Annotated in this window: 80 protein-coding genes (1 of these 80 running past the window's edge); 44 read left to right on the top strand and 36 right to left on the bottom strand. The window is 54.9% G+C overall.

What is annotated here, in order from left to right; all coding sequences use genetic code 11:
* Positions 1-169 carry the 5' end (the start) of a PAS domain S-box protein gene (locus tag CGZ80_RS07355; protein ID WP_094412887.1) on the bottom strand. 5,891 nt of this gene lie to the left of the window's left edge, so only the first 169 of its 6,060 coding nucleotides appear in the window; it begins with the start codon at positions 167-169; its stop codon lies beyond the left edge, outside the window.
* A gap of 242 nt (positions 170-411) precedes the next feature.
* Positions 412-5,685 carry a protein kinase domain-containing protein gene (locus CGZ80_RS07350; RefSeq protein WP_094412885.1) on the bottom strand — a complete coding sequence of 1,758 codons (5,274 nt, stop codon included), beginning with the start codon at positions 5,683-5,685 and terminating at the stop codon, positions 412-414.
* A 230-nt stretch (positions 5,686-5,915) separates the two neighbouring features.
* On the opposite strand from CGZ80_RS07350, the gene CGZ80_RS07345 reads away from it, so the two are divergent.
* The gene (locus CGZ80_RS07345; protein WP_143543786.1) at positions 5,916-6,767 is read left to right on the top strand and encodes a hypothetical protein; all 852 of its coding nucleotides are present in this window, start codon (positions 5,916-5,918) and stop codon (positions 6,765-6,767) included.
* Positions 6,768-7,040: 273 nt separating this feature from the next.
* Here the strand turns inward: CGZ80_RS07345 and carA are convergent, their stop codons facing one another.
* The 4 genes from carA to CGZ80_RS07325 form a co-directional block, all read right to left on the bottom strand.
* Positions 7,041-8,192 carry a glutamine-hydrolyzing carbamoyl-phosphate synthase small subunit gene (gene carA / locus CGZ80_RS07340; protein WP_094412881.1) on the bottom strand — a complete coding sequence of 384 codons (1,152 nt, stop codon included), beginning with the start codon at positions 8,190-8,192 and terminating at the stop codon, positions 7,041-7,043.
* Positions 8,193-8,462: 270 nt separating this feature from the next.
* Positions 8,463-9,224, bottom strand: coding sequence for a class I SAM-dependent methyltransferase (locus CGZ80_RS07335; RefSeq protein WP_233148284.1), 762 nt, complete (start codon positions 9,222-9,224; stop codon positions 8,463-8,465).
* A gap of 47 nt (positions 9,225-9,271) precedes the next feature.
* Complete coding sequence (locus CGZ80_RS07330) at positions 9,272-10,405, bottom strand: FAD-dependent oxidoreductase (RefSeq protein ID WP_233148283.1); 1,134 nt, start codon at positions 10,403-10,405, stop codon at positions 9,272-9,274.
* A gap of 4 nt (positions 10,406-10,409) precedes the next feature.
* Positions 10,410-10,610 carry a hypothetical protein gene (locus CGZ80_RS07325; RefSeq protein ID WP_094412877.1) on the bottom strand — a complete coding sequence of 67 codons (201 nt, stop codon included), beginning with the start codon at positions 10,608-10,610 and terminating at the stop codon, positions 10,410-10,412.
* A 230-nt stretch (positions 10,611-10,840) separates the two neighbouring features.
* Between CGZ80_RS07325 and CGZ80_RS07320 the strand changes: the two genes are divergently transcribed.
* Together CGZ80_RS07320 and CGZ80_RS07315 are read left to right on the top strand one after the other, a co-directional pair.
* Positions 10,841-11,836, top strand: coding sequence for an aspartate carbamoyltransferase catalytic subunit (locus CGZ80_RS07320; protein ID WP_094412875.1), 996 nt, complete (start codon positions 10,841-10,843; stop codon positions 11,834-11,836).
* 22 nt (positions 11,837-11,858) lie between these two features.
* Entirely contained in the window at positions 11,859-13,160 is a 1,302-nt protein-coding gene (locus CGZ80_RS07315; RefSeq protein WP_094412873.1) for a dihydroorotase, read from the top strand.
* A gap of 4 nt (positions 13,161-13,164) precedes the next feature.
* On the opposite strand, the gene CGZ80_RS07310 is transcribed toward CGZ80_RS07315, so the two are convergent.
* The gene (locus CGZ80_RS07310) at positions 13,165-15,696 is read right to left on the bottom strand and encodes a DUF1549 domain-containing protein (RefSeq protein WP_094412871.1); all 2,532 of its coding nucleotides are present in this window, start codon (positions 15,694-15,696) and stop codon (positions 13,165-13,167) included.
* 49 nt (positions 15,697-15,745) lie between these two features.
* On the bottom strand, positions 15,746-17,122 hold the full coding sequence (locus tag CGZ80_RS07305; protein ID WP_094412869.1) for a DUF1501 domain-containing protein: 1,377 nt from the start codon (positions 17,120-17,122) through the stop codon (positions 15,746-15,748).
* A 141-nt stretch (positions 17,123-17,263) separates the two neighbouring features.
* On the opposite strand from CGZ80_RS07305, the gene CGZ80_RS07300 reads away from it, so the two are divergent.
* A complete protein-coding gene (locus tag CGZ80_RS07300) occupies positions 17,264-18,061 on the top strand; it encodes a class I SAM-dependent methyltransferase (protein ID WP_094412867.1) in 798 nt (265 codons plus the stop codon).
* A gap of 48 nt (positions 18,062-18,109) precedes the next feature.
* The gene (locus tag CGZ80_RS07295) at positions 18,110-19,345 is read left to right on the top strand and encodes a protein-L-isoaspartate(D-aspartate) O-methyltransferase (RefSeq protein ID WP_233148282.1); all 1,236 of its coding nucleotides are present in this window, start codon (positions 18,110-18,112) and stop codon (positions 19,343-19,345) included.
* 3 nt (positions 19,346-19,348) lie between these two features.
* Here CGZ80_RS07295 and CGZ80_RS07290 read toward each other — a convergent pair whose 3' ends face one another.
* Positions 19,349-19,870, bottom strand: coding sequence for a hypothetical protein (locus CGZ80_RS07290; RefSeq protein WP_094412863.1), 522 nt, complete (start codon positions 19,868-19,870; stop codon positions 19,349-19,351).
* Positions 19,871-20,066: 196 nt separating this feature from the next.
* Between CGZ80_RS07290 and CGZ80_RS07285 the strand changes: the two genes are divergently transcribed.
* Positions 20,067-21,659, top strand: coding sequence for a 30S ribosomal protein S1 (locus CGZ80_RS07285; RefSeq protein WP_094412861.1), 1,593 nt, complete (start codon positions 20,067-20,069; stop codon positions 21,657-21,659).
* A gap of 380 nt (positions 21,660-22,039) precedes the next feature.
* Entirely contained in the window at positions 22,040-23,509 is a 1,470-nt protein-coding gene (locus tag CGZ80_RS29105) for a methyl-accepting chemotaxis protein (protein ID WP_094412859.1), read from the top strand.
* A gap of 126 nt (positions 23,510-23,635) precedes the next feature.
* Here CGZ80_RS29105 and CGZ80_RS07275 read toward each other — a convergent pair whose 3' ends face one another.
* From CGZ80_RS07275 to CGZ80_RS07260, 4 genes are all read right to left on the bottom strand, one after another.
* On the bottom strand, positions 23,636-24,754 hold the full coding sequence (locus CGZ80_RS07275; RefSeq protein WP_094412857.1) for a WD40 repeat domain-containing protein: 1,119 nt from the start codon (positions 24,752-24,754) through the stop codon (positions 23,636-23,638).
* Between the two features lie 88 nt (positions 24,755-24,842).
* On the bottom strand, positions 24,843-26,180 hold the full coding sequence (locus CGZ80_RS07270; protein WP_094412855.1) for a DUF1552 domain-containing protein: 1,338 nt from the start codon (positions 26,178-26,180) through the stop codon (positions 24,843-24,845).
* Positions 26,177-28,645, bottom strand: a complete 2,469-nt coding sequence (locus tag CGZ80_RS07265) for a DUF1592 domain-containing protein (RefSeq protein ID WP_094412853.1) — start codon at positions 28,643-28,645, stop codon at positions 26,177-26,179. Before CGZ80_RS07265 ends, CGZ80_RS07270 begins: the two co-directional genes overlap by 4 nt.
* Positions 28,646-28,753: 108 nt before the next feature.
* The gene (locus tag CGZ80_RS07260; RefSeq protein WP_094412852.1) at positions 28,754-29,623 is read right to left on the bottom strand and encodes a hypothetical protein; all 870 of its coding nucleotides are present in this window, start codon (positions 29,621-29,623) and stop codon (positions 28,754-28,756) included.
* Positions 29,624-29,998: 375 nt separating this feature from the next.
* Here CGZ80_RS07260 and CGZ80_RS07255 point away from each other — a divergent pair, with 375 nt between their 5' ends.
* Positions 29,999-30,955, top strand: a complete 957-nt coding sequence (locus CGZ80_RS07255; RefSeq protein WP_094412850.1) for an exopolyphosphatase — start codon at positions 29,999-30,001, stop codon at positions 30,953-30,955.
* Positions 30,956-31,158: 203 nt separating this feature from the next.
* Here the strand turns inward: CGZ80_RS07255 and CGZ80_RS07250 are convergent, their stop codons facing one another.
* The 4 genes from CGZ80_RS07250 to CGZ80_RS07235 form a co-directional block, all read right to left on the bottom strand.
* Positions 31,159-32,421 (bottom strand): SGNH/GDSL hydrolase family protein, encoded by a 1,263-nt coding sequence (locus CGZ80_RS07250; RefSeq protein WP_233148281.1) that lies wholly within the window; start codon positions 32,419-32,421, stop codon positions 31,159-31,161.
* A gap of 152 nt (positions 32,422-32,573) precedes the next feature.
* Positions 32,574-33,080 carry a 6-pyruvoyl trahydropterin synthase family protein gene (locus CGZ80_RS07245; RefSeq protein WP_094412846.1) on the bottom strand — a complete coding sequence of 169 codons (507 nt, stop codon included), beginning with the start codon at positions 33,078-33,080 and terminating at the stop codon, positions 32,574-32,576.
* A gap of 3 nt (positions 33,081-33,083) precedes the next feature.
* Positions 33,084-33,944 (bottom strand): triphosphoribosyl-dephospho-CoA synthase, encoded by an 861-nt coding sequence (locus CGZ80_RS07240; protein WP_094412844.1) that lies wholly within the window; start codon positions 33,942-33,944, stop codon positions 33,084-33,086.
* On the bottom strand, positions 33,941-34,846 hold the full coding sequence (locus tag CGZ80_RS07235; RefSeq protein WP_094412842.1) for an alpha/beta fold hydrolase: 906 nt from the start codon (positions 34,844-34,846) through the stop codon (positions 33,941-33,943). The genes CGZ80_RS07240 and CGZ80_RS07235 overlap by 4 nt, the downstream gene beginning before the upstream one ends.
* 114 nt (positions 34,847-34,960) lie before the next feature.
* Between CGZ80_RS07235 and CGZ80_RS07230 the strand changes: the two genes are divergently transcribed.
* From CGZ80_RS07230 to CGZ80_RS07220, 3 genes are all read left to right on the top strand, one after another.
* Complete coding sequence (locus tag CGZ80_RS07230) at positions 34,961-35,668, top strand: hypothetical protein (RefSeq protein ID WP_094412840.1); 708 nt, start codon at positions 34,961-34,963, stop codon at positions 35,666-35,668.
* Positions 35,669-35,733: 65 nt separating this feature from the next.
* Entirely contained in the window at positions 35,734-36,834 is a 1,101-nt protein-coding gene (locus tag CGZ80_RS07225; RefSeq protein ID WP_094412838.1) for an AAA family ATPase, read from the top strand.
* 13 nt (positions 36,835-36,847) lie between these two features.
* Positions 36,848-38,209 (top strand): DUF2201 family putative metallopeptidase, encoded by a 1,362-nt coding sequence (locus CGZ80_RS07220; protein WP_094412836.1) that lies wholly within the window; start codon positions 36,848-36,850, stop codon positions 38,207-38,209.
* A gap of 30 nt (positions 38,210-38,239) precedes the next feature.
* Here CGZ80_RS07220 and rarD read toward each other — a convergent pair whose 3' ends face one another.
* A complete protein-coding gene (rarD, locus tag CGZ80_RS07215; protein ID WP_094412834.1) occupies positions 38,240-39,247 on the bottom strand; it encodes an EamA family transporter RarD in 1,008 nt (335 codons plus the stop codon).
* A gap of 191 nt (positions 39,248-39,438) precedes the next feature.
* Here rarD and CGZ80_RS07210 point away from each other — a divergent pair, with 191 nt between their 5' ends.
* The 8 genes from CGZ80_RS07210 (at position 39,439) to CGZ80_RS07170 (ending at position 56,445) form a co-directional block, all read left to right on the top strand.
* A complete protein-coding gene (locus CGZ80_RS07210; protein ID WP_094412832.1) occupies positions 39,439-40,347 on the top strand; it encodes a DUF58 domain-containing protein in 909 nt (302 codons plus the stop codon).
* Positions 40,344-42,617, top strand: coding sequence for a BatA domain-containing protein (locus tag CGZ80_RS07205; protein WP_094412830.1), 2,274 nt, complete (start codon positions 40,344-40,346; stop codon positions 42,615-42,617). The genes CGZ80_RS07210 and CGZ80_RS07205 overlap by 4 nt, the downstream gene beginning before the upstream one ends.
* Positions 42,614-44,983, top strand: a complete 2,370-nt coding sequence (locus CGZ80_RS07200) for a hypothetical protein (protein ID WP_094412828.1) — start codon at positions 42,614-42,616, stop codon at positions 44,981-44,983. The genes CGZ80_RS07205 and CGZ80_RS07200 overlap by 4 nt, the downstream gene beginning before the upstream one ends.
* Positions 44,984-45,060: 77 nt before the next feature.
* On the top strand, positions 45,061-50,793 hold the full coding sequence (locus tag CGZ80_RS07195) for a hypothetical protein (protein WP_094412826.1): 5,733 nt from the start codon (positions 45,061-45,063) through the stop codon (positions 50,791-50,793).
* Positions 50,790-51,899, top strand: a complete 1,110-nt coding sequence (locus CGZ80_RS07190; RefSeq protein WP_094412824.1) for a prenyltransferase/squalene oxidase repeat-containing protein — start codon at positions 50,790-50,792, stop codon at positions 51,897-51,899. The genes CGZ80_RS07195 and CGZ80_RS07190 overlap by 4 nt, the downstream gene beginning before the upstream one ends.
* Entirely contained in the window at positions 51,896-52,633 is a 738-nt protein-coding gene (gene bshB1, locus CGZ80_RS07185; RefSeq protein ID WP_094412822.1) for a bacillithiol biosynthesis deacetylase BshB1, read from the top strand. The genes CGZ80_RS07190 and bshB1 overlap by 4 nt, the downstream gene beginning before the upstream one ends.
* 901 nt (positions 52,634-53,534) lie before the next feature.
* Positions 53,535-55,547 carry an ATP-binding protein gene (locus CGZ80_RS07175; RefSeq protein ID WP_158249759.1) on the top strand — a complete coding sequence of 671 codons (2,013 nt, stop codon included), beginning with the start codon at positions 53,535-53,537 and terminating at the stop codon, positions 55,545-55,547.
* Positions 55,548-55,683: 136 nt separating this feature from the next.
* A complete protein-coding gene (locus tag CGZ80_RS07170; protein ID WP_094412816.1) occupies positions 55,684-56,445 on the top strand; it encodes a hypothetical protein in 762 nt (253 codons plus the stop codon).
* A 6-nt stretch (positions 56,446-56,451) separates the two neighbouring features.
* On the opposite strand, the gene CGZ80_RS07165 is transcribed toward CGZ80_RS07170, so the two are convergent.
* The 8 genes from CGZ80_RS07165 to CGZ80_RS07130 form a co-directional block, all read right to left on the bottom strand.
* Complete coding sequence (locus CGZ80_RS07165) at positions 56,452-57,636, bottom strand: S8 family peptidase (protein WP_094412814.1); 1,185 nt, start codon at positions 57,634-57,636, stop codon at positions 56,452-56,454.
* 498 nt (positions 57,637-58,134) lie between these two features.
* Positions 58,135-59,055, bottom strand: coding sequence for a response regulator (locus CGZ80_RS07160; protein ID WP_158222595.1), 921 nt, complete (start codon positions 59,053-59,055; stop codon positions 58,135-58,137).
* Between the two features lie 164 nt (positions 59,056-59,219).
* Positions 59,220-59,579: a response regulator gene (locus CGZ80_RS07155; RefSeq protein ID WP_094412810.1), complete on the bottom strand. Its 360-nt coding sequence runs from the start codon at positions 59,577-59,579 to the stop codon at positions 59,220-59,222.
* Positions 59,572-61,107 carry a hybrid sensor histidine kinase/response regulator gene (locus CGZ80_RS07150; RefSeq protein WP_094412808.1) on the bottom strand — a complete coding sequence of 512 codons (1,536 nt, stop codon included), beginning with the start codon at positions 61,105-61,107 and terminating at the stop codon, positions 59,572-59,574. Before CGZ80_RS07150 ends, CGZ80_RS07155 begins: the two co-directional genes overlap by 8 nt.
* Positions 61,104-61,628: a response regulator gene (locus CGZ80_RS07145; protein WP_094412806.1), complete on the bottom strand. Its 525-nt coding sequence runs from the start codon at positions 61,626-61,628 to the stop codon at positions 61,104-61,106. Before CGZ80_RS07145 ends, CGZ80_RS07150 begins: the two co-directional genes overlap by 4 nt.
* A gap of 377 nt (positions 61,629-62,005) precedes the next feature.
* Positions 62,006-63,586 carry a methyl-accepting chemotaxis protein gene (locus CGZ80_RS07140; RefSeq protein ID WP_094412804.1) on the bottom strand — a complete coding sequence of 527 codons (1,581 nt, stop codon included), beginning with the start codon at positions 63,584-63,586 and terminating at the stop codon, positions 62,006-62,008.
* A gap of 360 nt (positions 63,587-63,946) precedes the next feature.
* On the bottom strand, positions 63,947-65,635 hold the full coding sequence (locus CGZ80_RS07135) for a hypothetical protein (protein WP_143543785.1): 1,689 nt from the start codon (positions 65,633-65,635) through the stop codon (positions 63,947-63,949).
* Positions 65,541-66,554 (bottom strand): ImuA family protein, encoded by a 1,014-nt coding sequence (locus tag CGZ80_RS07130; protein ID WP_094412800.1) that lies wholly within the window; start codon positions 66,552-66,554, stop codon positions 65,541-65,543. Before CGZ80_RS07130 ends, CGZ80_RS07135 begins: the two co-directional genes overlap by 95 nt.
* A gap of 118 nt (positions 66,555-66,672) precedes the next feature.
* Between CGZ80_RS07130 and CGZ80_RS07125 the strand changes: the two genes are divergently transcribed.
* On the top strand, positions 66,673-66,936 hold the full coding sequence (locus CGZ80_RS07125) for a lipopolysaccharide assembly protein LapA domain-containing protein (protein ID WP_094412798.1): 264 nt from the start codon (positions 66,673-66,675) through the stop codon (positions 66,934-66,936).
* Positions 66,937-67,008: 72 nt separating this feature from the next.
* Here the strand turns inward: CGZ80_RS07125 and CGZ80_RS07120 are convergent, their stop codons facing one another.
* Positions 67,009-67,377 carry a hypothetical protein gene (locus tag CGZ80_RS07120; protein WP_094412796.1) on the bottom strand — a complete coding sequence of 123 codons (369 nt, stop codon included), beginning with the start codon at positions 67,375-67,377 and terminating at the stop codon, positions 67,009-67,011.
* A 186-nt stretch (positions 67,378-67,563) separates the two neighbouring features.
* Between CGZ80_RS07120 and CGZ80_RS07115 the strand changes: the two genes are divergently transcribed.
* The 4 genes from CGZ80_RS07115 to CGZ80_RS07100 all read left to right on the top strand — a co-directional run bounded on the left by CGZ80_RS07115 (position 67,564) and on the right by CGZ80_RS07100 (position 71,980).
* The gene (locus tag CGZ80_RS07115; RefSeq protein ID WP_094412795.1) at positions 67,564-67,980 is read left to right on the top strand and encodes a hypothetical protein; all 417 of its coding nucleotides are present in this window, start codon (positions 67,564-67,566) and stop codon (positions 67,978-67,980) included.
* A 180-nt stretch (positions 67,981-68,160) separates the two neighbouring features.
* Complete coding sequence (locus tag CGZ80_RS07110) at positions 68,161-69,300, top strand: PDZ domain-containing protein (protein WP_158222594.1); 1,140 nt, start codon at positions 68,161-68,163, stop codon at positions 69,298-69,300.
* Positions 69,297-70,505 carry an A/G-specific adenine glycosylase gene (gene mutY, locus CGZ80_RS07105; protein WP_094412791.1) on the top strand — a complete coding sequence of 403 codons (1,209 nt, stop codon included), beginning with the start codon at positions 69,297-69,299 and terminating at the stop codon, positions 70,503-70,505. The genes CGZ80_RS07110 and mutY overlap by 4 nt, the downstream gene beginning before the upstream one ends.
* Positions 70,506-70,666: 161 nt before the next feature.
* Positions 70,667-71,980: a cytochrome-c peroxidase gene (locus CGZ80_RS07100; protein WP_094412789.1), complete on the top strand. Its 1,314-nt coding sequence runs from the start codon at positions 70,667-70,669 to the stop codon at positions 71,978-71,980.
* Positions 71,981-72,195: 215 nt separating this feature from the next.
* Here the strand turns inward: CGZ80_RS07100 and CGZ80_RS07095 are convergent, their stop codons facing one another.
* Positions 72,196-73,782, bottom strand: coding sequence for an alkaline phosphatase D family protein (locus CGZ80_RS07095; protein WP_094412787.1), 1,587 nt, complete (start codon positions 73,780-73,782; stop codon positions 72,196-72,198).
* A 301-nt stretch (positions 73,783-74,083) separates the two neighbouring features.
* Here CGZ80_RS07095 and CGZ80_RS07090 point away from each other — a divergent pair, with 301 nt between their 5' ends.
* Positions 74,084-76,012, top strand: a complete 1,929-nt coding sequence (locus CGZ80_RS07090) for a DUF1592 domain-containing protein (RefSeq protein ID WP_094412785.1) — start codon at positions 74,084-74,086, stop codon at positions 76,010-76,012.
* A 116-nt stretch (positions 76,013-76,128) separates the two neighbouring features.
* A complete protein-coding gene (locus CGZ80_RS07085; protein WP_094412783.1) occupies positions 76,129-77,565 on the top strand; it encodes a DUF1552 domain-containing protein in 1,437 nt (478 codons plus the stop codon).
* Positions 77,566-77,576: 11 nt separating this feature from the next.
* On the opposite strand, the gene CGZ80_RS07080 is transcribed toward CGZ80_RS07085, so the two are convergent.
* On the bottom strand, positions 77,577-78,560 hold the full coding sequence (locus CGZ80_RS07080; RefSeq protein ID WP_198953646.1) for a sialate O-acetylesterase: 984 nt from the start codon (positions 78,558-78,560) through the stop codon (positions 77,577-77,579).
* 139 nt (positions 78,561-78,699) lie between these two features.
* The gene (locus CGZ80_RS07075) at positions 78,700-80,571 is read right to left on the bottom strand and encodes a hypothetical protein (RefSeq protein ID WP_094412781.1); all 1,872 of its coding nucleotides are present in this window, start codon (positions 80,569-80,571) and stop codon (positions 78,700-78,702) included.
* Between the two features lie 543 nt (positions 80,572-81,114).
* Between CGZ80_RS07075 and wecB the strand changes: the two genes are divergently transcribed.
* Positions 81,115-82,257 (top strand): non-hydrolyzing UDP-N-acetylglucosamine 2-epimerase, encoded by a 1,143-nt coding sequence (gene wecB / locus CGZ80_RS07070; RefSeq protein WP_315851411.1) that lies wholly within the window; start codon positions 81,115-81,117, stop codon positions 82,255-82,257.
* A 30-nt stretch (positions 82,258-82,287) separates the two neighbouring features.
* On the opposite strand, the gene lysA is transcribed toward wecB, so the two are convergent.
* From lysA to CGZ80_RS07045, 5 genes are all read right to left on the bottom strand, one after another.
* Positions 82,288-83,562, bottom strand: a complete 1,275-nt coding sequence (gene lysA, locus CGZ80_RS07065; protein WP_094412779.1) for a diaminopimelate decarboxylase — start codon at positions 83,560-83,562, stop codon at positions 82,288-82,290.
* Positions 83,563-83,733: 171 nt separating this feature from the next.
* Entirely contained in the window at positions 83,734-84,267 is a 534-nt protein-coding gene (gene mog / locus CGZ80_RS07060) for a molybdopterin adenylyltransferase (protein WP_094412777.1), read from the bottom strand.
* A 19-nt stretch (positions 84,268-84,286) separates the two neighbouring features.
* Complete coding sequence (locus tag CGZ80_RS07055; protein WP_233148280.1) at positions 84,287-85,423, bottom strand: M24 family metallopeptidase; 1,137 nt, start codon at positions 85,421-85,423, stop codon at positions 84,287-84,289.
* Positions 85,424-85,486: 63 nt separating this feature from the next.
* Entirely contained in the window at positions 85,487-86,395 is a 909-nt protein-coding gene (gene rsmA, locus CGZ80_RS07050; protein ID WP_233148279.1) for a 16S rRNA (adenine(1518)-N(6)/adenine(1519)-N(6))-dimethyltransferase RsmA, read from the bottom strand.
* Between the two features lie 32 nt (positions 86,396-86,427).
* Positions 86,428-87,036, bottom strand: coding sequence for a riboflavin synthase (locus CGZ80_RS07045; protein ID WP_094412773.1), 609 nt, complete (start codon positions 87,034-87,036; stop codon positions 86,428-86,430).
* Between the two features lie 157 nt (positions 87,037-87,193).
* Between CGZ80_RS07045 and eno the strand changes: the two genes are divergently transcribed.
* A complete protein-coding gene (gene eno / locus CGZ80_RS07040) occupies positions 87,194-88,477 on the top strand; it encodes a phosphopyruvate hydratase (RefSeq protein WP_094412771.1) in 1,284 nt (427 codons plus the stop codon).
* Between the two features lie 90 nt (positions 88,478-88,567).
* Here the strand turns inward: eno and CGZ80_RS07035 are convergent, their stop codons facing one another.
* Complete coding sequence (locus tag CGZ80_RS07035; RefSeq protein ID WP_094412769.1) at positions 88,568-89,311, bottom strand: SMC-Scp complex subunit ScpB; 744 nt, start codon at positions 89,309-89,311, stop codon at positions 88,568-88,570.
* A gap of 605 nt (positions 89,312-89,916) precedes the next feature.
* Between CGZ80_RS07035 and CGZ80_RS07025 the strand changes: the two genes are divergently transcribed.
* The 16 genes from CGZ80_RS07025 to CGZ80_RS06935 all read left to right on the top strand — a co-directional run.
* Complete coding sequence (locus CGZ80_RS07025; RefSeq protein WP_094412767.1) at positions 89,917-91,416, top strand: nucleoside permease; 1,500 nt, start codon at positions 89,917-89,919, stop codon at positions 91,414-91,416.
* A 301-nt stretch (positions 91,417-91,717) separates the two neighbouring features.
* Positions 91,718-94,963: a carbamoyl-phosphate synthase large subunit gene (gene carB / locus CGZ80_RS07020; RefSeq protein WP_094412903.1), complete on the top strand. Its 3,246-nt coding sequence runs from the start codon at positions 91,718-91,720 to the stop codon at positions 94,961-94,963.
* 9 nt (positions 94,964-94,972) lie between these two features.
* On the top strand, positions 94,973-96,430 hold the full coding sequence (locus tag CGZ80_RS07015) for a sigma-54-dependent transcriptional regulator (protein WP_094412765.1): 1,458 nt from the start codon (positions 94,973-94,975) through the stop codon (positions 96,428-96,430).
* Between the two features lie 108 nt (positions 96,431-96,538).
* Entirely contained in the window at positions 96,539-98,251 is a 1,713-nt protein-coding gene (locus tag CGZ80_RS07010; RefSeq protein ID WP_094412764.1) for a proteasome accessory factor PafA2 family protein, read from the top strand.
* 151 nt (positions 98,252-98,402) lie between these two features.
* The gene (locus CGZ80_RS07005) at positions 98,403-99,773 is read left to right on the top strand and encodes an RHS repeat-associated core domain-containing protein (RefSeq protein ID WP_094412762.1); all 1,371 of its coding nucleotides are present in this window, start codon (positions 98,403-98,405) and stop codon (positions 99,771-99,773) included.
* Positions 99,758-100,240, top strand: coding sequence for a hypothetical protein (locus CGZ80_RS07000; protein ID WP_158222593.1), 483 nt, complete (start codon positions 99,758-99,760; stop codon positions 100,238-100,240). Before CGZ80_RS07005 ends, CGZ80_RS07000 begins: the two co-directional genes overlap by 16 nt.
* 109 nt (positions 100,241-100,349) lie before the next feature.
* Positions 100,350-100,742 carry a hypothetical protein gene (locus tag CGZ80_RS06995; protein ID WP_233148278.1) on the top strand — a complete coding sequence of 131 codons (393 nt, stop codon included), beginning with the start codon at positions 100,350-100,352 and terminating at the stop codon, positions 100,740-100,742.
* Positions 100,743-101,198: 456 nt separating this feature from the next.
* On the top strand, positions 101,199-102,242 hold the full coding sequence (locus CGZ80_RS06990; RefSeq protein WP_094412758.1) for an RHS repeat domain-containing protein: 1,044 nt from the start codon (positions 101,199-101,201) through the stop codon (positions 102,240-102,242).
* Positions 102,230-102,703, top strand: a complete 474-nt coding sequence (locus tag CGZ80_RS06985) for a hypothetical protein (protein ID WP_143543784.1) — start codon at positions 102,230-102,232, stop codon at positions 102,701-102,703. Before CGZ80_RS06990 ends, CGZ80_RS06985 begins: the two co-directional genes overlap by 13 nt.
* 609 nt (positions 102,704-103,312) lie before the next feature.
* Entirely contained in the window at positions 103,313-104,311 is a 999-nt protein-coding gene (locus CGZ80_RS06980; RefSeq protein ID WP_094412754.1) for an RHS repeat domain-containing protein, read from the top strand.
* Positions 104,312-105,741: 1,430 nt separating this feature from the next.
* Entirely contained in the window at positions 105,742-108,144 is a 2,403-nt protein-coding gene (locus CGZ80_RS06970) for an RHS repeat domain-containing protein (RefSeq protein WP_143543783.1), read from the top strand.
* A 94-nt stretch (positions 108,145-108,238) separates the two neighbouring features.
* Positions 108,239-108,586: a hypothetical protein gene (locus CGZ80_RS06965; protein ID WP_094412749.1), complete on the top strand. Its 348-nt coding sequence runs from the start codon at positions 108,239-108,241 to the stop codon at positions 108,584-108,586.
* Positions 108,587-109,731: 1,145 nt separating this feature from the next.
* Positions 109,732-112,026, top strand: coding sequence for a DUF5906 domain-containing protein (locus CGZ80_RS06955; RefSeq protein WP_094412745.1), 2,295 nt, complete (start codon positions 109,732-109,734; stop codon positions 112,024-112,026).
* A gap of 172 nt (positions 112,027-112,198) precedes the next feature.
* On the top strand, positions 112,199-114,046 hold the full coding sequence (locus tag CGZ80_RS06945; RefSeq protein ID WP_094412741.1) for a hypothetical protein: 1,848 nt from the start codon (positions 112,199-112,201) through the stop codon (positions 114,044-114,046).
* A gap of 171 nt (positions 114,047-114,217) precedes the next feature.
* Positions 114,218-115,135, top strand: coding sequence for a tyrosine-type recombinase/integrase (locus tag CGZ80_RS06940; protein ID WP_094412739.1), 918 nt, complete (start codon positions 114,218-114,220; stop codon positions 115,133-115,135).
* A 23-nt stretch (positions 115,136-115,158) separates the two neighbouring features.
* Positions 115,159-115,343: hypothetical protein (locus tag CGZ80_RS06935; protein WP_198953645.1), on the top strand; the 185-nt coding region annotated here is incomplete at its 3' end.

Genomic DNA, 115,343 nt, shown 5'->3' with positions numbered 1-115,343 from the left:
CGGAAGGCAGGTTTTCGAGCATCGAAATCAGGGCACTCAATCCGCCGGCGGATGCACCGACGCCAACGACGATCGGTCGTTGTCTGGAATCAGAATGATCGGTTGGGTCGAGTTGCTCGGGCGACTCTCTATCTGGCGCAAGATTTGAAGAACTTTCCGCTTCACTCATTCCGTCGCTGTACTTTGGAGGCAAGAATCCAACGCTTCGAATCGCTCGCGTCCGAAGTGAAGACTGCCAGCGCTATTCAATCGTGGAACAGCGTACGAGCGGCGACATCGCTCTTTATTCTACCTGTCGCCCGAAGAGAGTCGCTACAGTGCGCAAACATCGAGTTTCGCATTTCACGTCGAATTCGAAGCATTTTCGTCCGCCGCGAATTCGTAATAGAGATGACAAACGCAGCCAGTGAACTATTTCATTCCTTTGATTGCGTTGATGGCAGCTCGTCCGATTGCGGCTGATTCCAATTGCTCACGCGATGCGAGAGCAACGGAATTTTCGAGACTGGAAATCAGCGCCGCGCGGCGTTCATCGTTAAATTCGCTGACGTAGAGACGTTTAATTTCCGTAAGCTGTCGATTCTTCGGGACATCGCTGGTTTCCTGTGTTGCGACACGAAACCAGAAGCCAAGTGAAAAGAGTACGACTTGGTCGCATGCGTTTATTGTGTACGGGCTGAGCACCTCTGATTGACTGGTGAATGTGGCCAGCTCGGCTGCGAAGCGGATTGCGTCTCGCTCATCGCGATCCATCATGACCTGCTGTCCATCGATCAACAATTCCGCCAACTTCAAATACTCGCCCCCCGTCTTGGGATCGATCCAGCGTGATAGTGCTCGCGCACCATCGGACAAGTCGACCATCAAAGTGTCATTGGGATGTGATTCGCCAATGGCCAAACGATGGCTGAATTCACTGACCGCATGGATCGAGACTTTTGCCATTTGGAAGCTGCCACTATCACTCTCGGAGAAGCCTAGTTGCGGCGGTTGGCGTCGCTTTACAGTCTCCAAGATGTAGGTGAACAGTTGAGGATCGTTTGATCGGGCGATCAAATCTGTGAGTGTCCCCATGTTCCTTGCAAACTCACTCGGTGTTCCACGACCGCCAGCGAGTTTGAGCGTCGCGATCAGTTTCAGCCACTTTTCGTCCGTATTCGAAGCATTGGCCGACGCACCATAGGTCAGTGCGACAGCCCACATAACGTCGATATGCCGAGGGTCATCACCGGAACGGGGCGATGACAGTCTCTGAAACAGGCGATCTGCCAACTGTTCGGCTTCGTTGACAAATCCGCGTGCCAGTTCGACATTCATCTTCCAAGTCCACCATTCGATCGCCTTGAACTCATCGTCCGCCATATTCTCTTCATTCGGCGGAAAGTCGAACGCGTCATTCGCACGATCAAGGATCCGTAATCGCTCGTCTCCTTCGAAAAACCCTGCCTGACGATACAGCGCACGGCCCAGCGAGTACTGTGTCTTCAAATCTTTTGGCACACGTTTTTTAGCTTCACTGAATGCATCAATAGCGTATCCAAAGTATTTCTCACGACGCGCGACCTCGACCTCTGTCGCGCCAGCCGAACAGTAAAACGCAATGTCCTCGCAAATGTTTCCTTTCGTGAGCCAGATCGTGGTCAAACTAAAATCCGTCTCTCCATCCCATTTCGCTTGGTGAGCTTCGAGTGCTTGCAGGTTGAGTTCGAAAGAGTCCAGCAAGATCGGTAGCTTTTTTCCAACATCGTTGTAAAGGAAAGCTAAACGTACACCCAACGCGGCAGATTCACACAGCGACTCGTACCGTAGTTTCAGCAAGCGGGACGTTTTAGGCGATGTCTGATCAATGGTTTGAATGACAACCGCTTGTTGCCGCCGAGAGCGATCAAACCACTCTGCGCGTTCGACCGGATCAACGGTTTCCTGACCAAGCGACTGGAACGCTTCGGCATGAAGCCATGCCACCATCGTTGGATCCGCGCCAAGCGAAGCGGACTGTTTCGCAAAACTGAGGAACGCCTCAGCCTTCGGTTCCTCAAGAGCGAGAAACAAGTCAGACAACTCCCGAAAGATTGGTTGGCGACTGGGAACGGGTTGGTCCTGCGGATCAAGTCCAAAGATTGACAAGGTGATCGCGTTTCTGATGCGTCGACTGGAGTCTTGATAGAGTTTTTCGATCGACTGATCGGAATAGACGACGGCAGCCAATTGGCAAAATTGACGTACTGCCTGGGGATCGACCTGGTTGCCGATCAGTTTGACAGGAAGGATTCCGGTCGGATCCATCTCGATTGACGTTAAGACAACTTCTTCGACGGTTGGACGTACGACCGTGCGCGTTAGGCTTGATTTTGAAAGCGACTCGCTCTTTTCAGGACCAAATTTATCGATCCCGAAAGTCTCTAAAATTCGAATGGCGGGCAAGAGCACCATTTGACTGGCGATTCGAGATTGACGCTGTTTGTCACCGTCACTTTGGTACGAAGCTAATCCAACTTGGTGAATCGCCAGCAGGATCTGATTCGTAAGTTCGCTGTTGTTAGATTCTCCCGTGAGTCGATCGGATAGGATTCCTGGGACCTGAATCCGATCGAGTTCATTTTCATTGCTCGCTACCGTCTTCAAGAAAAGCTCTGATTCAAGCTTGTATGAGACGGCATTGTCCAGATGATCGGCAAGCAGCTTTCCTGTTCGAAGGTACTCCGAAGCCTTCGCAACCTCATTTCGGTTGGTCGCTGTCAATCGATAACGGCGGGCATCGACCTCTTCGTCGCGCACACCAGACACGTCGATCGCCTCCATCGCCAGACGGTCTGCTGCCGTGACGAGCCGCCAATCGCCCAGTGACAAAATTGATTGGCGGGAGCGAGTGCGAAGCCGTTCGTCGGCAGACGCAATGGGCGTGTGCTGAATCACAGAAACGGCAACCATCAAGAAGTCACGATAACTCTCTGAAACGATGTCCAGAACAGAAGGTTCGTCCACCCCGATCAACTTGGCGGCAGATTGAATTTGCGAAGGTGATACGTCGCCTTGTCGCAACGCTTGCTCGATTACAACGGCGGCAACCAACTGTGGAAATAGCTTCGGTTCACGCAGACGCTGCATACATTGGGCTAGGTTCGGATGTAACTTTCCGTTCGAACTGATGACACGGTCGTCTGGGAATCGAAGGGCCGACAAAATCGGCGTCGCAAAGGCAGTTGCTGGAACGCTTACCGCGGTCTCCGACTCGATTACCTGCAGCACCTCAGCTTGCCGATCAAATGGAACATCGATCGAATCAAATGATTGGGACACCAGCTTTTCATTGACATTGTCAATGAAATGTTCGACCACAGGCACAAGTTTCAGTGCACGCAGCTTGGTGTTCGATAAGTCCATTGCTTGGAGCGTGTTTAGCAGTTCAGACATCGCGCGAACGTTGACCGGTATCTGTTGTAACTGCGTAATGAATCGAATCACTTCGCGACGCTGTTCGTCAAGCTTGTCCGCCGATCGCAATTGTTCCAAAACGCCGGACACCTGATTCCAATCATCATCGATCACCGACTGACGAAGTTGCGCGAGCAACCGGTCCGTCTCAAGGAGAGGGAAATCGCGGCGAACTTGGTCCAATACTTGTTCGGAAAGTGATGGCGTCGGAACTGCCCCCGTCGCAACCGGCTCGACCGATCGTACGAATGCTTCACGAAGTTCCAACCACTCCGAAAGGAAAGGTTCACGACAACCTTGCACGCTCGTTAGACGTTCTGCACGCGCGATGTCCGTTCGTCGTTCATCGTCAAGCCATTCATTGGGTGACCAATCGCGAATCGGCTTTCCTTCCGTTTCTCCTACCGCAAGCAATACCGCAGCGAGTGATTCAGGAACTGTGGTAAAGTCCAACGACGCGGGCTGATCCCCGTCGATCAGTTCACGTAGTTCGTCAAGCGAAACACTATCGACCGGCGATTGATCAAGCAGCTGAAACCGAATCCGTCCGGCGGTCAGTAGGTATCGGAACTGCTGCAGTTGCTGACGAAACGCGTTTCCGTCCGCCGTGCCCCAGCGCTCCAGTCCTAAGAGTATTGACGTTTTGACGGATGCTTGTTGTTCGGAAGTTGTTGCAACCGCTGGGTCAAAGATCGCCAGGCAATCGGAAAGTGCGGAGCGACGGTCAGAGGACTGAAGTGACTCGCCAGACGATTCGATTTCGGCCAACGTTTCATGGACACGACGCAGTAGTCGAATTGCTGCATTCGCATACAACTGTTGACTGGCAGTCCGAATATTTTCCTCGTCTTCGGTTGACGCGACCTCAGGCGCTTTCTCCGCCAAGTCCGCGGCTTCGCTCAGGACAATGTTGACCAGCGTTGAATTGGACTCAGTAAAGTTTTGCTCGTTCGTCTTATCAAAACTCGATTGAGTTCTCGCCAACAGTTCCTTTGCTGTTTGAATTTCGCCCTGGTTAAACCATTCGTTAAAGCTGGTTGGGAAAAAATACCACCAACCGGTCCCGCCAAGTGTCATCGCGATCAGCAACACCGCAATGGTTGCCACGATTCGGGCCGGAGTGATTCCACCGCTCTTATCGACCCCGGCGGCGATGGCGAAAGCGGTGACCATTTCGGTGCAGGAGCGATACCGTTTCTTCGGATCTTGCGCGAGAGCTTTCTGAAGGACTTTGCGTTCCGGGGGCGTCAGCGCGCTGAGATCAAGTTTGCCGGTCGCCTTGGCAACCAACATGTTGGCGTGAGTGGTTACGTCGAAGGGCAATAAGCCCGTGCGCAATTCGTAGTAGGTCACGGCCAACGAATATTGATCGACGTAAAGCTTTTCACCGGAGACCGTCGACAGCTTTTCACCGGCTAAGATTTCGGGGCAGGCGTACGCCGGTGTTGCATGCGTTTGCTGTGTAGCGCGGTCATCCGCTTCGATCTTCTTGGCAAGACCGAAGTCGCAAACCTGTGCTTCTCCACCGACCAAGAGGATGTTTTGGGGCTTGATGTCGAAGTGATAGACATCGTGTTCATGATTGAGCAGGTCGATGGCGCTCGCGGACGCGCGCAGGTACCGAATCGTTTCCGTCGCATCAATTCCCATCGCCGTTTCGGTGTCGTTGTCGTCCAGTCCGGCATCACGGCGTATGAATCGCAAGCGATCGTAAAGCGTGCAATCGCCAAGCCCCATGACAACGATCAATTGTTCGGCAGTGACTTTCGGCTTTGTAACTGCCTCGTTCGATCGATCGCTATCCTGTGTGGATTTGCCGCTCGGATTTCCCCCGCCAAATGCCGCGTCGAGCGCATTTGGGTCGATCGCCATCGTGCCTTCGACGGGCCGTTGATTTGGCGGTTCCGGTGGGCCGCCGGCCATGCCTGGAATCACATGCACTGAATCGAGGGTCAATTCCTCGGTTTCACCATCGGCAAGGATTCGTCCGCTCGCATCCTTCGTCCAAAAACCGAAAAGCGGGCACAAATTCGGATGATGGACATCGCGAATCGTCTTCAGTGCCTTCAGTTCTTTACGTCCGCCGACGTCTTTCAACGAGCGGACAACTTTTAAAGCGACTTTGATCCCGCCTGCGGCTTGTGCCTGCCAGACGTCGCCAGCCATCCCGCTGCCGAGCGGAGCGATCAACGTGTAGCCGGGAACGACTTCCATTCCGGAGTGGAATTCAACGGGTGGCGGACTGGTCATCAGACGTCTTCGAGTGAGTGAACCGGAGTCGATTGTGCGGGAAATAACGACAGAAGAGCCGCTCGTCCTAGTGTTGTCTTAACAGGTTAACATGGTCCGGCAACAGGCGACGTTGCAAAATGTCAACGTCCTGGCTTGCCCCCCCAACCTTGTAACCTAGGGTTGATGCGAAACCGCAACGTCTGCGGCAAATTCACTACGTCTGATCACCGTCACGAAAGTACGAAACCATGTTTGCCGCAACACGATTGGGCTCGTCCCTTCTCCCGCTCGCCTGCCTGTTGGCCGCTTTTTCCACACCCGCTACCGCTTGCGACGATTGCAACCGATGCCAGGGGACCGGTTGGTGTACTGAAACGATTCAAGTCCCATGTACGGTGATGAAGACGGTCACTGAAACCTGCTATCGCGACGAAGAACGCGTGGAAACAGTTCTGGTTTCAAAAACGATCACCGTCGAAAAAGAAGTTCCGTACGAGTACAACGCTCTCGTTTGCGTCGAAAAAGTTGACGAGCAGGTGATCGAAGTCAAAACACCAAAATTTCGTTGGGTCGAACAAGAGTACGAAATCATGGTGCCAGCCAAAGACACCGTCACAAAGATTCGCAAACGCACCGAATGCGTCCCTGTTACGGTTCAGAAAACCTGTGTCGAAGACCAAGGTTGCTGGAAAACGGAACTGGTAGCGACCGCGACCTGCGGCGGATGCAAGTGCACCGAAAAGAAAGTCTGGTGCCCGAACCTTGTTGAGGTCACAAAAGAGGTGACCGAGATGCAAGAAGTCTGTGTCGAAGAGCCCTACACCTGTGAAGTCTGCATCACCGTACCGATCAAGAAGACTCGCAAGGTCAAAGAGTATTTCACAAAGACCGAAACCAAGACAATCAAGCACCCCTACAAGACAATGGAATACCGCAAGAAAACCAAAATGGTTACTGCATGTATTCCGGAATGCGTTGAAGTAGAAGAACAACGCACCGTGACGGTGAAGGTTCCCTACACCGTCGAAAGGCAAGTACCATGCACGGTCATGCAGACCGTCGAGAAACGATGTGCCTGCAAGTGCGGTTGCGAGGGTTGATTCAATCCGCCCATCAGCCGCATTGGCGATAGCGTTTCGATCAATGGACGCGGTGATTGACACAAATTAGCCGCATTCGCGATAGCGAGCGGTTGTCTGAATCAGAAACCAATTTGCGATTTGCAATGTTCAGTTTGCAATTTGCAATCGGTTGCGCTTTGATGCTTCACGAAACCGCCCGCTAGCGAGTTTCGGCTGATGGACGCGGTGATTGGCGCTTATCAGCCGCATTCGCGATAGCGAGCGGTTGTCTCTGTTCTGCGGACTTGCGACTTAGCGGCCTGCGGCTGCACCGGTCAGCACGTCTTGGAAGCGCTCGAACAGATAATGACTGTCGTGCGGACCTGACGATGCTTCCGGGTGATGCTGGACACCGAACGCAACTGCGTCTTTGTGACGAACACCGGCGACGGTGTTGTCATTCAAATTGCGGTGGGTGATCTCCAGGCAATCGGGAAGGGTTTCTTCTTCGACGGCAAAGCCATGGTTTTGCGTCGTGATTTCAACTTTGCCCGTTTCCAGGTCAATCACGGGCTGGTTCGCACCACGGTGACCGAATTTCAGTTTGTAAGTCTTTGCGCCAAGTGCGAGCGACAGGAGTTGGTGCCCCAAGCAGATTCCGAAGACAGGTTTCTTCCCAACGAGCGCGCGTATCGTTTCCTGAGCATAAGTCAACGGCTCTGGGTCTCCAGGACCGTTGGACAGGAACACACCGTCCGGTTGCAGTGCAAGGATTTCGTCAGCGCTGGTGTTTCCGGGGACGACAGTGACTTGGTTCCCACGGTACGCGAAGTGACGCGGGATATTCCACTTCATTCCGAAGTCCATGCAGACGACGTGGGCGCCGTTTGCGGCCTGTGCTGATTCACCTCGAAGCCGATCGACTTCGGCGGCGGTCCAGTCGTCAAGCTTGTGGTCCCACTTCACGACCGACTTGGACATGACTTCTTGAACCAAATCACGCCCCACCAAACCGGGCGAGTTCTTCGCCTTTTCAACCAGTGAAGCGTCGTCCAGATCGGTGGTGGAAAGGATTCCACGCATCGCACCCTGTTGGCGAATGCGACGGACCAAGGCTCGTGTATCGATCCCGGAAAGGGCAACGATATTGTTCTGTTTCAGATAGCTCGAGAGATCACCCTCGGCGCGGTAGTTGCTGAACACGCGACTGTCTTCACGAACGATGAAGCCCGAAAGGGAGGGCTTTTCGTGTTCGACGTCGATCGAGTTCACGCCGTAGTTGCCGATCTCGGGGTACGTCATCGTGACGATTTGGCCCCGGTAGCTGGGGTCCGTCAGGATTTCTTGGTAGCCCGTCATGGAGGTGTTAAAGACCACCTCACCACTAATTTCACCTTCAGCACCGAAGCCTTCGCCGGTGTAAACGGTGCCGTCTTCAAGTGCGAGTTTTGCCGTGACGCTCATATTTGCAGTAAAGCCAGCTTGAGTTAATTGTCACCGGAGAAGGATACCGCGATCGTGAAGTTTCGGCGAGGGCCCACCGCACCGCATTTGGCCCAATTGGACAAATCTCATCCCCAGTCAGGTTGCGCGGTTGGTTTGGTTCACACAAATCAGGTGATCGCTCGCACAAGCTGGTACGCGAAAAAGAGCATCAAAGATGCATCTCGGTGCAACGGTCAGGGCACCGAGAACCGCGAGCGATTGCTCTGCGGCTGATGAAATGAAATTTGCTTACTTCGATTTTTTGAATCGCAGCAGGTAATTCTCCTCAAACCCGCCAACCTTGACTTCGTCAACAAATGTCAAACCTGCTTGCTCGACTTCGCCTTTGAAGGTTTCTTTTCCGGCGCGTACATGGGTGAGCAACCAGTCTCGTGATTGCCCAGGGATCCGTTCGAAATCGATCAAGACCAATCGCCCGCCTGGACGCAGAGCCCGAACGATGGACGCCAGAGTGTCCTGCGGGGTTTCGAAATGGTGGTAGGTGTCACAGATAAACACCAAGTCAACCGATTCGGGTGGCAATCGAATGGACTTGTCCGTCCCCAGAACCGTCGTGATGTTTTCGATTCCTTCGTCCGTGGCCCGCTTGGCGATGTGCTGCAGAAATTTCGGCGCGATATCGACGCTGTATACCCAGCCGCCCCAGCCGGTGCGTTTGGCAAACAGGCGACTATAGAAGCCTGTGCCCGCACCAACGTCTGCGATCCGGTCGCCCGGTTCGATCTGGCAGGCCGCCAAAACTTCGTCACGCGCCGAAAACGCTTCGCGACTTTCCACTTCGAAACGTTCGATCCATTCGTCGACATTCAGATCATCCGATTTGAAATTGTTGTTGATTCCTTCCGGAACCACACTCAACTCGGCCGCACTTTGCGTCGGTGCCGCAGCCGGGGCGACATCCTGAGCATCACTGACGGACACCGCGGTGCTTACCGCGCAAAGCGTTGCCAACGCCATTGTGCGAACGATTGAAAACATCGAGTCTTTCATGGTCACTAGCCTTATTAAACGAAGAATCAATTGGGGCAGCTCTCAGTTCACTTCTGATAGCGTCTGATGAAATCGCGATCGATGTGGTTTTTGAGTTTCAAACACCAGCGATGATGCAAAGTCCACCTGCGATAGTCCAGCAACGCTTTGCCGTCGCCAGTATTGATCAGCTTCAGAAAACCCTGCTGGGGACGAAACGCTTGCAGTTCCGATCCCTGAATCACTGCATTTAGATTATGCCACAACACCGGACCTTGGCGTACCGCGTAAACCCCCGCTTTCGGACAAGGCACGTCGGGGTTCGTCCCACAGTCTCCCACGGCAAAGATCGCACCATCGCTGTGGGTCTGCAATGTCGCGGCGGTTGCGATGAAGCCCCGGTCATCGGTCTGCAGCCCTAGTGCCGCGATCACCGGTGGGGGGGCCGCTCCTGTAACCCAAACGATCACATCCGCAAAAAGCTCGAGGCCGCTCTTCATGCGAAGCTTTTGACCATCGATTCCCACAACCCGATCTGATTTTGAAACACCAATCCCGCGATCCAGCAAAAGCCGCTCAATCCGGCGCACACTTTTCTCTTTCATCCCATCAGCGATCGCGTCACCCGCAGTGACCAGCTGGATGGTGTGTCGCACTTGTTCGCGAAGCAGTCGCTGCCGAAGACAAAATGAGATCTCGACCCCAGCGACTCCTCCGCCAACCACCATCACGCGGAGCGGCGGATCGTTTGATGCGTCATTGGCGTTCACCCTAGCCAACGTAACCGCCAACGCTTGATCCAAGCGTTCCAAGAAGGTTTGCATCGGCTTGACCGGAACGACGTGCGGCACTTCGCGATACGGTTCATAGCCGAGCGGAACAGAACCGACGCCGATCGACAACGCATCGAATTTCTGTGCTCCGTGGTTGGCAAATTGCAGGCGACGCGAATCCAGATCCAGCCCCGTCGTTTCATCAACGATCAACCTCGCGCCTGCCGCTTCAGCAAGCCGAGGTAAATCGATTCGCGTTTCATTTCGTTCAAATTGCTCTCCCAGTGTACCGGGCATCATTCCCGAATACGTTGACTGGGGAAATTGAGTGACGCAAACCAACTCGCAATCAGGAATTGGTGCGTCGATCCACTGATGCAGAATGTGTGCGTTGGTGTGACCGATGCCTAGGAGAACAACCTGCTTCACCACACTACACTCCCCACTGGTCACCCTGGCCGTTGCGTGCAAGCCTGTCTTCGCGTGGATACAACGACGCCTGGATCCAACGAATTGCGCGGAACGTTTCTAACGCCGTCCCCGTGCGACGTTGATACTCGACCGGGGTTCCGACGTCGAGTATTTCCAAAGATTCGTTTTGTTCTTTGCTCGTGACCAACAGTGCTTCGAACACAAATGCTTGCCTGTCGCTGCGGACCTCCGGTTGCGAATCGTTGTATTAATGGCCGTTCATTGACAAAGCCCGCCGCAAACGGTGGCCAAAGTCGTCAAATCGGGGATGGCCGCCGAGCTGGGAATCATCGAATTTGACCGGTCGCACGATTTGGATGCATGCATTAGGCTACGGTCCCAGTAGAGACAGACAGGTACGTCTTCGAAGGTGCTTTACTCGGACTTGAATGAATGGCATCGGACAGCAAATTGCCGGATTTAACCGGCCTCACAGACTCTTGGAATCGTCGTCACCTCTTGGATTTGGAATCCCTGTCGGCTGACGAAATTCGCACCCTGCTGGACGTCGCGCAGGAACTGAAGAACGCGACGGAAGGCTGCCGCCGGAAACTTTCGCTGCTAAGCGGAAAGACCTGTGCGAATCTTTTCTTCGAAAACAGCACGCGGACCCGCAACAGTTTTTCGCTCGCCGCAAAGCGTTTGGGTGCCGACACCGTCGAATTCGGTTCGAGCGGTTCGAGCACGGCGAAAGGCGAAACGTTTGCCGACACGGCCAAGACAATCGAAGCGATGGGCGTCGACTGGGTTGTCACGCGGCACTCCACACCGGGAACACCAAACTTGCTCGCTCGCGAGTTGACGTGCTGCGTGATCAACGCCGGTGATGGACCACACGAACACCCCACCCAGGGTTTGTTGGATTTGCTAACGATTCGACAACACCGCGGATCGATCGAAGGTCTAACGGTGGCCTTAGTTGGTGATATCGCACACAGTCGAACGGCACGCAGCAACATTTGGGGCCTAAAGAAACTAGGCGCTCACGTGATCATTTGCGGTCCGCCGACACTGGTCAGCCCACGATGGCAGGAACTTGGATTTGAAGTCGCGCACCACTTGGACGAGATTCTGCCGCGATGCGACGTCCTAAATTTATTGCGAATCCAATTCGAACGGCAAAACGCACGTCCATTCCCAAGCGTGCACGAGTACGCGGCGTTGTATGCGATGAATGCCAAGCGGATGCGGCTAGCCAGCAAAGACATCCTGATCATGGCACCAGGGCCGATTAACCGTGGTGTCGAAATCACTCCCGAAGTTGCCGATGGTCCCCATTCGGTAATTTTGGAACAAGTCACCAACGGGATCGCGGTCCGCATGTCGGCACTGTACCTGCTTTCGTTGGCAGACGACCGTTACCGCAGCCAAATGTCCGTCGGTGTCTAAATCAAATTCGCAGTCTGAAGTGATGAATAAAACCGTTTTGATCACCGGCGGGACCTTGGTAGATCCCAGCCAGAATCTGAGCCGCCCTGGCCGTTTGCTGATCAGCGAAGGACGCGTTATCGCGATCGATCCTAAAGAGGCTGATTTGCCGTCGGAATACACGACGATCGACGCAACGGGCTGCTTAGTCGCTCCTGGATTGGTCGATTTGGGAGTCGAACTTCGCGAGCCAGGATTCGAAGAAGACGAAACGATCCTCAGCGGCAGCGAAGCCGCACTCGCGGGCGGATACACATCAATCCTTGCAACGGCCAGCACCTATCCGGTCATCGATTCCCATGGGTCGGTCGAGTTTGTCCGCCAAAAAGCGGTTCAAGCCAACGGCGCAAAAATCCATGTGATCGGTTGCTTAAGCAAAGGGCAAAAAGGCGAACAGATGGCCCAGCTCGGATTGCTTTCCGAAGCCGGCGCGGTCGCGTTCAGTGATGCGCCGCGTGCGATCCACAGCGATGCGTTGCTTAAGCGCGCCCTTGAATACTGCCGAATGCTGAACCGCCCGATCTTCGATCGGCCGGAAATCCCTGAAATGGCCTCCGGCGGTGTGATGCACGAAGGCCAAATCTCGCTGGTGCTAGGACTTCGTGGTTTACCGACTGAAGCAGAAGACTTGGCGGTCGCCCGTGACGTTCGGTTGGCCGAAGCGACCGACGGACGATTACACGTCGGACCAGTCAGCACGATGGGCGCGGTCGATATGCTTCGCCGCGTGAAGTCACGCGGTGTCGTGGTTACCGCATCGGTTTGCCCTCACAACCTGATGCAAAGCGATCGGGTGATGCGGTCGTTTGAGTCTCGCTACAAAGTTCACCCGCCGCTGCGTAGTCCCAACCATGTCGCGACCCTTTGCCAAGCGGTCAAGGACAAAACGATCGACGCGATCCAATCGGGGCACATGCCACGCAGTCGCGAGAAAATGATGAACGACCTCGACGAGACGCCGTTCGGCATGTCCTCGCTGGAGACCTCGTTGGCAACCGCCGCGACAGCTTTGGTCCGTTCAGGAATCTTGGATTGGATCGAACTGATCGATCGGATGTCCACGCGACCAGCCGAAATCGCCGGAATCGAAGCAGGATCGCTCAAGGTTGGCATGCCAGCCGACGTCGTCATCATCGACCCCAACGCCGGTTGGAAAGTTGATCCGAGCGAATTTCGTTCGACGTGTATCAGCACCCCATTTGAAGGAATGGAACTGATCGGTCGCGTTTGTAAGACATTGGTTAACGGCGAAGTGCGTTTTGATTCATCTGTCGATGCGGCTTAGTCGCTCAATAGTTGAACGTGAATTCCCCATTGGTCAAAACGCTCCAGGTGGCGTCTTCTAGACCTGTGCGGCGATCATCGGTGTATTCACCGATGATCGCCAGAAACTGTGTCGCTTCGTCGGGCTGAGGCAAACGGGAATACGCCTTCAAAAATAGACGATCGATGAACTCGCGATCGCTAAGCCCGCTGGCGATTGCCGTCGAGATGCTGTTGTTTTCGGCAGCGAGTTTGGGATTCAGTGTGTCGCCGTTTGAAAGGTGTAGCACCTGAACCATGCTCGGCTCGGCACTGCGTTCACATTCACACGTGATCTCGCGTGGGTTTCTCCCAAACGTTTTCAGAAAGTAAGAATTGACCGAGGCATCGTACAATTCGATCGCTTTCGTCCCCGTCGCGTAAAAGTCCGTCTTCTGTTTATCCGCCCCTGGGAACGCGATCTCATTAAACGTCGACGTTGTGCCAAGCACTTGATCGATGGAATCAAGCAGCACTTCAGCCATTAAACGTCGGGGATAGTATCGACTATGGTACTTCGATTCCGGGCGGTTTTGATCGATTGCGACGCTGCTTCGCTGATACGTTTCACTTTGCAACATCGTGCGCATCAATTGCTTGAGGTCGAATTTGATATCGACGACGTGATCGGCAAGTGCGTCGAGCAATGGGCCATTCGAAGCAGGATTGCTTAGACGCAGGTCATCCACTTGTTCAACGAGTCCTCGCCCGAAGAAGTTGGCCCAAACGCGATTGCAGATAGCGCGTGCGAAATACGGGTTTTCTGGCGAGGTCATCCAATCGGCCAATACCAGTCGGCGATCACCCGGGTTGTCAATATCGATTGGCGGGGCGTCAAGCGGTGCGGGCGGTTGCGGGCGACCACGATTGGGCTGAACCACATCGCCGCTGGCGGCAACGAAGAGTGTTCGCAGTCCGTCGCCATTGCGGCCATCACCGCCCCAACCTTTCGCGCGAACGCGGGCAAACAGATTTGCCATCGCGTAGTATTGGTCGTTGGTCCATTTTTCGAGGGGATGGTTGTGGCACTTCGCGCAGCCGATTGACAATCCCATGAACGCTTGGCATGCGTTCTCGGTCATCTCTTCAGGAGACTGATGCAAGGCATAAAAATTCGTCGCGCCGTTTTCGTCGCTTCGTCCGGTTGCCGTTAACACCTCTTGGACAAACTGATCCCAAGGTTGGTTTTCGCGAACACGTTCACGCACCCATTGGTAATACGATTTCACCGCCAATGGTCGTAATCGGGTGCCATTGATCAGGAGCATGTCGGACCATTTATAGCTCCAGTACGAAACAAAGTCTTCGCTGGCGAGCAGGCGTTCGATCCAACGATCCCTTCTTTGTTCCGGCGGATCAGCAAAAAACTGGTCGCGTTCTTCTAAGGTAGGAAGACGCCCAATGGTGTCGATTGTCGATCGACGCAGAAATACCGCGTCGTCGCAGCGCGGCGAAGGCGCCAGGCGAAGCGTTCTGAGTTGATCGAGATTTAATTCGTCGATGAAGTTCCGTCGCGGCGCCGCATCATAAGCCTCTGACGCGATCATGAATTCATAGGGAACGATCAGCCGCGCGAGCGTTACTCTACTGCCGAACCAAACCAGCGTCGCTGACTCGCCGCTACCGTTGACGGTGACCAGACCGTCTTGGTCAACCCGCGCGACCGACTCGTCTGTCGCCGAGAACTTGGCCAAGTGGGTGACATCTTTCACGCTGCCATCGTCATAGTGTGCACTGACCAAGATCTGCGACTGATCGCCCGGTGCCAACGTCGCGACGTCGGGCAGCACGCTGATCCGCTGCAATCGAGCATCTGAATCACTTGGCCCCTCGGCACCTTGGGCGATCCATTCCGCGATCATGTCGTATTCACGTGAGCCGGTCCGCAACTTCAAACCGCCTTTGTGTGGTAATGCGCCGGTCGGCTTGGCAAGGATCAGACTGCGTCCCGGATCCGCGAGTTCGATCCGCCGTCCGCGAGCTTCTTTGCTGATCGTGAGGTAGTCATGCTGAGGATCGTAGCCTCGGAGAGACAGGCGAAAGCCGCCTTTACCGGCCAATGCCCCGTGACAAGCTCCCATACTGCACCCCGCTTTGGCGAGAACCGATTGCACGTCATTGCGGAAACTCCATCGCGTCGGCTGGTCTGCTTCCACGACGCTGACGGGCACATCAATGGTTTGTTCCCCAATCGTGACGTGCATCGTTGTTTGGCCATTCCGAATCGCCTGGGCAACACCATCCGAAACGTTCACGACGCCATCGTCATCAATCTTGATCGAAATCAATTCGCCAGCAACGCTCGCTCCGATCGAACCGTTTTCCGACTGCACCACGGTGAAATGCTGAATCGCGGACGCGCCACGAAGCTGGATCTCTGACGGTAAGACTTTGAAGTTCTCCGCACGCGAGACAGTGGCAAGACCGACTAAGCAGATTGCGATGAAAGCAACGCGGTTTGCGTTTTGTGCGAACGGTCGAACAGGAAAACGAAATCGATGTTGGCGGCGGGTCCACATCGTGTAGCACCAAAAAGAGGAGGGAGGTGGGGAGAGCGAGGGGAGGCGACTAGGCGAACAATTCTTTGACTTCACGGACGCCGAAGTCGACAAGCGGAAACGGCCGACCGCCGGGACCAGGGATCTCGGCGTGCAGGTCCAGCCCCAGCGAATGAAAGACGCTCGCGATAATCTCGCCGGGCTGCGTTGGGCGGTCTGCGGGAACCGCACCGATCGGGTCGCTCGCCCCAATCGCACGTCCGCCTTGAACGCCACCGCCGGCAAAAGTAGTCGAGAAGCATTGTGGCCAGTGGTCACGTCCGCCAGCCGGATTCACTTTGGGAGTTCGCCCGAATTCGGCAAGCGTGCAGACCAGCGTGTCGTCCAGCATGCCACGTTCGTGCAGGTCGCCGATTAATGCCGAGTAACCTTGGTCGTACATCGGCGCGACAATGTTCTTCATGCCGTCGATGGTCGTAAATGGTTTGCTGCCGTGAATGTCCCAGGTGATTTCATCGAACACGGTCAGGAACGTGTTGACGGTGACGAAACGGACGCCGGCTTCGATCAATCGACGCGACAATAAACAACATTGCCCGAAGCGATTCATCCCATAACGTTCCCTCACCGAAGTCGGCTCTTGTGCGAGGTCGAATGCTAGCCGCGCTTGCGGACTGTTCATCAAGCGATACGCGGCTTCAAAGTTCCGATCCAACATCTTGGCTGATTCGGTCGTCTCGAGCTGCTTCATCCGACCTTCGACGGCATCCCGCATTCTGCGACGGCGATCGATACGAACGTCACCAAGCGTGGGTGGCGGCAATAGATCGGGAACTTTGAAATTGGGTTGGCTTGGGTCAGCCATCAATGCAAACGGGTCATACGCTTTGCCCAGAAAACCACCTGCTTGGCCATTGGGAAGATTCCCTCCGCCGCGTCCCATGGTTTCGGGCAAAACGACGTGTGCCGGCAAGTCACTTCGGCGGCCGCGCATGTACTGAACGACCGCTCCGGCGTGGGGATAATTCACACCGCCGGTGAATTGCCGACCGGTTTGCAGCATTTGCCACCCGGCGTCATGGACAGCCGCGGCGGTGTGGTAACAAGACCGAATGATCGAAAACTTGTCAGCGATCTCGGCGTGACGAGGTAAGATTTCGGAGACCTGGAAATCGCCTTTCGTCGAAATTGGCTTGAACGGACCGCGGACTTCCGCCGGCGCGTTCGGCTTCATGTCAAAGGTGTCGAGCTGACTGGGAGCACCAAGATTGAAAATCATGATGCACGAGCGTTTGTCCTTCGTCGAATCGACGACGCCTCGTTCCGAAGCAGCAAGAAACTGTGGCAATCCCAAACCGAATGCGCCCAGCGTTCCGACTTGGATAAAGTCCCGACGGCGGACACCGTTGCATGTTTGGGACGAACCACGGCCAGTCAGATTCAGCATCGTGACAGTTTCCAGTGAAGCGTTAGACAGAAGGTAGGAGAACGAGCCGCGGGGGACGGATTGGGGGAAACCCACGGGTGGCTCGCTGGGGGGCTTTCATTGTATTAGATTTGCTCCGATGATGCGCAACTCCGTAACTTTATGATGAGGCGTCTCGCGTTGGATCCGACCGAATTCAATCGTCAGGCCTGGGACAACATCGCTCGCAGCCGAAATCGTTGGTTTACACCAGCACCTGCCGAACAGATCGCTCGAGCGAGCAGCGGTGACTTCACGCTGCGTCTGACCGCATGTAAAACCATTCCGATGGACTGGATTGGGAACGTCCAAGGCAAGCGAATCCTTGCGTTAGCTGCCGGAGGCGGGCACCAAGGCCCAATTTTGGCGGCCGCTGGCGCGTCGGTGACCGTCGTCGACATCAGCGAAGGCCAATTAGAGATCGACCGCCGCATGGCTGACGAACATCAATTGGATCTGGTCACACTGCAAGCGGATATGGCGGATCTCGCGGGATTGGACGACGCGAGTTTTGACATGGTGATCAACCCATGCTCGGTCAATTTTGCCCCCGACGTCCGTCCCATTTGGCAGGAAGCCGCTCGTGTCCTTTGTGACCACGGGGTGCTGATCGCCGGGGTCATCCAGCCGGTGAACTACCTATTCGATGAAGTCGCTCGAGATGGCCGCAAGTTGAAAGTCCGTTTCACGATCCCCTATAGCGATCTGGACCTGCCGGAAGAGGAGCGAGAACGCACGATCGGCGCAGAACGTCCGATTGACTTTGGCCACAGCCTTGCCGACTTGATTGGCGGACAACTGGACGCCGGTTTTTACCTGACCGCTATAATGGAAGATACGTGGGGCGGTGACGACGTGCTCTCCGAACACATCGCAACGTTCCTGGCAACACGTGCGATCCGCGTGCCGCGACCGGCATGACCGGAACGACACGCGCCGGTCGGCTCCTTTCACACCACAATGTTCGCCATGTTTCGGATTTGCTCGTCGCTGTTGTTCGCCTTCGGCCTGGTCAATTGCAATAGCGCGCGCTCTGCCGATCCCTACCAAGCGGCACGTGACACCCTGGTGGATCGCCGCGTCGCGACCGCCGGAGTCACCGACACGCGAGTCCTGGACGCGATCCGCAACACGCCACGCCATGAGTTTGTACCGCGAAGCCAGCTCGCTCGGGCGTACTACGACATGGCATTGCCGATCGGGCAATCACAAACCATCAGCAGCCCGTTTATTGTGGCGCTGATGACGGAAGCGTTGAATCCCGAACCGTCCGACAAAGTTTTGGAAATCGGCACGGGCAGCGGCTATCAGGCTGCGGTGCTTAGCCCGCTCGTCGAACATGTTTACTCGATCGAGATCGTACGTGAACTTGGGGAACGAGCCGCTGACACGCTTGCACGACTGGATTACGAAAACGTTTCGACGCGTGTTGGCGACGGTTTTCTTGGCTGGCCTGATGCTGCACCTTTCGACAAAATCATTGTAACATGCAGCCCCGAATCAGTGCCACAGCCACTGATCGATCAGATGCGTGAAGGCGGCGTGATGGTGATCCCGGTCGGTGAGCGGTATCAACAAACGCTTTACCGGATGATCAAAAAAGACGGCAAGCTAGAGTGTGAAGCACTCCGGCCGACGCTCTTCGTTCCGATGACTGGAGAAGCCGAGGAAGGCCGCCAGGTCAAACCCGACGCCTCGAACCCGCAAATCATCAACGGTGATTTCGAAGTCGCCTCCGAAGAAGAAAAAGCCGAGGCAGAGGATTACGTCCCCGGTTGGTATTACGGACGCCAATGTCGTTTGATGCCAGGCTATTCCGGCGACCCCGCACCGTCTGGGAATCGATACCTCAGCTTCAAAAACGAAACGCCGGGCCTGAGTGCTCACCTGCTGCAGGGGATTCCAATTGACGGCAAAGAAGTTTCGCAAGTCCGACTGAGCGGCTCGGTCCGCACCGAGGACATCGAGAAAGGTCCCACCAGTGACGGGATGCCAGCCATCGCGATCACGTTTTATGACGAGATCCGAAAAGACCTCGGAACCTTTTGGGTAGGCCCATTCCGGGGGACGCGAGATTGGCGTTCGCACAGTCGGCTGATTCGTGTTCCCGTGCAAGCACGCGAAGCAATCCTGCGAATCGGACTATTTGGTGCGACTGGGCGGATCGACTATGACGATCTGAAGTTTGAAAAGATCGATCGCTGACCGTCAGCTGCAAAGCCACATCATCAAGGCTTGCCACTCGATCCATTGTCCCAGCTCGCACGCTTTCACTTCTGCTGGATCTCCGGCCCCACTGACGGCGTCTTCACAGCGATCGACGAAGTCGTACGGATCGGTGTAAACGCCATCGGATTGGTGTGCGATCTGTTCAAGCACCGGGTGCTGGCCGACTTTGCGGAACCAGTACTTGCTGTTGCCAAAATCGCCTTCGCGCCGGTGCATGATTCCGTGCCAAAAGCTGCCTTCGCGGCTGGGCAGATCTTGGCTAATCGAATGGCTGCGATGAATGTCGCCCGCTACCAGCCACAATCCACTCAAACATTCCATCTGGCGACCTGGAGCGACTCCGATCAAGTGGTCGCCAACACCGCCAGAGAGGAGGGGAAGCATCGGTTTATGAATCGAGCCTTCGCCCAAGCTCGGCATGGGGGCCGATTCGATCGCCGACACCATCTCGATCGACATCGCATCGCGAAGGGAATGGGCAAAATCGGAAAACTCGGGCATCGCGCGAGACTCTTCTGGAGATATTGTCAGATGGGTTTTGCTGCGGCACCGCCTCGGATGATACGCTACCGCGATTCGCCTCGCAGACTACCGAGAATAGCCCTCGCTTGCTAGACTGCTAGGCTACGAGCCAACTTACTGACCTGATGCGAGTATCGCTCGCGGTCCTCATCCACATCAATTTTCATCTCTATTGATGAGCAACGAATCCCAACCCGGTGTCCAACCGACCGAGACATCCGACGCAGCTGACGCTCCCGCCAACGTTTCTGAGCCCGCCGTGACCGCCGATCAGGCGACATCAGAAGTTGCCGCCGAAGCTCCCGCCAACAAGCCGTCCGGCGCCGGTCCCTTGGCCGCGCGTGGATTGGGCATCGCGAAACCCGCATCGCCGTCGGTCTCGACCGAGCAGTTGGAAAAGGCCGAAGCCAAAAGCGATAAGCCATCGAAAAAGAAAAAGGCCCCTCGTCCTCGCTTGCACGGCGAGAAAGAAGGTGAGGCTAAATCGGCAGCGCCGGCCGCTTCGAAGAAGCCATCGCGAGTCGCAGTCCCGTCCGTTCGCGGCGAGCTGAGCGACGATCTGCTTGCTGAATTCGAAGCCGAACTCGGTTCTGCGGACGTCGACGCCATGTTGGGCGGAAACGCCGGGATGCCGGACCGCAGGGAACCACTTGCTGATGGTAGCCGCGTATCGGGGCAAGTCCTAAAAATCCACCAAGACAGCGTCTACCTTTCGTTGGGTGGCCCCGACGAAGGTGTCGTTCCGTTCGAACAGTTCACCGAAGCTGAACCAGAGATCGGATCGTCGATCGAAGTCATGGTTCGTGGATTGAACCGCCAAGACGGGCTGTACATGTGCAGTCTTCCTGGTTCCGCCGTCAACGTCGCTGATTGGAGCGACCTTGAAGAAGGTGCCGTGGTCGAAGCAGTTGTCACCGGACACAACACCGGTGGTCTTGAATGTAAGGTCGGCGGCGTGCGCGCCTTCATGCCGATCAGCCAAATCGCTGACTACCGAATCGAAGACGCCAGCGAGTTTGTCGATCAAAAATTCGTTTGCTTGGTCACCGAAGCCAACGAGCGACGCGGCAATTTGGTGCTCAGCCGTCGAGCCATTCTGGAACGCGAACGCGAGCAAAAACGCACCGAGCAACTTGAAACAATCCAGGTCGGCGACACGCTCGAAGGTGTCGTTCGCACAATCAAAGACTTCGGCGCGTTCGTAGATCTCGGCGCCCTTGAAGGCTTGGTCCACATCAGCAAGCTCAGCTGGGATCGCGTCAAGCATCCAGGTGAAGTTCTAGAAGTAGGGCAAAAGGTTCAAGTTAAAATCGATTCGATCAACAAGGAAAACGGCAAGCTTAGCCTTTCCTATCGCGACTTGCTCGAGAATCCTTGGGACGCGGCCGAAGCGGAATACGCCGTTGGAAGCGTTCACAAGGGAACGATTTCGCGAATCGCATCGTTCGGATGCTTCGTCCGCCTTGGCCCCGGAATCGAAGGCTTGGTGCACGTCAGCGAACTCGCAAACCACCGCGTCTCCAAAGTCGATGCCTTTGTCAGCGAAGGCCAAGAAGTCGACGTGAAGGTGCTGTCGTTCGACCGCGCGTCGCAGAAGATCGGCTTGTCCATGAAAGCTGTCAACGCACCAGCCCAAGACACGAAGCCGAAAGAAGAGGAAATCGAAGAGCCACAACGTGAAGTCGCGATAAAACCGCAGCACGCTGGTCCTCTTAAAGGCGGAAACAACCGCGATACCGGCGGCGAGCAATTCGGCCTTCGCTGGTAATCAATCGCTCTCCTTCATGCCGACGCAGGGCAATGTTTCGTATGCACTGCGTCGGTCGCGACTCCACCAAGCCTTCGGTGGCATCTTCGCCAGCACAACGCGATACCTTCTCAAGCACCGTTCTGGTTGCGCCCGTTCGTTGTGACTGCTCTCTCCCACCTATCGTGTGGGGATTGAAGCATCGTTCTCACCAATTTGGCCGCCCAGCCAAGTCAGCTGGACATCGGAGCGGCCTGAACGCTCTGCTGAGCGTAAATGCCCACGACAATGAGGGAAGACCCGTACGAAAGGTCGTCACCGTCAGTTTGCTGTAAGCCAATTTTTAGGGACGTCAATGCGACGTCGCCTGACAACATATTGCAACGAGATGGATTGGCGGAATGGATCTTCAAAGGCTTACCGTAAAAGCAAAATTAACGGCTTTGGTTGCCGTCTCAGGAGCGGCGTTCCTTTTGTACGGCGCGTGGACGTGGCGAACGCTTGCTGTCGCGAAGGTTCACGGTCCGTATTATCAGCAAATTGAGATGGGCAAGGACTTGATCGCAGACATCATGCCTCCTCCCAATTACATCATCGAATCGTATTTGATGGCGTTGCATATGGCAAACTCGGTCGAGGAAGGCGACGACATAGCCGAGCTGAAAAACAATGCGTCCCGCCTAAAACAACTTGAGACACGCTATTACGACCGACACAACCACTGGCTCAACACGCTGCCTGAAGGCGAGATGAAACACGCGAAAGTGGTAAACAGCTTTGCCCCGGCGGACGAGTTCTATCAAGTTCTCAATCGCGATTTCATCCCTGCCTGTCTTGCCCGAGACCTCAAAAGGGTACAAGAGCTTGAACGTGGTACTCTGCGGAGTCTGTATGAAGAACACCGCGATGCCATCGACCGAGTGGTTGCGATGGCGATCGAAGCAAATAATCTCGCCGAAAAGGATGTCGCCGCAATCGTACAACGTCGCGCCTACATTTCGATCGGGGCATTGATCTTGCTGACCGGAATGATGATTGTCTTTGGATACATCATTTCACGTGACACGGTGAATCCACTGCGGGCCTCCGCGGCAAGGCTGCAAGAGTTGTCCAAGTATGTTCGATCAGAGTTGCTAAAAGACGCAGAAGAAACATCGGCTCAGGCACTGATGGCTAGCAGCGCGGCGAAAGAGGTAAGTATCAATACACAGACTCTTGCGACCGCAGTCGAACAATTTGAACTGAGTATCAAAGAGATCTCACACAACGCATCGAATGCCGTCAGCACTGCGTCAGAAGCCGTGATGGTAACGCGGGAAACCAGTTCACGGATTAGCCAGTTGGGATCCAGCAGTTCCGAAATCGGCGAAGTGATCAAAACGATCAGTGCGATCGCTTCTCAGACGAACTTGTTGGCACTCAACGCAACGATCGAATCGGCGAGGGCGGGTGAGGCAGGCAAAGGTTTTGCGGTTGTCGCCAATGAAGTCAAAGACCTTGCGGCAGACACCACGCGAGCGACCGACGAAATCATCACGAAGATCGAAGCGATTCAGAGTGACACCCGGCTAGCCATCGAAGCGATCGGTCGCGCGAGTACGGTGATCGAACAAATTGCTGAGAGCCAAAACGCAATCGCCGGAGCGGTCGAAGAACAATCAGCAATGACAGGAGAAATCTCGAAGAGCATCGGCGATCTGGCTGCGGGAAGCGGCGAAATCGCATCGAGTGTTTCGGCGGTTTCGTCAGCGGCCATGAACACGACCAGTGGATCAGGCAACGCCGTCAAGACAGCGTCAGATCTCGAAGACATGGCCCTCGAACTGTTAAGACTGGTCGGCGAGGCGACTCGTGAACCGGCCTACAGCTAGGACACAGTCAACTCCCTAACGACAGACGAAAAGCCGGGTGCGAAACGCATCCGGCTTTTTCTGTACTGCACACTCAGTGAAAAACGATCCCCAGCATGCAGAAGTACGCGCGACACTGTCACCGACTTATAAGGCGTAAAAGCCAAGTACACCAAGATCGCTGAGTGCCACCAGTGAGTTTTGAAAAAAGACAATGCCGGCACGCTTGACGACGTGATCGAGCGTGATCGAATTCACGACCCGATTCGTTCTCGCGTCAAAGATCGTTGCACTATTGGTGGAAACGATAGCGATGCGGTCATCCGTTGGGTGACAAGCGATATCGATCTTGCCTTGAGAGAGACGTGGCAAATCTTTGGGTAGCGGTATCTGCTTTTTCGCTTTCAAATCGAAAGCGAGCAACCCCGACTCCGCGTATGGTGACACCGCGTAGAGCACTTTTCCTTGGGGGCAGAAAAGCAATTTGGAAATCATCGGGATGTCGCCTTCGAAGCGAAACATGAGTTTCCCTTTCTTGACGTCGTAAATTGCGATTTCCCCAGCCTTTTCATGGACCGCGGCAAGTTTCCCGCCACGATCGAGAACGGCTTCCAATGTGATTGTGTGCCCACCGTAAAGGTCGGGCGTGACTTCAACAGACAAGAGCTCATTGTCGTCCGCGAGGTTGCGAACCTCAATCTTGTTGCGATGGTAAACGAGTAGCCTTCCGCCGGCGACGCTCAAACAGGATGCCGAAGCTTCCTTTCCAACAGCCAGTGGTTTCTTTATGACAGCGAAATTCGAATCCAATTGATAGATCGAATGATCCGCATTGAAGAAAATCGTCTCGCTAATTGAATCGCAGGCCGCATACAAAACCAGACCATCAACTTTCGCTTTCGTTGATTTGACCACCGCTCCCGAGTTATCAAACACGAATAGTTCGTTTTGACTTTCGGGATAGCGAACACAGAACAGATGATCCTGTGAGGTGGCTAATGGCAACATCCCAGTCCATCCACCGGGAAGTAATCTCAACGCGGTCGCTTCGCCCCCATTCGCATCGGGATTTTGAAGGACAAAGCCGGCCTTCAGTTTCGTCCATTCCTGTTTTTCAAGGTACCCCTTTGCTTCATCGGTTGACTTGAAGGATTTGGACTGTGCGCGCGGCTTTGCGGGGTTACCAGTTTTGGTTTCAACTGTCTTGCCTTTTAGCGTCGCGTGCCAAATCTTTTCAGAATTGGGATCCGCCAAGAATCGATCCATACGCTTTCTCGGAATAGATAATGAGAGTTGGAAGGAGGAGTGTTCGCCACCGCAAAACAAGTCATACGGCGGCGGACAGCTGCAAAGATTAGAGCAGGTCCAGCGCTCCATCGCCACAGAACTCTGTTGACCCGAAAGCGTCCAGTGCTCGATGCCCTAAGCCATGAGCAACAGACATCCAAAGACGATTGTGTGGGACGCCGCCGAAATCAATCGCACGACCAGTACGGAACCCGGCGCCGCCGCCAACTAAAAGGAATGGGATGTTGTTTAACGTGTGTGAATTGCCTTCGCCCAGTTCGTTCAACCAGACGATCACTGTATTGTCGAGCAACGTTTCGCCGTCCCGTCCAGGTTCGGGGATTTCTGACAATCGCTTTGCAAGATAGGCGAGTTCACCGGCAAACCACGCATTGATTTTGCGAAGTTTATCGTGAGCTTGTTGATTGTTTCGCGGCTCATGTGACAGCGAATGGTGGCCTTCTTCGATCTCCAGCCAACGCATTCTCGCTTGCCCAACGGATCGCATGAACTGCAACGTTGCCACGCGAGTCATGTTGTTGGCAAGCGCATTGACGATCAAGTCAATCTGCATCCGACTGATCGCTGGAGTGTTGTCGTTGGTGAGCTCGATGTTGGGATCGATTTCCGGTTCAGGGTGTTGTAACTGCGAATCGCTCGCCGACGCGGCAATTTCCTGCTCCAACTGGCGAACAGATTGCAAATGGCGATCCAGCAACTGCCGATCGGCGGAACTCAATCGCCGACTAACCTTTTCCAAATCCAGTTTGACCTCATCGATCACACTCGCAACCAACTTGCGATCTTGCTTCCCGCCATACATTTTCTGGAACATCTGCTCGGGATCATCGATCGGGGCCATCGGGCGATCACTTCCGGCATAGCTCATACGAGTCCAAGGGTCGGCCCGGTCCGGGACCGCAACGCCGAATTCCAAAGATCCAAATCGAGTCTTGGTTGACTCATTCGCTTGGAAATGATTTCTGACTTCCTGATCGATTGAGATTCCGCTTGCCCATCCGGCCGGCGTGTGGCCTCCGCCCTGGATATTTCCGGGGTTGAGCTGGCGAGCGGTTAGCAAGCACGACATGCCGCGCATATGGTTGTCGCCATCGCCGCCAACTTGATTGTTGATCCCCTTCAATATCAGCGTCTGATCCCGAAACGGTTCGAGCGCCGAAAGCATCGGTTTGAGTACCAGACCTTTGTCTTCACCAAAGGAATCCGGCCAAAACTCATCGGGCAACGTTCCGTTGGGCGAAAACATCACGATCAACCGCTTCGGCGAATCAACAGCAGCCTCGCCCGCAGCCAAACTGTTCAGACTCGATAAAAACGGTAACGACGCTGCGCTCACACCTAGCTCGCGCAGGAACCTTCGTCGGCCATTGTTCATAGAACTCATCGCGATTCCTCGGTTGAATTGGGTTGGGGAGCTCGGGTTACGGCCAGTACGGCGATTTCGGTACACAGATTTTGGATGTTGAAGTCATCGTTCGCGAACGACTCACGAAGACGCTCCAGGGTTTCATCACCCGCTTGATGGGCACTGCGTTGTAGCATGTGCTCATAGAGATGGGTGATGAATGCGAGATGAGCAGAGGGGCTACGGACTGCAAATTTGGCGACGTCTCGGGCATTCGATAACTCGATCACATCACCCGTTACCGTCGTATAGAGCGATTGCGTATCGACCGGTTTCTGGTTTTCCAGTTCCCGCCAGCGACCGACCGCGTCAAAACTTTCCAGCGTGAACCCCAAAGGGTTAATCACACTGTGACAGGCCATGCATGCGTTGTCTCGCGTTAATAGAGTGACCTTCTCTCGCATCGTCAGATCGGAAGGGAATTCGTCGTCTTTGAACGCGATCGCATTGGGTGGCGGGCTGAGGGCGCGACCGACGACGTTTCGTGTCAAGAATACACCGCGATGAATTGGCGATGTGTTGTCATGATACGCAAACGCGCTCAACAAATAGGGGTGGGTTATAATCCCAGACCGTTGCCGCTCGTCGAAGCGGACCGTGCGAAAGACGGCGTCAAACGCCTGGTCAGAATCTGTTTTCGTTTCAGTTGCACCACTCGGAGCCTTCTCGAGCGGATCCGGTCGATAGAGTTCCGCAAGCTTTTGATTCAGCTTCATCTCTGACGCCAATAAAAGTTGCCGATAGTCAGACTCGCGACTCCAAACGACGTCGTCGATAAAGATCTCTAACGATTCCCGAAGGCCAGCAACAACTTGCTCGTCGAATTCGGGAAATAACGCGGCGTCTTTGGACAGATCACGGTCTTCAATCTCCAACCATGTTCCAAAAAAACGCCGCATTTTTGTTTTTGCACGAGGATCTCGCAACATTCGACGGGCAGACGCTTTCACTTCGTCAGCTGTGTCGAGCTGGCCGTTCTTTGCTGCGGAAATCAACTGGTCATCAGGAAAGCTGTCCCATAGAGCGAGTGACAGTCTGGTTGCAACAATCTCAGGCGACGGTGATTGGGAAGCGGACGCGAATTCCGGATACAAAAAATAGGGAGACATCAGCGCAGAGACGATCGCCTTGCGAAGGCCCGTTTCAAGGTCACTCGGATCCGATCGCACGAATCGGTTGATCCGCTCGCGTTCGACTTCGTCCAATTCGCGGCGGAAAGCTGACTGGGTAAACCGCTCGGCAAATCGCACAATCGCTTCGGTTCGGTCTTCCTTCTCATCGAGCGATGCTAACAACGGCAAACGTGCGGCGACTTCTGATGCGGTTTGGATTGCTCCTTTCATCACCGAAGCTTGCCACTGCTCCGATACAGAACTTCCACGTTCGAACCCCAGGCTACGATCATCTGGCGGGAAAGGAACATCGCAGGCAAATGTTCGTGGCGAGTCATCCGTGGTCAGATGTTTAAAATCCAAAACTGACCAAGTGCCATGCGGAGGTTTCCATTCCAATTTGACGCTTGCAGACGGCTCCAAATATTTGAAAAACTCGAGCCTGATTGGATAGTCACGGCCGCCGAGTAAGAACATGGAACCCGCCTTTTGGCGTTTCTTTCCCGATCCAACCCAATCGTCGATCAATGCTTCGTTGTCGCCGGACGAACGATCATCACGAAGCGATCCGGTATTCGGCCGCGGGTCAAAGTTGAGATAAAGTCGTGCTCCATTTTCAGTTGTCAGACGAAACTGATAGTCACCCGTATGATCCGCTCGTAAACTGCCCTGCCAAACGATTGCGAATTGGTCACCATCGATACTTGGAACTGGACCGTGCTGACCAAAGTCAAACGCCATGTACGTGTCACTACGATAGTGACCAAGACGTTGTGCCTTGTTCATTCCTTCCGACTGAAAGTACTCGCCACGCAATCCCGCAATCGCTTGTCCGCCACGGCGCATCCGCCCGGCGTTTTGCGCACGATTCGATGGACTGCCTTCGACAGCCGGCGTGAAGCGACCAATCAAATCGGCCAACACATTTCGATACTGAGCGACCGTCAGACGTGTCAGCTGTGAAGTCTGATTCGTCTTGCTGCTGGAAGCAAACTGTTCGCGAATGTAGCGAGCCAGCACTACAGCATCTTCTCCGACGCAGGACTCAGGATCTTCTTCCGGCATCGTTTCCGAGATGACTTGAGTCATTTGCTCAAGCGATTGGTCATAATCGAAAGGCATCGCGTAGCCATCATTAACACCCTGTCCCTGCTCGCCGTGGCAGCGTTCGCATTGATCGCGATAGAGTTTCGCGGCGCGCGAAAGATCGGCTTCGGTCTCGACCTGCGGCGGATTCGCAACGAGGTGAGTTGAACAGAGAGCTACTGCAGCGATTACCGTCGTGCAGCGAATCACACGGTGAATGATGCGGAAGACGAAGCTTCTTGACATTGATCGTCGGTAGGTTGGAAGGCGGGCGGGACCTTCATCTTACCGAATCTAGAAGCGTCAAACTGCCAATGTTCAACGGACCTAAAATAAACTTCCCAAACCAGTCGTCTATTCGATATCAGTCATGACACCGCCGGGATGATCGCTCAGCCCATCAAGTAGCTCCGGTTCGACAATATTTTTGACCCCTTCGGCCTTGAATCCACTGACAATCGTGTGGCTGAGAAGCTCTTTTTTATTGTTCGAGGAAATTACTTTTGCGCCTTTGTAGACATTCTGAGCGGCGCTATGTGTCAGGTTCGTATCGGCGTTCAGGACGAACGGTTTTCCAAAGGTGAATTCGGCAAACATTGCATTGCCAGTACGTGCCATCATCCCGCTGGTACCTTTACCGCCCGATCCGCCGCCTTGTGGGGCATGAAAGTTGTACATCTGGATATTGTTAACGATAACGCCTTCAGGACGCCGTTCGCCGGCAAGGTTCAACGCGGCGACATCCATTGGCGTCTCACGTTGGCGACGCGGATACCGTGATTCGGGTTGCTCCTCGGGTTCGTTGCCCTCGTCATCCTCCATCACTGTCTGCTTAAAGAAATTCTTCGCAACGCCGGGATGATTGATGTAGTCCGGCATTCCGACGTGCTGAAACGTCGTTTTCGTTTTGTCAGTAATCACATAAGCGTACGCTTGCTCGCGCCCAGTTGCTGGCTGGATCACCTTAGGACCGCTTCGCAGATTGAAAGTCCGGAGCTTCTGATTCGCGTTTTCAGGCTTAATCACGATCTCCCCATTCGGAAACTCATCCCGGAGGATTGCCATAAACAACTTGGAGTTCTTACTGGCTTCTTGGATGAAGCCCACATCGACCTTGTTCTTCTTGAGAAAACGGACGAGTCGTCGCAGCTTGAGCTTGTCCGAAGTGCCATGTGCGTTGAAAGAAAAGACACGTGTTCGGTGTTTACTCGGTTTATTTGGCACAGCGTTCTGATTGGGAAGATGTAAAGAATCGGTTCATCCAGGACGTCGGTTTGATGCCCTCTGTTTTCCCGCATCCAGGCAGATAGGTGCTATAGAATTCCAGATTTATCAGGAATTCATCTCGTTTTTAAAAACGCTCAGTGACAACGATTGCCACCGCTGGCGGCTCTAGATCGGACGCTTGATCCCAGATCGCTGAGGGGCTGCCCTCAGGAGGCGTACAGTTGTGACGTAATTTTGCTCCCCCGATCGATTGCCAGCCAGCCCGCTAATTTTGCGTCCTAGGTTTCCACAACGCTGCGACGCGGTCCAACCTGTCGACGCAGCCGAACGTCGACATCAAAACCGAACCACTAAGCTGCCTCGTGTGGACCCATGACCGATACAAACCAACAATACCGATTGCTAACTCGAAGCGACTTCGACGGACTCGTCTGTGCGCTGCTACTGAAAGAACTCGGAATCTTGGGTGAAATCAAATTCGTTCACCCCAAAGACATGCAAGACGGTCTGGTCGAAGTGACAGAGAACGACATCCTGACGAATCTGCCTTATGTCGACGGATGTTATCTGTGCTTCGACCACCATTCCAGCGAAGAGATTCGCAACGAAGGCGAGCATCGCGACAACTACGTTCTATCAACCCAAGCGGATTCCGCGGCACGGGTTGTTTACGATCACTACGGTGGACGCGAACGCTTCCCCGCAATCAGCGAAGAAATGATGACGGCGGTCGATAAAGCTGACGCGGCGAAGTTCACTGCTGACGAGATCAAGAACCCACAAGGATGGCCACTGCTGTCATTCTTGATGGACGCTCGAACCGGTTTGGGACGCTTCCACGAATTCCGCGTCTCGAACTACCAGTTGATGATGGACTTGATCGACTGCTGCCGCGACCTGGACATCGAAGACATTCTCTTGCTACCTGACGTCCGTGAACGCGTCGAACTTTATCGAGAGCACCAACAACGGGCTGTCGATCAAATCCGACGCTGTGCTTCAGTTCACGAGAACTTAGTCGTGTTGGACTTGCGCGAGGAGGAAACGATCTTCGCAACGAATCGATTCACGGTTTATGCACTTTTCCCCGCATGTAACATTTCGATCCATGTGCTTTGGGGAAAGCAACAGCAGAACACCGTCTTTACGATCGGCAAGTCGATCATTGACCGGTCCTGCCAAACGGATGTCGGCGAGTTGTGTCTGCAGTACGGCGGTGGCGGACATGAGGCCGCAGGTACCTGCCAAGTCAGCCACGAAGACGCGCCGCGTGTGTTGAATGAACTGATCACACGCATCAACAGTGATCAGGGCGCGCTGACTGTCTGATCCAAACAATCAAACGTCATCCTCTCAGGGGCTTCGCGTCAGCCGGAGTCCCTGTGTATCGGAGTCGCTAAGTATCGATCAACTAGCGACCCCGTTAATCGACAAACTTGTTCTCTCCCAATGTCGCCTACGCTTGGCAAAACCAGCGGTAGAGAACGATACTTTCGCGGCGGAAAGGGCGACAATCGAAAGTTAACCGGACGCTAGCGGATTTGAATCACGTGGCGAACAGGACGAACCGCGTCTCGGACCGCTTGGGCCAGTGGAGCGTGTTCCTTTTCAGAGTCCGCAACGGCTTGCTCCATGTTGTCACGTGCGGCACGCCCATGGAAAATCTGCTTGATCTGCTTCGTTTCGTAAGCCTGCTTTTCTGCAACCGCGTCATCGACTCGTGCAAACGCACCACAGAACGGGTTGCTGGTGAACTCGGCTGCAAGGTTGATACCCTCGCGTAGCTGGCTGGCGGAGAACGTCTTCGACGCACCGCCCCAGGTAATCGTGGCCAGACCGCTGACTCCGGTCACTTTTAATGTCAATCGATTCAGCTTTTCATCGAACGGAATGAATGTCATTCCCGATCGGACGGAGTTATCTCGATCGATCGGTCCGGGAGCGCAGAAACAGTATCGTGTGCTGGTTAAAGCAACTTCACCGTTGTCAAATCCGTCGACGTTGTGACCATCAGTCGCTGTTGCGGTCTTGTTTTGCAAGTCGACGGAAATTGTCCCGAGATCACCATCCAATCCAAGTGATTCAAGGAACGCATAAGCCATGATCGCGTGTCCGGCCCAGTCAGGGTGAATGCCATCGCGGCCGACCATTTCGTAGGGCTTCGAGCCGTCGCCGGGGTAGAGCCCCGGTGCGGCAACGCGTGCTTTATACATCGGCCAAAAGATGTCTGCAAAAGCGACACCTTCGTTCTCGGCGACTTGCATCGCGATGTCACGCAGCGCACACAGGTGTTGGTTATGCTCTTCCAGCGTTCCGACGCGTGAACCGACCCAAGTGGCAAGCTTGCCACTGCACCCGGGCGAACCGACGACGACTTTCGAACCGGCATTCTTTAAACGGCGAACGATTGCGGTGTAGTGATCTTCGTACCATTTGCCGTTAGTTACATCAAATGGGCGATAACGAGCATCGTTCATACCGTAACAAAGCGTGGCAACTGTCGGATCAAATCGCAGGCAATCGTTTTCCATACGACGCAAGAAGCCGTCAGTCTTTTCGCCACTCCAGCCATACTGGCGAACAGAGATCTCGAGTTCTGGCATGCACGCGGTCAAATAGGTTTCGATCAGCCGCGAGTACATTCGCTGTTCGGTAATCGAATCACCGATGATGGCAAGCCGATCGCCTTTTTTCAGCATCATCGCGCCGGCTGCCGGAGCCTTGCGTGGATTCAGTTTCTGAAACGCTTCGCCTTCCGGTTTCGGTTCGTATTCGTAGGGCCCCAATTGAGGCATCGGTAGTTGGTCTTGAGCGAGAGCATGAGAGCTGACGCAAAGCACAAGCGAAGCCGAATAGAGAGAAGAGAGCAGTAGCGAGCGCATCGGGTGAGTTCAGATTCGGGGAGGGGGTGGAAAAGGCAGCTGCCAAGTCGTGGGCCCCTATCGTATCACCAGGGCAGCCGACAGACGCCCCATTGCCCATGATTTTCGTCCACGGCTACTTCGATCCAGGTCAACGCGTCGCCGAACTGGGCTCGTGTTTTTTCGCGGACCCGCTCGGCGATCACACGGGCCATCTCTTCGGCCGTGGTGTTAATCACCGGCAAAAGCACGCAATCTTCGTTGGGAAATACCCAACGACGGTCGCGAAACGTGGCGGTCGTTTCCTTGTCATCGCTGGTGACTTTGATTTCCGCGTGATCGGTCGGCAAAACGACGTGGTGGTCTAGCGCCATTGTCTGTTCCAATACCGCATCACGCAGTGCGATAAAGTCGACGACATAACGATTTTCGTCCAGCGGCCCTTCAACACTGGCCCGCACACCATAGTTATGGCCGTGCAATCGCTCGCAGATATCACCGGCAAAGGTGATGAAGTGGGCTGCCGAAAAGACGAATTGTTCTTTTGTGACGTCGACGCGAAATGTCGGCGTCCCTTGGCCTTGATGGGACATGATTCAGTTCGAAACGTTGGTGCGGAGGAGTACGTAAAGCCCGGCGGCGATCAGATCGGCAGTCGTTCCGGGGTTGATTGGTCGAGCTTGGTCGGTTCGTAAGTAGTTATCGAACGCCGCTCGCGCGGCTGGATTTTGATGATCAAAGTCCGCACGGGCTTGTACCGTCGCGGCAATCTTTGGCCCGAATTTTCGTTCGATCAAGCTATCGGTTCGAGTCGCCAGCAGACGCAAGTGCGCGACGGCGATTCCGGTTATCAAGTCTTGCTGTTCGGCAATCGCTTGGTCAATCGTCGGAACGACTTCGTGCAATAGATCAGTGAACCCATCACTGTAGTTTTCGGCAATCCGATCACGCTCACGCGCCGAACGCATCGCAAGCTGAAAAGTTGGTGGGGCGGCGGCACCAAGGTCCATGTCGTCGACCTTGCCCATTCCACCAGGATGCGCCGCGTTGATTGCCGCGTACAAATTCCGCGAGTCATCCGCATCCAAGCTGTCGATCAGATTGCAAATTGCTCTCGAAAGCTCCGCTAAATCTGGAAGGCCTTCAAACGCACGGTCAACTTGCACGAGCGGCCCGATCAGCAGCAGGATTCCCAAGTTGACGTTGGTACCAACTTCCTTCGCCACCCGCGTGACGGCTTCAAGAACTGGCAGGCTAAATCGGTCAAAAGGCCCCGCGAATGCAGTCGCCGAGATCTCGGCAGCCTGAACGAATTGCTCGAAGCAGAGATCGTTGAACGAGTGACCGGGAAAAACGTTTCCTGCCTTGGGGGCGGTCGCCTCCAACAGACAAGCCCAGCGCACGCCCGCTTCCGGCGTGTCACACAGATGTCGATAGGGGTCCAGGATCCGGTTCACGACGCCGAATTGCGAGTTTGGTCGCTCAGGAAAGTCTCGATCGCGTCCAAAACCTCCAGCGGCGCATCTTCGATCACATAGTGCCCGGCATCGGCAATCTCGACGCTTCGTGCGTTCGGCCAAGCTTTTTCAAATCGACGCAAGCATTCCGGACGGAAACACCAGTCTTTCATTCCCCAGACCAATAGCGACGGCAGATGCGCCAGCGATGGCAGCGCGTTTTCCAAATCCAGCAATGTCTGGTACGTCGGATCCGATGGCTTCATCGGGATATCACGAACGAACGCGTCGATCGCGACACGGTTTTTCCAACTGTCGTATGGCTTCAGCAAACCGGCAGTGACTTCGGGGGACAAATGATTGCGATCCATTGCCATCGTGATCGCGGCACGGGCGAACAAGTTCAGCCCACGAACGCCAAGCGTCCCCAGCACTGGAATCCGACAAGCCGCGATTCGCCACGGCACGTAAGGCGGCGGAAACGCACCGGTGTTGAGCAACGTGATCGCGGAGAATCGCTCGCGGCATTTCAGCAGGGCTCCCAAACCGATCGCACCACCCCAGTCGTGCGCGAGCAGCATGACATTTTTCAGGTCCAGGTGTTCGATCAGGTCAGCCAAATTCTGCTGGTGATCAGCCAACTGATACGAGAACGCACCGCGCGGCGGCTTATCACTTTCACCGCATCCGATGTGGTCGACCGCCACGACACGATACCGACCGGCAAATCGGTGGAAAACGTTGCGGTAGTAGTAGCTCCACGTCGGGTTTCCGTGCACGCACAAGATCGTACGCCCGCCGGATCCGGGGGATTGGGAACCCTGATCGCGGTAGGCCAGCGAGTGGTTTCCGACGGTGAATCGCGAAACGGGAACGTCAAATTGGTGAGTCAACTGTTGCATGGGGCGTAGTGTTGCCGGTTTCTCGCTGATCGGGAAGTCGACAAGGCCACGGCATTCCGTACATTACAGGCTTTCACGAACCAAAAACGCTGAAATCAACACGCCGGCGAAGCCTTGAAGCTCCTCTCTGCCAGTATCCGAAAGCTGTTTCGCGAAGATTTTTCTGGCGAAGCCCCGATCCTGGTCGATCGTTCGAAGTTACACCAAGAGGCGAAGCGCTGGCAGGAGTTGATCGCGAAAATCGATGGCTGCAAACTGACCAAACACCCCGGCGATCGGGACACACGGTCCCACACGCTCTGTCGGTTTGGGATTCCGGAACCAGATTCCGATGCCACGTACTATCGCAACGACGAGCTTCGCTTGGAATACGACGACGAGCGGCGTCTGACACTGAAGTCGTACGACTATCCGAACCCGCCGCACACCGCCGTGGTCAGCGACCTTGACGAAATCAAAACGTTCGTCCGCCATGTGCTGGAGCGGTACGCCAAAAAGGCGGCTGCGGCGAAGAAACGCGAAAAGGTCCGGCTGTTCAAATCGAAAGCGATCATTGCCCAGGTGCGGAAACTGGCCAAGGAAGAACAATTCGACTTTGCGACGACCAATGACACTGTCAAACTGAAACTGTACGTGAAGCTCGCCCCGCACGAGATGATCGAAATCCACGTGCCGTTCAAGCAATTTGAAAAGGTTCTGCCAAAGCTTCGGTCGACGATCCTGAACCTACGCGAACTCTATTCGGAAGGCTTGCGTTTCAAGATGCAGCCGACGACTCGGTTTCCCTGGAATCTCTCCTGGGTCGAACACCACACTCTGTAGAAACAAACGCTGGACGCAGCCGAAAATCGCAGTGCCAGCCAGCCTGATTGACGAAGGAATCCACATTGGCCGTACGAGTCGACGCGAACGAATTGTTGGAGTTGCTGGAACTGACACCAGCAAGTCAGAACGTGATGCTGGTCGGGCGCCACGGGATCGGTAAAAGCCAAATCATTACCGAGTACTACGCCAAACGTGGTATGCAGGTGATCTCGTTCTTTCTAGGGCAAATGAGCGACCCCGGTGACTTGATCGGGTTGTTGCACAAAGACGAAGCGACTGGACGAAGCGAATTCCTGCCGCCGTATTGGTGGCCCGAAGACGACCAGCCGATCACGCTGTTCCTTGACGAATTGAACCGCGCTCGCCCAGAGATTCTGCAAGCGGTGATGGAGCTGGCGCTCAACAAAACACTCGCCGGCAAACGCTTGCCCGAAGGCAGTGTGATTGTGTCGGCGGTCAACGATGGTGACGAATACCAACTCACCGACTTGGATCCCGCACTGATCTCGCGGTTCAACCTCTACGAATTTGCGCCAACAGTTGAAGACTGGCTGCTGTGGGCAGAACGCACCGGCGTCGATCACCGCATCACGCACTTCATCCAGCAGCAACCGCATTTCCTCGATTCTGTCCTAGCGGGTTCCGGGGCTTCCAATTCGCCTCCGGAAAGCGATACGGGGTTAAACAAGACGCCCGACCGCCGTGCATGGAATCGCGTCAGTGACTTCATCCGTCCGATCGATCAGTTGCAAGACAAACACATCAAATTGGTCGCCGGAATCGTCGGTTCGGCGGCCGCGTCTGCGTTCCGCCGCAGTTTGGCAACCCAGCTAGCTGTCAGCCCACCGGACGTTCTGTTTGACCTTTCCAAGCACCGCAAAACACTCAACAAGATGACGCTGGCGGAATTGCTGACGTTAAACGAACAGATTCTGATCTGGCTTGCTGGTGAAAAGTGCCCGACGGACAAAGAAGATGATGCGCGGAAGGGATTGCTCGGTTACCTCAAGCTACTTCGTCGACGAAAGCTTGACGAAGCTGTCGCGCACTGGGTCGCGACACTGGAGAAACCGAAGTTTGAATCCGTGATGGGCTTTGTGTCCGAGTCGCTGGAGTTGACAGAATTGCTGACCAGCTACATGGAAGGCATCCGCGTCGAGTAGGCACGTAGACTCCATGGCCGCAAAAAAGTCCAGTCGCTTTAACCAACTCTCGCCACGTGAGCGGATCACGCAGGTCGCTGAAACTTGGTTTCTGACCGAGCCGCTGCTGTTTGCCGCATGGACAATGCACGACGTCGTCGCGCAGCCGGCAATCGAAACGATCCGTGTGGCACGAGGCCGCGTGGAGTTCAACCCGACGTTCATCGCTTCACTCCGGCGTGATCAACTTCGCGACGTGCTGTCGTTCGAAGCGATGCGAATCCTGCTCGGCCATCCCTACGACCGACGCAAGCCAGAAGCCGAGTTGTCGTACATGGCAAGCAACCTGACCGTGCAAGAATGCTTGCGGACTGGTTTGCCAGTTCCGCGTGCTCGCGAGGTTTTCTCTGACGACGCGTTTGATGACCAGTATTTTGAATTTTACTACCGCGAGTTGTCTGAGCGATCTCAACAGGATCCTCCCGAAGATCCCGGTAAATCTGCATCTGACGCCCGCGACGAACCGAACGCGAATGAATCGCAAAACGATGCGTCAAACGAAGAGGATGGTGGTGCTGACGATGAAAGTTCAGCCGTCGACGAATCACTAGCCGAGTCTTCTGACGAAACGGACGATGCACCCGATTCATCCGCCCCAACGCCGGCACCGGCCCCCTCGAGCTTGGATGCGTATGCCGATCCGCAAGCAGTTGGTGTCGAAAACACACTGGAGTGGGACAGTGACGAACTGCTCCAAGATGAAATCCACACGGCAGTCCGCGAAGCAGCCGAACACAACGGCTGGGGGTCAATTGCGGGATCGGCAAAAGAGCAGCTTCTTGCGACGCTGAATCCAAAGCTGAACTATCGCGCTGTGCTACGTCAGTTCCGTCAAAGTGTGTTGGCCGTACAACGAAGACTGACACGGATGAAGCCAAGCCGGCGATACGGTTTCGCACAGATGGGAAGTCGCTACGACTTTACGACAAAGCTGTTGTTCGCCGTTGACGTTTCAGGCTCCATGAACCACAGCGATTTGCAAGCCGGATTCTCGGTCGTTAGCAATTTCTTTCGCTACGGTGTCGAATCGGTCGACGTGATTTGGTTTGACGTCCAGATCCAATCCGAAGTCATGACGCTGAAACGAGCCAAACGCGACTTCGTCGTTACAGGTCGCGGCGGGACCGAGTTTCAACCCGTCATCGATTTTATCGACGAACATCGCCAGTACGACGGGCTGATCATCTTTACTGATGGCTATGCGGCAGTGCCACGACTGCCACAGAATCGACGCACACGGATCCTGTGGCTTTTCAAAGACGAATCGACCTTCAATCAGATGGATCCACAGCTTGCCAAACTTGGCAAAGCCGCGTTTCTTCGAAGCAACCGCTAGCGGCCCGTTAGCGTTCGCAACAGGGTGCTGTTAGCCTTCGCAACATGGGGCGGGCGTGCGAGGATTGAACGCCACCGTTGTCGTTGACTCGTTGCCGGACATAGCGCGCTCGGCTTCCTCGATCGCAGCGTCCGCGTCATCCGCATTGGCGGTTTGTGGATTGCGAACAAATAGAAAGATCGCGACGCCAACCCATACGAACGCAAATCCGATCATCCGTTGAACGCTGACAGTTTCGCCGAAGTACGCGACACCACAGATAAATTGCAACGTTGGGCCGACGTATTGCAACACGCCGATCACCGACAGTGGAACTCGCTGAGTCGCTGCCGAAAAGAGCGCGAGCGGAATCAACGTGAACATGCCGCCAAGCATCAACAGCGCGTCTACTTTCCAGTTGTGAACCGAAAATGCCGCTTCGCCCGTCGACTGCAACCATCCTAAGTAGATGATCGTCGGGATGATCAGTACCGCGGTTTCGATCAGCAAGCCATACATCACGTCCAGCTGAGCCTTCTTTTTCAGCAGCGCGTAACCGGCGAACGAAGACGCCATGAACAAAGAAACCCAGGGAAATTCTCCCGTTCCGATCGCCATCACGGCCACGCCGACGGTTGCAAACCCGATCGCTACCCACCGCGAGGCCCGGAGGGTCTCCCCTAGCACTAGGACGCCCAACAGAACATTGAACAGCGGGTTGATGTAATAGCCGAGCGACGATAGCAGCACGCGATCGTGGGTGACCGCCCACAGAAATGCCAACCAGTTGATTGCGATCAAGATTGCCGAGCCTGCGTAGAGTGCCAACGTTTTCCGATTGAAAACCGTCTTGAGCAGCTTTTTCCGCAGGTCCTGATGAAGCGTGTAAAAGCGGGCGGCGGCGATCAGCAGCGAGAACGCGAACGCCCAGGCGATTCGATGACACACCAGTTCCAACGCGGGGGTCCCCCGCAGGAAGCTCCAAAAGATCGGGAACACGCCCCAAATGGTGTTGGCGATGATCGCGAAGGCGAAGCCAAGCTGGGTGGAATTAAACATGCAATCTCCCCATCGGATGGGGGCAATCGTGGTCAAGGGAAAGGGAAACTTGCTTACAATAGCCTGGATACAATGGGATGATTAAACGTCGTTTAACTACGCCAGCCGTTTGGCAGACACATCAAAGTTTTGCCGACGTGATCTCTCCCAACGTCCCACCCCGCTTCAAACGTCGTTGACTTTTTTCGCCAATGCGAATCTTGGACTTTGTCAAACCGAAAGAACTGGCTCGGGTCGCGAGACTTCAAATGCTTGCCCGAGAAGTTGTGGAGGGCTATTGCACTGGCAGACACCGTTCACCCCACAAAGGGTTCAGTGTCGAATTCAAAGAACACCGCCAATACGTTCAAGGCGACGAGCTGAAGAACATCGACTGGAAGGTCTTTGCAAAAAGTGACCGACTGTTCATCCGCCAATACGAAGAAGAAACCAATCTCCGTTGCAGCATCTTGGTCGATCAAAGCGGATCGATGGAATACGGCGGAACACGAAGTGTCGAGGGTTTAACCAAACGCGAATATGCGGTCCGACTTTCTGCCGCTATCGCATACTTTTTATTGGGCCAGCAAGACCCTGTCGGGTTGATCACCTTCGATAACGAAATCCGCAACCAAGTCCCACTACGCAGTCGCCCGTCACACCTTCGCGCGATCTTAACCGCACTGCTGTCGAACCATGATCGCCGCGAAACTGATTTGGGAAATGTTTTTCGCAAAGTGATCACCAAGCTCGGCAAACGCGGGCTGGTCGTGATCCTGTCAGATTCGATGGGCGACATCGAGTCGTTGTCTCGCTCACTTGCCCAAATGCGTGCCGCCCGCCACGAAGTCATCTTCTTCCAAATCTTGGATCCGGACGAAGTTGACTTCCCGTTCACCGGACGAGTTCAATTCAAGGACCTCGAACTGGCTGCGCCCGAACAGATGGTTGATGCCCGTGTGCTCGGTGATGCCTACCGACAACGACTTCTGCAACACAACGATGACTTGAAGGAAGCGTGTCGCCGTAGTCGCGTTGACCTCGTTCAGGTGACGACGGACCAGCCTTTTGTTGATGTCTTGCACGAGTACGTTGCCGCTCGGCGGAGGCTGACGCGATGAACTTGCTCAACGGAGTCTTAGCGTTCGGAGCGTTGGCATTCTCCATTCCGCTTGTCATCCACCTGTTCTTTCGCAGTCGTTTCCAGACGATTGACTGGGGCGCGATGCATTTGCTTCAAGCGGTCGTGCAGGTAAATCGCCGGAGGATGCAACTCGCCAATCTGCTCTTGCTTTTGCTGCGTTGCCTGATTCCTGTCATCCTCGCATTCTGCCTCGCCCGTCCCGTTTGGACTGGGCTCAAGGCGGTCGCCGGTGACACCCCAAAAACGTTGATTATCGCAATCGACGATTCACGCAGCATGTCCTTGACACCACAGGGTCAGCCTTCGCTGTTAGAGCAAGCAAAAGAACAACTACGATCGGTTCTGGGCGAACTTTCACGCCGCGACGAAGTGATCCTTGTTCGATCTTCGCGTGTCGCCTCGGTCCCGTCGAAGATGGGCGTTTCCGAAGCATTGACCAAGTTGCGAAAACTCTCACCCGAAGGCGGCCCTACGACGATCGGGCAGTTGCTTGAGGCCGCCGTGGTTGCCGCTCAAGATGCGACTCACCGCAGGCGGCAAATTGTTCTCCTCAGCGACTTTCAAGAATGCATCATCGATGCAACAAGCCTGGAAACGGCGCAGCGAGTCGCTGATGAAACCAAGGTGCTCGCCGGTCAGGGCGTCGAAACGTACTTTGACTTCATCGATCTCCAACCGGACTGGGACGCGATCAACAACGTCTCCGTCGATTCGGTCTCTGTCCAATCACCCGTCGTCGTCCGCCAACGCGCCGGTGTTTACGAAGCAACCATCCGCAACAGCGGTGAAGCGGCAGCAAACGATGTGCGACTTGTCTGGTCAATCGATGGTCAATCGTTGGACCCACGAACCATCTCGGTTGACGCCAAAAGTGTCGTTACAAATCGTCTGACTCAAACGATCGATGATCCTGGCCAGCACCTTGTCACCGCAATGATCGATCGATCTGACATGCTGATCGAAGACAATCATCGTGGGGTGGTCGTTGATGTAATGTCCGCCGTCAACGTTTTGTTGGTCGACGGAAAACCAAGTTCACGACCGCTCGGTGGACAGGCTGATTTTCTGGCGATCGCGTTGAGCCCCTTCGCTTTCGGCGGCGATGACCGACCAGACCCGGTAAAGTCGTCGGTCGTTACGGTCGACCAGATGCCAGCGTCAATCAGCGAGGACGCGCCACGCGTCGTCATCCTCGCCGATGTTCCCGCTTTGCAACCGGAACAACGTTCGACACTTGTCGACTTCGTTAATCAAGGCGGCGCATTGGTGGTGTTCGATGGGCCAGACGTCGATATCGAAACCTACAATGCGACTTGGCAAGCCGACGGGCAGTCACTCTCGTTTCCGGCGGTGCTCGGAACCGTCAACCAAACCGCTCAGGAGGATTCCGATCAAGGCCTCGATAGCGCCAAACTTTCATTCAGCATCGATCGACCCAACCCGCAGTACGACCCTTGGAAAGTGATCGCCAACGGTAACGGCAATCCATTTTCCGACGTCACACTCAATGCTTATCGCCGATTGTCGTTCGACAAAACTCTGTCACCGGAAGCCCAATCGGCAAAACGAGTGTTGATGCAGACGACGGCGGGCGACTTACTCGCTGTCGCCGCTCCCGTCGGTGAAGGCACGATCGTCCAGTTCGCTTTTACGGCAAACGACGCTTGGAGCAACTTACCGTTGCGTCCCGTGTTCCTTCCAATGGTCAGTCAAATGGTCCTCGACCTAGCAGGAAAACGCGAGCAATGGGATATCCCCGTGGGTCAGCCTCTTGTGCTGGATTCGAGCGATTTTGAAGCGACCGACTTGGAAGCCAGCGACAACTCGATTCGCTGGTCGGTGACGTTGCCTGATGGTGAGGTGGCCCAAGCAATGCCGAGTGGTGACGAAGTGCTTCGTTTCACGGACACGTACCAAGAAGGCTTGTATACGATTGCCCGCCGGTCAGCGATGGATAATCAAACCGCTGCCAAGAGCGTACCTTCCGTCGTCCGCTTGGTCTCTGTCGACGCAAATGAATCCTCGCTGCGTGGAGCCGGACAGCAGCAAATCGACCGCTTGCGCGAGTCTCTACAAGCGTCGCTTTTCGACGACGCCTCTGGACTGAATGCGGCCGATCGCACACGGCAATTTGGTCGGGAAATCTGGCGTTGGCTGTGGTGTGTGCTGCTCGTCGCATTAGTCGCTGAACTCTGGCTGCAACAAAATGTTCTCGCGAAACGACGAGTTCAAGGAGGGATCCGATGAGCTTGCCCCTCGTCGCTTCGCTTCGATTCGCCGGCGACTACCCGATCTGGTTGGTCGTGTTATTCACGCTGGCGGCAATCGTCGCGGTTCTTGCGTTGTACCAACGCGAAACACAACAGTTGCCAAATCCGTACCGCTGGTTGTTACCCGCGCTTCGAGCCACTGCCGTTGCAATGGTCGTCTTGGTGATCGCCGGACCGGTTTGGCATCGACGGCAAGTGATCGGCACCCTTGGACGAGTGATCTTTGCGATCGATACGTCCAACAGCATGTCGCTGAAAGATAGCCAAGGTGATTCCGGCCAACCCACTCGGCTCCAGCGGGCAACCAATTTGCTGATGGGGTCAACGACGGAACTGGGCTGGCTGGAGAAAATCAAGCAAACACATGTCGTTGACGTTGTCGCGTTCGATCAAGGAAGCGTGTCGCCGATTTGGTCCAGTGACGATGGGGGAGAGACTCCCCAATCGCTTGACCTTTCTGCCTCCGGTGCGGCAACCGATTTGGCTTCACCCCTGAATGCAGTTCTCGCGTCGCTGAATCTCAACGACGGCGGTTCGACCGATTCGAGCAAGGCCCAACAGGACTCCATGCGCAGATCAGCGTTGGTCTTGATGACCGACGGACAGCAAACACTGGCCAACATGGGCGGCCGAAGCAGCACCGCATTGGCAAACCATTTGAAACTCGGTGGCACCGAAGTCGTCACGATGGGATTTGGGTCAACCGAGGAGCCGCCTGACGTTGGAATTTTCGAAGTCCGTCACCCACAGACGGTGGCCCGCGAAGGCCGATTGACCGGTGAACTGGTCATGAAACAATCCGGCGAACGGGGGACACCAATCGGCATCGCTATCGAATCCGAAGGAGAGGTCGTTTGGAAAAGCGATTTGTTGCTTGACGATCAATCAGTTCGCAACGTGCCTTTCGATATCGATGTGCAAGCGATCGTCGAGCGTTTGAAACGCAAAACACCACGCGGAATTGAGCGGAACAACGAAGTCATCCAGCTGACTGCCAGCGTGACGTCACCCGGAAATAATTATGCGACCGACAATGATCGCATGGACTTTCGTGTCACCGCATCGACAAGAGATCGCCATCTATTAATTGTCGACGGCTCCAGTCGCTGGGAAGAACGCTATCTCAAAAACCTGTTTCAACGAGATCCCGCATGGACCGCAAATGTTGTCGTCTTCGGACCTGGCACCAGCGAGCCTTCGCTTCCTCTTGGTAATCGCGAAGGGCAGTTCCCCGATAGCGATACGGCGTTTGCGGAGTACGACGCGGTGTTGCTTGGCGAGGTGGAACCGTCGCTTCTGCGCACCGAGGATCGCGGCCGCTTGATGCGGTTCGTCGCCAACGGTGGCGGACTGATTTTGATCGAGGGTCGATTCGGCAAACTCCGTACACTCGCGTCAACAGAGTTCGGCGAATTGATGCCCGTCAGGTACCTGGGCAGCCAGATTTTGAACGAACCGACCGGCATCCGCCCAACCGATCTTGGAATGGAACAGCCCGCATTGTCCCTGGCGGATGGGATTGAAAACCTGCAACGGTTTTGGATGCAATTGCCTCCGCCGATGTGGTCAACCAATGTGGAATTAACCAAAGGTTCTGAATCATGGGCGGATGCGGTCATCCGCAATGCCCAATCGACTCCTTGGCTTGCAACTCGTATGTATGGTTCCGGCCGAGTCTTTTATTGTGGATCCGACCAGACATGGCGTTGGCGTTACAAGGTCGCTGACCGCTTCCATGCGCGATTCTGGAACCAGCTTGTCGTTGCCGCGATGGATCCGCCGTACTCGGCAAGTGATCAATTCGTTTCACTCGGTACGGACCGCGTGGAGTATTCGGCAGGTGATCCGGTTGAAGTCCGCGCGAGGCTTCGAGATGGGCGAGGCAATCCCGTCACCGATACGACGGTGGATGCGATGGTGATGCGTGATGGGATCGTCATCGCGACAGTCCCCTTGTCTGTGGACCAACCGGAACGCGGGACTTTTAAAGGATTGCTGCAGACGCTCTCGCCCGGCGAATACACCGTTCGAATTCGTGCTAGCGGCTTTGACGAGTCGGCTTTGCTTGCCACCACACCGATCTGGATCAACCAGCCACGCAACGCGGAGATGTTGCGGATGAGCTTGAATGAAACAACGCTGCGAGAGATCGCGTCGGCCGGCGGTGGCGACTACTACCACGAGTCAGACGCGCAGGGCATCCTTCAACACCTCAAACCGCTTTCGAGTGGCACTATCATCGAAACCGATACGGTGCTCTGGCAATCGTATTTCTGGTTTCTGCCGATCATTGCGCTGCTTTCCGTTGAATGGTGGTGCCGCAAGCGTGCGGGTTTGGTTTAACCGAGACAGGACGAAATTTGGCGATGTCAACGACTATCAATAACGGACCTCCCGGTGGCTCCCCGCCCTCGAGTTTCATGAACGTCGCGGGTGAATTGAACCCGGTCACGCAGCGCGGGTTAAATCGCTTTCGTCGTCGGCGCAATTTGTTGTTGGTGCTACGCGGCATCGGTATCGCGATTCTTACGTTCCTGTCGACGGTCATGCTGGTCGCCTTGCTTGACTACTTCCTCTTTGTCAGCGACATCGCACTTTGGACTTGTGGGGCGGTGATCTACTTCACCACGGCAGTCGTCGTGTGGTTCTCCGCGATTCGCCCTATTCGTCAAAGGGACGAACTTGAACTAGCAAAGCAACTTGGCGAGTTTTCCCCTGGCCTGAAAGAGGATTTACTTTCCGCCGTAGAGCTATCAGACCCTGACCATTCCAACGGCTCGATCTACTTTCAGCGTGTGCTGCAAAACCGTGTCGCCCGACGCATCGCTGGACTCGAAGTCCAATCCGTCTTGCCGATTAAGCTCGTGAGACGTTGGATCTTGAGTGGTGCCAGTGTTCTGACGATTTGTTTAGCCTTTATGCTCATCCCTTCGGCGCAATTCGGCCGGCGACTCGCACGCGCTGCGTTGCCGGGGATTGTGATCGAACGAGCCTCGCAAACGCGAGTCAGCATCGAAGCGCCAAGTCCTGCTTCAAAATATGTCGCTCAAGGCGATGCTGTCGCAGTGATCGTTTCGATCGAGCGACTCGGAAACGCCGATGTTCTGCTCCAATGGCGTGACCCGGACGGCAATTCAGGCGAATCGACCATGACGCCCCGACTGTCACCGTCGATGCTCGGCTACGCGTCTCCCGACGAATCGGCCGAATTAGCAAATGACCAATCGGTTCCTTCCGAACAATACTCCGCAAACCTATCGGTCGGATCGACCCCGATCGAGTATCGAGTACTTGCCGGTGACGCCATCACGCGGTGGCATCGCTTGACACCGCTGCCACGTCCCAAGGTGATTCAATTCGAAAAGCTCTACCATCTTCCGGAATACGCTGAGCTTACCGATCGAACTTCGGTCGAAGAACACGGCGACCTCAAAGCGTTGCAAGATACGACTGCGGAGGTCACTGTCACCTTTGATCAGCCTGTCCAGTTCGCTGCGATTCGCTACGGCGTCCGCGGCAGCAAGACAATGATGGAGCCAGTGGACGAGGCGGGAACACGGTTCAAGACATCGGTCTCAATTAAAACGTCTGGGCAGTATCAGATCGAAGCCGAAAGTAGCGTGAGCGGATTGGACAACCCGTTCGCCCCGATGAACTTGATCGTCCCAGTGCTGGATCTGACACCGATTGTGCGTTGGCAAACCGGTACCGAACTTAAACGATTGGTATCTTCGGTTGATGTCTTGGAGCTTCAGGCCCAAGTCACGGACGACTTACCACTCGACCAGGTTTTGCAAGAAGTAAAGGTCAACGGTGACGAAATCGAATCGTATCCGCTCGACTTGGATAGCCCCTCCCGCCAGCATGACCTGGCTTGGTCCTGGGACTTGATGCATCGACTTGGGGATTCTTCCCCTGAAAATCGCTTGAAGGCTGGTGATGTCGTTCGCACTCGTGTCGTCGCAATCGATCGCAAAGGCAACCGTGCGATGTCGCCGGTGATCGAGTTGATGATCGCTGGCGAAGGATTCAATTCGGATCGTCATGCATTCTTGGATTCCCAAGCCGCTTACCAATCTTCAATTCACGATTGGGCTGACGCTTGTCATGAACTTGCTGAAAAGTTGCGTGATGCAACTGAAAACCAACAACTGGAAAACTACGGCCAGTACCACGAACAGTGGTCAGAGCTGCAACGCAAGTCAACTGATCTGATTAAACAGTCACGGTTGGTTCTTGCCTCAACTGGAAATGACGCCAATGCCGCGGTCACCGAATTGGCAGCCAATGTGATCGTGGATATCGAGTTTCGGATCGAAGGCGTGTTTGTCGGCTTGAGCTTCATCCGCACACTCTCTGAGGACCGATGGGCGTCCGAACGGAAGGAAGCGTACGAGCGGCTTAAATCAGAAGCTGCCGATGCGATGAACCAGAGTCAACGCCTCTCAGAGCTATCACAAAATCGATTCGCCGCCGCGTTTCAATCGGCGATGTACTCGGACGTTCTGACACTGCAGCGGAACATCAGCGACATGGCTGAGAATTTGCCGGAAGAACGATTGGGGCGATACGTGGGGCTGCTTGCCGGACAGTTCGAAGAAGTTGATCGGTTGCTCGCCAAGTATGCCGAGCTCCTGCCAATGCAAACGGCGCAACATCTTTCAGGTCGCTGGAGCCCGTGGTCCCAGAGTTGGGCGATCCAACTGGACACGCTGATTCAGGAGAACGCGGAGCGCGACCAAGCGAATGCGGTCATCCAATCACTGAATGATCAAGCTTCCAACAAGCCACAAGAAATGATCGACCACGGCGTCCACGACTCGATGATCCGGCTTCAACGCGATCTCTCTCGGGAACTGGGAAACCTCGCCACGCAAACCGATCTCCTCCGTGATCGTGGGAATCAAATGCGACAGTCGTTGTCGGAATCGCAAAATACGCGTGATGCCGATCAAGCGACCAAACTTGCAGCCGACGTTCGTTGGAAACAACTACGCTTTGCCTCACAACAAGAACGCCTGACGGTGCGGACAGCAGGACGCGAAACACTCAGCCGCGTCAAAATGCATTCGGATCTTGAATTTGCCTCCGACCTAAACCTGTACTCGCGCGCCGTAAAGAACGTGACACGAGAAGGATACGAGCCGTACAAGGACGAAACACCCGAGGTTGTATTGAACTCGATCTCCAGGGCGATCCGAGTGCTTGAAGCCTGCGCCGAACTACGCCAAGCCAAAAGCTCGATCGCGGCGATTCGTGAAGGCGAGCGTCAGCCGGATGGCGCCCCCGTGCGAAAAATCTATCACCCCATTTGGTTCCGGCACCAAGAGATCGTGCTCGAACTAGCGACAATTCACCTTCGCGATGCGGGCATCAACTGGGACGAATACCTAGCGCCCATCGAACGCACACGACGTTCGGACGACTGGCGATCGGCGCAAGAGAAATTTGATCAGCGAGTTTGGCGTAACGAACCGTATCTCTCGGCGGTTGCACCGCTTGATGTCGTACTCGACGAACTCACTCGAACAGAACGGCAACTGAACGAACAACAGACGCAGGCACGTGAAACGCTGAAACGGTATGTACTAAGCCTTGTCGAACAAGCTCGTGAAGCGGCGGCGGCAGCCGATCGGGCGATCCAGGAGAACCCACAGCGTCAATCAGACAGCGACGAAGATTCCCAAAAGCCACTTCAAGCGATCGATCAAGCCAGCCGCAAAGCGACCGAAACGGTACAAAGCTTGATCGATGAAGCGAATACGGCCACGGTGTTGGACCAAGACCAACGTGAACGCGCTCGTGATGCGGATGCCGCTTCGGAATTGATTTCCAACGCTCTCCGCCAAACGCAACAATCCGCACGTCAAATTCAAGACGCCTCAACCGATCTGCAACGTCAGCGGGCTTTCGAAAAATCCGCCGACGACTTGGCATTGTTGAAACAGCGTTTATCAGAAACCGCGGAGCACTTTGAACGCTTGCAACGAGGCGAAGACTTTAGCGAAAGCCGTGAGCGACTTCGTCAGGATGCACAACAACTGAGTACGGCAAATCAGCTCTTAAACCGCTACAACGAAGCTGAAAAACTTGCACAAGCAGCGTCTCAAGACCCAAGGGAACTACTCAAGCAGCTTGAGCAAGAATTGCAACGGAACGAAGCGATGCAAGACTCGCTCAGTCATCTGGCTTCCGAAATCGTCGACGACGCGGCCAGACAATTACAACAGGCATCCAAGCTGGAAGCGGAGATTCAGCGGCGGCTGGAACAAGAGGATGACGCGTTTCAAGAGCGAAAGCAACAACAACGCATGCTGTTAGAGGAATTCGTCCAGCGAGCAGAGACATTGAGGGACCGTACGCTTTCCACCGCAGCATCCGCTGCAGGTTGGGGCAACGACGCCGACGCAAGACGGCTGCTTGAAGAAGCACGGCAAACGCTTGATGCCGCCGTAAAGGCTACCGAAACCGGCCGTCGGGGTGACGCGACGCTAGAGGAAATTCAGCAATCAGCCCGAGAACTTCGAAACCAGCTTGAGCGCGCTCGTCAGAGTACCGAACAGGCTTCGTCGCAAATGGAACGGTCGTCTGAACGTGCGCTTCATCAGTCCGACGAAGCTCGCGATCGCGCCGCCGCGGACATGACGCGAAACGAAAACCAACTCCGCAATCAAGAACTGAACGCACTCAACCAGCAACGCAATCGTTGGAATTCAAATGAAACGCAGGCGAACCAACGAATCAACCGAGCCCAAAAAACCATCCGTGAGGCAAACGAAGCAATCACTCGCGAGCAAGAACGCCTACAAAGCGATCCCAACAACGAATGGCGAAAACAGGAGATCAGGCGGCAACAGGATCGGCTGCTTGAGGCCGAAAGAACAGAAGAGCAAGCCAAAACCACCAAGGAGCTTGCACGGGATCGACGTAACCGGGCCAACGACCGAGCGTTGGCCATTAACACGCCGAAGGCAATCGAACTGACGAAACCGAATCCGGCTTCGGAACTAGGCCATTCGCTTTCCGATGACGCCATCGACCGGCTTCAACAACTCACCGCAGAGCTTGACCAATTGACACAAGCGGGCGACTTCGCCGATCAACTTCGCTCGGAACGAGGAACCGCAGAACGATTTGAGACGCAACAATCAGGCATCGACAGAGATGTTCGGCAATCGGCGGACGACTTAATGCGTGCATCACGACACGAGCGTCGGCTGGGCAACGAACCTGTCGCCGAAAAGCTATCTAGTGCTTCACGTTCGGTCGAAAACAGTTCTGCCCGTGCTACCACAGAAGCCAACGAAAAATTGGTCCGTGCGGCAGACGAAAATTCGGTGACTCCGACGGCAAGCTCTGCCTTGTCGGAAGCCTCGCAACTCCTCGACAAACAATCGAAGGAACTAAAAGCCACGTTCTCTAGAGGAGACGCCGATCAGGATCAAGCTGCGTCAACGGAAATGCAATCGATGCCAAGCGCCGATCCAAGCCAGATGGCCTCAACGAATCCGAACAGGCAACGCAATAGTCAAACGCCAGGTCAGTCGCCAAGGTCAGCTTCGCAATCCCAGTCACCGATCAGTCAAGCAAGCCCGGAGCAGATGGCCCAAACGCTCGATGAACTTGATCGAACACTTTCACGAAATGCTCAGTCTGGAAACAAGAACGCGGGTGAATCCGGCGGACAACCACAACCATCTTCCCAGGGCGCCTCTAACGGTGGCGATGCGAACCAGCAACAATCCGCACAAGCATCGTCTGGTTCTCAGTCGGGGCAAAACCAAAGCGGCGAGAATGCTACCGATGCCTCCGCAACGCTGGCGCAAATGCTCGACGCGCAGGCCCAACAAGCGGCAAAGGAACGAATGAGAAGTCTCGCGCAAGCCCAAGCGGGTCAGTCGCCAAATTCAAATCAAACAGGCAATCAGTCCAACGATCCGTTGTCGCAATCGGGAACAGGAGATCCGCCGGGCGGAAGTGATGCGGTCGATGCCATCGATCAGGTCGAAGGCGGCGACTGGGGCGATCTTCGTGCACAAGGCGTGAAAGACGTCAACGAAGGTCCCGGCTCTAAAGTTCCGCGGAGCTATGCCGCTGAAGTGAAAGCGTATTTCAAGGCACTGGGCAAACGATCCGCAGAGGTGACCGAATGAAACGTTTCAACCGCCGCTGCGTTTTCGGCATGATGGGCGCATTGGCTTGCTCTCAAAAACCGAACTGGATATTCGCACAGGAGTCCGCACCAATCGATCAGCTTTACGTTGATGACGGACTTGATGAAGCATGCGATCGCGCAATCGACTATCTGCTCAGCAATCAGCGCACCGCCGATCACATTGCTGCCGGATCTATCACAGACCGCGGACACGAAGTCGCGTTGACGTCGCTCGCAATTATGGCGATGGCATCCCTAGGCATTGAACCGTCCCAGCCCAACCGGCAAGGTCATGCGATGCGAGCAGCGATTGACTTTGTGCTTCGCGAGCATCATCAAACCGATGCCGGATACTTGGGATCGCACGACGGTTCCCGTATGTACGGACATGGGATCGCGACGTTGATGTTGACGGAGATGTTGGGAATGGGCGCCAGTGAAGCTCAGAATCGTGCGATTCACGACCGACTCGAACAAGCCGTCCGACTAATTTTGGCATCGCAAGCGGTCCGTAAATCCCGGCGGCTACAAGGTGGATGGCGTTACACGCCGGGATCAACTGAAAGCGACCTCTCGGTCTCCATTTGGCAACTGATGGCACTTCGATCCGCGAAGAATGACGGCTTGGATGTTCCTTCGGAGGCGATCGAAAGTGCCCTGGAGTACCTTCGCAATTCTTACACCGGACGATTCAGTGGTCCCGCCAGTACTGGTGGCGGATTTAGTTACACCCCCGGTCAATCCCACCCCTCGTTCACGATGACTGCGGCTGGCTTGCTAGCGATGCAAGTCTGTGGACAATACGAAGCGGCAGAGGTTGCGGCAGCCGCGAACTGGTTAATGCAAAACCGTCCCAAAGTCAGTGAAAGGTATTTGTTCTATGGCTTGTATTACTATGCACAGGGCATGTACCAAGCCGGGGGCAAGTTCAATGACGAAGCGCGATCCGTTGTGGCATCACTACTGTTGCCCCGGCAACGACGTGACGGATCGTGGATGTCACCGAGTGGCGAGGAACGAAACGTCGGAATGGTTTACTCAACCTCACTTGCCGTACTCTCCCTTTCAGTACGCTATCACTATTTGCCGATCTATCAGCGATGACATCCATTCACACCGAAGGTCCCGAAGCAATCGGGCCCATCGATCCGCTCGACTTTTTAGTGATCGCACCGCACCCCGACGATGCCGAACTTGGAATGGGCGGAACGATTGCGAAAATGGTCGACCAAGGAATGCGTGTCGGAATTCTTGATTTGACAACTGGTGAACCCACACCGCACGGCAGCGAAGCCATCCGCCGCGCAGAGACTGAAAAGGCAACGGAGATTCTTAGGCCTACTTGGCGTGGTAACGCGGGGCTTAAAAACCGCGAGCTACAGCATACCTTGGAAGCTCGGAAGCACATCGCCAGCTACTTTCGAATGCTGCGTCCGCGTTGGATTTTTGCTCCCTTCTTTCATGACGCCCATCCGGACCATGTCGCCGCAACGGAGATGATCGAAGCGGCGCGGTTTTATGCGAAGCTCTCGAAGTCAGACATGCCGGGTGAACGTTTTCATCCCGAACGTCTGTACTACTACTTTTGCATTCACCTTCGATTGGCGGTACAGCCGAGTTGGATCGTCGATATTTCGGAAACCTTCGATCGCAAACGAGAATCGATCAAGGCTTATGAAAGCCAGTTCATTACCGGCCGTCCGCAAGAACATCCAACCATGTTGGACCGCCTTGAAACAGACGCCGCTTACTTCGGTAATCTGATCGCGCGACGATACGGTGAGCCCTTTGCCACGAAGGAGCCACTCGCGTTAAGTTCACTTCGCGATGTGATCTAAACATTGAATGGTGCGGATAGCTCCGTGTTATCTGCATGAAAGTCGAAAAGTGTTTTCCGACATCAAGATTCGGGACCATGGACTCAAGTCGTTTTCTTCGAGGAAGTGTGTTTCGCATTCACGCATCGGTCGTTTCGCGTTAAAAAATAACGCCCTGTTGAAATGCCGTAAAAACGCATTCCCAAAAAGGATCGCGTCTCTCAAATGACCGTCGCCTGCCATCTCTCATTCGATGGCATCATTCAGACATCAGACGGTTCGAGTGGTAGACGGCTACTCCCCTCGTGAAGGTTGCCCCCAGGTTTGTGGAATTGATCTGCGAGTTGATAGCTTCGCGCTAAGATAGTTTTAATGCGAACGGCCATTGCCCGCTCATTGCGGGAGACAAGACGTCACACTGCTTCCTTCGTAGACCCCCTCTCACAGAAACACGATCTGCTATGAAGGCGATTGATGAGATGGGGCACGAGAAGGTCAAAGTGATCAATGCATGTGATCACCGTTTCGCGAGTGGCACACGAATTCCAACGAAGTGACATTCATCGTCATCAAGGAGGAATTCAATTGCTGGGTTTTGCGGGAAAGTCGTGTTGGCGACTGACTCAAGTTCAGTTCAGTGAACAAAGAATTGCAAGGAATTGGAACCGTTGACAACGCTCAAGCCACCTCAGCGAAAACCCGATGATTTGCTGCATAGCTGTCTGTATCGCGACCTCAATTTCGACTCGATTTCTCACTCCGATTCAATCATCGAGTCGGATTCGACACTCGACGTCGCGACCGCGGTTCAAGACGCTATCCAAGAAATCCGGCGACACTCGAAGGCACCGTCTTTTGTAGCAATCAACTCTGTCGATTGCGTCGCAGAAGGCTTCCTACCATGACCGTAGTAGTAAAGCCAATGACCCCACCACCAATCGTCGCCCGCGACTATCGGATCCTCGTGGTTACCCCCAACCACGACGACTTCGAGTTGCTGTCCAAAATTTTGAGGAAAGGTCAAGCGAGTGACCCACATGGATGTCGCTTTATCTTGCACCATATTGACGATTGTTGTCGGGCACTAACAGCCGCGAAAGAATGGAATCCCGACCTGATCTTCCTGGATGAAAAGCTGCAATGTGAGCCGAATGAACCGCCCGTCACCAAAATCCAACGTGAACGCCCCGACATACCGATTGTAATTCTGACGGGACATAGCAACGAGTTTGTGGCCGCGAACGTCTTTCATGGAAACGTTCGAGACTTTGTCAGCAAATCGAGAATGCGTTTCGATTCACTGTTCTCGGTTATCCGCGATGCAACCGCTGCTGAACAAAGCGATCAGGCCGAAGAAACCAATCTGTCCATCCTGATCGTAGACAATAGCAGCAACGATCGCGGATGGATCGCACGGAATATCGAACGTTTACCTAGCTATCAAGTAATCGCGATTACCGCCGCAACAATCGAGCAAGCCAACGACGTTCTGGCAGACCAGTTACCGGATTGCATTCTGATTGATGATTCCTTTCCCGGTGAAGCGACGTTGCACTTCATTCGCAAAGCCATCTTGGAACATCCGTTTCTCCCCGTGATCACGCTGACGAGACTCGGTCGTGAATCGTTCGCTACCGAATCAATACGGACCGGTGCGCAGCACTATCTGGTCAAGGCAACACTGACGGCAGAGATACTCGACTGTGCGATTCGATCTGCTGTCGAACAGAAAAACCTGGAACGAAAAATCGCATGTCGTGACGCATACATCTATCAATGTCAACGGAAGGAAGCCGAATGGCGTGAAAGGCTCGAGTTAGTGGTTCGGTCCGCTGAAGCCGTCATCTGGGACGTCAGTTTTCCCTCCGGAGTAGTCACGGTTAACGACCAATTCAGCAAACTCTCTGGTCACAAAGTTGTCGAGAACAAGACGACAATCGATGCCATTACTCGGTTGATTCATCCCGATGACAGCCCCAAAAAACTTTTTCACGAGGATGTCGAACCGAACTGCGAGTTTCAAGAAACGGTTGTCCGAATCCATTGTGCCGACGGGAGTTGGAAATGGATTCAATCACGGGGTAAAACGGTGGAGTGTGACCCTGAGGGAAATCCGATACGCGCGGCAGGGATCTTTCTCGACGTGACCAGTGAGAAGCAATCAGCCGACGAGATCATTCAGAAGAACGAGGAACTGCAACGGTTCGCGCATGTGACCTCACACGACCTTCGTGAACCTCTGCGGATGATCACGTGCTTCACAGAACTGTTGCGACAAGAGTACTACGACCAACTTGACCAGGACGCGCAACGATACATCGACTTTGCCAACAACAACGCAAAGCGAATGCAAGACCTGATCAACGATCTGCTTGAATACTCTCGCTTCGGGACGTCAAACGAGAAAGCGACCGATGTCGATCTAAATTCGGCGTTAAACGACATTAAGCACGATCTGTCGATGGCGATTCAAGAATCGGGCGCGTTACTCCGACACTGCAAACTACCGAGGGTTCGCTGTGTCGCGACAAAGATTTATTCGCTGCTGCAAAACCTGATCGCAAATTCGATCAAATACCGCGACCCCGAGCGCCCGCTTCTCGTCGACGTACGTGGACGACGCGAAGCGGGCTTCTATATCATCTCGATTGTCGACAACGGCATCGGCATGGATCAAAAGTTCGAAAAGAAAATCTTTGAACCGTTCCAACGACTGCATGGGCAAGGCGAGTACTCGGGGACCGGAATCGGGTTAGCGATCTGCAAACGCATCGTCTCCGAATTGGGCGGCCGAATCTGGGTGGAAACCACGAGGCAGGTTGGTTCAACGTTCCATTTCAGTATCCCAGATCACCTGATTCTCTCCTTGCCTGACGAAGAACAATTCGAATTTGCTACGGAAGGTCAGGTCGATGATGTGGCTTCGCCAGCATAAATCCGCTGGATGTCGGCGAAGCGCCAAACTTGCTGCTTTGCATCCATCACGCACAGGCTCGAACCTTGAATTCTATCGGGGGGTTCGGTATGGTGATCACACTGGTGTGATCATTGTACGTCGCCGAGCCAGATGCATGTCACAACATCTTGAAGCAGTCGAAGTTGGCCCCGTTCCAGAACACTTGCGTCCAGCGCTTGCCAGTCTTCTGACAGCGAACATTTATGCCGAGCAATCCGACAGTTGTCGTTGGGATTTCGCGGTAGAAATTGAACAGCTGTCGTCACTTGCGCTCGTCCCAAATGACTTCCGATGGTTGGTTCGCAACGGGTTAGTCGAACATCAACGAGAAATCACGTTAGAAAACGATAATGGTCGTTCGTTTCGAAAGACAGGTGATTTGACGTTTGCTAAACGAACCTGTTTCGTTTTAACGGACAAAGGGATTCGTTGTGCTGCCGGAATCGCAGCCGTGCCCAAAGACATCCTGGACCTCATTGAGCAACCGCTTCGCCGTCAAACAACAGCGGTGTCCAACAGCGCTCAAAAAATTTTCCCAATATCAAAGTTGCCAACGTCAACTCCGTCTCCGCAGTGGGACTCGGAGCGACGCGTGCTTCATTTTCGCGGCGCGATCGTCAAACATTTCAAATGGGTTGCACACAATCAGCAGGCCGTCTTGAACGCATTCGAAGAGGACGGCTGGCCACCGAGAATCGATGACCCGCTGCCCGGACAACCTGAACAAGACTCGAAACGCCGGCTCAGTGATACGATCAAGTGTTTGAATCGGAAACAACTGCATCCACTCATTCACTTCCGAGGTGATGGCACCGGCGAAGGAGTTATCTGGGAACTCACTCGTCAGCAAGTGACGGATCGTCCAACGACGAAGTGATTGCGGCTACTGTGGTGCCCGCACGATTCCATTCCCAACGTCGTCAAATGTCGATCCGATAATCGGCTCCGCGGTGGCAAGGGTTTTTGCGGCAAGGTTCTCACTCGTTAACTGCACTCCGACGCGGTTCAGATACTCTGCCCAAAGTGCGGCACATCCAGCCACGTGCGGTGTCGCCATGCTGGTACCGTTGATGGTTCGCAGCGCATGATCGCCGCCAATCCAAGCGGATGTTACGCTGACGCCAGGCCCTGACAGGTTGCACTGGGTGTTGGAAAAATTGGCAACGCTCAGGTTTCCAACCTGAGAACGTTGGAGAGCACCGACAGAGATCATGCCATCACCGGCTGCCGGGGGCGAGACAGCGATTTCATACCTCGGGCGATCGCTTTCATTTCCTGACGCCGCAACAATGATCGCCGCCTGAGAGAACGGATTGCCGGCATCAAGCAACGCGGTCAAGCTGCTAAACAAATTCACATTCGCTCGGTACTGTTCCAAAGCGATCGATGTCGCAGCGGCGATTGGATACCCCTGACTTCTAACCAAGTAGTCTACGAATCCTGGGAAATCGATTCCAAGTGACATCGAGATGACGTTGGCGCCGCCTTCATAGGCCCAATTGATCGCGTTCGCCAAACTGGCCGAACTGCCGCCTCCCGGGCCGAGGACTTTACCGATTAACGCTTTCCTCACGCCTCGAGCAACACCGATGCGAAGTCCGTTGACATCACGTCCGAAGATGGTTGCCGCACAGTGTGTTCCGTGACCGTTCTCGTCATCGGGTCCTCCTTGCGTGAAGTTGCGGCGTTCGAGCGCAACACCGCTGAACGCGACGTGTGTCGGGTTGATTCCGGTGTCCAGTACAGCGACAACGACACCCGAACCATCGTATGAGCTGGTGTGCGCTCCTACGGCTTCGATTCCCCAAGTGTTTCCCACCGCACTTGGCGTATGCTCTTGGCCGCCAACGGGTTCGATCAGTTTCAGCGGCATCGAGTCGACAATCATACTTACATCTGGATCGCGACGCAGATCCGCAGTGTCTGCGTCGGTCATCATCTCAGAGTCGACTTCGACACCGACGACTTGAGGCAATCGCGCGATCTCCGCCATCGGGCCGGCCGCGAGACTTCTTCGGAACGTTTTCTTCGCTCTCAAGACGATCCGCTCTTTCATCTCTCCCGACATTCCACGCTCCTGTGCGCAGCTGAACTCTGCGCTGCTGATTTGACACCGAATGATTTGTCACACACCTACGAGACATAAATCATCGAGCCGAAATCGATCGGAAACTACGGAAGTCTATTGGTATGAGGATTCCGGTTGTGTTCCGTAGCAACAGCGAAGAGGACGTTGAAAACCTCGGCTTCTCAAATCTACCGACGATCGGAATGGATTCACAAGCGGCGTGAATCGGCAAAAGACGCGAACCACCCTGAGGGAATCCTTCCCCCAAAGTAATTCGATAGTTCGACAATCGAACCTGAGCTGGCTGAACGCCCATTTGCCCCTAATCAAGTGGGCGGTCGACAGTGGATCGGTTCGCCGATCAATCCTCCGGCCGTTTCGTCGATGCACCTGCAACGTACAACGCGTTGCATTGATCCTATTGAAGTGCAAAACCGGCCGCGCAGCCCCGCGCGAGGGCTTTGGCATGTGATGATCGTCTCCCCATTCGCTGTGTAGTTAGACGCACACCTCTGTCCGAAGTTGCATCTCGCTCCAGAGTCGATCCCAAGAGCACGGCTTGTTTAAAAATGCGGCGGCACCGAGGTTCAGCACCTTTCGCTTGAGCGCATTGTTGACATGGCCCGTCACAACAATCACCGGTATCTCACGTGTAATCGGATTGTCTTTTAAACGGCCCAGTACGTAGTCACCTTGGACGTCTTGCATTTCGTAGTCCAAGATGATCGCCATCAGATCCTGCTGGATCGCTTCACGAAAACCATTCAGACCTTCGAGTGAGTGATAGACCTGAACCCCTTTGCTCTCGAACCGACGACGCAGTAGCCCACCCCACGCCGGATCATCATCAATGATTAAGACAGAAGGTTTACGTGGCTCGGTGGACGGCGGCTCGAAACCGGATTCCATCTCGGATCGCATGTCGAGCGCGTTGAGAAACTCTTCGACCGACAAATCTTCTTCTGCAGCTTCGACACCGGTTTGTGGTGATTCACTCGGTGCGTTAGGCGGCGCGAGCGTTTTCTTTACGACGGGCTTCTCATTCTGGAGAAGATTGCTTTTGATCAGCTTTTCGAGCGTCGGCCAAATAGCACCGGACTTCGCGACGTGATGCGCCGAGATCTGTCTGCAACGCTCCTTGATCTCGCTGTCCTCTTTGCCGGTGAGTACGACAATCGGGATATCTTTCAGCTCGGCATGGTTCGCGATCATTTCACAAACGGCCATCCCGTTACCGCGTGGCATGTTCACATCGATACAGACCATGTCAGGTCGGAGCACATTGGTCGTCGTGAGCGCAGTCATCGCGTTTCGCGCATAGACGACTTCGATATTGGGGCTGATCGACTTGCACTTTGCGACGAGTAGACGAAGTAAATCAGGGTCATCATCAGCGAATAAGATTGTCTTATGTGTCATCGTTGTCAGGCTCTGGTAAAATGTTTGGTGGGCAGTTGCGATCATCGTCCTGTAGAACGTTCTCAAGCGATCTCTTTAAACGGCCGTCCAAATTGAACCTGCCGCAACGGGGTCAACTCACACGCCGGCAAATGGGGCGTGTGACATCTTGCTCAACAACCGAATTAGACGATTGCTTTCACGGCTTCGTGTAAGCGTGAGAACTGAAACGGCTTACGGACGAAGAACCGCGCCCCCGCATCGATGGTGGTCCGCTGGTCAGCGACACTGGCTGACAACATAATCACTGGGATGTTGGCGGTTTCCTGATCGTCCTTCAGCACACGCAGTGCCTGCATGCCGTCCATCTTCGGCATCCGAACGTCCATTAGGATCGCGTTGGGCCGATGCTCTTTCGCCATCTTCACACCATCGGCGCCGTTCATTGCGGTGATGGTTTCGTACCCTTGAGACTTCAGCCGCAATTGGACACTGCTAGCGATTTGCTCTTCGTCGTCGACAATCAGGATTAATCGATCAGACATAACAAGTCTCCTTTGGCGCGATGGCCAAGTTGTCGACCAAGCTTCCAATCGCGTCTTCGATCACTTGCGTTTGCCCGATCTTGATCGCGATCTCTGAAAGAGGGCCTTGGGGGCGATTTCGGCTCAAAAACTCATGCTCGTTGATGATCCGTTTCTTCACACTTTCCAGCTCGAACCGCGGGGTGTTCACCAACAGGGTCCACTGGTCAGGCTTCGTGCGACACACGAGATCGTAGGGTCGCACAAGGTACCGAAGAAACGAATCCACTTCGTCAGCTTCTTCGACCGACGTGCAACTGACGTTGACAGTGCTGACGGCATCGCAAATTTCTGGCTGGAGTTTTAGCCAGTTCAAATACCGTTTGACGGTCCCGGTCGGGTGTGCGATCGGGAGGGTAAATCGAAACGTGCTGCCTTTTTGCAGTTCGCTGTCGACGTGCATCTCGCCGAAGTTCAAGTTCACCAACGTTTGGGCGATGTTCAGACCGAGGCCAAAGCCCTTGGTCGAATGATAGATCGGCCCGCTTCCCAGCTGTGAGAACCGCTGGAAAATCTCTTCGAGTTTGTCCTGTGGGATGCCGTGCCCGTCATCCGTTACCGAGAACTCGATTTCTTCGTCGGAAATCTTTCGAACAATGATCGACACATTTCCACGATCGCTGGCAAACTTCAATGCGTTGATTGTCAAGTTGATGACCACTCGACCGACTTTTTCCGCGTCGCAATAGACCTGGGGCAGGTCCGGTTCTATCTCGGTGGTTAAATTGACTTGCCTGACCTGAGCCTTTCGCATCAACGAAGACTCGACATGTTCCAAGATCTCTTCGACGTCGTGGGCATCGCGAGAAATCCCCATCACGCCGGATTCCAGACGACTGACATCCAACATGTCGTTAACCATGTTGTTCAAGTCATTGCCGCGATCAGCAATGACGTCTAGAAATCGACGCTGCTCGTCATTCACTTCGCCAACGATGCCTTCGCTGATGATCGACGCATATTCGATGATCACCGTCAACGGCGTGCGGAATTCATGCGAGATATTGTCGATCGACTGCTGGGCAGCTTCGCAAAGCTCTTGCAGTTTCGCGTTCTTGTTTTCCAACAGGTGCTTGCTTTCTTCCACATCCGCCAACAGACGTTCATTCTCCGACCACATGTGCTGCCGTTCGATCGAATGGCGAATGCTGCGAGTCAACGTGTACTCGTTCGCGTGGTCTTTGACGATGTAGTCTTGTGCTCCCCGGCGAATCGCTTCGATCGCGACTTCATCGTTCGGCAGTGATGTCAGCACAATCACCGGCGCGGTCGGAACGCGCTCGATGACATGTTCAACACTGGAAAGCCCGTCGCTGTCGGGCAGCGTTAAATCGGTCAAAATAATATCGAACGATTCCAAATCGGGCCTCGCCAAGGCGGCTTCCAAGCGAGATTCAGAATGAAAATCGACTTGTTCATGCGAGGCACGGAGTGCGCGTGAAACGAGTTCCGCGTCACCAGGGTTGTCCTCGATCAGCAGGATTCTCATTGCGCCCTCCTACGCATGCGGCGACGGCGTTTCTCAAACGTCGATCGCTCTTCCGGTGGAATCTCGGGAACTTTGACGTAACGCGAAATGACTTCCAGCAGATCGCAAAACTCGACCGGCTTAGTCAAAAACTCGTCCGCCCCAGCGCTCAGGATCTGCTTGCGGAGCTTTGGATCACGCATGCCCGTCAATACGATGACCGGGATGTGTTGCGTGCAGGCGTTTGCACGAATCGAAGAGAGGACGAACTCCCCATTACCGTTGGGCATGGCGAGGTCCATGATGATCAGGTTAGGGTGATTTGTGGTGGCTTCCCAAAATCCTTGGGTACCAAAGTACGCCGGATGGACTTCAAGTCCGTATCGTCCAAGACGTAACTGAATGGATCGTGATACATCGGGATCATCGTCGATGCACAAGATCCTTGGTGTCATATGCCCATGAGCTTGTTGAAGTTTGTCGACAGCTTTTGCGGTGGTACGTTCGAAGGTGTGTTCTTTTATTGCAGTTGCTGAAGTCATGCTGTTCTCCCAGTGAACCCAGCACGGGTATTTAGAAAATGTGAGTTCCAACCAATAGCCTTGATCTTTGACAAGGCCAACTAGAGTTCCGATTCGAATCCATTGAAGCCATACGGCTAACGGGTAAAGGCCTCTAGCGTCTCACATTGAAGGGAGGGATGACATTTGAAATTGCGGCCCGGTCAAGACGGTCGCTACATGATTTACCCTAGGGTGATTCCGTAGCAAGTCAAGCAAAAGCCAATGCAACTTCATGATCTATTCCCCCGACAATGTTCTGTCTTTAGCGGTGTTGTGCTTACCGTTGCGAAACGTTATCGCTCGCATCCGCTTCATTTGACAACGAGGTTTTCGTTGTCTGCTGCCCCCCGTAACGCCTATCCTGTCGCGACGCGACTTGGGACAACGTGGTGTGTCTGTGATGCGCCATCAATGATTTCACGCAACTCGTGAACCATCTCCTCAATGCCCACAACAGAGTCACGACTGCTCTTGATTTGAATGACGTTCGTTTGTGCGTTGCTGGCGACGCTGGCGACTTGGGCGGCGAGTTCGTCACCCGCCGCCGCAACCTCGCCGATGCTTCGACTGATCTCTGCGGTCGTCGCGTTTTGTTCGTCTACCGCGGACGCGATCGATTGTTGAGACTCCGACATATTCGCGATGATCCCTTGGATGCGCCGCACTGATGCGGTCACAAGATTACTATGCGATTGAATATCACCGATCGCCTGCGCAATGCTTTGTGTGGCTTTGCTTGTTTCATTGGCGAGGTCCTTGACCTCCTTCGCAACGACGGCAAACCCTTTGCCAGCTTCTCCCGCTCGAGCTGCCTCAATCGTCGCATTTAAAGCAAGCAAGTTCGTTTGTTCGGCCAAGCCGTTGATGACTTCAATCACACTTTCGATCTTGTGATTGCTTTCCTGCAAGTGCTCGATCGACTTGGTCGATTCCCGTGACTCCTGCACTGCCTGTTCGGCGACAGCGGCAGCACGGCTCATGTTCTCTGAGATGTCTGCGATACTCGTTGACATCTCGTTGGATGCCGATGCGAGCGCACTAACGCTGGACGAGATCTCGGCAACGGAAGCGGACATGGCTGATGAATCAAACGACGTTGATTTGACAGACTCCTCCAGACGATCGCTTAGCTCATGTAACGCGTGTGTGGCATCTTCGATCGAATGTGCTGACCGGTACAACCGCGATGTCACCGTTTTTTGCAATGCGAACCAGGTCAGCGCTCCGGTGAACAACAGCCCTATCAGTCCGACACCGATCACGCTAGAGAGTTGCTCGGCGACCGCCGCGTCTGCTTTATCCAGCGATTGAATGATTTCGAAGGCACCTTGGATCTGACCTGGCTTCCAATTTTCCATCGCAAAGCCTGACGGGTCAGTTCCGTCGGTGCTTCCCCATTGCGTTTCCGCCGTTGCCGGATCACCGTGACATTTTAGACAGCTCTTGGAAACATGAATCGGCCGAAAGTAGTGCACACGATTGTTTGCGTCATCAATGACGATGTGCTCTTCGAGCCCTTCACTACGCAACGTATCAAGAGCTTGTTGCTCGAGCGCATTGGGTTTGTGTTTTTGATCACGGGCACTCTCTGAAGGGACGCGAAATTGGTAGTCACCCTGTTCTGATTGGTCGGTGGCGGCATGTGCCGCGGCGACGACCGGAAGCAACGGCATCGCTTCGTCATTGCGTCCCGCTTTGATCAGGGCGAGGAATTCGTCATGGCTGATAATTCCGCTTTCCCAATCGCGTTTGCGCTGCTGCTCTGCCGCTTCCGTTTCTAGGCAGATCGTTCGCGCCTTGTCGATCGTCGTCGCAAGTGCCCGTTGATGACAGTCTCGCCGGTACATGTAAACGATCGCCGCAACCATGACGAAAGGCCCGGCAATGCAGATACCAACAACGCGATACTGCAGCGGCAAATCTGTGTAGACACGCACTCCTCAGTCCCCGAATGATTGTGACGACAACACGACATCTCATCTTGCTTTGGCAGTCGCTCGCCTACGTCACGACGATCCGTCGAACGAAGAGATTGATTTCAACTGCCGCTTATCACACGAAGGCATCGATCGACAGGATCGATGCATTGAAGCAACTACTTCAGTCGGGGCATTGGCCGAAGGTCGCTCGTGATCACAAGACGACTCTAGGACGCGATCGAGAACTCCTGGAACGGGCGGTAAGCATTCCCGCTAGATATCCACGGAGATTCTCCCTAACCGATGGTAAACCATCAGCGTTGAGGGTTTATGCTTTCACAGATGCGAAACAGATGAGCGTGCGTTCGCCGACGTTCATCAAGTGAACCTGCCATGCAGAAACCAGCTTCCCGATTTCAGATCTCGATAGACCCACCACAACTCACCACGGTCGGTCTCGATCCGATAGTAATCACGACGAACTGTCGGTCCTTCCCACCAACCGGTTTCGATACGTTCAGGTCCCCACCAGTACATCACCTGATGTGTGTTGCCTTGATAACTCAATTGTGGCAAGGACTGCCCCTGGTCCTTTGACTTTGGTGTAACGGCGAGTTCAATCGGACGACGTAACAAACGCAGGGGCCGACGCCGAGCATCGGAAGACATTGCGATGCGAATCGCATCCGCGCCAGCCACGCGTGCTCGCTTGCTGGTCAGTTGGGCAAGTGAACGACGAGTGTGATGATCGGTCAGTGAATAGGTTTTGAACGCTCGCTCCGGCAACGGATTGTTTGCCAACCTGACACCCAGAACTGCGTCACGTCCAAGCCTCCCTGAAAGCGAATCGACTAATTGCGCGAGCGAACGATCGGCATGGGTTTTGTCCGAAAGTGCAAACTCGGTTTGCGCAAACAACGAGTTCTGCCGGCTTCGTAGTGGTTCGCTTTGGAGCACAATTAAAGTCAGTTGACGCACCGGCGTGGAGAGCTTTAGCGTTTCCACACTAGAATTAACTAATTGATGTAGATGTTTTCCGTCAAGTGTTGGGGCAAACAGTCCGATAGTGGTAGATAGTTGCGAGCGACCAATCAGGTCGAGGCGACAAACCAATCGTAGTGCCCCACGTTGGTTTGTCGCCAAGCTCGCGACAACCTTCTCGACCACCTGTTCAAGATGGTATCCGATGATCTCTTGATCGTCCGTTGGGTATTCCAGTTCACAAGTGGAGGCGACCTGTTGTTCTAGATGTTGTACATCGAGCGGCAGTTCAATTTCACCACTGGCTTCTGATATCCGTTGAAGCAGCGGTTCGCCAAGTCGTCGCGCCAGACCTGCGCGTGGTAATCGAAGCAACGCACCGATCGTTGTGATTCCCAACCGATCGAGTGTGTACTTGGTTTCCGTTTCGATTCGGAGCCCGTTGACGGAGAGTGCTACAAGATCATTGACCAAATCCTGCGACACGAAATCGGGGGTTGGGTTGTAGTGTGAGTGTGCCCACGCGGCGGCGGCATTGTCGGCGATCGCTAGCCGACCGGCAAGAAAAGTCGCGGCCAACAATTGATGAACGGTACGCAGCACGCCTTGCTCGTCATCAAACAGATGCGTGACACCGCTAAGGTCACAAAGGATTGTTTCCGGTTCGGCCAGCAACATGCCTGCCCACGGACGCTTCGGAACTGTTTCGATCGCAACCATCGGAGTGACGGTCGCTTGAATCTGATCGACGACCTTTTCTAGAGCGATGCGATCAGCAACGGGATCATGTTCGATCGCGATCGGTTCGCAGATCTCGGTTTGTTGTTGTGAACTGGCTCGCCGTACCAATTCGGTTGCCTGCGCGATCGCAATGGCTGGTCGAACGCCCAGTCGGGCGGACCTTTCGCAACACCCAACAACAACGCGTCCACGTCGTGGATCGTTTTTCCAGAGGATCACCGGTTGGTTCAGCAGACTTGTGCCGGATTCGTCAGGACGCTGTGCGTGACGTTCTTCGTGCCGCCACTCGCTTCGCAGCCGCTGGATTGGCCAGTTGTGAAGCCAGACGCTTAGCAGCCGTTTCATGTCGCTGTGGATCGCTGGATGGGACAGGATGTAGAACGCCCGAATCGTCAAAGCGAACGTCAAGCTGTTTGCCGGCTTGGCCCCCACGAACTCGATCCAGCGTGACAGAGATCACTTCGGAATCGCGTCCCGACGAAAGCCGATGTCGTGGCGAGAGACGCTCGGGGGTTTGCAAACGTTTTCGTTCCGCAACGTAAAATTGTGTTTCGGCAAAACTGGGCAGGTGTCGTGCTTGAAAATTTCGGATGAACAGGCCCGGCGTGTTACCGGTTTCCGCCGCCAATTGCAAACGACGCCCATCACGATCATCCAGCCGCATTGGCAAGCGAGCGAGCACTGCGGCGACAGCGCCTGAACGCAACGCCTGGTCGATCGCCCAAAGCGCGTCATCGGATCCCCGTGGGCGTAGCAAAATCATTCGCTGAGCAGGGACCCCCAAGGCAACCGCAGCTGGCGGATAGAACGTGCCTTCGCAATCGACGATCACAAGCGGTCGGGACGTGACAGCATCGAGGCGGCAAGCAGCGGCCCGTAGCGAGAGCGATTCGGCGGCAGCACTCTCATGCGCGGCAACCCACTCCGTCAGCGTGCCCGGATGCAGACCGTTATGGGGCAACCAGACATCCATGGCCGAGCAACCGGTCGAAAACGTTGGCTCAGCCGCATTTCGGGCCGTGCTAACACAACCGACTTTTGCCCGCAACGAACGCAGCACCTCGGCTTGGGAAAGCGGTGCGCTGAGCAAATTTGCAGCCGGGGCTGGTTCAGACGCCTTGCCCACAGACACTTTTTTGGCAAGGTTGGCAGCAGCGGTCGCCTTTTTTGCAGCCGTTTCCGGGAGCGCGGTTCCGATGGGTGCATCCGTCGCCGATTGCGACCGAGGCTCCATAAAAGAAAATAAATGCTGCTCAATTGCCATTTCGGTTCATCCAGAAACGAATGGTTCTGAAAACGAAAACTCAAAAACCCAGTGCAAGCATATCCGATGCTAGCATTGCGGCTTCCTTTTTCCAGACTTTAGTTGTTGGGTCAGTTCAATGTGGGCGCGAATTCGATGGGGGCTGATCATCTCCGGCATTTTGGTGCTGGTGGTCTTTTCGCTTGCCAACACCGCTGCGGTGGACGTGCGAATGCCGCTGATGTTTCAGATCAGTGTTCCCCTGGCCATGCTACTCGCCCTGGCAGGTTTGATTGGGTTTATGGTTGGTGCACTCTGGACAGCCTGGATGCTGCGTCGGAGATCGGCCCAAGTGTCTAAAAAGGGGGCCAAACCGATCGCTGAGTCTCCGATCACTAGCTAGCGGCACCGGGGAGGCGGGCTTTTGCTCGAGGCCAGATTCCGGATTGTCAGAATTTCAGACCGATGAGAAAAATTAGGAAACTTGAGCCAAATGGGTGCCTTCTGCACGCCGAGCCGCAGCCCGTGACAAAAATTCTTCACGGCGTTTGGCCACCAATTGGTAGCGAAGCAGAACGAGCCGGGCCAAATCCCCCATTCGGTGCAGGTTGTCGTCACCGGCATCTTGACTGGCTGAAGTGATCGACCGAGTCGCCGCAGCAACATTCGTGTTTCCGTTTTGGCCGTTGTTTCTTGCCATCGCGGCCTTTCGCTTTTCCGACTGGGTTGGCTGACCCGATTGTGCCGCGGGAACGATCGCGACCGCTGGGGGGGCACTAGCAGCCGAAACGGGTGCAACAGCGGTGGTCAGCGAATCGGTATCGAAGAGCATCAGTTGCGTCATGACAGGGCTCCGGGCAAGACAATTCAGCGAAATGTTTTTTGACCAGCCGAATTGGCTGATTCGTATGGCTGAATGATCGAGACGTGCATGACACGTGAGGTCACGTCCCAGAACACACTGTCAGAAAAAAAAAGAATCGGCTAAAATCAGTTCGTTGAAATACTCCACTGACAGGAACCATTGCCAATGGCGACCGCCGAAGAAGAAGACATCGATTTCAAAATTTCGCCAGAAGACCAGGATGAGCACAGCTTTGTCACCATTTGGAACATTGCCTCGGCGACTTGCGACGGAAAACTCGAAGATACCCGGGCCCTGGCGTCCAAACTGCTGAACTTTCTCTGCAAACGGGACTGCGACTTCGTCGTCTGCAGCTCGTCCAACATCGAATACCTCGACGAAAAGTTCGAATCGGACAACAAAGTCCTTTACGACTGGAAACCGGAGAGTGAGTACGTCGATTTGGTTTCGCAGCACGCCGAAGTTCCAGGCAAGGCTTTCATGTCCTTCCTGAAAACTCACAAATTCAATCCTTCGACCAAGTACAACCCTCGTCGCGCAGATCGCGTGACCTGGTTCAACGATCGTTGGTCGATCGGTTAACCCTCGCGTAAGCCCCGCTCCGTTTCGACGGACGCCCCAAAACAGGGACACCTGTGAATGACGCAACGAACGATTCCGGCCTCTCATCGGCGAGTCGGCACTGTATTTTTACAGGGGGCGTTTTTACGGGCGGGGTTCGCAATCGTCGCTACGGCGACCTGCCTTTTTCCTCAGCCGGCTGTGTTTGGCCAAGACGAATCCCGTCCGGCTGAGGGTTCGAAACCGCCGACAGTCGGTGAATCCTCAATAGGCTTCGCCGAGTTGGCTCCCAAGCCACGCCAACGCACCCTTGAGCAGTGGGCACAGGAGCTGACTAGTGATCGTTTCCGTATTCGGCAGGCCGCAAAAGAAGCTTTGATTCAAGGCGGTTACGAAGCGGTACCCGCCTTGCGGCAGATTCTCGACGAAGGGGAACTCGATTCGACCGAGGCCGTCGTCGGGATCTTAGCCAAAATCGCCGAGAACGAACCGCCCTGGAAACAGGACGGGGCAATCGCCACGCTCGAGCAAATCGCCGGAACCGGCTTCGGAACCAAAGCGACGATTGCAAAAAGCGTCTTGAAATCGTTTAGCGAAATCCGCGACCTCCAAGCACGACAAGAACTGGCGAAAGTCGGTGTGTTCGTCGGTGAGGAAACCGTCGCTCTCGGGGCTCGCAGTCGCGCGCAACAGGTCATCCGTATTGACGACGGATGGAGCGGAGACGCAAAGCTATTGGCCTGGATTCGATGGCTGAAAGGAACTCCCTATGTCATTGTCCAAGGTGACGCGGTGCGGGCGGACGTCTTCGAATCGGTCATTCGATTGCCCGAGGACATGACGTTGATTTTGATCGAAGGTCAGCTTTCTCTCGAAGCGATTGACGTTCTTAAAAAACGCGACCGTATCGATGCGATTGAAATTCGATACATCCCGTTGAACCAATCGCTCTTGTCGCAACTTCCATCGCTTGGCGTTCGACAAGCATTGCACCTAATGGGCACAGGCACCAAAAACGACCAATTGGAACAGTTGCGTGTCGCAATGCCCGGTGTCGCCGTCACCACGCGCAGCGGCGGATTCCTAGGCGTGATCTGCCGAAGTTTGGATCAAGATTATTGCGAGGTCGACGAGGTGATTCCGGGAAGCGGCGCACACCAAGCTGGCATTCTTGCCGGCGACATTGTGATTCGCATCGACGACACAAAGATCTCGCGATTTGATGATCTACAGCGTCAAATCAACACGCACGTACCGGGCGACGAAATCAAAATTCAAATTCGCCGATTCCAGCAAGTGATCAGCACCACTGCGGTTCTAAAAAAACTCGAGACGCAATGACGGATTCGACGGCACGGAAGCACAAACCCAAATCCAGTCGATCCAAAACTGTTGCCAAGCAATCGGAACCGATCGAAGTTCCCGTCGACGAAATCTGGACGGACTCACGCTGGCGAAGCAATCTCCGCCGACGTCTGTTGGCTTGGTTTGACGACAACGCGCGTGTTCTGCCATGGCGGAGCGAGCCGACGCCCTACCGTGTTTGGATAAGCGAAATCATGTTGCAACAAACGCAGGTTGCAACGGTGCTGCCGTACTATGAACGCTGGATGAAGCGTTATCCAACGGTCGCAAGCCTAGCCAATGCAGACGAACAAGATCTGATGCGTTTATGGGAAGGGCTCGGCTATTACCGGCGAGTTCGCTCCATTCACGCCGCCGCGAAAAAGATTGTCGAAGTCCACGACGGCGAATTTCCAACCGACGCCGAAAGCGTGTTGGCTTTGCCGGGAATCGGCAGGTATACCGCCGGCGCGATTTTGTCGATCGCCTGTGATCAGCGAATGCCGATTTTGGAAGGCAACACCCAGCGCGTTTTCAGTCGCTGGGCTGCATTGCGAAGTTCGCCTACGGAGAAGGACAGCAACAAATGGCTTTGGCAATTCGCAGAAACAATGTTGCCCAATTCTGACTGTGGCACCTTCAATCAAGCAGCGATGGAAATCGGTGCTCTCGTATGTACGCCAAAGAATCCCAATTGCGATGCCTGTCCGGTCATGACGCTTTGCCGAACGGCGGCCGCAGGACTGCAGCAGGAAATCCCCGGCAAGATCAAACGAATTCAGTACGAAGATCGATCGGAGTTCGCGTTGATCCTTTCACGCCAGCTTGGAAAAACGCAGCAGTACCTTGTGCGGCAATTGCCAAACGATGCGCGATGGGCGGGACTTTGGGACTTCCCCCGGCCGACTGATGTGCAAACCGCCACGGTCGAAGAAGCTTCAACATGGATCGGGTCCCAAATCGGCGCGGCTGTGCGTCCTGGCCCACGTCTGAAGACAATTCGTCATGCGGTGACAAAATATCGCATCCAATTGCACGTCCATTCCGCAGCACTCGATGCGCCTACCCCCAATCCGATCGCTTCTGACCAATGGCAATGGGTTGGTCAGGATCAGTTGGCGGAACTTCCAATGAGTGTGACGGGCAGAAAAATAGTCGATCTGATCGTAAAATCTGATCAACCGCTTTTACCGCTCGGCTAAAGTTTCGCCCATCGGCGAATTGCGGTTTACAATGACGCTCGAATCACTCGATTAATTTTTGCGGCGACCGATCCTCGGACATCCGCCTTTCAACGCGCCCGACGCGTTCCCACCTCGATTCGTTTCTTTACGACCAACTGCTACCCCACGACTATCCAGCGATGACCAACCACAACCGATCCGTCCTTCGTCGGACGCTTGGGGCGACGATCCAACGTCCCGCATTGACCCTGCAAGCATCCCTACGCGCTGCCGTTGGGGCAGCAGCACTTGTCGGCGTCAGCAGCTTTGTCGGGCATGTCGATGCCGCCGACGCGATCGGCAGCGTCGTCCTTGGTGCTGATGACGAACTGCTGGCGGGTATTCCTGGCGAGGGGTTGTTGACGGTCGAGCAAGCAGAAGAGTGGATGTCCAAAGACGGCATTCACGAACCACTGACGTACGAGCTTCCCAAAGGCATGGTCGCAGCCTCTGGCAATATCTTCGTCCCAGGCGACAACCCGATTACGCGAGCAAAGATCGAGCTGGGACGTCAGCTCTACTTTGATCCACGCTTGTCATCAGACAACACCATTTCATGTGCGTCGTGCCATAACCCGGCGGAAGGCTACGGTGCCCAAACCCGTTTTGGTGTCGGAGTCGACGGACAAGAAGGCGGCCGGAACTCACCCGTCGCTTACAACCGAATCGTCAGCAAAGAACAGTTCTGGGATGGACGCGCCGCCAGTCTCGAAGACCAAGCCGTTGGTCCAATTGCCAACCCGATCGAAATGGGCAACACCCACGACGCCTGTATCGCCGATTTGGCCGCTCACCCGGTTTACAAAGCCGAGTTCCAGAAAGTCTTTCATGATGGCGTGACCATCGAGAACGTCGGTCGTGCCTTGGCAACTTTCGAGCGTGTGCTTGTCACCGGACCAACTCCCTACGATTTCCAAAAGGAACTCGAGACCTTCGAAACACTGTTTGCGGATGACTTGGAATATCTTGACGAAGAGCCCGAGTTGAAAAAGCAGTACGACGCATTGAAAGTTGCCGTTCAAAAGCACCCAATGAGCGAATCGGCAAAACGCGGCATGAAATTGTTCTTCGGCAAAGCCAACTGCACCGCGTGTCACGCCGGCGCTAATTTTACGGACGAGCAATACCACAATCTTGGTGTCGCGATGGATGTCAAAGATCCAGACCTCGGACGCTACGTCATCACGAAGGCCGACAAAGACAAGGGTGCCTTCAAAACGCCGACCCTTCGCAATATTGCCTTGTCGCCGCCTTATATGCACGACGGCAGCCAAGCCACCTTGGAAGAAGTCGTCGCGTGGTACAACAAAGGCGGGCACCCCAATGAGTGGCTGAGTGACAAAATGAAGCCGCTGAATTTGACCGAACAAGAAGAAGCCGACGTCGTCGCGTTCATGAAAGAAGGCTTGACCGGTTCGTTCCCGAAAATTCAGACCGGTCGTTTGCCGCTGTAGTCAGACGCAGACAGAAAACCTGAAACCCAAAACAAAACGCCCGACGAACTCGCCGGGCGTTTTTCATTTTCAATGACAGGCTACTGACTCGTTTTGGCAGCCTGTTGATTTTCGCGTGTCGCCTTTCGCTCCGAGAACGTAGCGTTCTCTACCGCTGCTTTTTGCGAAGCAACAGACGACATCGGGACAGTGCAATTTTGAAGATCAAAAGGCCGCTAGGCATTGTGGACTTTCGCTGCTCCCGATTCAACGACGAACGATGCTCGCTCGAACGTCTTGCCACCGGGTTTCGTGACTTCGTCAACTGTCATGTAGTCTGATTTCCATTGCTTCGGAGTCACTTCACAGCGGATGTAGCCACGTTCCGCGTTGTGGTATTTGACGCAGGGATTATTCGCCAGAACCGCGTCCAATCGCTTGGGCTTGAGCGTTCCGTTACCGCCACTTGTTAGTGAGGTGGCGACAAATTCGGTTGCCACGGTTGCCTCTCCTTCATTGCGGTCATCAACACGCAACTCATTGACCCAGTTGGTGTGGATGTCACCGGTCAAGACCACTGGGTTGGCGATCTTGCGATCACGCATGAATTCGACCATTTGCTTCCGCTCATACAAATAGCCAGGCCACTGATCCATCGAGAACTGTGGGTTCTCGTTATCGCCACTGCGATTGACGGTCCCCATCATTACCTGCTGTGCGAGCACGTTCCAGTTGGCTTGGGACTGAATCATTTGGCTGCTCAACCATCCGCGTTGTTCGCGGCCGAGCATCGATTGTTTCTTGTCCCATGCAGCTTCATTGAGCGGCGATTTTTTGTCGTTGTTGGGTTGGTCACTGCGATACTGTCGCGTATCCAAAACCATAAAGTTCGCGAGCTGACCGAACTGTGCCGAACGGTACAACCGCATGTCACTGCCGGTTGGCATTTGGGCAATGCGAAGCGGCATCATTTCGTAGTATGCTTGATACGCGTTGGCACGACGAACCATAAAGTCGACCGGGTCGACGTCTTTCTGTTCAGAAATCTCACCAGCACAGTTGTTGTCGAACTCGTGGTCGTCCCAGGTCAAAATCCATGGGCACTGTGCGTGCATGTTCTGCAAAAGCGGATCAGATCGATACTGGGCATAGCGACTGCGATAATCGTCCAAGGTCATGATTTCTTGACCGTGGTGCGTACGAACTTTGCCATTCCTTCCCGCGGCGTACTCGTAGATATAGTCACCGAGGTGGAAAACTAAGTCCAACTCGTCCTTGGCCATCTGCTCATAGGCGGTGTAAAGGCCTTGTTCGTAGTTCTGACAAGATGTGACGCCAAATCGAACTTTCTCAGGCTGGCTATCGGGATGTGGCATCGTGCGTGCACGTCCAATCGTGCTTTCCGCGTCGCCGCAGCGGAAGCGATACCAGTACCAACGGTCCGGTTTTAGATTCGTCAACTCGACATGGACCGAGTGCCCCAGTGCTGGCCTTGCGACATGAGTCCCGCTGGCCACCACAGACTTCATTTGCTCGTCCGTAGCGACTTCCCAGTGGACTTCGACGTTTTGAATCGGCATTCCGCCGCTCGGTTCCAACGGTTCTGGAGCCAAACGGGTCCAAAGCACAAATCCGCGGTGGTCGGGATCGCCCGATGCGACTCCCAACGTAAACGGATTGACGTTTAGGTTGACGGCAAGGTCCGCGTTGACGTGCTGCGACGTCAGGACCATGGACGAAAATAAGCCTGAAAACGCAACAAAGCCACGGCGGCTCAATTGGCTACGTTCGAGCTGGCGAAGTTGACGGGGTGATCGCTTCATAGAAGTTCAACTATTGCGGGCGCAAGGGTGGGATGTTTTGAAACGGGCATCGACTCGCATTCGCCTGTGCCACGATTTCGGGGATCACATTGTCGGCGATGCAACCGACTGGTGGGGCTGCGGCGATGCGAAAATTGATTGGATCTTGCGAAACTCACGTGCAATCGACATGTCCCGGGAGATCTCTGTCGCTCTTGTAGGTCCAGCGTTTACAATGAACAACCCATCCTCTGTCACGAGCGTGCGATTGCAGCGGGGGACCGCCACCACACGTACGCCGCCCGCCTTTTAATTTGCAACTATGTATCCGAAGCCCGCCAAGGGACCGCAGACCGCGTTGCGCACGCTCCGCATTGTGTTTGCATTCACTTTGCCACTCATCACTTCCGCGACGTTATTGGCCGAGTCTGAAGCCGAAATTACGGCTGTTAAGTTTGTGGGAACTTATTGTGTCGATTGTCATCAGGGTGAAGATGCTGAAGGTGGCCTACGACTCGATGGCTTTGAATCGTCATTGAACTTGGACACATCGCTTGAGGTTTGGAAAAAAGTTGTCGAGCGCACCGAGAACTTTTCAATGCCACCGCGAGAAGCGGACGTTCCTGAAGAAGTCGCCCGCTCGGCGTTCTTGGATTCCGTCCGGGCGAGCATCCTGAAAGCCATCTGCGAAGATGGTGCACAACCCGGGCCACCGCAGCTTCGCCGACTGAACCGTACCGAATACGCCAATACGGTACGCGACCTGTTGGGTATCCATGTCAACGCGGGACACGCACTGCCATCGGACGGTGCGGGCGGCGAAGGTTTTGACAACGCTTCCGAGACATTGTTTATCTCGCCAATCTACGCCGAAAAATACATCGATGCGGCGCGCGAGGCCCTCAGCCATGCGTTCAATGATCCCGGATCGCGACGACGGATCGTTGTTTCGGAACCGAATGCTGAACGTTCGCCAAAAGATGCTGCTCGTGCGGTGCTCGAAAAGTTCTTACCCCGTGCGTTCCGCCGTGGCGTCGAAGAAGTGGAAGTCAATGAGTACGTCTCGGTATTTGAAATGGCTTTCGAAACCGATGAATCGTATGACGCGGCCATTCAGGTCACGCTGCAAGCGGCGATGGTTTCGCCGAAGTTTCTGATGTTGTACGAGACGCCAAATTTGACAGGCGAACAAGCACCGGTTGGCCAATACGAGATGGCTTCGCGACTGTCATATTTTCTTTGGGCATCGATGCCGGACGACGAACTTCTAAAGCTAGCTCGTGAAGAACGTCTGCAAGACCCTGATGTCTTGAAGACACAAGTCGAACGCATGCTGGAAAGCCGATTGAGCGATGATGGACTTCGCCGCAATGCCAAGGTTCGCGAGTTCGCCGAAAGCTTTATGGAACAGTGGCTTGGTACTCGAGCACTGGGCCGAGAGTTTATCCCTGACCCCAAAGTTGCACGTCGATACAACTCAGAACTCGAAGGCGGAATGAAGTACGAGCCGGTGTTTTTCTTTGAAGACATACTTGCCGAAAACCTATCGCTGTTGAACTTCATCGATTCTGATTTCACTTACTTGAATCGAGCCTTGGCGTCGCACTATCGAATCAAAGGCGACTTTCGTGAGCAACCTCGGCGTACCGACCTGGAACCCGATCACCACCGTGGAGGTCTGCTGGGAATGGGAGCGGTGTTGGCCGTTTCCTCCCATCCGTATCGAACGAGTCCGGTTCTTCGCGGCAAATGGATCCTGGAAACGATACTCGGGACACCACCGCCTCCCCCACCTCCGGACGTCCCCGCTCTCGAGGAAAATGATTCGTCAAATGTACCGAGCAGTCTTCGTGAACAATTAGAGTTGCACCGCGATAACGCGACCTGTGCGAGTTGTCACGACATGATCGACCCACTCGGCTTTGGACTCGAAAACTATGACCTACTTGGCGGTTGGCGAGATGAGGCAGGCGGTCAGCCGATCGATACGCGCGGCGAACTGCCGGGCGGTCAGACCTTCGACGGTCACGAAGAACTGAAAGCACTACTCATGGAACGCAAGGATAAATTCGTCCGTCATTTCGTTTCGAAAGTACTCGGGTACGCGCTGTCACGGGGACTAACCGAAGAAGACAACTGCGTGGTTGAGGAAATCACGCAAAATCTGGCACAGGACGATTACCGATCCCAGACATTGATCAAGGAAATCGTTTTAAGCGTCCCGTTTCGCTACAAACGCGGCAGTGAATAGTCCGCCAAGCTGCGAATTATTCGCCGATTGGCACTTCATTGCCTACAATACAGATCCCGCCGGTGAGCCAGCTAGGTCTCGCCCATCATCCCACCGATTGCACGGAAAGTTCGGCTATGAAACGTTCTGCAAAACAATCATCTCAACGCGAAAGTTCGGTCTATCTGAACGGCGATGCGAAACTTCGCGGACCACTTTCGCGACGAACGCTACTTCGTGGAACCGGAATGGCATTAGCACTGCCTTGGTTAGAAGCGATGATGAGCGAATCAAGAGGCGATGAGGCGTCGGTCGAAACCGACGCACAAGGCCAGCGTCCGTCGGACACGCCAATCCGAATGGCAGCGATGTTTGTTCCCAACGGGGTACGTGCTGACCAATGGACTCCTAAGGGCGAAGGCAAAGACTTTGAACTTTCGCCGACCCTGCAGCCCCTCTCGTCCTACAAAGACAAACTGTTGGTCTTGTCCAACCTTTGGAACCAGGCCAGCAACGTCGGCGACGGCCACTACGTCAAGTGCTCAGGCTACCTAACTTGCACCACGATCAACAAATCGCTTGGAATCGACTTGAACTGCAACGGTCGCTCGGTCGACCAAATCGCAGCTGACTTCGGTGAACAGCACACGCCGCTACGATCACTGGAACTGGGGATCGATCCGGTCACGACGGGTGTCGACACCAATGTCGGCTACACACGTGTTTACGGATCGCATATCGCTTGGAACGGCCCCACCAGCCCGCTTGCCAAAGAACTCAATCCACAATCTGTTTTCGACCGTCTGCTGCGTGCGACAAAGCCTTCAGCACAATCGGCGTGGCGTGATCAGTTGTTGCTTGACCGGGCATTGGGAGATGTGAAGCAGCTCAATCGAATGCTCGGTGCGTCCGATCGTCATCGCATGGATGAGTACATGCAGTCTCTGCGTTCGATCGAAAAGCGAATTGAAAAACAGTCCGCGAGCCAATCCGCAAACTGGCAACCACTGGTTTCGGTTAATCCTGAAAAACGCCCCGGTGAGGCGTCCCGCGACAACCATCAAGAGCACGTCCGCTTGATGATGGACATGATCGCGTTAGCGTTTCAAACCGATACGACCCGGGTCTGCACGTTTATGTTCGGTAATGCGGTCAGCGGGCGTAATTTCTCGTTCCTCGATGGCGTGTCCGGTGGCCACCACGACATCTCGCACCACCAAGGAAACGAAGAAAAGCTGGCCCAGTACCAGCTGATCAATCAATGGCACATCGAACAATACGGGTACTTGCTGAACAAACTTGAATCCATGCAAGAACGCGATGGCACCGTTCTGGATCACTCGATGATCATGTATGGATCAGGGCTTCGCGACGGTAATAGCCACAGTCCACATAACTTGCCAATCGTTGTCGCCGGTAAAGCGGGCGGCCGACTCAACAGTGGCCAGCACCTCAGTTTTGGTAACGACACGCCGCTTGCTAATTTGTATGCGTCGATGTTATCGGCGCTGGGCACCGGCATCGACAAGTTCGCCGATAGCACCGGTGTTCTGCCGGGTGTATTGGCGTCTTGAAGTAGCAACGACTACTGAGTGATATAAGTTCGCTGGGGGCCGTGATCCTGCAATCGCAGAAACGCCGCAGCGAACTCTTTGCCCAAGTCGACATAGCCAGCCGAATCGTAATGCCACGGATCCGAGTACTCGTACTGGTCGGTGGACGTCACCAATTCCGCGCAAGCGTCCGCGTCAACAAACTGCTGTTGTTGTTGCCGGAGTTGATCTCCATGCGTCCAAACACGCCCCGAAGGGTGATTGCCGCTATCCGAGATGCGTCCAATTACAACCGGCAAGTCGTCAGTACGGAGCGCCGCTCGTAGCAAGTCCATCAAGCGTTTGAGGTTCTTCGCGTATTCCTCGGCGGTCTCCTGATCGACTGTCGCGTCGCTTTCGCCTTGCATCCAAGCGATTCCGGCCGGAATCAATTCGTCGACTTCGCCGTCGTTGTCGATATCGCGATCTGCGAACGCTCGTCGAATCGTCGCTAAGCAGTGATCGTATTGATTGATCGAACGCTCCAGCCCTTCGGACGCTTCAAAATCTGGGTCCCAACATCCGAATCGCCCCGCGCCGGCGATGGCGATTGAGGAGCCATTTCTCGCGTATTTCACCACCGCGATATTTCGGTTGGGGTTTGCCGCCTTTAAGGCGTGAAGCATTGAAACTTCTAATCCGAAGCAGTCGGAATAGCGGATCGTGCCGTTTCGCAACTGAAACCCTGTTCCGTGACCTGGTTGAAACGTTGACCAAAATCCGTCGCCGGTAGCAGGTGTTTGGTCGGCGGCCGCTGGACTGTGATAGATGTAAACACCTGGCAATCGTCCGCTCAGTTGGTCGGGAAGTTCGTTGACTTTCCCAAACCCTTCCATGTTCGATTGGCCGCCCAAGAAATACAGATCGAACTGTTCGGCGGGGCATGCATTCAGAAAAGGCTCTGCGGTAATCAGAGCGGTCACAGCAGCAAGTTTACCGATGGCTTGGGGCAACCAAGCGAGACGCTTCATCAACATGTTGAATCCGGAACAACGTCACAGGAAGCCGTAATTGCGGCCGTTCCAATGAACCGCCGCTTGTTAATCATTCTAGCACCTGCGCAAGGCCAAAGGCGATAGCGATGTCGCCTCCGGCCGGATTGAAGCGTTGTGGTGTCTAGCGGCGTTTTCCGCGGCCTTTCCCTTTCGCAGGGCCTGCCTTTTTGTGATTCTCGACGTTGTTGTCGACGAGCAGCGAAACGACTTCGTTCCAGGTGGGCACGATCGCTCGGCGTCGGGGAGACCCGTTCGTATCAGCGTCGTCCTCTTCGCTGCTGCTGACTCGGCGGCGTCCGCGTGTACGATCGGCTTCTTCGCTTACCGACTCGCTGCGTACTTCCGTCTCACCCTCAGTGCGACCGGCACGACCACGTCCACGGCGTCCACGACGTCGGCGCCCACGGCGGATCGCGTCGACTTCTTCGTCGTCCTCGTGGTCGTCATCAAAGGTCGGCTGACGAGAGACGATTTCATCGGCCTCGTCATCATCGTCGCCTTCGTCCTCGAACGAATCCTGTGCGTCATCCGCCCCACGGCGTTTGCGTCCACCGCGACGGCGGCGTCCACGACGTCGGCGACGGCGGCTACCGGATTCTTCGTCTTCGTCTTCGTCGTCGGACTCATCGGATTCCGCGTCGACTTCGAGAACTTCAACTTCTTCTTCGTCATCAACCGCTTCGACTTCACGATCTTCAAAGTCGCGGCCTCGACGATTGCGACCGCGTCGACGGCGACGACCAGAACGCGAAGGAGATTCTTCGCTGACTTCTTCGAATGGTTGTTCGTCTTGTTCGAGCTCTTCGATCGCCGCATCGAAAGATTCGGCATCGCCATCGTTTTCTGCCATACGCTGACGTTGGCCGCGGCGTCCACGGCGAGGCCGGCGTTCGTCGCGATCGCGTTCTGGCTGTCGGTCGCGGCCACCCGATCGAGCTGACGAGTTTGCTTCCAGAGCTTCGCTTTCGTCTTCCTGTTCGTCGGACTCCGGTTCTGCTTTGGACTCAGCACGATCGTTGAATTTGCGGTCGTCGCCACCGCGTCCTCGGCCACGTTCACGGCGTCCACGTCGCGGACGCTCCTGAACCTCAACCGTCGCCTCGACGTCTGCATCTGACGTAGCAGCTGCTTCGTCGTCTCCATCCTCGTCCGGCAGATCCCGGAACGATTTAAACGACAGTGGGTCGATCTCTTCGCCCTGGTCAAATGAGGGCAAGGCCGGTTCCGCGCTCGTTTGCGGTGCGCTGTCGCTAACTTCGCTCGCCTTTGTTTCTGATTCTGGCGACTGAGGTTCCACGTCGAGTTCTTCAGGATCTGGACCAAGATCCAGGCCCAATCCATCGCCAAATCCACCCGACGCACGTGCTGGCTTCGCCGGTGCGACGCTCGAAGCCTGCCGGCTTTCGACCTTCAGTGGTTCGCGGTGAGGCGGCGGGGCGGTTGTGGATTCGATTCCCAGTTGACCGGCGAGGTCGGACCAAGCGGTGTTTTCCTCTTCTTGCGTCTCGACAGGGGGCTGCTCGAACAGTTCGTCTGATGCAGTGGTCGCAGTTTCTTTCTCGAGCAATTCTGGGACCAGGGGCTGTTCGATGACAGCGGGCCCACCCGACGTCAACTCATCCATTCCGGGGTCACGCTGAGACACGCCAAATCCAGGCAACTGCGTCATCACCGTTTGCGACGTCAAGGCCTGCAGAACGTCTTCAGCCGACATGTCGTCAGCTTCCTGACCGTTTTCCTGATTGAGCGAATCGTCGGTCGGACTCAGATCGGAATCCAAATCCACGGCGGCTTCGGCAACGGGCGGCATCTCACGAGTCACCGAACCGCTGTCATCGCCAGCGTTTTCCAAGTCAGCTTGGGCGTCTTGATCAGCCTGGGGTTGCGAATCGCTTTGATTTTGCGGCTGAGACTTTGCTGACTGATCCTCCCGAGGCTGCGGTGGTTGAGGGGTGCCGAGTAATTTAGCGAGGAGATTCCAATTGTCTGACATTCAATCGATTCTGCGTAATCGAGCCGCAATCGCGTCGTCGGCGGCGGCTCAGGGTTTATCTGGTATCGCAACGAGATCGGCCAGCAGCGGGCGGGCAACCGATTCTCATCAATCGTTTTGTTCGGTCCGGAAGCAAATCGAGGGAAATTTGGGAGGCGTCAGCGGGCACTGGCAATTTGAAAAGCTACGCTTGCGGGCCAATGGGAGTCTGCTGACGGGATTTCATCTTCCTCGTGCGGCGTGAGCATGGAAAAGTCGTCATACGCACACGTTCGCGTCCGTCCGAGCGGTCAATCTCTGTTCCGATAGGGCTGTGTTTCGTTCTACGACGGCCATCATTAATTCAGGGACGGCTTCAGTCGGACTATATGTATAGCCGCGCCGAATCCAATTCCCAAGGGGATTTGCAAACAATCCAAAGGCCTACGGACCGTTCTGGGCTGTTTTTCAGCTAACTTGCTGTCCAGCAACCGTCCGCTGCCCTCGGTAATCGGCAGACTTTACCTGATCCTCCACCTCGAGCCCGCAAACGCCCTCAATCTCGTGACCGCTTCCCTGATTCAGCGTCATAATGGTGACCACCTGCGCCCCCTGATCGTTTTTGGAACCCGCCCCGAGGCGATCAAGCTGTCCCCTCTGGTCCTCGAGCTACAAAAGCATTCCCACGCGGTGTCACCGACCGTGTGCAGCACCGGACAGCATCGCGAAATGCTCGATCAGGTCCTCGGCTACTTTGAAATCACTCCCGACATTGATCTTGGCCTGATGCGGCCCGGGCAGACCCTGACCGGCCTAACCGCACGCTGCCTCGAAGCGGTCGACCAAGTCATTCAGGAACAAAAACCGGACTGCTTGGTGGTCCAGGGTGACACCACAACCGTGATGGCGTCCGCAATGGCAGCGTTTTATCACCGCTTGCCAATTGTGCACGTCGAAGCTGGACTGCGCACCGGTGACCTCGATGCCCCTTGGCCCGAAGAATTCAATCGCCGCGTCGCTGGATTAGTCACCACGCTGCACTGCGCCCCCACCGCACGAAGCCAACAAGCACTCCTCGACGAAGGCGTCGCGACAGATTCAGTCCGCATCACAGGAAACACCGTCATCGACGCGTTGATGTTGGCTGTCAAACGTGAACGTGCCGACGACGACAAGTGGCGCACCCAATACCCAATGGCAGCCGCTGACAGTGTGGTCTTGGTCACCGGCCATCGCCGTGAAAACTTTGGCGACGGACTGCAACAAATCTGTGATGCCCTGCTTGATCTGTCACGCTCGTTTCCAGAGACCGAGTTCATTTACCCGGTCCACTTGAATCCCAACGTCCAAGGACCGGTTCGCAAATGTCTCTCCGGCAGCACGAACATTCACTTGGTCCCACCAGCTGACTATCCAGGGTTTGTCTGGCTGATGGACCGCGCCACGGTCGTGCTAACAGACTCTGGCGGCGTGCAAGAAGAAGCCCCGTCGCTTGGCAGCGGTGTCCTTGTCACGCGTGAGAAAACCGAACGACCTGAAGCCGTCGAAGCCGGATTGGCTGAATTGGTCGGAACCAATCGTGACCTGATCGTCGAGCGTGTTTCGGAGCTCTTGCGGCGAGGCAAACTCGCCGACACCGCATCCATCGCGAATCCTTATGGCGACGGCAACGCGAGCGCTCGCATTGCCGAATGGATGATGTCCTAAACTCGCAGCGTTTGCGTGGTTCGCACGCCGTTACTGAGGGATGATCTCGGACCGTGTCAGGTCTTCGAACGTCTCACGCTTGCGAATCAACTTGGCCTCGCCGTCTTCGATCAGCACTTCAGCGGCTCGCAGTTTGCTGTTGTAGTTGCTGGCCATCACGAAGCCGTACGCACCGGCATTTTCCAGGATCACGTAATCCCCGACACGACACATCGGAAGATTTCGTTGATCGACGAAACCGCCCTCGCGTTGAGTAAAGATGTCACCCGATTCACAAAGCGGTCCGCCGATCACTGCGTCAACGGTTTCACGATCGGAAACCGAGTTGCCATCGGCACCGCAAACGGAAATGGGGTGATAGGCACCGTACATCACTGGCCGAGCCAAGTCGTTGAAGCCGGCGTCGAGCAGGAAGAACAGATTGTCACCGACCTTCTTTACACTGCGGACTTCAGCGATCAGCGATCCGGCTTCGGCGGATAGGTAGCGACCGGGTTCGATTTCCAACGAAATCGCGTGTCCGAAAGATTCGGCAAGTTGGTTGCGAGCCGTGTCCCAGAGCTCGAAGTACTTGTTCAAGTCGACGTAGGTTTCCGATGCGTTGTATGGCACCGGCAATCCGCCACCGGCACTGATGGTTTTCACCGTGCGGCCAACTTCCATTGCGGTGCGCCGCATCGCATCACAGACTTCGCTGAGGTGTTCCAGATCAGTGCCCGAACCGATGTGCATGTGCAAGCCGGTAATCGTGACGCCGAACTGATCTGCCAAACGCAGACACTCGTCGATTTGCGAGTGCCAGATCCCGTGCTTGGACTGCTCGCCACCCGTATTGGTTTTTTGGCTGTGCCCATGACCAAAACCTGGATTGATCCGCAAGGTCACCTCCGCACCGGGGCGACGTTCGCCAAGCTGCGCGATCATGTCAGGCGATCCACAGTTGACGTGGATGTTGTGCTCAAGCACCAGTTCCAACGCTGCGCTGTCAAAGATGTCAGCGGTGTAAACGATACCGTGGTTTTCGGCCGAGTACCCGGCGGCAAGGGCACGATAGATCTCACCCGCACTGACGGCGTCAACCACCACGTTTTTGCGACGCATACGATCCAAAATCGCAAGGTTGCTGCAAGCTTTCTGCGCGTATCGCACCACGTCAAACTTGGCCAGATCGGCAATGCGCTGCTCAATGACCGCCAGATCATAGACATACAACGGCGTACCGAATTTTTTTGCCAGCTCACTAACGGACTGACCCGCGATTTGGTGACGGCTGGTCGAAAAACTTGGTGTCGCGAGTGTGGTCATGGAATCAGCTGTTCGTGGAGGTTTCCTGGCAAGACAACCCACTATGAAAACCGGTTCGCGCCGTTTTGTCTAGGGAGCACACCCGCGCCAAGTCAGTCGCGTGTCGCTCTGCGTTTGGGTTCAATCCCAGGTCGTCGATAGGTGGCCTCAAACCGGCCCACAACGGAGACGCTACTTTGCCTTGGGCCGAAACGCTTGGATCCGATCCGGGTTGGTTTCAAGGCGCGGGCCTTCCATCAGATCGATGCAGTAGGGAATCGCAGGAAAGACCGCGTCCAGACATTCCCCGATCGCTTTCGGTTTGCCGGGTAAGTTCACGACCAAGCTGGTCCCCAACAATCCGGCCGTTTGACGCGACAGAATCGCGGTGGGAACTTTTTCGAGCGACACCTTCCGCATCAATTCACCAAAGCCTGGCATCATGCGATCGCAAACCGCTTCGGTCGCTTCCGGCGTGACGTCGCGAGGTGAAGGCCCGGTCCCACCGGTGGTGACCACCAAGCAGCAGCCTTCTTTGAGACAGAGTTCGCGAAGCGTCGCCTCGATCGTTTGACGTTCATCGGCAATGATGCGGTCGACCGTTTCAAATGGACTGGTCAAAACTTCGGCGAGGTATTCGCGAATCGCCGGTCCACCAAGGTCTTCGTACTCGCCACGGCTCGCACGATCACTGACCGTGACGACGCCTATCTTTGCGGTCGACATACCACTTCTCTCCACCCGCTTACTTCCAGTCAAGTCCTTCGTGCAGCCGGTTCAGGTTTTCGGCCTGATCATCTCTCACGACCAACATGTCTTCAATCCGCACTCCGCCATCGACTCGACCGTACAGGCCAGGCTCGATCGTGAAGACCTCGCGTTCCAGCAATGTGCCGCCACCAAAATCCAACAAGATCGGCTCGTGAACTTCCAAACCAATCCCGTGACCGGTGCCATGCTGGATCGACGGCTCGTCGGTGATCGTTCCGCGTGACGATTTGTAGCCCGCTTCGGTCAACGCTTGCTCGGTCGCTTTGTGAACCGCGTCACCGCTGCTGCCGGTGATCAACTGAGCGGTTGCGGCTGCTTTTGCGGCAACGACGGCAGCGTGCATTTTCTTGACCGTGTCAGTCGGTTCACCGTTTACGACGGTACGGGTGCAGTCGCCGCAGTAGCGTGTCTTTTGATTGGTCGGGAACAAGTCCACCACGATCGGCACACCGGTACTTAAAGGGCCTTCGCCGGCGTGGTGGCAATCGGCAACATGCGGTGCGGTCGCGATAATCGCCCCGTGACTCATCGAATAACCGCGGTTCATAAATTCGGTGGCTGCCATCGCGCGAACGCTGTCGCTGGTCAGGATCTCGCCCCCATGCGTCAGCAAGCCATCGCTGTTGACCGCCGCATTGGCAATCATTTCGCACATGACGCGCATCACCGCTTCGGTCTCCGCTTGTGCCTCGGCAAGCCAACCGATTTCTTGTTCCGACTTTTGACGGCGATCCACCACACCGAGATCGCTGTCGTAACCAACATCAATTCCGGCTTGGCTCAGGTACCAAGCAAAGATAAACGGGAACGTGCGATCGACCGTAACCATTTCGTAGCCCTGTTTGACACAGAACTGTGCGAGCGCCTGCGCGGTTGCGGTTTCGCGGTCAGCGTCCAAACCTTCGGGCGGCGCAAGGTCGGCTGGGCAGTAAACCTTTTCCGCAGAGCAGTTTTTGCGAACTCGGTCCATTTCCAAATCGCGGACGATCGCAAATTGTCCGGTGTCGGTTTCAACCCAGGCAGCCGGATCTCCTAGCCCCACACGGACGCGTCGGAACAGGGTTGCGTTTTTCTCGGCGATACCGGCGAACAGTTTGACGTTTTGGCTCACAGCGAATGGATCAAAGGTGTAGCGAAGAAGGTGACGTGACGTTATCCGTTTTGGACGTCAGGTTTAGTTTTGCGATTCGGCAATCCGCAAACTTTCGATCAGCGTATTGATCTGTTCGACGGTCAATTGCTCAGCCCGTGAATCTTCGTTATGGCCGAGTTGTTGCAGCACTTCGTCGACTTGCTCCTTTTCCATTCGCCCTTTCATCGCGCTGATCACGTTGCTGCGCAGAAACTTGCGGCGGTGGAAAAACAACGCTCGCAACGTTTCGTGGAAGTACTTCAAATCCGGAATCGCGTCGCGTCGTGCTGGGTCCAAGTCGATCCGCAAAACGGCTGAGTCGACTTTGGGGCGGGGCCAGAACACTTTTGGACCGAGAACACGAACGATCTCGGCGCTACAGAGTGACTGGATCCAGATGCTCAGGGCGCTGTAGTCCTTCGTCGACGGTTTAGCGACGATCCGTTCGGCGAGTTCTTTTTGGATGGTCACGACCATCGCATCGGGCGCTGGCGTTTGGTGCAGCAAGTTGGAAATGATCGGTGTCGCCACGTTGTAGGGCAGGTTCGCGACCAGCAAAAAGCGTGCTTCCTCGCCAACACGCTGCATCGCGTCGCGAATCGATTCCATGATGTCATCGCGCAGCGAGTTTTTGTTGCGCAGCGCGTCGCCTTGGATCAGCTTGACGTTGGGGCGATGGGCGAGTTCTTCGCTGGCGAGCTGGTGCAGGTTTTTGTCGATTTCGACGGTTAAAACCGCAGCGGCTTTGTCGGCCAGTTGGCTGGTCAACGATCCCACACCGGTGCCGACTTCCAGGACGACGTCGTTGGGACGCAGTTCGGCGGAGTCGGCGATCAGCCCGACGAGGTTCAAGTCGATCAGAAAGTTCTGTCCGTACTTTGAAACCGGACGCAATCCGGCTTCGCTCAGTCGACGGGACAGGTAGCTGGCGGTCTGACGTGGCTGATTCAAAACGGTGGGTGCCTAGTGAAAGGGCCGATGGTTTACTGTTGCGATTCGACGGTCAGCAGCCCCAGTGAGCGCTGGACGTATTTGGCCAGGATGTCTGTTTCCAAGTTCACTTTGTCGCCGACACGACGCTGGCCGAGTGTCGTGACGCTCAAGGTGTGCGGAATCAACGCGACACTGAAACTGTCTTCGTCAGCGTCGACAACGGTTAAACTGATCCCGTCGATCGCAATGCTTCCCTTGGCGGCGATTTGGGAAGCGTAGCGTTTTGGCAGGCGAAAACGAAGGGTTGCCCAAGGCGGATCCTCGGTTCTTTCGATCAATTCGCCCAAAGTATCCACATGACCGCTGACGTAGTGGCCACCCATCCGTGCCCCCACTTCCAGTGAGCGTTCCAGGTTAACTTTACCTCCGGCACTCAATTCGCCCAGGTTAGTGCGCGAGAGGGTTTCCTCGCCGGCTTCGAAATCGAGCTTCGTTCCGTCGATGGCGATGACCGTCAAACAGCATCCGTTAATGCAAATACTGTCGCCCATCGCGACGTCCGAAGCGATCAAATCGGACTCGACGCGGAGCCGTTTGCCGGGTGGATCGTCGATCAGGTCGACGACCGTGCCCATCGTTTCTACAAGACCAGTGAACATTGTTGAGGAACCAAGGGTGTAAATTGTCGCAAAAGCGCTCGGCGGGTAGTCACTTGAGCTCGCATTGGACAGAATGCCGCCCGAACCGACAAGCGATGGCTTTAGGCATTCCCCCCTTAACACACCCCCAACCGAACAATTTGCAAGAGGAATTCCGATGTCCCTGATCCAAGCGATCCACGCACGCCAGATTCTCGACAGCCGCGGAAACCCCACCATTGAATGCGAGGTCCTGTTGGAGGACGGTGCTCACGGTCGTGCGGCAGTTCCCAGCGGCGCCAGCACCGGTGCTCACGAAGCATGGGAACTTCGCGATGGCGATAAGTCTGTCTTCCTCGGAAAAGGCGTCCTGACAGCAGTCAACAACGTCAACGAAAAGATCGCCAGCGAACTGCAAGGCATGGACGCACTCGATCAAGCCGAGATCGACGCGACCATGATCAACCTGGACGGCACCGACAACAAGAGCAACCTGGGCGCCAACGCGATCCTGGGCGTTTCGCTCGCAACCGCACACGCCGCGGCCGCTTCGACCGGCCAGCCGTTGTACCGTTACCTCGGTGGCGTCGGCGCTCGTTTATTGCCAGCCCCCATGATGAACATCATCAACGGTGGCGAACACGCCGACAACTCGGTCGACATCCAAGAATTCATGGTTATGCCACTCGGATTCGAACGATTCAGCGACGCACTGCGTTGCGGTACCGAGATCTTCCACAACCTGAAAAAGGTTCTCAGCAGCAAAGGTTACAACACCGCTGTTGGTGACGAAGGCGGTTTCGCTCCTGACTTGAAGAGCAACCAAGAAGCTCTCGACGTCATCATGCAAGCGATCGACCAAGCAGGCTACAAAGCCGGCGAACAAGTTTGGATCGCTCTCGATGCGGCTTCGACCGAGTTCTACGACCGCGACAAGCAAAAGTACTCGATCGACGGCAAAGAACTGTCGGGCGACGAAATGGTCGACTTCTTGGCTGGCTGGTGCGACAAGTACCCCATCTGCAGCATCGAAGACGGTTGCGACGAAGACGACTGGGACACCTGGAAGAAACTGACCGAGCGCGTTGGCGACAAAGTCCAACTCGTCGGCGACGACTTGTTCGTCACCAACGTTCAGCGTCTGCAAAAAGGCATCGACGAAGGAATCGCCAACAGCATTCTGATCAAAGTCAACCAAATCGGTTCGCTGACCGAAACCATCGACGCGATCCAATTGGCTGCTCGCCACGGTTACACCGCCGTGACCAGCCACCGCAGTGGTGAAACCGAAGACAGCACCATCGCTGACTTGGCAGTTGCACTTTGCACCGGACAAATCAAGACCGGATCGGCAAGCCGCAGCGATCGTATGGCCAAGTACAACCAACTGCTCCGCATCGAAGAAATGCTGGGCGACGCGGCACTTTACGGCGGACCACACTTCGCCGCGAAACTGAAGTAGTCTTCAGCTCGCGACTTCTGAATTAGCGAAAAGGGTCTTGGTATTCAGCCAAGGCCCTTTTCTTTTTCGTTCAAGACAAGCCGATTTGAATTACAGCCCCGACGTGCTGTCGTCGACCATCGGCAAATCCTCCAGCGTTTCCAGACCGAACAGCGTCAAGAAACGCTCGGTCGGATAGTAGTGCGGGACCTTTTTGCCGCCGCCATCCGGTTCAAGGCGTTTCATTTCCAGCAGCCGACGCCGAACCAACTGGTTCAAGAGCGAACCGCAGTCTTTTCCACGCTGATCCTGAACCGTTTGACTGGTGACACCTGGCTGATAAGCGACGAGTGCGAGGACCTCGATTGCCGCTTGGCTGAGTCTTGTTTCGCGGACTTTACCAAGAAAGGACTGGCGTACCGTTTCAACAGCCGGTGCGATCGTCAAACGATACGCGCCTTCGTTCTCGATGATGCGAAGTGCCTGACCGTGTTCTTTGTACGACGCGTTGAGCGAGTCGATCATTTCGACCACTTCTTCTTCGGTCACGTCGCGCATCAAGGACGCGAGACGGCGAGCGGTAAAGGCGTCATTCTCTGGGTGACCGACGAAGAGTGCGGCTTCGATGATGCCTTCGGGGTGGACGGTATCGTCCGTTTCCGGCGCGTCCGACTCGACGCCGTCATCATCCTCCGAGTCGGATTCCTCGGGTTCCGGTTCCGGCGGCGCGGCAAAGGTTTCTGGGTCGTGCTTCGCGGCCGCTCGCGCGTACGCGGTGCCCAGATCGTCTAGCGAGAAGCCGTCGACGCCGGCGTCAAATTCGTGATCGTCGTCTTCCCAACCGGAATCTTCCATGCGGTTACTCGGCAGCCTATTTCTGGTTTTTGACCCACTCAACAAATCGCCCGATCTGCTCGTGCGCGAGAAGTGATTCGAGAGTGTTGAAGTGACGCCCCAGTTCCTTTTCCCTGGGCACAAAGCGGTGAATGCAATTGTGGCATTCGTGACAAAGCGAAACGGTTTGCCTCATCCGCTCGCGAGTGTACCGTTTTTTGAACCACTTGTTGCGATGGCACGTGCGAGGAATCAAGTGGTGCTCGGTCGTCCCTCGCTTGGTCCGCCGACCGCAAAGCTCGCATGGTTTCGGTAACGGCGGTTCGACAGACACGGGTGATCCGTTGGCGGATGAAATGGTCCAGCGGCTTTTGAAAGCCGCGAAGGTGACGTTTGCGAAAACCCTGCGGCATCTTCACGTGCTTCAAGGCAGATGATTTCGCCGTTGTGATGACAAGTGCCGTCTGGTGGTACACCTTTTTGTGAACACAACGTTATCATAGGAGCCCGCCCAGATTCCCCTGTTGTCCACCGATGCGTACCGATTAGCGCCAATACCTCGGTGCCCTTTACCAAGTCCAATGGGCTGATCGGTTTCATTGCCACGCCAGATCTAGACGTCCAAGATGCCTACCACTGTTCGCTTAAAATTGATGATGTTCCTCCAGTTCTTTGCCTGGGGAGCCTGGTTTGCCAGCCTTTCGGCGGCAATGGATACAAAACTGCTGGGGGCGTTTATTGGTGGAGCATATGAAGCGGCGCCAATCGCTGCGATCTTTGCACCGCTGTTCCTCGGCTTGATCGCTGACCGCTTGTTCTCGTCCGAGCGTGTGATGGGCGTGCTGATGCTGGTCGGCGGCTGCATCATGTTGTCACTTCCCGGAATCGCCGAGAACGCATCGGTGTTCGCCAATGAAATGGCCGAATCGATGCGTGCAGCCGGAACCTATGACGCCGATGTGTTCACCGAACGCCAACAAGCCGAAAACACCGCCGGCAAAACGCTGGTTTGGATGATCTTGGCGTACCTGCTCTGCTACATGCCGACGCTGGGCTTGGGCAACACGGTTGCGTTCTCGAATATCCCCAGCCAAAACGAATTCCCAAAGATTCGCGTGTGGGGCACGATCGGTTGGATCGTCGCCGGTTTGACCGTGGGCGGATTCGGTTGGTCATCTTCGTACAATATTTTCTGGCTCGGGGCGGTCAGTTCGCTTGCCTTGGGCGCGCTGTGTTTCTTTTTGCCCAACACACCGCCTCCGTTGAAAGGCAAGCCGATGGACATGCGATCGCTGTTCATGGTTGACGCATTCGCGCTGTTGAAAGACTTCAACTTCTTGGTCTTCGCGGTCTGCTCGACGCTGATCTGCGTTCCGCTGGCGTATTACTACGGCATGACGGCGACCTACTTGAACCAAACCGGCTTCTCGGAACCGGCGGCAACGATGACCATCGGCCAGATGTCAGAAATCTTTTTCATGCTGCTGATCCCGTTCTTCTTCCGCCGCTTGGGCGTGAAAGTGATGATCTTGGTCGGGATGGCGTGCTGGGTTCTGCGATATGCCCTGTTCGCATTCGGTGCTCCCGATCAGGTCACTTGGATGCTTTTGTTGGCCGTTGCCCTGCACGGGATCTGCTACGACTTCTTTTTCGTTACCGGATTCATGTACACCGACCAAAAAGCACCGGCTGCGATTCGTGGCCAGGCACAAGGGTTGTTGGTGTTCCTGACTCAGGGTGTCGGAATGTTCTTCGGCTACCGAATCATGGCGGGCGGAAACCTGTTCGGATTCATTCCGTTGAACCTGACGTTCGGCAAATACGGGGAACAAGTCGCTTCGCCCAACTATGTCGAAGCACTCGGCCAGGCCCGTGGCGAAGGAGAAGCGGTATCGTTCCTCGAATCGTTCACGAAAATGTTCTCGCGCTCGCTGCCTGAATCCCTGGATCCAGAGTTGCTCGCCAGCACGATGGAGCAGTGGAAGAATTTCTGGCTCTCTCCAGCGATCATGGCCGCGATCATTTTCGTGATCTTTGCCGTGACCTTCTGGGATCGCACGAAAACAGAACCGACCGTCGCCGACGCGGCAGCCGCAGATGATCTGCCCGCCGATCCTGCGGTCTAATCACAAGCGATCAGGTCGCTTGAAAATTCGACCTCTGGCGTGAGAAATCGCCAGAGCGTCGTTCAGCCCCAAAAAACTTTTTTGTCTCTCGGGACAGATCAGCTTCGATTGAACTCGATGTCGCGATGCTCTCCGGCGTGCGACGACAGCGCCGTTTCGCCGTCCCCCTTGCGAGCGGACTTCGGGAAAACTGGGCCGCGAACGCAAAAATATCGGCGTCCGTGTCCTACGCAAGTCGGTGGTTGATCTGATATCCTTCCCGAAATTTGGATTCGATCGTACTGACCACCGGAAAATCGACGTGCCACGACGCGACGACATTAAAAAAATCTTGCTTATTGGAAGCGGCCCGATCGTCATCGGGCAAGCTTGTGAATTCGATTACTCGGGAACGCAGGCCTGTAAGGCACTTCGCGAAGAGGGTTACGAGGTCGTGCTGGTCAACAGCAACCCCGCAACCATCATGACGGACCCGGCGACCGCCGATTCGACCTACGTCGAGCCGCTGACGTGGCAAATGGTCGAAAAGGTCATCGAAAAGGAACGCCCCGACGCACTGTTGCCCACCCTTGGCGGCCAGACCGGCTTGAACGTCGCGATGGACTTGGACGCCAACGGGGTGTTGGAGAAATACGGCGTCGAAATGATCGCCGCCAACGCGAAAGTGATCGCGAAAGCCGAAGAACGCGACCAATTCAAAGTCGCGATGGAAAAAATCGGCCTGGACGTCTGCAAAGGCTTCACCGTCCACACGATCCAAGAAGCACGCGCCGCACTGGATGAAGTCGGCCTGCCAGCGATCGTCCGCCCCAGTTTCACCATGGGCGGCAGCGGCAGCGCAATCGCATACAACAAAGACGAGTTCGACTCGCTGGTCAAAAACGGTCTCGACCAGTCACCCGTCACCGAAGTCTTGATCGAAGAATCGATCATCGGGTGGAAAGAGTACGAAATGGAAGTGATGCGGGATGCCGACGACAACGTCGTCATCATCTGCGCGATCGAAAACTTCGACCCAATGGGTGTTCACACCGGGGACTCGATCACCGTCGCCCCCGCTCAAACCCTGACGGACAAAGAATACCAACGGATGCGTGACGCCTCGCTGGCCGTCATCCGTGAAATCGGTGTCGAAACCGGAGGCAGTAACATCCAGTTCGCGATCAACCCCGAAACGGGACGCATGATCGTGATCGAGATGAACCCCCGCGTCAGCCGCTCGAGTGCGTTGGCTAGTAAAGCGACTGGGTTCCCGATCGCCAAAATCGCCGCGAAGCTGGCCGTCGGCTATCGCTTGTGGGAATTGCCCAACGACATCACCCAGAAAACCAAAGCCTGCTTCGAACCGACGATCGACTACGTCGTGACCAAGGTTCCCCGCTTCGCGTTCGAGAAATTCCCCGAAGCCGACGCGACGCTGATGACGCAAATGAAAAGCGTCGGCGAAACGATGGCCATCGGACGTACCTTCCGCGAGTCGCTGCAAAAAGCCCTGCGTGGTTTGGAAGTCGGCGCATTCGGCCTGGGCAGCGACGGCAAAGACCTTTGGGGAAGCGACGAACAACCTGACCGCGATGCCATCATCGCGAAACTTGGCACGCCGAACGCCGAGCGAATTTTCTACTTGCGATACGCACTCAAGAGCGGCATGTCGCTGAAGGAAATCCATTCGATCACGCACATCGACATGTGGTTCCTCGACCACCTCTCGCAAATCATCGAACAAGAGAACGCGATTCGCGCGGTCGGATCACTGGAAAAGATCGAATACGACCAAATGTGGCGTGCGAAACGCGACGGGTTCTCCGATCGCCAACTCGGCACCATGCTCGGATCGACCGAATTGAAGGTCCGCGAAAAACGACTGGAACTCGGCATCCGCCCGGTCTTCAAGAGTGTCGACACCTGTGCGGCCGAGTTCGAAGCGTACACGCCGTATTACTACAGCACCTATGAACAAGAAGACGAACTGCCAACGAAAAGCGATCGCAAACGCGTCGTCATCCTTGGCGGTGGCCCGAACCGAATCGGTCAAGGCATCGAGTTCGATTACTGCTGCTGCCACGCCAGTTTCGCACTGCGTGAAATCGGTTACGAATCGATCATGGTCAACAGTAACCCCGAAACGGTCAGTACCGACTACGACACGTCGGACATCCTGTTCTTTGAACCGTTGACCATCGAAGACGTCCTGAACATCTGCGACGCGACCAAACCAGACGGCGTGATCGTTCAGTTCGGTGGCCAAACGCCATTGAACCTTGCACGCGGCCTGCAAGAAGCCGGCGTACCGATCATCGGAACCAGCGTCGACACCATCGAAGCTGCCGAAGACCGCGAACGTTTCCAAGCATTGATCGACAAGCTTGGTCTGCGTCAACCGCCAAGTGGCATCGCCCGCAACATGGACGAAGCACGCCGCGAAGTCGAACGTATCGGCTACCCAGCGCTTGTCCGACCAAGTTTCGTTCTTGGCGGTCGCGCGATGGAAATCTGCTACGACAAATCGCAATTCGAGCGTTACGTCGCCGAAGCGTTTATCGTTGCCGATGGCCAACCTGTCTTGATCGACCACTTCCTTGAAGAAGCCACCGAAGTCGATGTCGACGCGGTCAGCGACGGAAAAGACGTCGTCGTGATGGGCATCATGGAACACATCGAAGAAGCCGGCGTTCACAGCGGTGACTCCGCCTGTGCCATGCCGCCGTTCTCGATCGCTGACGAAGTGCTCGACGAACTTCGCAAAGCCGCCGATAAACTGGCGCGTGCTTTGAACGTGGTCGGATTGATGAACATTCAATTCGCGATCAAAACCGAAGACGGCAAACCGGTTGTCTACGTTTTGGAAGTCAACCCACGTGCCAGCCGCACCGTGCCATTCGTCGCCAAAGCAACCGGTTGCCCTGTCGCCAGCGTCGCGACCAAAGTCATGACCGGAATGTCGCTGGCCGAGATCGGCGTGACCAAGGAACCTGTGCCAAAGCACGTTTCGATCAAAGAAAGCGTGTTCCCGTTCCGGAAGTTTGCTGGCGTCGACATCGTGCTCGGCCCAGAAATGAAGAGCACCGGCGAAGTCATGGGCATCAGCGACAAGTTCTCGCTGGCGTTCGCCAAAAGCCAAATCGCTGCTGGCGTCACGCTTCCGACCGAAGGCAAAATCTTTGTCAGCCTCAGCGGCCGCCACAAAGAATCCGCCGGCTCACTGGGACGCGACCTGATCAGCCTTGGCTTCGAAGTTCTCGCCACGTCGGGTACGGCGGTCAAACTGGAAGAAGAAGGTGTCCCGGTCACGCGAGTGAAAAAGCTCGCCGAAGGTCACCCCAACCTGATCGACTATCTGAAGAACGAAGACGTCGCCTTGATCATGAACACGCCTAGCGGAAAAGGCGCTCGCACCGACGAGGGCAAAATTCGCGCGGCGGCTGTTCAACACGGCGTCCCCTGTATCACCACGGTTGCTGCTGCCGAGGCAGCTGTACGTGCGATGCAAGCCCTTCGCGACGATGTGTTGAGCGTCCAATCGCTGCAACATCGCTATCAGGAGTAACCTGCGAGCATGTCCGATTCTCAAGTGAAGCCCCGAAACGCATCGGGGCTCGAATACGATCCGTCAACGTTCCGTTTGCTTGTCGTCGACAACGAAGCGGCACACGCGCATGCGATGATGGAAAGCTTGGAGAAGGTCGGATACAAGTGCACCGTCGCGACCAGCGGCCCCGAAGCGGCCAAGCTGATCGAGCGTGATACCTTTGACGTGATCATCACCGACATGGTGATGAACGATGTCGATGGAATGAAACTGCTGAAGCTTGCCGGCGAGCGATTGCCGGACGCCGAAGTCGTGATGGTCACCGGACACGCCACCGTTCCAATCGCCGTCGAAGCGATGCAACAAGGCGCGTTTAATTTCCTGGAAAAGCCGATCACCCCGAATCGCTTGCGGGCGATCGTCGAAAAAGCAGTTGGCGCGGTCGCTTTGCGTCGCCAGAACACCGAACTGATGTCCCGGCTGGACGAACGCTTCGGTTTCGAAGGCATCATCTACGCAAGCAAGAAAATGCAGGAGGTCATCGACCGCCTGCGACGGATCGCGGCAACCGACGCGACGGTGCTGATCACCGGTGAAAACGGAACAGGTAAAGAGGTCGTTGCCCAAGCGATCCACCAAAACAGCTCGCGTCGCAACAAGTCCATCGTCGCGATCAACACCGGTGCGATCGCCGAAAACCTGGTTGAATCCGAGCTGTTCGGACACGTCAAAGGTTCGTTCACCGGCGCGGACGCTGATCGTGTCGGCGCCTTCGAATACGCCAATGGCGGCACATTGTTCCTGGACGAAGTCGGCGACATGCCGATGGGAACTCAGATCAAACTGCTGCGAGTCCTCGAAGAGAGCAAGATCACTCGCGTCGGCGACAACAAAGCGATCAAGGTCAACGTCCGCCTGGTTTCTGCGACCAACCGGCCGCTTGAAGACATGATTGAAGCCGGAACGTTTCGCAGCGATTTGTACTTCCGTCTAAAAGTCATCACGGTCGAGCTGCCCCCGCTCCGCGATCGTCGTGAAGACGTGATCCCATTGATGGATCACTTCCGAAAGATGTTCTTGCGCCGGCACAACAAGTCATCCGCCCATTTCACCCCCGCCGTCACGAAGCGTTTCTTCGCCTACGATTGGCCAGGCAACGTTCGCCAACTGCGTAACTTCGTCGAAACGATGGTCGTCCTGGACACGGACGAAAAACTGGACCTCGACGACTTGCCTCCAGAACTGATGGACGAAGCGGAGTTGAACGTCCCCGAAGACCTTTCCGCCGTGCCCACAATCGAAGGTGGAACCGAATCAGGACTGATCGGCCAGCCGCTGAGCGTGATTGAGAAGTGGGCCATCGAAAAAACCCTTCAATTGACCAACGACAATCGCGAAGAAGCCGCACGGATGCTCGGGATTGGTGCCCGCACGCTCTATCGCCGCTTGGACCAATACAAAAAAGACGGCGATTCGGTCGAGTAGTCACGCCGCTACAATGGGGCGTACGAGGCGACAGCCGGAACTCGCCGCCGCGTTTCAAATTTCTTTGCAAGGTCGCTCCGTTTTTCTCATAACCAGCGAAGCAGCGACATGGCGGCTGGCACACGATTGGTGTCCCGATTGATGGGGCTGGAAACCGAATACGCGACGCTGGTTGCTGGCCGACCGGAGCTTTCGTCCGCAGACCTTCCGGCGAGCGAGAAGGTTTACAAACTGATTTGCGACGCGATTCGGAAAGACCAACCGACCGTTCCTGGCTTCTACGACGCCGAGCAGATCTTCTTAGCCAGTGGCGGCGCCGTGACCTTCGAGTCGCATCCATCACTTCATTCTGTCCCTGGTGGCTTTGTCGAAATCGCTACGCCCGAAGTGACCAGCCCCGACGAACTTCTCGCCTGCCAACGATCCATCGATCAGTTGGTTTCTGAAGCAGCCGACAAAGCATCCGGGCGGCTTGATTTGCGGGTATTGAAAAATAGCACCGACGCCTTGGGGCACATTTATGGCTGTCAAGAAAACTACGAAGCGGTCGTCGCAACGGGGATGTGGCTGGCGATCTACCGTTGCTGTGTCCTGATCCTCTGGGTAGCGCAAGTCTTTAGCCTGCTGTTTACGTTGCCTGTTCTGGCGCTCACGGTATCGCTGGTCTTCGCCATCCGGCTTCGGCAACAGCAGTTTGGCGACCGACTCGCCAATTCGACATCGCCAACCAACAATCGAGATCCACACCAGTCTGCCGGCGAGCTTTTTGAGTCACTACCTGAATGGTTGAAGGGCACGCTCACCACAATGCTGCGTCTGGTGCATTGGCCCACAGTTGTCCTTCTGCGGATCGTTGCCAAGCACGTTGCCTTTCGAAAGCAACGAAAGTACCTGACGCCGCTGCTTGTATCGCGAGTTGCCTTGTGCGGAACAGGAGACTTAGATCACGAAGGTCGCTACCGTCTGAGCGCCAAAGCGCTTGCGATCGATGCAATTGCCGACATGGGAAGCTATGACGGTGAACGTCCCATTTTCGTCTACGGCCACTGGCTCGGGCAGTTTTGTGCAAAGACATTTCTATCGCTTGGGTCGAGCGCCGCGATGTTTCATCGACGCCAACGATTGCAGATCGGACTATCCGATTCCAACCTTTCGGATTTAGCGGAGTATGTCAAAGTCGGCCAAGTCTCACTGATTCTAGACATGATCGAATCCGACCAGACAGCAGATCTCTTAAAACTACCGAAGCCAATCGACGCGCTCCATCAGATCGCCAAAGACTGGGATCTAGTGCGGCGGGTCCGAACTAGCCGAGGCACGATGAATGCGATTGAGATTCAAAAGACCTACTTTAAAGCAGCGCAGCAATTTGTAGAGTCTCGGCCAACTTCACAGCGAGGCGAAGCTGAACTGGTCCTCCGCCGCTGGGCAGAGTTGCTAGAAGTCGTCGTTGCTTATCGACGCGACGCAAAGAATGTCACGCCAGCCCTGGGACGTGTCGACTGGCTCACAAAACATTGGATGATTGACCAACTGGGACCGGACGCCGAATGGATCGCCAAAAAGAAAGCGGACCTTCGCTATCACGAACTTTCCGCCGATGGCTTCTACCAAAAGCTCGTCGCGTCTAATCCATCGCTGAAGCTGATAGACCCACAGCGTGTCGAACAGCGGAGGAGAACGCCTCCTGCCGATTCACCGGCGACCAAACGAGGTTGGCTAATCCGCGAATTCGGCGATGGAGAAGACAGCGTTGCTGCCGAGTGGGGCTACGCCGTCCTAGGCGAAGGTCGAGACCGCAAACGCATCCATTTCAAATAACCAGACCTCAAACGCATCCAGCTCTGGCGTCCATCATGAGCCCATTTTCCGCACAGAACGCCCAGTCTCGACACTCCCATCGAAACGGCTTTCGTGTTGACCAATTTCCGTTCAGACGACCGACACCCGAACGTACGATGATGGTGGCCGGATGCTCAGCAGCACCTACAATAACGGTGTCGGCGAGACACGTGCCTACAACAACGACAACACGCTGGCGAGTATCAGCTTCAGCGGGGCGTCGATCGGTAATTTCAGCTACGACTGGGACGCCAATAAGAACAAGACCAGTGAGGGGATCACGGGGACGATGAGCGGTTTCGGTTTTGATGTCGGTGCGAGTGGCTACGACGACGAGGATCGCCTCGTCTCGTGGGAGCGTGACGACAACAACCTGGACCAGGCTTGGAGTCTGAGCTTAGTTGGCGACTGGGACAGCTACACCGAAAACGCCAGTGTGCAAGCTCGGACCCATGGTGATACACACGAGTTACTGACGGCTGCCGGCCAAGCGGTCAATCACGATGCCAAGGGGAACCAAACTCTGATTCCGGCGATCTTGCGTCCTGGCAGTGACCCGCTATCGATGGCATGGGACTTCGAGAACAAGTTGGTTTCGGCGGACGTCGACAACGACTCGGTGGCCGATGTGACCTATCAATGGGACGCACTGGGGCGACGGGTCGGGCGTGACGACGGCACAACCGCAACGGTGTTCGTCCAATCGGGACAGCAAACGATTGCCGACTACACCTCAGGTGCGGCGGCCTCCAGTCCCACCTACGACTACGTCTATGCGTCTTACATCGACGAACCGGTCATGCGGTCAGGAAGCGGCGGCAACAGGTACTACCATCGCAACCAACAGTACAGTGTGGTGGCACTGACCGATCCGAGCGGAACGATCAAGGAACGCTATGCTTACGATGCCTATGGCGGGGTGTCGATCTTCGACGGTAGCGGCACTGCACGTACGACGACGGCCGAAGGCAACCGGTATTGCTATACGGGTAGAGAATGGGGCGACGTTCTTGACCTGTACCACTATCGGGCACGGATGTACGATCCGGTGTGCGGGCGGTTTCTGGGGCGTGATCCGATTGGGTTCAATGGGAGTCAGTGGAATCTCTATGAATTCGTGTCGTCTTCTCCGACTGTCAGGTCTGACCCCTATGGGCAATTCGACTTCCCCATTGGTGGCGGTGATCATGATATCGGTGACGATCATTACCAAAGCGTGATTTCTATCTACGGATGCAAGTCAAAGAACACGTTCGTGAAAGGTATCTTTGGCACGTGCAGGATGGCGTCGTGCTTCGGAGTGTGTGATTGCACCGTGGTGACATCGGGCGGAGTTGGCTTTGATCTAGGTACTTTTGTGAGGCGACACATCAATCGGGCTTGTGGGCTTAGCTGTTCGAAGTCACCGTTCAATCCCGGGCATTCCTTAACTATGTCGAATGTATTGTCAAAGCTGATCTCCAGGAGCACTGGTCAGACTGTTACGTGCCATTGTCTGTAGATGGTATCCGATGCATTTCGAACGAAATTTTCGACAGCAATTTTCACTTTGGAGTAAGTTTTATGGTAGCGATCGATCCAGAGGACCCAGAATCTGTTGAGCAAGCAAGCTCGATGATTAGTCTCTCCAAGGTTTCAGCTGTTGTGTACGATATTATTTATCGGTCTTGGATTCGATCGAAAAACAGTGAACGAGTAGGTGCTCGATTTAGAGCGTTTTTGGATAATGCGATACGAGACTTTGGTGAAAACGCAGAGCAATACTTTGAGGGCCTCGGAAATTCAAGTGGCGCTGATGTAGACCTTGAGGAGGCGCAGATTCGTCAAGCGGTGTACCTGTATTGGATTGGGCTTCCCCAAAACAGGCGAGATCATGAGACACTTGAGTGCGAGTTACGCCGAATCCTAAACGAAGCTCTGGTCCAAGTGAAGAAATCTGAAGTGAAAGGAAGGAGGCAAGATCAATAGGAAGAGAAAAGGGGAGGGGTGCACGGCCAACGCGCACTTTAGGAACCGTTCGGAAATAAGTTCGGCAATCGGGTAGACTGAGTCCGTCAGTTTACCACGGAGGATTGCCATGGATCGCTACAGTTTTGATGTCGAAGCTCACATGCAAAGCCTATATCGTTCGCTTTCGGAAAAAGACCGGCGGCGATACGCGGCGGTAGAAGCCGAGAAGCTCGGGCACGGGGGAATTGAATACATCGCCAAACTCTTTGGATGCCATCGCGATACGATTCGCCAGGGACGCGCCGATATTGAAAGCCTGCCGAACGATCCGGCAGAAGGACGTGTGCGAAAAAAGGGGGCGGGAGGAGAAACGCTAGCTGCTCTCAGCCGGGGCTCGTCGAAGCGATTGAAGAAGAAGTTAAAACGCAAACGGCGGGCTCGCCTGTCGAAGACGGAGTCGTCTGGACCAACATGGGAAAGTCAAAAGGGGTCAGGACTCTTAAAAGGAGCTTCCGGCTAATTTGCGGATGGTTGCACCCGCAAAACACGACGGGGTCAAGTCAGATCGTCGGAATCCGATCGGTCGCGATAGCGGTATTGCCACCTCAACACCGGACGGGATGCAAGCATTGCTGGATCAGACCACCCTCGCTGAGCCAGCTTGAGCAACTGCCTGCTAAAACACGGTGCCCGCGTTGCAGAACAAGAACGAGTGCGGACGCAACACCACTTGGCTCAGTATCGAGGGAAATGAGTTATTCTTGCAATGGTGATCCCCAGGCTGTCTGTGGGGGGCGATAGCGAGGTATAGCCCAGGTATAGCATCGGCGATATTTACGAAAACGTCGTGTTTTGCCGTGCGAACCATTGCGATAGCCGCTTTTGACCAGAATTGACATCGAACCTTGTTGGTCATAGGCGAAGTCTGAGGCCTCGATAGAAAGCTGGAGAACCCACCATCGGCTAAACTACTGGAATGGTCGCGCTCAATTCATCCAACCGAAAGCCAATTCGCCGAACAGGCACAGGCGACCTCGTCGTTCGCGCAACCAATGGTGGGCGGTACTACCATCGCAACCAACAGTACAGTGTGAGTGCGCTGACCGATTCGAGCGGTGGGATTGTTGAGCGATACGCTTACGACGCCTATGGTGGGTTGAGCGTCTTCGATGGGTCAGGAAGAAGTCGGTCAGTTTCGGCGGAAGGCAATCGGTACACGTACACGGGGCGAGAGTGGGACTCGGAACTGTCGCTCTTTCACTTTCGGGCACGGATGTACGATACGATCTGTGGACGGTTTTGCTCCAGAGATCCGATCGGGTACCCCGATGGTCCGAATGGCTACGCAAACTACTTCGGAATCGCCAGAACCGATTCGCTTGGTTTGTTGATGGAAATTGACATCGCCACGGGGCGTTGTGCAGATTGGCTCTTCCATTATTTTTTCGGAACGGACTTTCACCTTCCGCAGCACAAAATACGACCGTGGCTCGACAATGCTGGCGTAAGTCCGAAGTTCGATGACGCAGAGGCAGTGGCGATGAGCCGCGCTTTGGCGGCCGGTTCATCTTGTGACGGTGGTTATGGAATGACCAAAACTGAATACACGAGTGAACAACAGTCTTTTCAAACAAGCGTCCACTTTGTGCCCCTCTGCTCAAGCATTGGTCCACTTGGCAGGTCGATCGTCAAGATGAAGTCGAAGTGTGATGTTTGGGTGAGTTGTCGACGTTGTGGTTGTGATGGCGTGCGGAAGGCGACATCAATCAACTGCATCCACTATTGGAGTGTTAAAGACGAGTTCAATAACCCAACGGATCATGGTGGACCAGATACAAGAGACGATATTGAGGCCTATCGAAATTGCATGCGTGATTGTGCTTGGTACGAGTCTCTCACATGTGACCTTAAGTGTGCGAATCGTCACCTGAAACATAACCCATATGGTCAGCCCTACTACATCTACATGAGTGGTCACCAGCACAGCTTTGACTTTGTGGAAGAACCGTGCAGCGAGTAACAAAGAAAATTCGCCTTTGTGTTGGCATTGTCTTCATTGGTATAGTCGTCGGTTGCGGGAACTTCAATCGACCGGCTGTTTATGAGCCTGATTCAGTTCTCTTTGACGCTGTGCTTTCAAGAGAGGATGCAAGCGTCTTGATTATTGAAGTTGATGGCGTTCAAGTTGACTTTTCCGAAGATCCAGATGAACTGAAGGTGCTTCGAGCGGTTAAGAGCATGGTTTTGCCGGCGCGGAAATTGGCTAACATGCATAGCCTGCCAGCAGACCGTATTCTTCGGGTTCTTGTACAAACTGGTAAAGATCCGATTTTAATTGATGTTGTTTCTGTTGGAGAAGGCAAAGTCCGTTTCGTCTCGGAGTTCGTAACCTTCCGAGGTGGCTCATTGGAAGCGTTAGAAGTAGTCAAGGATTTTTTCCATTCGCGTCAAGGCGAAGATGGAATGCTCCCCACAACCTGATTCGCGAATCATGAAAGTTCCGCGAGGACAAGGTGGAGCGAACAAAGGTGTCAGGACTCTTTGATGAGTGATCCACTCGATGCACCTGAGTGGAGAAATCAAACGGGTCAGGGAAAGTCAAAAGGCGTCAGGACTCTTAAACGGAGCTTCCGGCTAATTTGCGGATGGTTGCACCCGCAAAACACGACGGGGTCAAGTCAGATCGTCGGAATCCGATCGGTCGCGATAGCGGTATTGCCACCTCAACACCGGACGAGATGCAAGCATTGCTGGATCAGATCACCCTCGCTGAACCAGTTTGAGCAACTGCCTGCTAAAACACGGGCCCGCGTTGCAGAACTAGAACGGGTGCGGACGCAACGCCACTTGGCTCAGCGTCGAAGAAAATGAGGTATTCTTGCAATGGTGATCCCCAGGCTGTCCGTCGCTGATAGCAAGGTGTAGCCCAGGTATAGCACCGGCGAAATTTGAAAAAATCGCGTGTTTCGCCGTGCGAACCATTGCGATAGCCGCTTTTGACCAGAATTGACATCGAACCTTGTTGGTCATAGGCGAAGTCTGAGGCCTCGATAGAAAGCTGGAGAACCCACCATCGGCTAAACTACTGGAATGGTCGCGCTCAATTCATCCAACCGAAAGCCAATTCGCCGAACAGGCATAGACGACTCCGTCATTCACGCCAGCAATCGCGGGCCGTACTACCATCGCAACCAACAGTACAGCATCACCGCCCTGACCGATTCTTCGGCGGTGATCAAGGAACACTACGCTTATGATGCGTACGGCGGGCTGTCGATCTTCGATGGCAGTGGGAGCAGCCGCAGCGCAACGGCGGAAGGAAATCGATACGCGTACACCGGTCGCGAGTGGGACGAGGAGCTAGGACTCTACCATTACCGCGCCCGCATGTACGATGCCATCTCAGGACGCTTCTGCTCCAGAGACCCGATTGGGTTTATCGATGGACATAATCTTTATCAATGTAACTTCGTTCTCAGTTCGGCAGATCCGTACGGTACAAAGACGACGGAGCTATTAGTTACTTCTAAGTGGCTCTCCAGAGAAGACTGTGATAATCCAAACACGCATATTCTTTATACTTTTTCATTGAAGGCATGGCCATGTCGCTCAAAGCTCGGCTTTTTTATTCAAGAGGTTAATTTCAATTGTCGCGTCTCAAGCTGTGATGAGAAAAAGCCAGAGCGACCAGGAGAAAACCATCGATACTGGGAAGGTTGGCCCATTGTGAGAAACAGAGGGAAATTTCCTCCAGCACTCGACAATGGGCTTATCGATCCACCTCCTAAAACACGCGGTAAAGTATCGGCCAATCGAATTGTCAAGTTCTTTTGTGTTTCACCAGACAACATTCGACAACCCGGAGAAATTCTCCAGTCGGAAATGCACCGGGAACTTCCTCAGCGGGCGGAAACACCCTGTGGCGTGACTTCTGGCTCCTTGCCAGCGACTAACGATGAACCTGCGTACTGGTCCCGTGAAGGTGCCGCAGGTCCTGCATTTACGTCTCTGCGAAAAAGTTGGAATTGTTGCGATTGTATCAAACGGCAAAAGTTCGTTTCTCGCAGTATTCGGAGCAAGGCTCTATGATCTCATCTCGCCAAATTGTCTGTCTCGTATTGTCAGTAGCAGTACTCTCCCCGGGAGCAGGCGCTATTGGGCAAGAGCGTACATTGACTCGAAAGCCAAGTGGACGCTTGCTAGATGCTGATACAAAAGGATCTATTCATATGCTAAGTGAGTCAATCTGTTCGCCGGATCTTATGGTCCCGCGTCGGTCGCGTTCTGCAAGATTGCTGTTCGCGGAGCTTACAGTGTCCGAATTGCGGGAATTCGTGCGTTCGCGTCGAGTGTTATCGCTCTTTGCGCGGTGGGAATTAAACAAAAGAGTTGTCGAGGCAAAAATGATTGAGACGGGGGGTGATTCCCTCAAGCTATCATCCGAATTCTGGGACGATTTCTTTGACGCGACGCAGAAGATGTATGAGAGTCGCACACCGGATCGATGGGAGCAATTGGCACGTTCAATGCATTACAAGTCAAATGGCACGCTTGACTTGACGCCAGGCTTCTTGGCAGACGTAACAAATCCGGAAGACGACGTCCGATGCGAATTAGATGTTGACAAGAGTACTCTTGTCGTCACTTCAGGAGAGCGTCAAGTTAAGGTTCGAGGCACTAGCGATTCATGGTTAATTGATTGCGTTGCAGTAGCAGATCAATCGCGACATCTGATTGTTTTGATTCCTACGTTGCCGAATCTCGCAGTGCTCGTTGGTTCTGCTAGCCAAGGCGGTATCGTAGATGCGACCGAATTTTCTAAGATCGAAACCAACTGGGTGAGCCCTCGGGTTGGGCTACTCGAGTGCTTTCCAATGCCAAGGGACGACGGAAAGTTGATTGTGTACTATGCCACCTACCAGCAAATTGGAATAGTCGAAATAGACTTGAACACGGGTAGATCCCACAATCATTTTTGCTCTTCGACTAGTCTTTTTCTTCTTCGGTAGACGCGTCCACTTCCTAATCCGCAGAAAAGGCAAAAGGTGTCAGGACCGAATGGCACTTAATCGGCGCAAGTCCTATGCCTCTCCAGGTTTGTAGCTGGCACGGGAAAGGAAAAAGGTGTCAGGACTCTTAAATTGGGCTTCAAGCGGCGGACGCACGTCTTGACTGCAGAACTCGGTCATCTTCCACCGCAACCAAAGGGCCGTTTTGCCACTCTGATTGATTCGTCTGGCAGCGAAGAAGACTGACGTCTCTCGGCACGACGCAGCCATGAGGACCACGGTCCTTTTGGTCGGCAGGCATTGGACTCGGACAATAATAATGATCGAAACGCCAAGCGGTTCTGGGGGCTGCGGGAAAGTGACCTGTCAGAACCGATCGCGCGGGGCGATTTTGGGAACGACGCTTGAAAGCAGCGGATTGTGGATGAGGCTGGATTGTTGGCCTGCGTCTTGTACGTTGATCTCAATCTGGTCCGCGAGAAAGGCAAAAGGTGTCAAGGAGGGCAAAAGGTGTCAGGACTCTTAAAGAGGATTCCGGCTAATTTGCGGATGGTGCCACCCACAAAACACGACGCTTCGGGGAACAGACTGAAGGTTCGTGACCCCAACGGGGTTGGTCAAGACTGCCTCTACGACGCATTGGGGCGTGACACCCAGTGTACCGATACCGCCAGTGACGTGACGCAGAGCAGTTACGACTTAGCCGGCAACAAGATCTCTTCGACCGATGCCAAGAACAACGTGACGACCTACGTGTTCGACGCGCGAGGGCGTCAGATCAAGCAGGTTGACCGTCTTTCGGGTGAGACCGAGTTCGCTTACACGGCCACCGGTCAGCTGGAATCATTGACCGATGCCGAAGACCAGGTCACCAGCTACACCTACGATGATGCCGGCACCAAATTGACGGAAACCTACCCGGACCATGTGCCCAGCAGCACGATCGGTCAAGCGGGCTATGGGATCGTCACCTTCACCCCGGACGCGACAGGTCGCACGGTTCAGCGGACGGATCAGCAAGGTGATACGTGTGACTACACTTACGATTTGGCGGGACGATTGAGCAGCAAGGCCTACACCGGTCATGCCAGTGGACCGCTTTCGGGCCAAAGCCACACCGACACATTCACCTATGACGACGCAAGCCGAATGCTGACGGCGGTCAGTGGTCGCTACGGAAACACGGTGACCTACACCTATGACGATGCCGGTCGCAAAGCCAGTGAAGCGATCCAGATCGGTGGGCAAACCTACACAGTTCTGACCGACTACGACGTGGCGGGCCAAGTGTCCAAGCTGACTTACCCGGATGGCAAAGAGGTTGACCGCACTTACACCGACCGCGGACAACTTGCCGGGATCGATTTCGACAGTACGACGATCGACACCCGAACGTACGATGATGGTGGCCGGATGCTCAGCAGCACCTACAATAACGGTGTCGGCGAGACACGTGCCTACAACAACGACAACACGCTGGCGAGTATCAGCTTCAGCGGGGCGTCGATCGGTAATTTCAGCTACGACTGGGACGCCAATAAGAACAAGACCAGTGAGGGGATCACGGGGACGATGAGCGGTTTCGGTTTTGATGTCGGTGCGAGTGGCTACGACGACGAGGATCGCCTCGTCTCGTGGGAGCGAGACGACAACAACCTGGACCAGGCTTGGAACCTGAGCTTAGTTGGCGACTGGGACAGCTATACCGAAAATGCCAGTGTGCAAACTCGGACCCATGGTGATACACACGAGTTGCTGACGGTTGCCGGCCAAGCGGTCAATCACGATGCCAAGGGGAACCAAACTCTGATTCCGGCGATCCTGCGTCCTGGCAGTGACCCGCTATCGATGGCATGGGACTTCGAGAACAAGCTGATTTCGGCGGACGTCGACAACGACTCGGTGGCCGATGTGACCTATCAATGGGACGCACTGGGGCGACGGGTCGGGCGTGACGACGGCACAACCGCAACAGTGTTCGTCCAGTCGGGGCAGCAAACGATTGCCGACTACACCTCAGGTGCGGCGGCCTCCAGTCCCACCTACGACTACGTCTATGCGTCTTACATCGACGAACCGGTCATGCGGTCAGGAAGCGGCGGCAACAGATACTACCATCGCAACCAACAGTACAGCATCACTGCGCTGACCGATTCGAGCGGTGGGATTGTTGAGCGATACGCCTATGATGCCTATGGCAATCTGTCGGTGTTCGACGGGAGCGGAACGGCACGTACGGCAACGGCCGATGGGAACCGCTACACCTATACCGGTCGCGAATGGGACGATGAGTTATCGCTCTACCACTACCGGGCACGGATGTACGATCCGCTCAGCGGGCGGTTTTGCTCCAGAGATCCAATCGGGTTCGAGGGTAGTCCGTGGTTGCTCTACGAGTACGTTGATTCGCAACCTTTAATCAATTTCGATCCGTTTGGGTTAGAGGTTAACAATCATCACCCTGATGGTCCGGAATATTGCAGATGGGAAGCGTACTTCAAAGAAAATCCAAGTGATCCAGGTGTGCTTGTCGTTGCAAGTCATTCAAATTCAGAATTTTTTGGTGGCCCGACAGACGATCCCGAGAAGTATATTCCGATTACAGTAGAGGAGATGGCCGAGAAAATCAGAAACGATCCTCGGTTCAGGCCACACATTAAGATCGTGTTGTATTGCTGCCATGCTGGCAAGAAAAACCTGGCGTGTGACCTAGCAAACGAATTGAAATGCACTGTTCAGTCGTACGATACGAAAGTGCATTTATCGGGCGGGAAGATTTACATTCGCCCGAAGATTGTGGATATCGGTGTCGAACATCCACCAATCATTTCCAAGCCTGATTGCCCATGGCTTCATTACTGGAATGGAACTGCGTGTGTTCCTTATGCTGGGCCATATCCGCCACTCCACTGATGCAGCTTTGAATTTGATGAATTGAGTCACGCAATAGTTTTCTTCTGCGTTTGCTGTTTCCGCGGCGTGAGAATGGAATGTTCGAGTAAGTTAGATGAAACCCAACGTAAAGCTTCTAGCCTTCGTCTTTGCTGCAATTGCTTTGCTGGCTTCTGTTGTTGGGGTTTGGCTTTTGAGAGATAGTCGTGAGCTTGATTTCTTTCAGGTCGATGATGCTAGTTTTTCTGGAGGCCCTTTGATGCTTGACCCCTTGGAACTCGGTGTCAAGAAGAAGTTGGCGGAAGAAGGCGATGGAGAAGCAGCGTATTTGGTCTATCAGCATTATGCATTTGGGTTGGACGACACGAAGCGAGCACAACCTTGGCTTGAGAGGTCGGTAGCTGCAGAGTATCCAATCGCGATCAAGGCGCTAGCAAACCTTAAACAGATGAACACAAACTGAAACACGGGATAAGAGCAATCAAAAGTGACCAGTAGTTTTTCGGGGGTAACACCCGGTGAAATGACGTTCAATGAGGCCGCCGCGAGGCGGCCTTTTCTGCTGGCGGGCAGGATGCCCGCCTGTTCTTCGGCGGGATGCCGAACACGCGCAACGACCGGGCAACGAACGCGCACCAGTGAGCGCACCGGAGCGCTAGCGACAGCGACGACAGGATGTCGTCGCAATCTTCGGGCACGATGCCCGCCAGCCTGGATTAGAGCGCACTCGCCGAAGGCAGGCGGGCCCGGATGGCCGCTGCATGACACAGCCCGGTGATAGAACGCCCGTCTGCTGGAAACCGTCGATGCGCAAACCGACGCGGCACCTGACCCAACGAACCGCAGATCAGCGAGGCAACTCATCTGAGTAGATGGACGCCGGGTACCCTGGTCATGGATCACCGATTTGACCCACCCGCCGGAGCTGTTTCCGGGGGCGTTAAACTTGCGTAGGAAAAACCTGGCACCGCGTAGGGTGTCGGTAGAATCAGGAATGTCGATAGGAACGGTAATCGAAGCACTGCAATTCCTGCCTTCTCGGCCGATCGGGGAGATTGAGTGCTCAAATGGCACGTTTTCGAAGGCATATATAGTAGAGGGACTTACTCTCGCACCATTTACGTTCGTTTTTGGCGATCCCGCATAATCGGACCGGGAATCTTCGAGTCCGTGATCGGTTTTCCGAGAATACTCATGCCGACGTGGACGAGATGCCGATCCCTCCACACGCGGTCCGTCGTGGCCGTATCTGCAAAAGCTGCTGCAACAATCTCTGGCTGAAATAAACGCCACGCTGTCAGCAATCACAGCCCATCGGGCTGCGTGATCCTGGACCACCTCAAATCTACTTGGTCCAACTCAAGAGCCGAACGCCTTGGCTCGCCCCGTCGATTTGGCACGACAAACAAAGAATTTGTCACGTCTCCGATTTGATCATATCGGTCTCAAACACGGCGAAAAAGGCGTTTTTTCCGTTTGTCACCTTTGCCATCCCATTTCAACTCAAAGAAGTTGGTAAGGGAACGTGATGCAGATACGGTTCTGCTAAAGCGGTGCGATGGATATTTAGATGACAAACATGACACTTAAATTTACTGGAGCATTGCGATGCTTAACCCAACAAAAAAACACCCCGTCTTTCTTCGCTACGGCAAGGGCAAGCCAAACCAATCAGCCGTTGTCAACAGCCGCGAACGTCTTCACACCTTTCTGGAAGGACGTCAGGACGTCAATGTCTACTTTACGCCAAATCGGGTCAGTGCAGATTGCTCAAAGCTATTCCCCGGGATCGCAGACATTGAGCGCCGGACATTCATCACCATCGATCTTGATCCGGTCCGACCGAAAGGAAGGGTCGCGTCTGATTCGCAGCGAGAGGAAGTTGCCGAACTCTCGGAGACGGTGATCGAGTCACTGGAAATGTTCGGCTGGGGCTGGCCGACGATCGTCGACACTGGCAACGGTCGACAAATTCACTACGAGACCGACCTTTCAATCGATCCTGCAACCAACGAAATCGTGGAAGAATTCTTCCGTGCGTTGGCCAATGAATTCGACACCAAGTCCGTCACCATCGACCGAACAGCGGCTCGACTTCATCAACCGATGCGAGTCCCCGGTTCAATGAACGTTAAAGCAGAACCTCACCGCCCATGTGCAATCGTCCGACGATGGGATTCGATGGTCAGCCTGGACGACATCAAAGCTGCGATCGAAGGTCTTGGCGGAGAAGTTCCCGGAAGATCTAATCCGATGACGATAGCCAAGAGTGTTGGTCAGTATCTCGAATTCAATGGTCTTCACGTCGAGATTCGTGACTCACCCGACATCGTCAAGATTGAGATCAAGGGCCCGTGTCCCTTCAAAAAAGATGCGGATCAAACCGATGGGAATCCAGCGGTCCTTGTCTTCAAATCATCAGGCAACATCGGCTTCAAATGCAATCACGCAAAGTGCGAGGGCAAAGGCTGGGATACGCTACAGAAAACCTTTCCGCAGACATACACAAAGTGGCTTCACCAGCCGGAGAAGATTGGACACGACGAATTCGAGATCACCGATCCTGAAGTGACCGTTGACCGCTTCCTGAGTAATCGCGAAGTGGTGACACTCGACGGTAAATTCTACGAGTTCAATGGAGGATGGCAGGAGCGAAGCCGGAAAGAAATTTCCGCTGGGCTTACATTGCAAGCCCGCGATCTGTTCGCGTCTCACCATCAAAAGAACGTGGCAAAGGGAAGCAAACAGCGTCGCCCAACGACTTCGTCCCGACACACAGGAGACTGTGTTAACCTGCTGACAGCGATCACGACGAGTTACCAATCTGGTAGCAGCTTTTACCGCGTCGAACACCCTTGGAACGCTCGTCAGGTTCGTCGCTTTGAAAACTTCGACGTGAACGTCCATGCCTATGCAAATGGAGGTGCTGACTACTTCGAACCGATTTCGCCCGATCTGTTTACCACACAAACGGCACAATGCGCCTTCGATCCGGATGCGGGTTCTCCAAAGCGGTATCTCGAATTTCTTCGTTCACTCGAATGGACCCAGGAGGAAATCGACTACTTCCAACGAGTCAGCGGCTATGTGACGTTCTTCCCAAGGGACCTACAAAAGATCATTTTGGCGTGTGGTCCGCCTCGTGCGGGCAAGGGGGTTGAATCACGTCTGATGAGCAGAATCATTGGCGAAACTTCGATTTGCAGCATGACGCTCGACGCCTTCGGCAGTCGATTCGGTCTCGAAGATGCTATCGGCAAACGATTGCTATTGGTCAACGAAGCGAGCCCACCGTCTCCGCAGGTTGCGGAGCAATCCGTTGCAATGATGAAAGCGATATCCGGAGGTGATATGGTTCCGGTGGACCGAAAAGGCGTCTCGAAGGTCTCGACACGACTACCAATGCCGACACAACTGTATACAAATCATCGGCTAACGCTGGTGGACCCCTCGGGCGCGCTTGCAAGCAGAATTCTGCCTGTGGAGTACCGCAGGTCTTTTGTCGGAAACGAAAGCGAAGAGCTGGAAGCGGGATTGCACCGAGAGATTGCGGCAATTGCGAAGTGGAAGCTCGATGGCTGTCGAATGCTTGCCAACGAAGGGTGGAAGTTTTCCGTCCCAAGTTCACTGCACGGAATGCTCGACGAGATCGCCCACAACAGTAGTCCCATGCGTGCCTTCGTTGACGACTATTTTATCGTCGAAAAGGGGTACTGCGTCAGTTACGAAACAGTGCTTGGTTACTATTCGGATCACTCTGCGAGCGAGATGCCCAAGGGAAAGCTGATTGATGCTGTTAAAGACGTCGACACGCTGATCAAGGACGGCCGGTTAAGCAAGGCCGAGGCAACTAGTTGCAAGGGATGCAAGTTCATCCTACGGAACACGATAAAGCGAGATTGAGCAAAGGTGATGGCCGTCCATTCTTGCTCCTGAACCTTCGCCCGAAATCAATGTAGCCTCACATCCCTCAAACAATTCCAGAAACCGCCATCGGTCCAAAAAGCCGGTGGCGGTTTTTTCTTGCCCGAACGTGTCATCGGCGCGAAGCAGTGTTTCAATACGGAGAACCACCATGAATTTAGACGACCTTCAAACCGATCCGTTGGCAACCGTCGCCGACTATTATTCCCAGTGCCTGCCCGACAAGGCCGAAGCTTTCGCCAATCAAGTCGGCGCCACCGGCTTCGCCGATCGGTCACTTGGAAAACACATTCCCCACCGCCGCACCAAACTTGGCCGTTCCATCAGAGACAAGCTGACCGAGATCGGCATCTACAAGCCCAACGGGCGCGAGACGCTCCGAGGCTACGTCACCGAGCCCATTGATCAGAATGGCCGTGTGGTCGCCATCAGAGGCCACAAGCTCGATCCTCACGCCTCCGGACCGGGCGTGATCGTCGTTGGTAGCTTGCCAGAAACCCACGTTGACGCCGCTATAAAGTCCGCTCCCGATGAAGACCTTGCAATCGAAGACGGTCAAATCGTCTTCCGCCGTGAGAACCGCCGCTACCGGGTTCGCGGACTGGAAAAGAACGCATCGACCACGACGCTGAAAGTTGCCATCATGGCCAGCCGCGATGGGCTGGTTCATCTCGATAGCCTTGACCTGGTCAAAGCCCGCTCTCGCAACTCGTTCATCAAAGCGGTTGCCACCGAACTGTACGTCGATGAAGACATCGTCAAACGCGACATCGGAAAGCTGCTCCTGAGCCTGGAAACCATCCAAGCCGAACGGATCGAACAACTTAAGGCCCCCAAGGTCGTCCAGCTCACCGACCAAGAGGAAGCCGAGGCCCTAGAACTGCTCCGCTCGCCGAATCTCGTGGAACGCATCGCCGATGATCTGGACAAGATCGGCATCGTCGGTGAGAAGACCAACAAGCTGGCCGGGTACATCGCGGCTGTCTCGCGTAAACTGGACACGCCGCTTGCCATTGTGATCCAATCATCCAGTTCCGCTGGGAAAACCTCCCTGATGGACGCCGTGCTATCGATGGTCCCCGATGAAGACCTGCTCCGGCTGACCAATCTGTCGCCGCAGTCACTTTATTACCTGGACTCGATCAAGCACAAGATTCTGGCCGTCAGCGAAGACGAGGGTGTCAGCCAGTCTGCCTACTCTTTGAAGCTCCTGCAAAGTGAAGGCAAGCTCCGCCACGCCGTTGTCAGCCGCGAAGGCGGACGCATGGAAACGCAGCACTACGAGGTCGAAGGGCCGGTGTCGATGTTCCTCACCACCACCGCTCTGGACCTGGACGAAGAGCTGATGAATCGTTGTCTTGTGCTGTCTGTTGATGAAAGTAGGCAACAAACCAAGGCCATTCACCGCCGTCAACAGGTCGCCCAGACCACCGAAGGCAAGCGGGCGTCCGAACAAGCCGAGAAGATTCGCAAGCTACACCAGAACGCTCAGCGGTTGCTCAAATCGGTCGAGATCGTCAATCCGTTCGCCGACAAGTTGACGTTTCCAAATGACCGAACCAGAATGCGCCGAGACTTTGCAAAGTATCTGTCGCTGATTAAAGCGATCACGCTGCTTCACCAGTACCAACGTACCGAAGTCACTCGCGATGACATCGCCCTAGCCAACAAGCTCGCCGCTGAGATATTGGGCCGGTCGCTTGATGAGCTGTCACCGCAAACGCGGGTGTTCCTGACCCGGCTTCACGACTTCGTCAAGCAGTCGTGCGAAGAGCAAGACCTGCACCGGTCGGAGTTCCGATTTACCCGCCGTGACGTGCGTGATGCTTTGGGCTGGAGCCAGTTTCAGGTCCACACGCACCTGACCAAGCTGGTCGAATTGGAATACGTGCTGGGCCACTGCGGCAACGTTGGACGCCGTCACGTTTACGAACTGCTGTTCGACGGTCAGTGCGATGGCAAGACCTTGGCCGGTCTGGTCGACGTTAGCCAGCTATAGCCCAGGTATAGCATCGGCAAAAAACATCAAAACACCGTCTTTTCCGGTGTCAAACGCCCACGGTAGTAGCTTTCGCTGGAAGTTGCTACTGCGCTCTTGTGGTCATAAGTGACCATTCCGGTCTCGGACGTTCCGATTCCGTTCTTTCCCCTGTCCTTGGAGACAATCCGTATGTTCGAAATGCTCAATCGCTACTATCTTCACCTGCAAATGAACAACTGGTCGCCGCGAACCATCGACCGGCGCCGCTACACGCTGGGGCGCTTCGTCGGTTGGTGCGTCGAACGCGGTATCGAGACGGCTGGTGACCTCACCGACGACGTCTTGCAAGCCTACCGTCGTAGCCTGTTCCATCACCGCACCAAGCAGGGCGAGCCGATCAAGTTCGCGACGCAGGCCAGCTACATCGCTGCGGTGCGTCACTGGCTGGGATGGTTGGTGGAGGTCGAGTCGATCCAAACCAATCCTGCCGACAGGATCGAGCTTCCGAAGGAAGAGCACCGTCTGCCGTCCAGTTATCTGACACTGGAGGAAGTGGAGACGTTGCTCGGAACGGTCGACGTGTCGACGGCTACGGGGCTCCGTGATCGTGCGATCCTGGAGACGTTCTATTCGACCGGGATGAGGCGAAGCGAACTGATTGCCCTCAATCTCGACGACATCGACCGGGAACGTGGACTGATCACGATCCGGCAGGGAAAGGGCCGCAAAGACCGTGTGGTTCCGATCGGACGCCGGGCCCTGGACTGGATCGACAAGTACCTCGCCGATGGGCGACCTGATGCTGACGGGCCCGTGTTCGTGACCGGTCGCGGCAATCCGTTTCATCCGGTGACGCTCTCGCAAACGGTCCGCAACTACCTGGATGATGCCGGGATCACTAAGAAAGGAAGCTGTCACATGCTGCGTCACACGACGGCTACGCTAATGTTGGAAGGAGGGGCTGATTTACGTTCTATTCAAACTCTGCTCGGTCACGAGCAACTGAACACGACGCAAATCTACGTCCACGTCACGATCCAGCACTTGCGGGAAGTTCACCGCCGAACGCATCCGGGCGCGGAGGACAAAAGGCGCGACACCAAGTGATTCCCATCAGTTAAACTGGCGGGATGGTTATTGCATCATCCCGCCGTCCGCCATCGCCCGACTTGACGTGCTATGAGACCATTTCGGCGGACGTCGACAACGACTCGGTGGCCGATGTGACCTATCAATGGGACGCACTGGGGCGACGGGTCGGGCGTGACGACGGCACAACCGCAACGGTGTTCGTCCAATCGGGACAGCAAACGAT

Origin of the sequence: Rhodopirellula sp. MGV (genome assembly GCF_002251265.1) — a bacterium.
GTDB classification, from domain to species: Bacteria; Planctomycetota; Planctomycetia; order Pirellulales; family Pirellulaceae; genus Stieleria; species Stieleria baltica_A.
Note: the sequence above shows the minus strand (reverse complement) of the source record. Positions and strands in the feature narration are given on the sequence as shown.

Coding starts and splice junctions, on each gene's coding strand:
- CGZ80_RS07350 (WP_094412885.1), bottom strand. CDS start 5,685: ATGACCAGTCCGCCACCCGTTGAATTCCACTCCGGAATGGAAGTCGTT.
- CGZ80_RS07345 (WP_143543786.1), top strand. CDS start 5,916: ATGTTTGCCGCAACACGATTGGGCTCGTCCCTTCTCCCGCTCGCCTGC.
- carA (WP_094412881.1), bottom strand. CDS start 8,192: ATGAGCGTCACGGCAAAACTCGCACTTGAAGACGGCACCGTTTACACC.
- CGZ80_RS07335 (WP_233148284.1), bottom strand. CDS start 9,224: ATGAAAGACTCGATGTTTTCAATCGTTCGCACAATGGCGTTGGCAACG.
- CGZ80_RS07320 (WP_094412875.1), top strand. CDS start 10,841: ATGGCATCGGACAGCAAATTGCCGGATTTAACCGGCCTCACAGACTCT.
- CGZ80_RS07315 (WP_094412873.1), top strand. CDS start 11,859: ATGAATAAAACCGTTTTGATCACCGGCGGGACCTTGGTAGATCCCAGC.
- CGZ80_RS07310 (WP_094412871.1), bottom strand. CDS start 15,696: ATGTGGACCCGCCGCCAACATCGATTTCGTTTTCCTGTTCGACCGTTC.
- CGZ80_RS07305 (WP_094412869.1), bottom strand. CDS start 17,122: ATGCTGAATCTGACTGGCCGTGGTTCGTCCCAAACATGCAACGGTGTC.
- CGZ80_RS07300 (WP_094412867.1), top strand. CDS start 17,264: ATGATGAGGCGTCTCGCGTTGGATCCGACCGAATTCAATCGTCAGGCC.
- CGZ80_RS07295 (WP_233148282.1), top strand. CDS start 18,110: ATGTTTCGGATTTGCTCGTCGCTGTTGTTCGCCTTCGGCCTGGTCAAT.
- CGZ80_RS07290 (WP_094412863.1), bottom strand. CDS start 19,870: ATGCCCGAGTTTTCCGATTTTGCCCATTCCCTTCGCGATGCGATGTCG.
- CGZ80_RS07285 (WP_094412861.1), top strand. CDS start 20,067: ATGAGCAACGAATCCCAACCCGGTGTCCAACCGACCGAGACATCCGAC.
- CGZ80_RS29105 (WP_094412859.1), top strand. CDS start 22,040: ATGGATCTTCAAAGGCTTACCGTAAAAGCAAAATTAACGGCTTTGGTT.
- CGZ80_RS07275 (WP_094412857.1), bottom strand. CDS start 24,754: ATGGATCGATTCTTGGCGGATCCCAATTCTGAAAAGATTTGGCACGCG.
- CGZ80_RS07270 (WP_094412855.1), bottom strand. CDS start 26,180: ATGAGTTCTATGAACAATGGCCGACGAAGGTTCCTGCGCGAGCTAGGT.
- CGZ80_RS07265 (WP_094412853.1), bottom strand. CDS start 28,645: ATGTCAAGAAGCTTCGTCTTCCGCATCATTCACCGTGTGATTCGCTGC.
- CGZ80_RS07255 (WP_094412850.1), top strand. CDS start 29,999: ATGACCGATACAAACCAACAATACCGATTGCTAACTCGAAGCGACTTC.
- CGZ80_RS07250 (WP_233148281.1), bottom strand. CDS start 32,421: ATGCCTCAATTGGGGCCCTACGAATACGAACCGAAACCGGAAGGCGAA.
- CGZ80_RS07245 (WP_094412846.1), bottom strand. CDS start 33,080: ATGTCCCATCAAGGCCAAGGGACGCCGACATTTCGCGTCGACGTCACA.
- CGZ80_RS07235 (WP_094412842.1), bottom strand. CDS start 34,846: ATGCAACAGTTGACTCACCAATTTGACGTTCCCGTTTCGCGATTCACC.
- CGZ80_RS07220 (WP_094412836.1), top strand. CDS start 36,848: ATGGCCGCAAAAAAGTCCAGTCGCTTTAACCAACTCTCGCCACGTGAG.
- rarD (WP_094412834.1), bottom strand. CDS start 39,247: ATGTTTAATTCCACCCAGCTTGGCTTCGCCTTCGCGATCATCGCCAAC.
- CGZ80_RS07210 (WP_094412832.1), top strand. CDS start 39,439: ATGCGAATCTTGGACTTTGTCAAACCGAAAGAACTGGCTCGGGTCGCG.
- CGZ80_RS07205 (WP_094412830.1), top strand. CDS start 40,344: ATGAACTTGCTCAACGGAGTCTTAGCGTTCGGAGCGTTGGCATTCTCC.
- CGZ80_RS07200 (WP_094412828.1), top strand. CDS start 42,614: ATGAGCTTGCCCCTCGTCGCTTCGCTTCGATTCGCCGGCGACTACCCG.
- CGZ80_RS07195 (WP_094412826.1), top strand. CDS start 45,061: ATGAACGTCGCGGGTGAATTGAACCCGGTCACGCAGCGCGGGTTAAAT.
- CGZ80_RS07190 (WP_094412824.1), top strand. CDS start 50,790: ATGAAACGTTTCAACCGCCGCTGCGTTTTCGGCATGATGGGCGCATTG.
- bshB1 (WP_094412822.1), top strand. CDS start 51,896: ATGACATCCATTCACACCGAAGGTCCCGAAGCAATCGGGCCCATCGAT.
- CGZ80_RS07175 (WP_158249759.1), top strand. CDS start 53,535: ATGACCCCACCACCAATCGTCGCCCGCGACTATCGGATCCTCGTGGTT.
- CGZ80_RS07170 (WP_094412816.1), top strand. CDS start 55,684: ATGTCACAACATCTTGAAGCAGTCGAAGTTGGCCCCGTTCCAGAACAC.
- CGZ80_RS07165 (WP_094412814.1), bottom strand. CDS start 57,636: ATGTCGGGAGAGATGAAAGAGCGGATCGTCTTGAGAGCGAAGAAAACG.
- CGZ80_RS07160 (WP_158222595.1), bottom strand. CDS start 59,055: ATGACACATAAGACAATCTTATTCGCTGATGATGACCCTGATTTACTT.
- CGZ80_RS07155 (WP_094412810.1), bottom strand. CDS start 59,579: ATGTCTGATCGATTAATCCTGATTGTCGACGACGAAGAGCAAATCGCT.
- CGZ80_RS07150 (WP_094412808.1), bottom strand. CDS start 61,107: ATGAGAATCCTGCTGATCGAGGACAACCCTGGTGACGCGGAACTCGTT.
- CGZ80_RS07145 (WP_094412806.1), bottom strand. CDS start 61,628: ATGACTTCAGCAACTGCAATAAAAGAACACACCTTCGAACGTACCACC.
- CGZ80_RS07135 (WP_143543785.1), bottom strand. CDS start 65,635: ATGAAACGGCTGCTAAGCGTCTGGCTTCACAACTGGCCAATCCAGCGG.
- CGZ80_RS07130 (WP_094412800.1), bottom strand. CDS start 66,554: ATGGCAATTGAGCAGCATTTATTTTCTTTTATGGAGCCTCGGTCGCAA.
- CGZ80_RS07125 (WP_094412798.1), top strand. CDS start 66,673: ATGTGGGCGCGAATTCGATGGGGGCTGATCATCTCCGGCATTTTGGTG.
- CGZ80_RS07120 (WP_094412796.1), bottom strand. CDS start 67,377: ATGACGCAACTGATGCTCTTCGATACCGATTCGCTGACCACCGCTGTT.
- CGZ80_RS07115 (WP_094412795.1), top strand. CDS start 67,564: ATGGCGACCGCCGAAGAAGAAGACATCGATTTCAAAATTTCGCCAGAA.
- mutY (WP_094412791.1), top strand. CDS start 69,297: ATGACGGATTCGACGGCACGGAAGCACAAACCCAAATCCAGTCGATCC.
- CGZ80_RS07100 (WP_094412789.1), top strand. CDS start 70,667: ATGACCAACCACAACCGATCCGTCCTTCGTCGGACGCTTGGGGCGACG.
- CGZ80_RS07095 (WP_094412787.1), bottom strand. CDS start 73,782: ATGAAGCGATCACCCCGTCAACTTCGCCAGCTCGAACGTAGCCAATTG.
- CGZ80_RS07090 (WP_094412785.1), top strand. CDS start 74,084: ATGTATCCGAAGCCCGCCAAGGGACCGCAGACCGCGTTGCGCACGCTC.
- CGZ80_RS07085 (WP_094412783.1), top strand. CDS start 76,129: ATGAAACGTTCTGCAAAACAATCATCTCAACGCGAAAGTTCGGTCTAT.
- CGZ80_RS07080 (WP_198953646.1), bottom strand. CDS start 78,560: ATGTTGATGAAGCGTCTCGCTTGGTTGCCCCAAGCCATCGGTAAACTT.
- CGZ80_RS07075 (WP_094412781.1), bottom strand. CDS start 80,571: ATGTCAGACAATTGGAATCTCCTCGCTAAATTACTCGGCACCCCTCAA.
- lysA (WP_094412779.1), bottom strand. CDS start 83,562: ATGACCACACTCGCGACACCAAGTTTTTCGACCAGCCGTCACCAAATC.
- mog (WP_094412777.1), bottom strand. CDS start 84,267: ATGTCGACCGCAAAGATAGGCGTCGTCACGGTCAGTGATCGTGCGAGC.
- CGZ80_RS07045 (WP_094412773.1), bottom strand. CDS start 87,036: ATGTTCACTGGTCTTGTAGAAACGATGGGCACGGTCGTCGACCTGATC.
- eno (WP_094412771.1), top strand. CDS start 87,194: ATGTCCCTGATCCAAGCGATCCACGCACGCCAGATTCTCGACAGCCGC.
- CGZ80_RS07035 (WP_094412769.1), bottom strand. CDS start 89,311: ATGGAAGATTCCGGTTGGGAAGACGACGATCACGAATTTGACGCCGGC.
- CGZ80_RS07025 (WP_094412767.1), top strand. CDS start 89,917: ATGCCTACCACTGTTCGCTTAAAATTGATGATGTTCCTCCAGTTCTTT.
- CGZ80_RS07015 (WP_094412765.1), top strand. CDS start 94,973: ATGTCCGATTCTCAAGTGAAGCCCCGAAACGCATCGGGGCTCGAATAC.
- CGZ80_RS07010 (WP_094412764.1), top strand. CDS start 96,539: ATGGCGGCTGGCACACGATTGGTGTCCCGATTGATGGGGCTGGAAACC.
- CGZ80_RS07005 (WP_094412762.1), top strand. CDS start 98,403: ATGCTCAGCAGCACCTACAATAACGGTGTCGGCGAGACACGTGCCTAC.
- CGZ80_RS06995 (WP_233148278.1), top strand. CDS start 100,350: ATGGATCGCTACAGTTTTGATGTCGAAGCTCACATGCAAAGCCTATAT.
- CGZ80_RS06990 (WP_094412758.1), top strand. CDS start 101,199: ATGGTCGCGCTCAATTCATCCAACCGAAAGCCAATTCGCCGAACAGGC.
- CGZ80_RS06980 (WP_094412754.1), top strand. CDS start 103,313: ATGGTCGCGCTCAATTCATCCAACCGAAAGCCAATTCGCCGAACAGGC.
- CGZ80_RS06965 (WP_094412749.1), top strand. CDS start 108,239: ATGAAACCCAACGTAAAGCTTCTAGCCTTCGTCTTTGCTGCAATTGCT.
- CGZ80_RS06955 (WP_094412745.1), top strand. CDS start 109,732: ATGCTTAACCCAACAAAAAAACACCCCGTCTTTCTTCGCTACGGCAAG.
- CGZ80_RS06945 (WP_094412741.1), top strand. CDS start 112,199: ATGAATTTAGACGACCTTCAAACCGATCCGTTGGCAACCGTCGCCGAC.
- CGZ80_RS06940 (WP_094412739.1), top strand. CDS start 114,218: ATGTTCGAAATGCTCAATCGCTACTATCTTCACCTGCAAATGAACAAC.